The sequence below is a fragment of the Nocardia carnea genome, assembly GCF_029868325.1.
In the GTDB taxonomy this organism is placed as follows: domain Bacteria; phylum Actinomycetota; class Actinomycetes; order Mycobacteriales; family Mycobacteriaceae; genus Nocardia; species Nocardia carnea_C.
In genome coordinates this window covers 57,672-138,690 of sequence record NZ_JARWNW010000269.1, presented here as the reverse complement: position 1 = coordinate 138,690, position 81,019 = coordinate 57,672, and the positions used below count along the sequence as shown (strand labels likewise).

The window sequence follows — 81,019 nt, the reverse complement described above, 5'->3', positions numbered from 1 at the left end:
CTCGGCCTAATCCACGCTGGACTGGGCGACCAGTGAAAGAGCGACATCTGCTGACCGTCCACGAAACCGGTGTACCGCTCAACATCTCTTATCCCGACCTCATGAAGTACCACGGCCCGGGATTCCCCGGCGGCGTCGCCCACGCCTACTGCGCCATGCAGCAGGCCGTCGCCGTGCTCGGCGAGGTCGAACGCCGCGAGGTCACCGTCCGTACCGCCTTCCCCGGGCCGGGCGGCCGGGACGCCGTCGAGATGACGCTGCGGGCCGTCACGGGGGACCGTTTCACCGTCGACTCCGAACTCGCCGCGACCTCCCGCGGGACCACTCTCGCCCGGTACGTCTGGGAATTCGGCTACCGCGGCAGGACCGTGCGGGTACAGCTGCGTGACGCGGGGTTCGTCACCGACGAGTTCATCGCACTCGGCGCGAAAACCGGCCGGACATCCGAAGACGAGGCCCGGCTGACGGTGCTCAAACAGGAGATGGCCGAACGACTGCTGACCGCGGCCGTGGGTGAGGTCTACGAGGTGGTCGCGACAACTCCCTGATCGGCGACGACCTCGGCGTACCGGGGGAGCGGCGACGTTATTCACCGCGTCCGCCGGGTATGCCGTGACCGTTGTCCGGTTGTGGAAGGAGGGCCACCGATGGCCGCCGAAGGTATCGAGGGTTTGCGCACAGTCGTTCTGGACTGCCCGGACCCGTGGAAACTGGCCGAGTTCTATCTGGGCGTGCTCGGCGGGGAGATCGTCCGGCCGGAAAGTGATGACACCTGGGTGGCTATGACCGACCCGCAGGGCCGCCGCCTGGCCTTCCAGTTGTCCCCGCAGTACCGGCCGCCGCAGTTCCCCGACCCGGCAGGATCTCAGCAGATCCACCTGGATATCCGGGCCGGCGATATGGAGGTCGCCGAATCCGCGGTGCTCGCCCTCGGCGCGACCCACATCCAGACGACGGACAACTTCCGCGTGTACACAGACCCGGTAGGACATACTTTCTGCTTGGTCCGGGCCGAGTAACCGCGTCTCCGCCGCACGGCTTGTGCCGTTGGAGCAGCCGCATGCAATTCGGCCCCGATAACCGAATGCCCGGGCATGCTCACCATGCCCGGGCATTCGGCTTGCCGGCTCAGCGGTTCTTCGCCGCGTCCGCCCGGCCCTTCCGGTAGGCCTTCTCCAGTTGCGCCCGTTGCTTCTTCAGCTGGGCGCGCTGTTCCTTTGCGGCTGCGCCCAGTTCACCGCTCCGGTTCTTCGAGTAGTCGGCGAGACCGGCCGCCCGCTTCTTGGCGGCCTCGGTCAACTCCGGCCCCTTGGCCTGGGCGGTGCCGGCGAGTTCGTTGCCCCGATGTTTCGCGGTCTCGGCGACTTCCTCGCCCCGATGCTTGGCGGCGTCGGCCAGCCTCGCCGCCCGCTGCTTCGCCGTCTCCGCCCATACCGGGCCGCGCGCCTGCGCTGTATCGGCCAACTCGCTGCTCCGGTGCTTCGCGAGATCGCCGATCTCGGCCGCGCGGCTCTTGGCGGCCTCGGTCCACCCGGGGCCGCGGGTCTGCACGGTATCGGCCAGTTCACCGCCGCGATGTTTCGCGACCTCGGCCAGTTCACTGCCCCGGTGCTTGGCGATATCCGCCCACTCGGCCCCGCGGTGCTTGGCCGCTTCGGCCCAATCCGGACCACGTTCCCGGGTCAGCTCGGCCAGCTCCGCCCCCTTACCGGCGACGGTGCCCGCCAGCTCCTGGCCTCGGCTCGCCGCAGTACCCGCGACCTCCTGGCCGCGCTCCGCGGCCTGCTGCAACTGGTGGCGAACCGCCTCACCGGACCCGTGACGACCCGATGCGCCGACCGGCAGCGCCCCGCCGACGGTGGCCGCGGCCTTACGGGCGGCCCGCCGGCCTCGCCAGCCCAGCGATGGTTTGCCCGCGGTATCCGCCGCGGCGATCATCAGCCCACCCAGCAGGCCCATATCCTTCAGGAACGCGGTCCGCTTCGCGGCCTTGCGGACGGGGTCGGTTTCCGCCCAGAAATTCTGTTCGGTGACCGTCGCCGGAACCACGGTCGCCGCCAGGGCCAGCGCCGCGGGCCGCGGTGCCTTCCCCAGCGCCAGCAGCGTGCCGCCCGCGATCTGGACGGCCGCGGTCACCTTGACCATCGTGTCCGGGTCGGAGGGAAGCGACGATGCGATATTCGACGGCAGCGATTCCTGCCCTTTCACCACCAGGTTCGACGCTTCCTGTACCCGTGATTGCGGATGCATCAGGGTTTCGACGCCGTTCGCGACGAACGTACTCGCCAGCAGCGGCCGGGCAAGCCGACGTATCAGCATGGTAGGCATCCCTTTCCTCGGTGTATCGCATCTGTCACAGCCGGAAACCAGGGGAGGTTGCCCAGCGTACTGGCGATCTACCCGGCATTCGGTACGGGAAACAGCGGGGCCTCGCGCGTGTCGCGCGCGCGTTACCCCGCGAACCGGCGCCGCGGCGGCCATGTCCAATATCACACCCGCGGCCCGCTGTGGGGCATGGTGCGCGGACGAGGCCGGAATTTCCTGGTGCGCTACGGAATCCGGCACGGCGATAAATCCGGACCGAAGCGAGTCCCGGAAATCTGCCCGATACCTCGATGCCGGCGCCGACGCGAATGTCTACCCTCGGGACCAGCGCAATCGCCGTCGCGGCCGCGGTTCACCGGCCGGCGTGCCGCGGTGATCACGTCGTCGTCCAGGTGCCGGTGTGGCCGGCCGCCGGACCACATCCGGAAATCAGTTCTGTGATCGGAAGGACGCACCACACATGTTCGCCGAGATCCCGGATCGTGAGGCCCTCGATATCGCCCTCGGCCTCGCCGTCCGAGCTCCGTCGGTCCACAACACCCAGCCGTGGCGGTGGCGACCGACCCCTACCGGGATCCAGCTCTTCGCCGACCCCGATCGCCACCTCACCGCCACCGATCCTTATCAGCGGGCCCTGATCATCAGCTGCGGCGCCGCGCTACACCATCTGCGGACAGCGCTGGCCGCGCTCGGCTGGTCGACCGGTGTGGAGTACTGTCCGGATCCCACCGACCTCGATCACCTCGCCACCGTGCACACCACCCGGCAGCGCCCCACCAACGTCCAGATCGAACAGGCCGCCGCCATCCTCCTGCGGCGCACCGACCGCCGCCGCTACCTGCCCCGCCCCGTCCCCGCCGGGCATATCCGCGCACTCGCCGGCCAGGCCTCCGCCTACGGCGCCGCGGTCCGGCAGGTCCCGGCTCCCTTCCTCCCGCGTCTGGCCGACCCCATGCGTCACGCCGCCGAACTACACAGGGCCGACCCCGCCTACCAGGCGGAGATCGCCCGCTGGAGCGGCCCGGGCCGCGCCGCCGACGGCGTTCCTTCCCGGAACGCCCCCGCACCTCGCCACACCGGCGAGATCCCGGTCCGCAGCTTCGCCGAGCCCGCCCTGCTGGACCCCGCAGACCAGCCCGACGGCGCCCAATGGCTGGTCGTGGGCACCCCGTACGACGATCGCCGCGTCCAATTGCGCGCCGGCGAGGCAATCAGTGCCCTCCTGCTGACCGCGACCGGGCTCGGTCTGGCGACGAGTCTGCAGACCGAACCGCTCGGCATGCTCGACTCCCGTCAGGAGATCCGCACCGGACTCCTGCACGACTGCGCCTACCCGCAGGCCATGGTCCGCGTCGGCTGGGCGGCCGGTAGCTTGGCACCGCTCGCCGAAACTCCTCGCCGCCCGGTAGCGGACGTCATCGCCGCCTGATCCGCCACCGGCGGGGAGCTGACCCGACACCGGCGGGGAGTGTCCCGATTCTCGCCGGAAGTCGGGGTCGAGCAGACTCCAGGCACCCGAGCGCGCGGCCCAGCCTTCTCGACGTTCACTTGCGTCGGCAATGGGGTTCGGTCCGGGCTGGAGCTGCCCTCGGCGTCGCCGACTGGGGGCTGCCGGCATGTTCCCCATAGAACATAGCCGTGTGGATACCTAGATATGCGCATCTAAACACGTCTCGTACTCGGTCTGCTCACGCGACTGCTGCCCGATAAAAAGACCAGGAGGGGCAGCGACCAACACCCATGGTGAACTGCTGACAAGTCTGCCCGCGGTGAACTGTTGCCGAGGTTGTCGGAGGCTGGTGCCAGACTCGGGACATGCGGTGGGCGGTGGCGGAGACGGGTGACGGCGGTGCGGTTCTGTGCCCGCTCGGTCCGGACGGCCGGCCCGCGGGAGCGGTGGTCCGCGAGCCGTCGCTCGCCGAGGCGGTGCGGACGCGCCCCGAGGTCGAGAGATGGGTGTGGCGTTCCACCGCCGGTATCTACCGATCGCTCCTGGCGGCGGGTGTACGGGTCGAGCGCTGTTACGACGTGGAAGCCGCGGAGGCCTTGCTGATCGGATACGAGGAAGGCCAGGCCGGGCAGGCTCGATCCTTGGCGGCCGCTTGGGCCCGCCTGCACAACCTGCCGGTGCCACCGGATGCCCCGGCCCGTGCTGCCGAACTCCAGCCGTCGCTGTTCGAGTCGGGCCCGGTGCCGCTACCCGCCGGAACGGACGAATTCACCGCCCTGCTCGAGGTGTACACGGGCCAGCTCGCCCGCACGGCGGCCACCGAGCATCCGGACCGGATGCGGTTGCTACTGGCCGCAGAATCCGCGGGCATGCTGGTCGCGGCGGAGATGTCGCGGTCCGGTATCCCATGGCGCGCCGATCTCCACCGCGAATTGCTGGACACGCTGCTGGGGGAACGCTATCCGGGCGGATCGCAGCCCCGCCGGATGGCGGAACTGACCGACGAAGTCTCTCGGGCGTTCGGTGCCAGGGTCCGGCCGGATCTCCCCAACGACATCATCAGGGCCTTCGGCCGCGCCGGAATCGAGTTGTCGTCTACCCGCAAATGGGAGCTGCAACGCGTGGAACATCCGGCGGTGGAGCCGCTGCTGGCCTATAAAACCCTGTACCGCCTCTACACGGCTCACGGCTGGTCCTGGCTGGACCAGTGGGTGCACGGCGGACGCTTCCGTCCCGAGTATCTCCCCGGCGGCACGGTTTCCGGCCGCTGGACCACCAATGGTGGTGGTGCCCTGCAGATCCCGAAAGTGATCCGCCGGGCGATCCGCGCCGATCCGGGCTGGTGCCTGGTGGTCGCCGACGCCGACCAGTTGGAGCCGCGGATACTCGCCGCCGTCTCGCGCGACCCGGGGCTCATGCAGGCGGCCGGCCGGGCCGACGACCTGTACGCGGATCTGGCGGCACGTGGCTTCGGCGGTGACCGTGCGCAGGCCAAACTCGCGCTACTGGGCGCCATCTACGGCCAGACTTCCGGCGACGCCCTGACCCATTTGGCCGGCCTGCGGAGCCGGTATCCGGTAGCCGTGGCCTATGTCGACGAAGCGGCGCGGGCCGGCGAAGAGGGCCGGCTGGTGCGGACCCGGCTGGGGCGGACGTGCCCACCGGTATCGGTCGAGACCCCGGACTGGCAGGAGCTGCCGACCGGCAGCGAATACGGCACCAGCTCGGCCGCGCGTGCCCGGGGCCGATTCACCCGGAACTTCGTGGTGCAGGGGAGTGCCGCCGAATGGGCTCTGCTGGTCCTGGCGGGTCTGCGCCACGCGATCCTCCGTGCCGGGCTCCGTGCCGAACTGGTCTTCTTCCAGCACGACGAGGTGATCGTGCACTGTCCGCACGAGGAGGCGACGCGGATCGCCGATATGATCGCCACCGCGGCCGATACCGCCGGTCGGCTGGTTTTCGGGCCGACACCGGTGCGGTTTCCCTTTTCGACGTCGGTGGTGGAGTGCTATGGGGACGCCGGATAGGGCTCGGCGGTCGGCCGATCTCACGAGCAGGAGGCCGGCCGAGAGCCGTGCGGGTGCAAGATCCGCCCAACCCGGTGCAGGGTCGCGAGAACATCGAGTTCGCCCCGCCGGAATCCGAATTCGGTGAATACTCATCCCTGTGCCGGACGCAGGAGCAGAGCGGCCCGGTCGAGGCGGCCGGCGATACCGGCCGCTGATCGTATTCGCCTCCCGCAGCACCACACCGACCCCTCGGTGCCGGCCATCGGCGCCGACGATCAACCCCCGAGTTTCCAGGAGCACTGCATGAACGACGAAGTAACCCAATACATCGAAAAATTGCCGCCGTGGCAGATCGACGTGTGCCGCCGGTTGCGCGCCATGGTCCACGAGACGATCCCCGGGGTCGAGGAGCAGATCCAGTACGGCAAACCACATTTCCTGAAAAATGGGCAGCATGCGGCCTTGATCCATGCGGCCAAGAGCAAAGTGTCGTTCATGGTGTTCAACGCCGCGGAGATCGAGGCGGTCGAGGGAGTGCTCAGGTCGATGGGCAACGGTGAGCGCAAAACCGCCGATATCGCCGAGGGACAGGAACTCGACTACGACCTGCTCGCCGGTTTCCTGGCAAAGGCGAGCACCAGCCTCTGATCGGCCTGCCGCCGCAACCCGGGTGCATTCGGAGTGTTCCATTCGTATCGGGAGATTTCTTCACGAGGTACGCACCGATGCCGATCCCGTGGATGACTATTCCGTGGCCTCCAGCGCGGTGAATTTCGACAGGCGCGAGTTGGCATGCGCGTTTGGTGAGCGAGGAAGGCTGTCGGCTTCACGGTTCCGGCCAGGTCAGGTCCAGGGTTCGAATATGCTCTCGAACTCCGCCCGTGCTTTGTCGCCGTCGAATGCGATGTTGCCCTGCGCGATCCAACCGACGAACTCGTCGTGGCGTCGGAAGTCGGTCAGTAGGAACTCTGCAGGGCGGTCGTAGAGCGAGCGTACGTCGGTGAAGCGGCGCAGGACGCCGGTCCGGTGCGTCGATGCCGGTGAGCCAGTGACGGAGTGCAGCAGCGCACAAGCCGGGCGGCAGCCGTCGGGCAAGCTCGCGTCGTGATCGGCGAGTACCCCAGGACCGCTCCGCCGGATCCGGGTAGTTTTCGGCGAGATCGAACATCGTGCGGAGCGCGTTGGCGAAGCGGTCGACAGTTCCTGTCGGGCTTGATCCCGATCTTGTCGAGGCGGTACCCAATCCGGTCGTCACCGAGCAGGTGTCCGGGGCGGCCTCCGATGAACACCTATGGGAACCTCCTCCGGGTTCCGGCACCAGCCTCTGAGTGGACTGCTGTGTCGAAACACTCTGTAGCCGACGCCGTTGTGGTGGCGTGGTTTTCGGATCGGCGGCTCGCCCGGCGTTGCTCATGATTCCCGATATCGGTGACTGCTACTGTGCCGCGGGAAGTTTGGGTGATCCGGCGAGTGGAGGTATGGAGCGTGGCGCGCAAAGTTGTTGTCACTGTGGTCGATGATCTGGACGGCGAGTCCGCGGCGGCGGAGACCGTATCGTTCGGTATCGACGGAGTGCTGTACGAGATCGACTTGACCGAGGCGAATGCGCGGGAGTTTCGTGCGAGCATGGCGAAGTGGGTGCCGTTCGCCCGTAGGGTCGGTGGACGCGGCCGGCTCAAAGGGTTCGTCGCCGGACGGTCGAAAGACGCGAAAACGGTGCGCGAGTGGGCGCGGAACAACGGTCACGATGTGCCGGACCGCGGCCGGATCCCCTCGGCTGTGCAGGAGGCCTACCTGCGCGCCGCCAGCTGATCGCCGAGACGCCGGTTCGCTGCCGGCCCGAGGCCGGGCGTCGGCATGCGCCCAGGCCGAAACCGCTGGCTGCGCCGGTGACGATGTGCCCCCCGGGCCTTCGAGATCGTGCAGAGCGAATTTCGCGTCGATCGTTCCGGACGACCGTGTGTCCGGGTACCGGTCAGGGCAGGACGGCGGGCATGGTGTCCCACCCGCGGACAGTCGAGGTCGTCGACATCCGGGCCGCGGCGAGGTCGACGTTCCATTCCGGGAAGCGTCGCAGCACCTCTTCGAGGGCGATGCGTCCTTCGAGGCGGGCCAGGGCGGCGCCGAGGCAGAAATGTGCGCCGATCCCGAACCCGAGATGGGGTTGCGGCGGGCGGTGGATATCGAAAAGGTCGGCGTCGGGCGGGAATCGGCGGTGGTCGTGGTTGGCTGCCCCGATGAGGAGCATCATGACGCTGCCCGCGGGTACGCGGTGCCCGTAGTGTTCGACGTCGCGGGTGACGTAGCGTGCGGCATGGGGCGCCGGCGGTTCGAGTCGGAGTAGTTCCTCGATGGCCCGGGGGATCAGTCCGGGGTCCTCGGCGAGTTCGCGGCGTTGATCGGGGTGTTCGGCGAGGACCTTGCCCGCCCAGCCGATCAGCCGTGTCGTGGTCTCGTTGCCGGCGCCGGCCACCACGTTCACATACATCAGCAGTTCGTCGCGGGTCAGCCGCCGTACGGTGCCCGTTTCGTCCTCGAACTCGACGTTGAGCAGTTCGGTCACGATGTCGTCGGAAGGGTGTTTTTCTCGCCAGTCGATGTATTCGGCGAAGATGCGGCCATCGTCCAACCCGTCCGCGGCCGCTGTCATGGGGCGGCCGTCTTCGGTGGACACCTGGGAATTGGAGTGATCCCGCACCGCCTCCTGGATTTCTTCGGGGATGCCCAGCAGCATGCAGATCACCCGCATGGGCATGGGGGCGCCGAGGTCGGCGATGAAATCGAATCCGGCGCCGCCGACGAGGGGATCGAGGCTGCGGGCGCAGAATTCGCGCACCATCGGTTCCAGCCGGCCGATCGTGCGGGGAGTGAACATCCGGGCCACGAGCCGGCGATGGATATCGTGGCGGGGCGGGTCCTCCATCACCAGCAGGCCCGGCGGGATCTCGATACCGGCCTTGATCAGTTCCAGGACATTGCCGCGGCCGGAGCTGTAGGTGGCGGTGTCGGCGAGGCAACTGTTGACATCGGAATACCGGCTCAGCGCGTAGAAGTCGTGCTGTTCGTTGTAGTACAGCGGCTTCTCTTCGCGGAGCCGGCCGAACATCGGGTACGGGTTGGCGATGAGACCCGTGTCGTAGGGATCGAAGAAGACTTCGCTGGTAGCGGGGACGGTCATGGCCGTCACTCCTCCCCGGGAGATGCACCCCCAAGAGCATCGGTTCACGCCAGACGGCTCGGTGGGCACCTACGGCGACGCGGCCGGGTGGACACCGTAGGTGCCGATCCGCACCTGAGATACGGACTCGTAATCAACATACGTCCTCGTATGTGAGATTGTCAGCCGTATGCGAGTTTTCGCTTTGGCAGGATGGTGCGATGGTGGAGCGCTGGACTCGGGAACGACGCACCGAGCACACCCGTACCCTGCTCGTCGACGCGGCGCAGGAGGTATTCGCCGCCAAGGGGTTCGGTGCGGCGAGCCTCGACGACATCGCGGCTGCCGCCGGCTACACGCGGGGCGCGATCTATGTGCACTTCAAGGCGAAGGAAGACCTGTTCCTGGCCGTGCACCAACGGTACTGGCGGCGTTTCTTCGACACCTTCACCGAGCTGCTGGCCGCGGTCACCGAAATCGGCGAGGCAGAACTCGCCGAGATCGCCGGACGCTGGCGACGCCTCGCCGAGAACGGCGGCACCCAGCAGGCCGCGCTCGGCTACGAATTCACCCTCTACCTGTTCCGCAACCCCGAGGCCCGCGCCCGCGTGGTGCCGCAGCAGCAGCGGGTCCACGACGAGCTCACGGCCTTCATCGGCGAAAGCCTCGGCAAGCTCGGTGCCACCCTGGCGATGCCGGCCTCCGTTTTCGCGCAGATATTGATCGCCACCAGCGACAGCATCATGCTGGCCGCCGAATTGAACAACACCGACCTGTACCGGCCGGTCCTCGAGCTGTACACGGCGGTCATCACCGCGCCTTGACCGCACCATCCTGGGGTCGGGATATTGCGCGCCCGCCGCGATGGCCACGACGGTGGTGTGGCCGGCGGGATGCGTTCTCCTGCCGGGTCGCCACCCTCAGCGGCCGTTCTCTCCGTTACCGCGGGCAAGGGCCTGGGGGCCGTACCGGGACGCGATCAGGGACCAGGGTTCGGCGTAGGGGCCGCGGTGTTCGAGGCGCCGCTGCAGGGCCAGGGCTGTGCGGATGGCCGGGCGCAGAAGCGGGCCGGTTGTCCGGAGGGCGGCGCGCAGGAAGCGCGGCTGGGACTCGGCGACCCAGGCGACCGTCTCCGGCCAGTCGTGCTCCTGGAACTCCAGCAGCGCTTGTGATTCCGTGGTGTCGAACCAGCCGGTGAATGCCCACCCGCGGTCGTCGCCGGGGTCGCCGGGCAAACTTGCCGAGGGGCCGAGCCGGCCGATGCCCATGGCATCGAACATGGAATCCTCGACGTCGCGGTGGGTGTGGACATAACTGTCGTTACCGGCGATGAGCAGCACCTTGCCATCGATGCTCGCACGGCGCTCGGCAGCATTGGCGAAAGCCAGTGCGACGTCGCGGGCATCGACGCCGTGCAGCCGGTTGTCGCCGGGCGTCGCTCGGATGAGCACCAGATGATCGGCGTTGATACCGGCGGTGGTATCGGGGGACAGCACACCGCCCAGCCGCAGGAACGCATGGGGCAGACCGCTCCGGGCGATAACGCCTTCGGCCAATACCTTGTCCTCGCCGTACTGGTCGATCGGGGCCACCGGTGTGTCCGCGGTGATGCGTTCGGGGTGCCGATGCGGATTGCGGGAACCGTAGACCGCGGCGCTGGACGCGAACAACAGCAGCGGTGCGACCGGCAGCTGCTGACCGGCGCGTACCAGATTCTCGGTGCCGCCGACGTTGATCCGCCGGGCCAATCGGGGATTGCGATAGGACTGCGGGGAGAACATCGCGGCCAGGTGGATGATCGTGCCGGGGCGGTGGTCACCGACGAGTGCCTCGACGGCATCGCGGTCGAGCAGATCGGCGAAGTGGGTGCGCAGGGTGCCCGGCTGTTTTGCTGCGGCCAGTTTTTGCGCGGTGGTCAGGGCGGGTGCGGTGCGTAGATCGGTGGCCACCACCGTATGCCCCCTGGACAGTAGGAGTTCGGTGACGCGTTTACCGACCTGGCCGAATGCGCCGGTGACGAGGACGGGAGCGCTCATGGTGCCTTCTTTCACGCCGCCCCCGCGGGAAAGGCTGTGCTGCCATGGGGGTTCGTATGCAGGATGCGAACCGTTGAGGGGCTGTCAGGGGAGTTTGACGACGGATAGATACATTTCGAGGATCGGCCGGTAGAGGTCGATATCGTCGAGTTGGCTGCCGAGTATCACGGAATCGCTGGTGGCGATGAGTACGTGGGCGAAGGCCAGGGGAGAGATCGTCAGGCTACCGCCGACGCGTTCGAGGTTCTCGGCGACGAAGGCGGCGAGTTCTTCGGCCACTTCCAGTCTCTTGGCCGCTACGCGTGCCCGGGCCTCGGGATTGCGCAGGAGGTAGAGGCTGAACTCGTGCCCCAGTGCCGCGTGCTCGGCGCCGCGATCGCGGCCGAGCCGGCGCCACCGTTCGGCGACCCGGTCGAGTTCGCGCGGCCCTACCGCGGTGACGGTCGAGAGAACCTCGGAGAAGTTGTCGAAGTAGCGGCGCCAGTATCGGTCGCTGACTGCCAGGAACAGTTCTTCCTTCACCGAGAAGTGTTTGTAGATGGCGCCTTTCGTGTAGCCGGCCGCATGGGCGATATCGTCGAGGGTGGCTGCCGCGAAACCTTTTTCGGCGAACACTTCCTCGGCGGCATCCAGGAGGAGCGCGCGGGTGCGTTCCAATCGCCGTTCTTTCGTCCAACGCTCGACCACGCGTTCGATCCTAACATGGATCTCAGATACCTATTGTGACTCCAGATACCCATTGGTATCTTGGCGGAGGGTCGGATGCCGGAACGAGGCAGACCGCCGCGGAAGACCGACTTCCGTTGGGCGCCGGTGGTATCGCGCGGATCGCGCCGTAGGCGAGCCGACCCGTGAGCGCTGCGGAACGCAATCCAGAAGGGGCAGTTGCATGAGCGAACTGTCGAACGAGAAGACTCCCGAGATCACCGAAACCCTCGGCGATGCGAAAACCCTGAGCGCCCCGAAACGGCAGGTGAACAAGGGGATCTACATCTGGGCCACCGTCGGTGGGCTGATCCTGGCGCTCCAGGTGTATGTCTGGACCAGATGGATCACCGGCCCGTACTTCGAGCGGGTGCCGACCGGCCCGAACGATCCGCCGTTGCTCATGAAGACGATCCTCAGCATCTGGACCGCCGGTGTCCTGATCGGGTTCCCCATCGCCATCTACTGGTGGATCATCAGGCCGTGGTGGCGCGAGCGCCGGATCACCCTGGACGGCATCCTGCTGGCGTCCATGGGCCTGATGTTCTTCCAGGACCCGTTCCTGAACTATGTGAACACCTGGTGCACGTACAACACCTGGATGTTCAACAGGGGGTCGTGGGCGCCCCACGTTCCGGGCTGGGTATCGCAGGAGGAGCCGGGTGCCCAGGTCGCCGAACCACTGCTGATGAATGTTCCGGGCTACGCGTGGGGCGTACTGCTCATCACGATCGGCGTGTGCTGGTTCATGCGGAAGGTCAAATCGCGCTGGCCCGGGATCAGCAATCTCCAGTTGATCGGTGTCACTTTCGCGTTCACCTTCGTCCTGGACTTCGTCATGGAGGGTTTGATACTGCTGCCGCTCGGGCTCTACACCTTCCCGGGCGCAATCCAGTCGGTGTCGTTCAACGCGGGTCACTACTACCAGTGGCCGATCTACGAGGGCCTCATGTGGGGCGCGGTGCAAGCAGGCCTGGCCTGTCTGCGTTTCTTCACCGATGATCGCGGTCGCACGATTGTGGAGCGTGGGATCGACCAGGTCCGCGGTGGTGTCGTCCGGCAGCAGCTCACGCGCTTCCTGGCGATATTCGCGGCCGTGAGTGCGATCTTCTTCGTGTTCTACAACCTGCCCGCGCAATGGGTCGGCCAGCATGCGGATCCCTGGCCCGAGGATATCCAGGAGCGTTCGTACTTCACCGGTGGTATCTGCGGGGACGGGACGGACAGGCCATGCCCGCACCCCGATCTGCCGATGCCCCGCAACGATTCCGGGTACATCAACAAAGACGGTGAGCTCGTCCTCCCGGACGGAGTCGAGGTTCCGAAGATCGTGCCGTTCCAGCCGGAGGATTGATATGCCGACCACAGCGACAGCCACAGCCGTGAGCCGCCCCGGCGTGCAGCCACCGTTCTACCGGGCGGCCGGGGACGAGGCGGAAGTATTCCGCGCGGCTGCCTGCCAGGGATTTCCGGTCCTGTTGAAAGGCCCCACCGGATGCGGGAAAACCCGGTTCGTGGAGGCCATGGCGCACGAACTCGGCCGCCCGCTGATCACCGTCGCGGGCCACGAGGATATGACCTCCGCGGACCTGGTGGGCCGCTTCCTGCTCAAAGGCGGCGAAACGGTGTGGGTCGACGGCCCTTTGACCCGCGCCGTCCGAGAAGGCGGTATCTGCTATCTGGACGAGATCGTGGAGGCGCGTCAGGACACCACGGTGGTCATCCATCCGCTCGCCGATCATCGCCGTGAGCTACCCGTCGACCGGCTCGGCACCACGGTGCCGGCGGCGCCGGGGTTCCAGCTGGTGATCTCCTACAACCCCGGGTATCAGAGTGTTCTGAAGAACATCAAGGAGTCGACCCGGCAGCGATTCGTTGCGATCGAACTCGGTTTTCCACCGCCCGATATCGAGCGGGAGGTGGTGGCGCGGGAGGCCGGGGTGGCCCCGGAGATCGCGAACGCGCTGGTGACACTGGGTAACGCTATCCGGAATCTGGAGGGGTCACCGCTGCGCGAAGCGTCCTCGACCAGGATGTTGATCCTGGCGGGGGCTCTGGTGTCCGGTGGGCTGAATCTGCGCGCCGCCGTCCGGTCCGCGGTCGTTCAGGCGTTGTCCGACGATCCGGATATCGTCCGAGCCCTCGGTGAACTCGCGGACGCAGTCCTGCCGTCGTCATGACTGCCACCGAAGTGCAGGGGCCGCAACGGTTCCGGCTCCTCGCGACCTTCCTCGCCGGCCGGTCCGTCGCGGTCGCGGCGGCACCGACCGGCCAGGCCTCGTATACCGACGGCGACGCCGTCTTCGTATCCGCGGGCCGTTCCCACGCCCACCAGCGCAGTGAAGTAGTGGTGCAGTGCGCTCTGCTCCGGGCGGGAAGTCTGGACCCACTCGTGGTCAGGAGGCTCCGGGGGCGTCCGCACGTCGCGCGCCGCTACCTGGCGCTCGAAGGCAGGCGTGGGCTCGCCGAGCTCGCCCGCCACGTACCGCTCGCCGCCGCGCTCGCACCGTATGGGGAAGCGATGACCGCCACCACCGGCGAATCGCTCACCCTCGCCAGAGGCAAGGCGGTGATAGCCGACCCACCGGAGTGGTTCGGGGTCATCGAACCCGCACGATTACTGAAATCGGGCAGCGGACCGAGCGCCCGGGCGACCGATAAAGACCTGCGGGCGGCATTCGATCTCCCCGACCGGCCCGAGCCCGAGGACGACGAAGAGGACAACGATCCGGAAGGAAACGGCACCAGCCGCATCCTGAAGCTGTTCGAAAACCCCATGGTCAACTCGGAGAGGCTCGCCGATCTGCTGCGCAAACTGCTCGGCACCTCGCGTGCTTCCGGGGACAGCGATGCCGGTGCCCAGATGCGGGCCGGGGCCGTCCGGCGGGGCCGTACGGCCGGTGGCGACGCCCGGCCGCTGCCCACCCCGATCACATTCGTGGTCGACGGAAAACCCGGTGCCGTCACCGGAATAGGCGGAGCGTGGTACCCGGAATGGGACGTCCACGGCAACCGGTACCGGCCCGAGTGGTGCCGGGTCCTGGACTTCCCGCTGACCACCGACGCCGATACCTCCGCCGCCGCCATCCCGCACGACCACGTGCTCCGGCGTCGCCTGGCGCGGGTCGGCCTGGGCCCCAAGGTGCTCCGCCGGCGTCCCGACGGAGACGAACTCGATATCGACGCGCTGCTCGATCTGGTCGTCGATATCCGGTCGGGCTACTCGCGGGCGGAGAACATCTATGCCGAAACCCGCACATCTGCCCGGAATCTCGGTGTTCTCATCCTGTTCGACACGTCCGGTTCCGCCACCGATACCGACCCCGACGGCCTCGCCGTCCACGAGCACCACCGCCGCGCGGCCGCCACCCTCGCCGCCACGCTGGAGGAACTCGGAGACCGCGTCGCCGTCTACGCATTCCGCTCCGACAGCCGCCACGCCGTCCACCTCGCGGCGATCAAAACCTTCGGCCGGCGGTTCGGCGCCGTCGAACGGGCGCGACTCGCCCAACTCGAGCCTTCCGGTTACACAAGGCTCGGTGCCGGTATCCGAGGCGCCGGCCGCATTCTCGATACCGAAGCGGGCACACCGTATCGCCTGCTGCTCGTTCTCACCGACGCCCTGCCGTACGACCACGGCTACGAAAGCCGCTACGCGGAAGCCGACACCCGCAAGGCAGTCGACGAACTCCGCGCCGAAGGCATCGCGAGCCTCTGCCTGACCATCGGCGCCGCCACCACCACCGACACACTCGAACGCGTCTTCGGGCCCGGCGGATATGCCGAGGCCGCGACACTCTCCGGCCTGAGCCCGCAGATGGACGAATTGTTCTCGGCGGCGCTACGCGAACTCAGCGCACCGAAACCACGAGGCAGGTGAACGGCACCAGTTCCCGCCCCTCGAAAGGAAAACAGCAGTGGACACAGGACACTCGGGCCGGACCCGCAAGCTCTATCACTTCGATCGCCACACCCCGGAGTACCGGGGCCGATTCGCCGAGATCACCCGGGAGATGCACGAGAAATGCCCGGTGGCCTGGACCGAAACCCACGGCGGCCATTGGGTCGCCGCCGGCCACCGGGAAGTGTTCGAGCTGGCGCGGTGCCCGCATGTATCCAACGATCGCGACTACAAGAACGAGCGCCGCGGGTATCTCGGCATCACCATTCCGTTCGCCGAGACGCCGATGCCCATGCGCAACGGCATCCTGGAAATGGACGATCCCGAGCATCGGCTGTTCCGGGCGGTGCTCAACCCGTACCTGTCGCCGAGTGCCGTACGCCGGTGGGAACCGTTCATCGATGAACTGGTGCGGGCGTGCCTCGACGAGAAGATCGAATCCGGGCGCATCGACTTCGTCGACGATCTCGCCAATATCGTCCCCGCTGTCGTCACCCTCGGCATGCTCGGGATCCCGCTCGCGAAGTGGGTCGTATACAACGAACCCTCGCACGCGGTGGTGTACACCCCACCGGATTCACCCGATCGGGAGCGGGTGCAGGAACTGAATATGGCGATGGGCCTGGACCTGCTGGCGAACCTGCACGAAATCCGGGAAAATCCGCGGCCCGGACTGATCGACGGCTTGGCCCGCTTGGAGATCGACGGCGAGAAGCCCGAAGATATCGATCTGCTCGGCATGCTGGGGCTGCTCATCGGCGGCGGGTTCGATACGACCACCGCGCTCACCGCGCACTCTCTGGAATGGTTGTCCGAACACCCCGCCGAGCGCGAAACCCTGAGCCGCGAACGCGACCTCCTGCTGAACTCCGCGACCGAGGAATTCCTGCGCTATTTCACCCCCGCGCCCGGCGACGGCCGCACCATCTCCGCGGACTGCGATATCGCCGGCCAGGAATTCGCCGAAGGTGAGCGGCTCTGGCTGTCCTGGGCGATGGCGAACCGTGACCCGGCGGTTTTTCCCGATCCCGATACCGTGGTCCTGGACCGTAAAGGCAATCGGCATACCAGTTTCGGCCTGGGTATCCACCGCTGTATCGGGTCCAATCTCGCGCGCACGGTGTTCAAGCGGATGCTGGTCGCGGTTCTCGACCGGATACCGGACTTCCACTGCGACCCCGAAGCGACGGTCCACTACGACACCATCGGGGTGATCCAGGGGATGCGCAAACTGCCCGCGACGTTCACTCCGGGTCGCCGGTCGGGGCCCGGGCTGGACGACACACTCGTCGTCTTGGAGCGGATGATCGACGACCAGGGGCTCGCCGCCCCTGTCACCGCAGGAACGTGATCGCGCAGCCGGCTCGGAGGGTCAGGGTCGACCGGCCGGCAACATAATCGAAAAGACGCTGTTACCAGCGGCTTCGAAGGACTTTCGTCATTTTCGTACGACCTGGCTCTGGGTAGAATATGATTCTACCCAGAACGCGAACACAAATCTCTGTGAGGAGAATCGGATTCTCGCCAGGTCGCGTCAGCCCGCATCAGACCGAGAAACGCGAGTCAGGCACCCCACGGGTGTCCGGCCGGACGGTCGCGCGCTTCGGAAAGGCGAAGGTGGATGATGTTTTCCATCGTGAGGCGAGTGGGCCGGGGCCTGCTGGTGATTCTCCTGGTCACCCTGGCTGTCGTGGTGCTACTGAGTTTCGCGCCGGGCTCCGTGGCGCAGGCCATCCTCGGCGACGCGGCCACGCCGGAAGCGGTTGCGGCGCTCGACGCCAAGCTCGGCCTCGACGATCCCGTGTGGATGCAATACCTCCACTGGGTCGGAAACGCCGCCCAGGGCGATCTGGGTACCTCACCGCTCACGGGACAATCGGTGACGACGGCGATCGCGGAACGGTTGCCGGTGACATTCCAGCTGGCCGCCATGGCGCTCGTCATCGCACTGGTCAGCGCGGTCTTCCTCGCCGTGTTGTCGGCGATGCGACCCGGTGGCCCGGTCGACCGTGGGACCGCCGCACTGACCTCCGTATTCCTCTCCGTACCTGCGTTCGTCGCGGGCCCGGTACTCATCTACTTCTTCGCCGTCGAACTCGGCTGGGCCCCGGTGGCCGGATGGAACCGTATCGGCGACGGGATCGGGCTCAACCTGCAGTCCGCCCTGCTGCCGGCCATCGCCATGGCGCTGATGGAGATCGCCGCATTCCACCGGCTGCTGCGGACAGACCTGATCACCACTCTGCGTGAGGATTTCATCGGGGCGGCACGCGCCAAGGGGATGAGCGAATGGTACGTCATGTTTCGGCATGCGCTGCGTCCGTCGTCGTTCTCGTTGATCACCCTGGCAGGTCTCAATCTCGGGCGCCTGATCGGTGGCACGGTGATCGTCGAAACGCTGTTCTCGCTGCCCGGGCTCGGCCAGTTGCTCGCGTCCTCGATCGTTTCCCGGGACCTCATCATGGTGCAGGGAATCGTGGCATTCATGGCGATCGTCTATGTCGTCGTCAACATCCTGGTCGACTCCAGCTATGAGCTGATCGACCCGCGGGTCAGGAAGGTGGCCACGGTATGACCCGAGCCGACGTGCAGACAACGCCCGAGCAGCGGGCCCGGACGCCCAGGAAGCCGGACGTTCCCCGGCTGCGGAAACCACGCTCGATCCTGGTGTACCTGTCCTACGCCTGGTTGGGCGTGATGATCGGGGCGGCCATCTTCGCCGACCTGCTTCCCCTGGCTTCGTATTCGATCCCGGTCGGCCCGCCACGGCAACCTCCGCAATTCGGGTCGCTCGATCTCCTGGCCGGCACCGACAACTTGGGGCGCTCGATGCTGTCCCGGTGCGTCTACGGCGCCCAGGTGTCGTTGCTGGTCGGTACCGTCGCGGCCCTCATCGGGTCGGCGATCGGGGCGAGTATCGGGATGCTGGGCGGCTATTTCCAGAAGCGAGCGGACTCGGGGATCCGGTTGCTCAGCGATACGATGCTCGCGTTCCCGCCGCTGATCCTGCTGATGGCGCTGACCGCGGTCTTCACTCCGGGCCTGCGCACCCTGATGGCCGGCCTGTCGCTGATCATCGTCCCGTCGTTCATCAGGCTTGCCCGGGCGAACACGCTGTCCTGGACGGCCCGCGAGTTCGTGCTCGCTGCCCGGAACATGGGTGCCGGTCACGGCCGGATCCTGGGCAAGGAGATCCTGCCCAATGTGCTGCCACCATTGCTGGCATATCTCCCGGTCATCATGGCCGCACTGATCGTCGCGGAAGGATCGCTGAGCTTTCTCGGGCTCGGCATTCCGCCCCCGACACCGAGCTGGGGCGGAATGATCTCCGACGGCAAGGACAGCCTGGCGGGCGCACCGCACCTGGTTTTCGTACCCGCCGCGGTCATCTTCTGCACAGTTTTCGCGCTGAACCAGGCCGGCGATCACCTGCGCGGCCGATTCGATCGCACGATGCGCGACTGACCGAAAGGCCGAAGATGCTGCGAACATCCCTATTTCGTTCGATCGCCGTGGGCTGCACCGCTCTCGTCCTGGCTGCCTGTGGCGGAACCGGAGCGGGAACCGGAACCGGCCCCGGTGGCGATCCCGTACCCGGCGGCACCGCGCAGATCATCCAGATCAGTGAGCCACGCACCCTCGACCCGGTGGCCCTGGGAAACCAGTGGGTGATCAACGCGATGCTGGGCAATGCCCTGTACGGGACGTTGATGGTCAACAATCCGGAAAGCGGGAAGATCGACTACACCATGGCGACCGGCTTCGCCACGCACGACGGGGGTACCACCTTCGACCTGACGTTGCGGCCGGATCTGCGGTTCACCGACGGTACCCCGCTGGACGCGGCGGCCGTGAAATACAACTGGGATCGCTTCCCCGACCCGGCCAACGGATCTTCCTATGCCGAGGATGCGGCGGTGATCGCCGCGACCGAAGTGGTGAACCCGACCACGCTGCGAGTACGGATGCACCACCCGGTACCGCATTTCGCCTACACAATCGTGGAAAGTTCGATGAACTGGATCGCCTCACCGCAGGCGCTGCAAGCGGGACGTGCGGCCTTCGACCGCAACCCGGTGGGCGCGGGTCCGTTCACCCTCCAGCGATGGGCCCGCCAAGACGTGATCGAGCTGGTCGAGAACCCGCAGTACTGGGATGCGCCGAAACCGTATCTCGATCGGATCGAGCTGCGCACCTCCGGCGATTCCGTTCAGGGGTACAACACGCTGATCAGTGGTGGTTCGGACGTGATCATCAGCTCGAACTGGGGAAGTATCGAAAAGCTGAAGAATCAAGGCTTCCCCACCGCGGTGGCGGCGCTGCACGGCGGACAGCATCTGTCGATGAATATGCGGCGTGCGCCGTTCGACGATATCCGCGCCCGCCGGGCCGTGGCGGCCGCAATCGATGTGAACGCGCTCAACCTGACGATCTACCACGGAAGCGGGGAACTCCCGACCACCCTGTTCCGCGAATCGTCTCCCTACTATGCGCCGGACCTGCCCTTGCAGACACACGATCCGGAGACTGCGCAACGGTTGTTCGACGAGCTGGCGGCCGAGGGCAAGCCCGTGAAGTTCACCTACACCACCACCGCGCAGACAGAGAACCGGCTGCTGGCGGAAAGTGTGCAGGCTCAGCTCAGCGCGTTCGACAATATCGAGGTCGAAGTGAAGGTCATCGATATCATCGACCTGATCAAACTGCGTTATACGCACGATTTCGACGTGATGACCGGCGGCGCGTTCTTCGATGACCCCGAACCCCGCCTGTGGACGGCATTCCACGGCGACTCGAGCCGCAACACCGCCGGTATCGACGACGCGGTCCTGAACCAGGCGCTCGACACCGGCCGGACGTCGACGGATGTGGAGCAGCGCATCGGGATCTACCGGACGGTTCAGGAGCGGTTGATCGAACTGATGCCCGCCGTCTTCTACATACGAACCGTCGCGGGAGCGGCTACCGCGAAGAACGTCGGTGGTCTCACCATGTACGGCGCCGGGTCGGTGCGGCCCGAGGAGCTGTGGATCGTCGAATAGCGGGCACAGCCCGAAGAGAGCTGGGAACCATGAGTGCTCAACCGAATCTGCAGGTACGGAATCTGCACACCTATATCAGGACCGAACGCGGTGTCGTACGCGCCGTGGACGATGTCTCCTTCGACCTGGACCGGGCGCAGGCACTGGGCGTGGTGGGCGAATCGGGATCCGGGAAGTCGGTGATGGCCCGGGCGATCATGGGACTGTTACCGCCACGCGCCGGCTGCTCCGGCGAGGTGATCTTCCAAGGCCGGAACATTCTCGCGCTGTCCAAGAAGGAGAAACTCGAGATCTGGGGCAACCAGATCGCCATGGTCTTCCAGGACCCCGGACGGTCGCTCAATCCGGTCGTACGTCTCGAACGCCAGCTCACCGAGGGCATGCGCAAACATCTCGGAACCAGCCGGTCCGAAGCGAAAACTCGCGCCCTGGAACTCCTTCGGGAGGTCGGGGTCCCGGATCCGGAGCGCCGGCTGCGCAACTACCCGCACGAGATGTCCGGTGGGATGCGGCAGCGGGTGATGATCGCGATCGCCCTGGCCTGCGAGCCCGATCTGCTGATCGCCGACGAACCGACCACCGCGCTGGATGTGACGATCCAGCGGCAGATCCTCGACCTGCTGCGCCGCGTGCAGCGGGACCGGGGGATGTCGCTGATGCTGATCAGCCATGATCTGTCGGTGGTCGCCGGTCGCACCGACCGGGTCTCGGTCATGTACGCCGGGCGGCTGGCCGAATCCGGGGCGACCCGCCGGGTATTCGCCGCGCCCCGGCATCGATATACCCGGGCCCTGATGGATGCCACTCCGACGATCGAACGCCGGCGATACGCGCCGCTGCGGCTGATCGAGGGCAGCCTGCCGGATCCGTCGGCACCGCCACCGGGTTGCCGGTTCGCGCCCCGGTGCGGTCATGTCGCCGAGGGCTGCGGTGAAGCCCCCGGTCCCGTGTTGACCGAGATTTCCGCCGATCACCTGGTGGCGTGTGTTCATCCTGTTCCCGAATCCGTAACTGTCCATTCCGAGTCCGGTGGTGATATCCATGGCGGGTAGCGGAACCGCGCACCTGCGCGGCGAGGCGACACTGCTCAGTGTGCGCGATCTGGTGGTCGAGTACGACACCGACGGCGGGACCGTGCAGGCGGTGTCCTCGGTCAGCTTCGATGTCCTGCCCGGCGAAACCCTCGGAATCGTCGGGGAATCGGGGTGTGGAAAGTCCACGACCGGCCGGGCGGTACTCCGCCTGGACACCCTGACCTCCGGCCGGATCACCTTCGCCGGCGAATGGATCGATGAAGCCGGCGGTCGCCGTATGCGTGCGCTGCGGCGTGAGATGCAGATGATCTTTCAGGATCCGGTGGCCTCGCTGAACCCGCGCAGGCCGGTGCGCGATATCGTCGTCGAGGGCCTGGCCGTGGCCGGAAAACCTGCGGACGAGCGCGCGGCGACCTCCGCGGAAGTACTCGCGAAGGTCGGGATGGGCGACGAGCGGTTCGCCGGGGCGCTGCCCCGGCAACTGTCCGGTGGGCAGGCCCAGCGGGTCGCGATAGCGCGGGCGCTGGCGGTGGATCCCCGGCTGCTGATCTGCGACGAACCGGTGTCCGCGCTGGATGTCTCGGTGCAGGCGCAGATTCTCAATCTGATTTCCGAGCTCAAGGCCGAATACGACCTGACCGTGGTGTTCATCAGTCACGACCTCGGTGTCGTGCGGACGATCAGCGATAACGTCATGGTCATGTACCTCGGCAAGGTATGCGAGTTCGGTGATGCAGTCGAGGTGTACGACCACCCGGCGCACCCCTACACGAGGGCGCTGCTCGATTCGGTGCCGCTCGCCGGCCCCGGCGAGGGCTTCCGGGGTCCGGCGCTGGCCGGAGATATTCCCTCACCACTCGCACCGCCGCAAGGCTGCCGGTTCCGGACCCGCTGCCCACGTGCCCAGAGCCGATGTGCCGACGAGGAACCGGAGGTCCGCGAGGTCCGCGCGGGGCAGTACGCCGCCTGTCACTTCCCGTTGACCGAAACCTGAGCCCGAACCTCGGGCAGTACATTTCGTATCCCGCCGGCCCTGAGCCGGCGGGTTACGAAATCGGCGTGGTGCCGGTGGCGCAGAGTCCGGAGCCCGTGGTTGCGGGGATCAGTGGTTGCGGCGGTCGTCTCGTCCGTCGACGATCACGCCCGCGGCCGACTCGAGCGGTTTCACTATGGTCGTGAAATCGGCGTCCGGTCCTTGGGAGGCCGTGGTCTCTTCCCAGCGCCGGGCGACCGCTTCGGCGAGTTCGGTCGGTGTGCCGAGTTCTGCTGCCTCGCGCAGGTAGAGCTGGACGTCCTTGGTCATCAGTCCCGTGGCGAAGCCGAAGTCGAAGGTGCGGGGGAGTACCGAGCGGGGGAACTTGTCGCGGCTGGCGTGGGTTGCGCCCGAGCCGGCGTTGAGTACATCGATCATCACGGTGGGGTCCAGGCCGGCCTTCACCCCCATGACCATCACCTCGGCGGTCGCGGCCAGTGTGGCGGCAGCCATCAGATTGTTGACCAGCTTCATCGTCTGGCCGGCGCCGGGCTCGGTGGCCACGAGGAACGGCCGGCCGAGCGCCTCGAGAACGGGCGTGGCGTAGCCGAATTCGTCCGCGGGCCCGGCAGCCATGAGGGCGAGGGTGCCGTTGCGGGCCCCGGCGGTGCCGCCGCTGACCGGGCAGTCGAGCAAGGCGATTCCGCGTCGGGCGAGCAGCGCCGAAAGCCGCCGGGCGGTCTGCGCGCCGATGGTGGAGAGTTCGACGACCCGGCGTACCCGGGAACCGTGGACGATGCCCTCGCCGCCGGTGGCGACCTCCAGCGATACCTGCGGTGTCGGCAGGCTGGTCAGCACTGTTTCGGCGCGGTCGGCCACGTCCGCGGGGGAGGTCGCGGCCACGGCGCCGAGCGCGACCGCCCGGTCCATCGGCTCGGGGCAGGCGTCGAACACCACGAGCCGGTGGCCGGTTTCCCGAAGGCGTGTGGCCATCTGGAATCCCATATTGCCCAGGCCGATCAGGCCGATATCCGGGGTGTTCATCCGGCGCTGTCCAGTTCGGCGAAAACCTCCCGGGCGATCCGGAAACCGTCGACGCCCGCCGGGACACCGGCGTACACGGCAACCTGCAGGAGTACCTCGCGGATCTCGTCGCGGGTCACACCGTTGTTGAGTGCCCCCTTGACGTGGGTGCGCAATTCGTGCGGCCGGTTGAGTACCGAGAGCATCGCGAGAGTGAGCATCGACCGGATCTGCGGTGGCAGACCGTCGCGGCCCCACACCGTTCCCCAGCAGTACTCGGTGACGAGATCCTGCATCGGCTGGGTGAAATCGTCGCCGGTGTTCCTACGGACGTAGTCCGCGCCGAGCACCTGGGCGCGAATCCGCCGTCCTTTGTCGTAGGTGTCCTCGTTCACGGGTGTATTTCCTGCCTGTCGTGGAGCGGGCGGTCTCGGGTCGCGATCAGTGATCGGCACGGGGCGTGGGGAAGGATTGATTCCACGGTTCGTCGCCTGCGAGGGTGGTGCGGTGCATGGTCCGCTCGGAGGCCGGATCGTAGGGCAGGGCACGGTGGAGTATGCCGGTGTTGTCCCAGATCACCAGGTCGCCGACCGACCAGTTGTGGGTGTAGCGGAAACGCTCCTGGGTGGACCACTCCAGCAGTTCGTCGAGTAGTTCGCGGCTGCCGGCGGGATCCATGCCGACGATATGGTCGGTGGTGGCGCCGATGACCAAGGACCGCCGGCCGTCGCGGCGTTGCCAGACCAGTGCGCTCTCATGGGTGGGCATTCGCCGCCATCGGGCGAGTTGTTTTTCGGTGGGCTCGGGGTATACCGCGCGCTGCGCCGCCTCGAGGCTGTGGACCACACGCAGGTCCGCACAGCGTTTGCGTTCCCGCTCCGGGAGGTTCTCATAGGCAGCGTAGGTATTGGCGAATTCGGTGCCGCCGCCGACCATGGCAACGTGCCGCGCGGTGAGTATGGTGGCCTTCGCGGGTATCCGGTTCGTGGTGTCGTCGATATGCCAGCAGAATGTTCCTTTGAGGTATTCGGCAGTGGGGTTCTTACCGGGATCCAGCGATACGGTGAAGATTTCTTTCCCGCCGGGAGCCAGTACGGTACCCAGTTTGCGGCTCAGTTCGAGCTGTGCGGCGTCGTCGAGGTGGGCACCGCGCACCAGCAGTACGCCGCGCCATTTGACCGCCTCCTGAATCCGGGCGACGGTATCGTCGGACAGCAGATCGCCGATATCGATCAGTTCGGCTCCCAGCCCGGGGGTCAATGCCACGGTTTCCGTCATCGCAATATCTCCTGAAACTGTTGTGCGTTGTGTTGATCACCGCTGCAGGCGCGCTGAGCGGGTGGGAGCCGGGGGTTCACAGTTTCACCACAACGGTTTTGGTGGCTGTGACCGCGTCGAGGGCGGCAAGGCCCTTCTCCCTGCCGTAGCCGGATCTCCGGAATCCGCCGAACGGCAATTCGACACCGCCGCCGGCGCCGTAGGTGTTGACGTAGACCTGGCCCGCCACGACCTCGGCCGCCAGCCGGTGCGCGCGGGACAGATCCCGGGTCCACAGCGCCGCCAGCAGGGCGTACTCGGTGCCGTTGGCCAGGGCCACTGCTTCGTCTTCGCCGGCGAAGGTATTGACGGTGAGCACCGGCCCGAAGATCTCCTCCTGCGCGAGGGTGGCTGCCGGATCGACACCGTCGATGAGTGTCGGGGGGAAGTAGGCGCCGTCGGCCAGGCCGGCATCGAGAGGAACGGCGCCGCCACACAGGATTTCTCCGCGAGTAAGCCCGGCCACCATGGTGGCGACCCTCGTCTGCTGCTTCCGGGAGATCAGTGGTCCCAGCGTGGGATCGTCGCGCCCGGGCCCCATGGTGACCCGGGCGAACCGCTGGAGCACCTTGTCCACCAGGGCGTCGTGGACCGATTCCTCCACCAGCAGCCGCGAACCCGCCGAACAGGTCTGTCCGGCGTTCTGCAGAATCGCCTTGGCGACGAATTCCGCCGCGGTGTCCAGATCGGCGTCGGCGAAGACGATCTGCGGAGATTTGCCACCGAGTTCCAGGACCGCCGGCACCACCCGCTGCGCGGCGGCACGGGCTACCTCCGAGCCGATACGGGTGGATCCCACGAAGCCGAGGAAATCGACGCCCGGGTGCGCGGTCAGTGCGGCACCGGCCTCGGCGCCGATACCGGTGACGACGTTGAATACTCCGGCCGGCAGACCGCATCCCACGGCGAGCTGGGCGAGAGCTACGGCGCTGCGGGGTGTTTCGTCGGCAGGTTTGGCCACGACGGCGTTGCCCGCCGCGATCGCGGGCGCCGCCGCGCGGGCGATCAGCTGGATCGGATAGTTCCACGCCACGATATGCCCGGTGACTCCCAATGGCTCGCGGCGGGTGTAGACGTGGAGATCACTGTTCAGGGGGATGGTCTGGCCATAGTAGGTATCGATGGCGTGCGCGTAGAAACGGAAGTATCGCGCCGCGACGGTGACATCCGTACGGGCCTGGCTCAGGGGTTTACCGGTGTCCTCGCATTCGTAGCGGGCGAGTTCCGCATGATGGGTATCGATCGCGTCGGCGACCCGGCCGAGTACGACCGATCGGTGTTCGGGTGTGGTGGTGCGCCAGTGGCGCAGCGCGCGCCGGGCAGCGGCGACTGCCCGGTCCACCTCGTCCGGTCCGCCGCGGGCGACCGGGCCCAGCGACCGGGACGTCGAGGGGTCGATATTGTCGTACACCTCGGCGGAGGACACGGCAGCGCCGTCGATGAACGATTCGGTGGCAGGCATGGGGTTCACCTCGCGATCTCAGGTCGGTCTATCGGCCATCAGAAGCGGGCCTGCGCACTGGATATGGTGCGGTTGCGGAAACGTTCGGTGGGCGCGACGCCGGCGATATCGCCGCGGACAACGCGCAGGGCCTGTTGTTTGAAGACGCGGGCGGCGTGGCTGAGCCGGTGTGTGGTGGATTCGGTTCGGTCGCCGGTGTCCGCTGTGTACTGCCGCCCCCAGGTCGAGACCTCGACCCTGCCTCGGTCGAGGCACTCCTGAACTCGCCCGCGCAGTGTGTCCTCGGCCGCCAGCAATGCCTCCGAAACGACCAATGCGTGCGGTCGTAGCCCGCGGTGCCGACGGGCGAGTACGGTGCCCAGATCGAGTGCGTCGGCGCCCAGGATCCGGGCCGGCCGCGGATTGCCGAGGTCGCCGGCGATCACCGTGACCTCCCAGCCGGCCATCGAAAGATCGAAGATCCGGCCGCCCGCGGCGCTCACCGCATCGTCCATGCTGATCCCGAGCACGGCCAGCCGCGGACGTAGACCCCCGTGTGCCCGGCCGTGCAGGTAGGCGAGGGCGGCGACCGGTGCCACGTTGTCCGGGGTCGGTGGGAGCGTCGGGGCGGGCGAAGTCATGGGTTCTCCCTCGTGTGGAACGACCGGATCCCGGGCGGGGATGGCGGCTCAGAAAATACCCGGTTCCGTATACTTTTACTATAGGGCCCGGGCGGCGGGAGAGTGACCGTTTTCGGGCGACGCCTCAGCGGGGCGTCGCCCCGCGGAGGAACAACCGGACGGCGTGCCGGAGATGGCGTTCCTCTTGTTGCGCCGACCGGAAGAGACCGAAATCGGCCATTCGGCCGGGAACCAGCTCCACCATCGCGAGGAACTGTTCGGCGGCCAGCTCGATATCCTCGACATCGACCGCGCCCTCGGCGGTGCCGCGCCGCAGTACCCGCACGACCGCCCGTTGCCGCCCGGACCACATCATCGAATCAGTACTGATCGCGAATTCCGGAAACCGGGCCGACTCGTTCATCGCGATCCGCATCAGCCGGACATTCTCGGGGTCGCGGGCGCGGTCGAGCGCCACCCGGCCGATCTCGAGCAGCGCGGTTTCGAGGTCCTTGTCGTCGACGGCGGGACCGTCCTCGGGGGATTCGTATTTCGACAGCGCCCACGGAATGACATCGGCGAAGGCCGCGCGCTTATCCGGATAGCGCGCGTACAGTGAACGTTTCGTGATTCCGGCCTTCCGGGCGATGGCTTCCATCGTCGCTCCGTCGTAGCCGGATTCGAGGAATGTGGCGACCGCGGCCTCGCGGACTGCCTGGTTCAGCTTCTTGGCCTCGGCCTGTGTGGGGCGGCCGCGTCTCGTCTCCACCATTCGGGCAGCTTAGCCTCCCCCGGAGGTGATAATATCCGCCTCGGTATATTTATTTCGGGCGGCCGTTCGGCTGTGCCGATGCGGAATGTATCCCTGCCCCACCTGGATCGGAGTGCCGATGACGATTCCGCCCACGATCGGTAGCGCGGGGTCCGGTTCGCGGCCCACCGCCGAGCAAATCGTTTCCGGATCGGACCTGACCGGCCGCACCTGTGTGATCACCGGGGCATCCTCCGGTCTCGGCCTGGAGTCCGCACGTGTCCTCGCCCGCGCCGGTGCCCATATCGTGCTCACCGCGCGGCGTGCCGGCGCTGCCGAGGAGGCTGCCGCCGAAATCCGCCGGGAGACCCCGTCGGCGCGGTTGTCCACCGTCGTCCTGGATCTGGCGTCGCTGGACGGGATTCGGGTCGCCGCGGCACGTATCGCCGAACTCGCCCCGGTCGTCGATGTGCTCATGAACAACGCCGGCGTGATGTTCACGCCGTTCGACCGCACCGCCGACGGGTTCGAATTGCAGCTCGGCACGAACCATCTCGGCCACTTCGAACTGACCCGCTTGCTCCTCGACCGGCTGCGTGCGGCCGAGGGTGCCAGGATTGTCATCCTCGCCTCGGAGGGGTACCGGATCGCCGACGTCGACCTGGCCGATCCGCACTGGGACAAACGGGACTACGACAAGTTCCGGGCCTACGGTGCGTCCAAAACCGCCAATATCCTGCACGCCGTCGAACTCGACCGGCGGCTGCGCGCGGACGGAATCCGGGTCTGCGCGGTGCATCCCGGCCGGGTCGCGACCCGGCTCGCCCGGCATCTGACCCGGGCCGATGTTGCCGCGATCCCGGTCGAGCGGTCGGGACCGCCCCGCCGGTCCGGCCTCGATTCGGGCGTGCTCACGCCGCAGGAAGGTGCGGCGACCCAGGTGTGGGCGGCGGTACGTCCGGAGCCACTCGGCCTCGACGGTGTGTACTTTGCGAACTGTGCGGCCGAGCCGGCTGTCGCGGACTATGCGGTGAACCCCGATCGGGCCGCGGAGTTGTGGGAGCTGTCCGAACGGCTGTGCCGATAGCGGTTCAGCGCGGATGAAGGCCGTCCAGTAGCAGGCGCACCATGAAAAGCACGCGTTGGTCGAGTTGTTCGGCGCTCGGGACGCGGCCGGCCTCGATACTGCGTACCTGTGTGCCGACGACCATGCTCATGAATGCGCGTGCCGCGAGATCGGTATCGGTGGTGGTGATGTGGCCGGCGGCGGCCGCGCGGTCGAGTACCTCGGCGACGAAGGCGACGACCGGGCCTGTGCTCACTGTGTTGCTGAGGGTGAACAGTTCGGGGAAACGCAGGTTTTCCAGGGCGAGGATCCGGTGCAGCCGCCGGCCGTTGGTGGTCATGGCCTGATCGATCCGGAGTCGCGCGACCGCCGCCAGCGTCTCGGCCAGATCGCCGTTGTCCAGGTTTTCCAGGGCTTCTCGCGGCACGGCCTGCGCTTCGATCGCGCGGCGGACGGCGGCGAGGAACAGGGAAGCCTTATCGGTATAGCGGGCATAAACGGTGCGTTTGGCCATCCGGACCCGGGCGGCGATCATCTCGAGAGTGGTCTGTTCGTAGCCGTGTTCGAGGAACAGCTCCAGTGCCGCGTCCAGGAGCTCGAGCTGTCGCGCACGGGCTTGTTCCTGTGTCGGGCGCCCGGCTGTCCGGGGTCGATTGCGCTCGTCGCTCGTCGTTTCCACGGAGGTCAGTTCATCCTATTCGGCCCCGGGTGTCGACCGGGGTGCTACATTAATGACACCTGGCAGGTGCCATTAATCGCGGGGGGATTTCTCGAAGGGGTGGCCCATGACTACGGCCATAGGACGACTGACAGAGCTTGCCGATGATCCGAACCGGTTCGATCACTCCGCCGCCGAATTGCGCGACGTCCAGATCGCGGCACTGAACGAGCGGTTCCAGCAGCGGCGCGAGCGCATCGGATTACTGAATCACCGTGCGGGCGAGGCAGGTATCACCGAGGTCGGCCGGTTCGAGGATGCGGTCGCGCTGTTGTTTCCGCATTCGGTCTACAAGAGCTACCCGGAGAAGTTCTTGACCGAGCACCGATGGGACAGGCTCGGCAAATGGCTGGGCACACTCTCCTCCCATCCGATCGGCCCGGTCGAAACGGGCGATATCGCCGGCATCGATCTGTGGATCGAGCGGCTGCGCGATGCGGGGCACTATGTGTCCTGTTCGAGCGGGACAACGGGTAAACCCGCCATGCTGCTCGCATCCGAGGTCGATATGGCCTGGTCGCGACGGGATACCGTGAACCTGTTCGCCTGGGGCTCCGGGGTGCAGCCGGCCCGGGACCGGCGCATGATGGGGCTCGGGATGACCGCGCTGGTACCCAAGAACGTCATCATCGGTGAAGCACAACAAGAGGCATACGGTGATCCGGGCAAGCAGCGCTTCCGTCTACCGATAGCGCCGCTCACTGTCGAGGCGATGACCGGCCAGGTGCGGTTACGCCGGAAGATCACCGACGGCACCGCGCTACCGGAGGAACTGGCCGCCTACGAGCGGATATCGGCGCAACGCCAGGAAGAACTCGACCGGGCACTGATCGCCGGCGCGGACGCGATGATCGAACACCGCTCCGAAAAGCTCTACATCTCCGGCTTGTGGAACACCCTGTACCAGGTCGCCGCGCTGGTCCGGAAGCGCGGGTTCGCGGCCGCCGATTTCCATCCCGGCAACTGCATCTATGTCGGCGGTGGTCTCAAACGGGCGCAATTACCGTCCGACTACCGGGAATTCGTGTACCAGACGTTCAATATCCCGCCGGGCCGGGAGTTCCAGAACTATTCCATGCAGGAGCTGAATTCGGGCATGCCGAAGTGCCGCGGCGGCAACCGCTACCACGTGCCGCCCTGGATCGTGCCCTTCGTACTCGACGATGCGGGTGACACCCTGTTGTCGCACGGCGCGGGCGAAGTGGAGGGGCGTGCCGCCTTCTTCGACCTCTCGCTCGACGGACGCTGGGGCGGAATCATCACCGGCGACCGGATCGTCGTCGATTTCCGGCCGTGCGCCTGCGGAAACGCGGGGGCCTCGATCGCCGATTCCATCGTCCGCTACGCCGATATCGCCGGCGACGACAAGATCGGCTGCGCCGGAACCACCGACGCCTACGTACGGGGACTCGTATGACCGCCGTCGAATCGCAGCAGACCGCCGGTGCGGCGCTGTCCGCCCCGTTCTTCTTTCGCGGCGAGGTCGTCGAAGGCGCGGCCGCCCTGCACCGATCGCGTGACCTCGGCGTATCCTTCACAACGCCCGAGATCGACCTCGACCGGGCCGTACCGCTGCGCAGCGAGGTCCCCCCGCTGCTCGACGTACCACTGGACGATATCGTCGACTTCCTGGTCGAGGCCGGGCGGCGGATCCGCGACCCGCACAGTCCCTTCGTCCGCGACTGTATCGACCGGATGTCGTCGACCCACACCTTGCCCCGTGCCGTACTCGAAGCGCAGGTGGCCGGTGCGGCCGGCTATCTGGACAAGCGGGTGCTGCATGCGGTCGTCGAGCAGAACTTTCCCGATCCGAAAGCGCTCGACGGATGGATCCCCAAACAGGATTTCCTCGGCCGCAAGAGTTTCGTCCGGGCCTTCGCGCCCCGGCTGATCCATGTGCTCCCCGGCAATTCGCCCGGGGTGGCGGTGAAATCCATCGCCCAGGGGGCGCTGGTCAAAGGCATCAACCTGTTCAAGATGTCGTCCAGCGATCCGTTCACCACAGTGGCCATCCTGCGCGCCATGGCCGATATCGATCCGGAGCATCCGGTGGTGCGGTCGATGTCGGCCGTCTACTGGCGGGGTGGGGACGCGGCCGTCGAACGTGTGCTTTTCCGCCCGCAGTATTTCGACAAGATCGTCGCATGGGGTGGCGGCGACGCCATCGACAATGTCGTCAAATATCTCGGCCCGGGTTTGCAGCTGGTGTCGTTCGACCCGAAAACGTCGATTTCGATGGTCGGCCGGCAGGCCTTCGATACCGAGGAAACGCTCGAGCGTGCCGCCGGGCTCGCCGCCGAGGACGTCATGGTGCTGAACCAGGATGCCTGCGTCGCGAGCCGGTTCGTGTTCCTGGAGGCGGACGAGGAGAACGCGGATCGGTTCTGTGACCGGCTGTACCGGCGGATCGCCGAGCGCGCCACCGCATCCGGTGACAACCGGCCGCTGGATCCGGAGCTGAAAGAGCAGATCCGGACTCTCGCCCTGCTCGACGACGAGTTCCGGATATGGGGCGTCACGGACGGTACGGGTGTGGTGATCCGGTCCGGCGAACCGGTCGATTTCCATCCGATCGGCAAAACCGTCAATGTGGTCCCGGTGCCCTCGCTCGACGAGGCGATCCGCCATGTCGGTGTGGCAACGCAGACCGTCGGGTTCTATCCCTTCGACCGGATGCCGGATTTCCGTGATCGACTCGCGGCCGGTGGTGTGCAGCGCATCGTTCATCTGGGGGAGGCCGGTCCGAGCACGATCGGCAATCCGCACGATGCCATGTACCCACTGCATCGCTTCGTGCACTGGATGGTTCACGAAGATGGGGCAGCCACGATCCCGGGCCCCGAATAGCACGGAATCCGCCCCATGGATGAGAATGTGATTCTACTATTAAGTAGAGTCACATTTCTCACTCGCGGCCGGGTCCGCCCGGCTTCCGTCGCCCCCGTTTTCCGGCAACGCCGCCGTATGACATCGGCGTAAGCGTGCCGGGTGGTTGGAGTTCACCATGCGCACAATTCCCCCCGAGCTGGCCACACGGTACGAAGAGCACGGGTGGTGGACCCGGGACAGTCTCGGCGATCTGCTGGCCCGCGGTCTCTCGGCTGCCCCGGACACCACCTTCCGCGTCCATTCGGATATCCGGCCCTACTCGGGAACCTTCCGGGAGGTCGAACTGGTAGCGCGCCGTCTGGCGACAGGACTGCAGGAGCGTGGAATCGAACCCGGGGACGTCGTCGCGCTGCAGCTACCCAACTGGATGGAGGCCGCGGCCGCGTTCTGGGCGGCATCGCTGCTGGGGACGGTCGTGGTGCCGATCGTGCACACCTACGGTTCGCGCGAAGTCGGCCATATCGTGGATACGGTGCGGCCCAAGGCATTCTTCGGCGCCGAACGATTCGGAAACCTGGTGTACGACCCCGCGGTCTACGCGGCGGTGCCGATCGTGGGGATCGTCGGCGGCGGCGATCCCCGCCACCGCTTCGACGCATTGCTCGCCCGCGAGCCCTTTTCCGGTGTGACGCAGGTGGACCCGGCCGGGCCGGCGGTGATCGCCTTCACCTCGGGTACGACACAGGTGCCCAAGGGGGTCGTCCACAGTCATCGCACGCTCGGCTGCGAAACCCGGATGATGGCGCAACGCTTCCCCGACGATCTGGGACCGTTGATCAATGCCGCCCCCATCGGCCATTTCATCGGCATGCTTTCGGCCCTGCTCGTCCCCGTCCTGGAAGGCGTCTCCATAGACGTCACCGATGTCTGGAATCCCGGCCGCGTCCTGAACCTGATGACCACCTACGGCGTCAGCCTGGGCGGTGGCGTCCCGTACTACGTCACCAGCCTCATCGACCACCCGGACTGCACCCGCGACCATCTGGCGCGGCTGAAGTATCTCGGTATGGGCGGCGCACCCGTCGCCGCGCCGGTGGCCGAGCGGCTGACCGGCCTGGGCCTGACCGTCTACCGGTCCTACGGCAGCACCGAACACCCTTCCATGACGTCGTCGCATTGGAGCGCGCCGCAATCCAAACGGCTCTACACCGACGGTGCTGCCCAACCCGGCGTCGAGATCCGGTTGACCGAGGACGGTGAGATCCTCAGCCGCGGGCCGGATCTGTGCCTGGGATACCTCGACGACGCCCTGACCGCCACGGTGTTCGACGACGACGGCTGGTACCACACCGGCGATATCGGCACTCTCGATGCCGACGGCTATCTCACCATCACCGACCGCACCGCGGACCTGATCATCCGCGGCGGGGAGAACATCAGCGCGCTCGAGGTCGAAGAAGTATTGCTGACGGTGCCCGGCGTGACCGAAGCGGTGGCGGTCGCTGCGCCGGACGCGCGACTGGGCGAACACGTCGCGGCCGTCCTGCGGCTGCACCCCGGCACGACACCACCGTCGCTCGAAGAGCTGTGTGCGTACTTCGCCGAGGCCGGGCTGGCGAAACAGAAATGGCCGCAGGAAGTTCATGTGGTCGACGATTTTCCGCGCAGCCCCAGCGGCAAAGTGCAGAAATACAAGATCCGGCAGAACCTGGCCGCGTGCTGAGTCCGAATGCCTGCCGAATAGACGGAGTTCCGTGGAGCAGAGTACGTACTCCGCTCCACGGAACTCGCAGAACTCGCTGCGGTGTTCAGACCTCGAGGAGCTCGAGGCTGTCGTGCCGGGCGACCGCCGTGCCGAGTCGTCCGGTGAGATGCTCGATGACCGGCCGGTCGACCGCGCGGGTCATCGACCACAGATAGAACCCGTACGGCAGATGTGCCCGGTACATCCACCAGGCCTGGTCCCGATCCGGCGGTTCGACACCGTGGGCGGCCAGCCGGTGAAGGTAGTGCTCGAGCAGGTCGCGCTCGGTGCGGGCGAGTTCGTCCGGGTCCAGGACGGTCGCCAGATGGTAGGCGACATCCTGGGCCCAGTGGCCGCGCTGCACCACCTGCCAGTCGATGAGACCCGGGCTGCCATCGGGCATTTCGTAGATATTGCCGGCGTGCAGATCACCGTGGACCAGGCAGCGCGCGGAAGCGGCGCCGAGGGTATCCATCGCGGCCATGGCCGCCAGCAGCCGGTCCGCGCGCCGCACGTCCTGCGCGATGCCGGCCGCCCGGCCGTCGTCCAGGAGCGGTTGCAGCTTGCCGACGGTCATATGCCCGGCCAGTGAGGCCAGGCGCGGCGGGAACAGACCGTTCGCGTCCGGGCGTTTGCCGTTCCACGTCGCCGCGTGCAGGGCGGCGAGCTGATCGAGGGTTCCGGCGGCCTGATCGGGACCGTACCCCACCAGCGGATCGAGAAAACGGGCGCCCGCGACCACCATGTCCTGCATGAGGACCAGCGCATGCCCGGTGTCCTCGTCCACTGCGGCGTGCACGCACGGCGGGGTGCGCACCGCAAGCTCGTGGGCGAAATCCCGGTAGAAATCCGCTTCTGCCCGCGATCCGCGGCGCCACAGCGGATTGAAATACCCTTTGGCGCACAGTGCTATAGGGGGCTCGGCCGGATGCGTGTAGGTGACCCGGAAACGTAGTTTGGTGGCCACCGTTTCGATCCGCTCGACCACTTCGGTCGCGGCCGGCACCACGGCGGGGTCGCCGGGTTCCAGCACCGCGGCGAGCCATTCGGGTGACAGCACGACCGTCTCGTCGAACGGTGCGGGATCGGCGGGCGTCTTCACAATCCCTCCTGCGGCTCGGGCAGCCCCACCAGTTCGCAGGCGCGCCGCACGAAGGAGTATCGGCGGGTGCCGGTATCGATCAGCGGCAGTCGCAGGACCCGGCGGGTACGGAGGCTGAGCAGGCCCGCCTTCAGGCAGGCGAACACTTCGTGCCAGAGCAGGTTACGGGCTCGGAGCCCGGTGAGGTCCTGCCACAGGTCGATCGTTTCGGCCCTGGTCCCGAGGCCGTCGAGGCGGGGGATGCCCAGCCCCGTGCTGTGGGCTTCGTCGAACACCAGCCACCACGCGAGATCGGCGAGCGGGCCGGCCATCGACGCCTGCTCCCAGTCCATGACCGCGGAAACCCGGAAGTCGCTGCCGAACACGATGTTTCCGATGCGGGCGTCACCCCACGACAACCCCGGTGCGGAATCCGCCGGTCGATTGTCGGTGAGCCACTGCAGCAGTGTGCGGATGGTGTCGGGAACAGTGTCCTCGAGCGTCCAGTGGGCGTGGGCACTCCAATAGGCGAGTTGTTGCTGGTCGCCCGAGCTGCCGTATTCCGGCCGGTCGACGAAATCGACCGTATCGGCGGGGACACGATGGATGGCGGCCAGCTGGCTCATCGCGTCCTCCCACAGCGTCCGCCGCTGGGTGGGAGTGGCGTCCGCGAGGAACCCGGACATGTTGTACACCGGCATACTCACCGGCACCGAACCCGTGACCCGGCGCATCAGGTAGAACGGCCGGCCGAGCACCGAGGGATCCTCTTCCAGCCACAACGGTTCCGGCACCCGTACCGCACTGTGCTGCCGCAGCGCGACAAGGATCTGGTGCTGGATACGGAACCGCGGATCGAGAAACATCTGATGTTCGGCCGCCGGCGCAACCCGCAGCACCAGCTGCTCGGTACCGCGCGCGGAATGCACGCGGACGAAGACGGTCTCGTTGGATACTCCGGCCCCCTGCGGGTAGGCCGGATCGTCGATCTCGACGGCGGTGATCTCGTCCCGTGCCGCCAGCCACGAATACAGGATCGTGGCCGTGGTATCCAGATCACGACCTTTGGGAAATACAGGCGCGTGCTTCATTGCTTGTGCCCCGTTACTTATTCAGGTGGACGACCCCCGAAGGCAGTCGAACAGAATGACCACAATTTTTCGGTGACGGCTTCGATATTTTCCCGCGGTGCATACGCGAAATGGTGGTAAACCGACATCACCAGATTCACCGCCAGCCAGGCGTCGGCGGCCGGGTCGTTCGGGCGCAACAGTCCCGCTTCGGCCGCCGCCCGTAACTCTTTTTCGAGTAATCCGGCGAAAGGGCGGTTGACCTGCGCCATTTCCTCCGGAAATATCTGATAAAGCCGCCAGTGCTCGGACGTGACGAATTGTCGTGCGGTGCCGCCCTCGTCCGTACGGAGCGAGCGCAACGCCGCGAGGATATAGAAACGTAAGCGCGCCACCGGATCCGGTAGTTCACGCGCGGCCGCCGCCATTTCTACCATCCGATCGGCGATCACATCCTCGAGAACGGCGAGCAGGAGATGGTCCTTGCTGGGGAAATGCCGGTAGAAGGTCTGCAGGGCGATCCCCGCTTCCTTCGACAATTCCTGGGTCGTGAATCCGGACCCCTTGACCTCGATCAATCGCTGCGCGGCCGCGACGATCGCCTGCGCCTGCTCGATGGTACGAGCCCGTGATCGCCGGACCGATTGCGATTGATCCGCGGCCCGGTCGGCCCAGCCGGGCGGCGAGGTGATCGGGGCATCGGCGTCGGGTCGGGCGGGCCTCTTGGGTGTGGACACGCATGAAGTCCTATCACGACGGACTGAGCACGACGAGCGGGATAACGCGGCTGGTACGGGTCTGATAGACGTCGTAGTTCGGCCAGTATTCCGTGGCGAGCCCCCACAGGCGCGGCCGCTCCGCCGCGGTGGCGGTTCGCGCCGTCACCCGGACCCGCTCCGCCTTGATCTGGACTTCGGCTTCGGGATTCGCGCGCAGATTCAGATACCACGCCGGATGTTTCGCGGCCCCGCCCGCCGACGCCACGACCAGGTAATCCGCACCGTCGCGGCCGTAGATCAGCGCCGAGGTACGTGGCTGCCCGGTTTTCCGGCCGGTGGTCGTGAGCAGCAGGATCTCGGTACCGTTCCATTCATAACCGATTTCGCCGTCGGTCTCCTGGTAGCGGGCCACATGCGTGGCGCCGACCAGGCCGAGATCGGGTGGCCGGTAACCGGGTTCGTTCATCGACTTTCTCCTCTTGTCCGGGGCCGATCGGTTCAGCCGAAAACCACGGGTATCTCGGTCGGCCCACGCTCGTACATTCCGATGACGCGGGTGGGCTCGGCATCCGGGTCGGCCCGCAGATTCGGCAGCCGATCGAGCAGCGCGCCGATCCCGGTCAGCATCTCGGCCTTCGCGACATGCATACCCAGGCAGGCATGGGCCCCGCCGCCGAAGGCGAAGGAGGGCCGCAACCGCCGGGTGATGTCGTATTCGTCCGGGTTGTCCCAGCGGGCGGGGTCCCGGTTCGCCGCCCCGATGCACAGATGCAGGACCGATCCCGCGGGGAGCGCCACACCCTGCAATTCGGTGTCCCGCGTGACGTAACGGGAGAACATCGGATCGGTCGGAGTCCAGCGCAGGGCCTCGTCGATGGCCGGCCGCAGCAGGGAACGATCGGCCGCGACCGCCGCGAGCACATCCGGCCGCTGCAGCAGCGCCGTCAGCGTGATCCCCATCTGTTTCCAGGTGGTGCCGGATCCCGCGGCCAGCAGCAGGACGACGAAGGAGTGGATCTCCGCGTCGGTGAGCCGCTGTGTGCTGCCGTCCGCACCGGTCAGTTCGGCCTCGACCAGCACGCTGATGAGATCGTCGCGCGGTGCCTTCCGGCGCTGTGCGACGATCGGCCGGATCAGCTCCACCACGGCGTCGGGCCGGCCGAGCGCCGCCCGGAACTCCAGTGCCTGCTCGACCGGTACGCCGAAGCTACCGGTGATCGTCAGCACCGGGATGGCCGCACAGAAATCGACGTTCAGTTCGGCCCGGCCGTCGGCGGCGAAACCGTCGATCAGCTGGTGCACGGTCTGCTCGATCCAATTGCGTATCCACCATTCGGCCTTTGCGGGAACGAAGGACGGCTGCACGAGCGCCCGGTAGCGCCGGTGCTGTGCCCCGTTCATCGAGATCATGCTGTTGAGGGCGTCGAGTTTGCCCGTGTTCGGGTCCACCGGTTCCGGCGCGGAGGCGAACACGTCGGGGTTGCGGTAGGCGGTATCGCAGGCGGCGAAACCGAATGCCGAGAAATGCGGGCGGCCGGGCTGCGGTAGACCGCTGAACACCGCCGGGCCCGGGTAGCCGGTCAGCTCGTGCACGGTGCCCGGATGCACCTCGGCCTCGGCGCGCAGCCGATGCCATATCGGATAGGGATCGTCCCGGTACCCGCCGCCTGTCTGTGCCAGGTAGGCGCCGCGCAGATCGAACAATTCGCGTACGCGGTCGCGATCCAAGGTCGGTGCAGGATTCATTCGATTCACCTCGCCACGTATCCGCCGTCGACCGGAAACAGGACTCCGGTGATATTCGCGGCGCGATCGGATACCAGGAATACGGCGGCCTCCGCGCAATCCTGCGCTGTGATCGGGCGCCCGAGCGGATGGTTGGCGGCAGTACGTTCGGCCATTTTCGCGGTCATTTCCGCGCTGTCGGAGAGCCCGCCGGCCGCCATGAAACCGGTGTAGGGCATCCCGGCCGGGCAGAGCGCGTTGGCGCGGATCCCGAAGGGTGCACCCTCGATCGCCACTGCCTTGGTGAGCTGATGCACGGCACCTTTGGTGGCGGCGTAGACCGCGCCACCCCAGGCGACCAGGCCCGCGACCGACCCCGTATTGAGGATGACCCCGCCACCGCCCTGCCGTTTGAACTGCAGCACGGCATAGGTGCAGCCGAGGAACACTCCGCCGATATTCACCGAGACCAGGCGCTGGAAATCCTGAAAGGTGTGGTCCTCGAGCGCGGCGCCCAGGCGCGGTGTCGGGATGCCGACATTGTTGAAAACGATATCGACGTGACCGAACCGGTCGGCAGCGGTGGCGATCATCGCGGCGACATCGCGCTCCCGCGTGATATCGGTCTCGGCCGCGACGGCCACCCCGCCCGCGGCCTCGATCCGGCGCACCGTTTCCTTCGCCCGGTCGAACTGGATATCGGCGCACACCACCGAGGCACCTTCCTCGGCGAATCGCTGGGCCGAGGTGGCACCGACGCCGGACCCGGCGCCGGTCACCACCGCGGTTTTTCCTTCGAGCAGCACGTGGCTCACCCTTCTCGTTCGATAGCGGCGATATCGGTGATCGCCAGGCTCAGCGCACCGGTCGGGCAGCTGTCCACGGCCGTGCGGATCTGTTCCACCGGATCTGCCGGCGGGTCGCGCAGAACCGCCAGCCCCTCGTCGTCCTGGGTGAAACTGCCCGGTGCGTAGGCCGCGCAGACTCCGCAGCCGAGGCAGCGTGTCCGGTCGACATGGACACTCCAGCCGGGCATCTCAACTCGCTGCCCGGACCGGCGGTTCGGCCGGAGTGAACCGGTACAGGCGCTCGGCATTGCCGCGCAGGATCTTGTACTGCGTCGTTTCCGGGAGATGGCCGATCTGCTTTTTCACGGCGTCGATGCAGTTCGGCCAGGTGGAATCGGAATGCGGATAGTCGGTTTCGCACATGATGTTGTTCTCGCCGATTTCGGCGATGCTCGCGATACCGTGCGCGTCCTCGATGAAACAGCCGAAGATATGGTCGCGGAACGTCTGGCGGATATCGAGGGTGTCCAGGTCGACGCCGCTGCTCCCGGCGTGATCACCCCAGTTCATTCCCCGTTTCACCCAGTGCCGCTGTTTGTCCAGGACCTGCTCGGCGCGTTCCAGGAAGTACGGCATCCACCCGATCTCACCCTCGGACAAGGCGATCTTCAGATTGGGGAAGCGCTGGAACATCCCGCTGAACAACCAGGAGAGCATGGCGCCGGAGGTCCGGGTCGCACCCCAGGACAGATTGGCCAGGAACGGCGCATCCTGCGAGATCTGCGGAACCGTCGAGGACGAACCGACGTGCATGGAGACCACCAGGTCCAGATCGTTGGCCGCCGCCATCACCGGGTCCCAATAGCCGCTGGGATCGTGGATCGTGGGCAGCCCCAGCGGTGCGGGGTTCTCCGAGAATGCGAAGGTGGTCGCGCCCTTCGCGGCGCAACGTTCCAGCTCCTGCACCGCCAGCTGCGGATCCCACAGCGGGATGAGCACCAGCGGGATATAGCGGCCCGGTGCCGCGCCGCACCAGTCCTCGATCACCCAGTCGTTGTAGGCCTTCAGGCAGACCAGGCCGAATTCGCGGTCGCCGGCCTCCATGAAAAGCTGACCGCAGAAGCGGGTGATCGTCGGGAAACAAAGTGAGGCGAGGATGCCTGCCCGGTTCATATCCTCGATCCGCGCGGCCGGATCGTAGCAGCCGGGGCGCATCTCGCTGTACGACAGCGGTTTCGGGCTGAATTCCTCCTTCTCCTTACCCGCCACCGCACTCAGCCCGGAACTCGGGAAGCGCTTACCGTCGTAGACCCAGCAATCCACGCCGTTGTCGTCGAATTCCATATGCGGTGCGCGATCCCGGTCGGCGCGCGGGACGCGGTCCACCCACAGGTTCGGCGGTTCGAGGATATGGTCGTCGACCGAGATCAACCAGTCGAGTGCGAGATCGGTGGACATCATGACTCCTTCGGGTCGGTGGGCATTCAGCGGAGGTCGCCGATGACGAGGTGTTTGACTTCCTGGAAGGCCCGGATACCGTCCGGGCCACGTTCGCGGCCGAGGCCGCTCTGCTTGTAACCCCCGCTGGGGGCGTAGGCGCTGAACAGCGCGGTGTTGACATTGACTGCGCCGGTGCGCAACCGGCGCGCGACAGCCGTGGCCGCGGCCGGATCGGCCCCGTACACCTGACCGGACAGTCCGTACGGGGAGTCGTTGGCGATTCGCACGGCGTCGTCGATATCCCGGTAACCCAGCACAGACAGGATCGGGCCGAAGATCTCTTCCTGAGCGGCCGGGTTGCCGTTGTCGGGGACGTCGAGCACGGTCGGCTCGAAGTAGTATCCGCGCGGGAAACCGGTGGGCCGGCCGCCGCCCCGCACCACGGTCGCGCCCTTGTCGACGGCGCGGTCGACGATCCGTTCGCAGCGTTCGCGTTGCGCGGCACTGATCAGCGGGCCGATCGTCGTCGACGGATCGGCCGGGGCGCCGACGACCAGCCCGGCATAGGTCCGCGAGACCAGCTCGAGCACCTCGTCCTTGTGTTCCCGCGGCACCAGCATGCGGGTCGCGGCGACGCAGGCCTGCCCGGCGGTACCCGCGATCACGGCGGCGGCACCGGTCGCGACCTTGCCCAGGGCATCGCCGAGATAGATCTGGGCCGATTTACCGCCGAGTTCGAGCGCGACCCGTTTGAGCGTGGGCGCCGCCTGCGCCATGATGCTGCGGCCGACCGCGGTCGACCCGGTGAACGACACCATATCCACCGCGGGATGGGTGGTGAGCAGTTCCGCACCGGCGGAACCGGATTCGACGACGACGCTGAGCACGCCGCGGGGGAGTCCGGCGGCCTCGGCGGCGGCACCGAAGACCAGCGACGAGATCGGGGTGAGCGGACTCGGCCGCAGAATCACCGAATTACCCGCCATGAGCGCGGGAACGAGCTTCTGCAGCGCCATGATGAACGCCGCGTTGTACGGGGTGATGGCCGCGACGACACCCACCGGCTCATGTCTGCGAAGGCTGAGCGCGACCCGCCCGCGGATCAGGTCGCCGACCGGTACCGGATTGGGTTCCTCATGCGAGAGGGACAGGTAGAGGTCGATCATGCCGCGGGCCATGGACAGCCCCGAAAGAAACTGGGAGCGTTCGGCGAACATCCGCGGCTGACCCGCCTCCGCGACCATGGTCGCCACCAGCGGTTCCCGCATCGTCTCGAGATACGACAGCAGCGCACGCAGCACCGCGGCCCGGTCCTCGGCCGGCGCATCGGCCCACACGCCACTGTCGAAGGCGCGCCGCGCCTCGCGTATCGCGCGGTCGATCTCGGGCAGGGGAGTGGCCGGGATCTCGGCGACGCGGGATTCGTCGGCAGGGTTGTCGACGGCGAAGGTTTCGCCGCCGGTCACCAGATCGCCGCCGATATACGAGCGGTGGTCCGGGAGAATATTTTCCATGGTTCGGCCTCCTGTTGCCGCGGCGTGGCGATTCAGCCGGGTTCGGTGGTATAGGCGACGACGCCGCCGTAATGGGGCGAGGACTGACAGGCCAGGGCAGTGGTCACACCGGCACGTGTGCGGTCACCGGCGCGACCGGCCAATTGCAGATAGCACTCGAGCATCTGCGGTATACCGTGCATCCGGCCGTTACCCAGCGCTCCGCCACCCGACAGCGCCGGTAGACGACCGGGGACATCACTGTCGATACCGCCGTCGCCGACGAAACCGTGCGCCTCCCCGCGCGGACAGAACCTCAGCGCTTCGAGCCAGAAATAGACGAACGGCGAGAATCCGTCGTAGAGCTGCGGAAGGTCCACCTGGGCGGGGAGTAAACCGGTCGCCTCCCGCAGACGCCGGGCTACGACCTCGCCGCCCGCCATGATGTCGTCGAGCGGCCAGTGCAGCGCCACGCGGTGCGGAGGTGGCGGGCTCTGCGCATAACCGGCCACGTACACGGGGCGATGGGGGAGGTCGCGGGCCCGTTCGGCGGAGGTGAGGACGAAGGCGGCGGCCCCGTCCACCGGTAGATCGCAGTCGAAGCGGCGGACCGGGTCACTGACCATCGGCGCCGCCAGGTATTCGCCGGTGGTGAGCGGTTTCCCGTACCAGTGCGACCACGGGATCCGCGCGCCGTTCTTCCGCGCCTCGACCACGACGGCGGCCAGCGTGGCGGGATCGGCCCGGTACCGGTTGAGGTACTCCCGATAAGGGAAGGCGATCATCGGCAGCGGGCCGCCGAAACCCTGCGGCGCGGTCCACTGCTGTGCGCCCTCGGCCGCTGTCATCGGATTGTCGTGATAACCACCGGCCGGGTTGTGCAGGGCACGGTGGACGACAACGTAGTCGGCGGCACCGGCGATGATCGCGTTCGCGGCGAGCGCTATCGCACCGGGCATCTGGCCGATACCGCTGAAGCCGGCGATATACCGGGGCGAACCACCCATGCGTGCCGCCAGCCAATCGGCCGAGACCGTACTCACTCCGTCGGTGACACGATGACCGCCGGCAGTCGGGAACAGCGCCGAGGTGACGAATCCGTCGATCTGCTCCGGCCGCAACCCGGCGTCCGCGACGGCCGCCCGCGCCACCTCGACGGTGAGGGCGCCCAGCGGACGCTCGCTGCGCCGCCGGATGTTGCTGTGGGCGTATCCGGCGACAGCGACTTGCCCGTGGAACCGGGTGGTCATGACGATCCCCCGGGGGCCAGGGCGAAGGCCGGCACTGCTGTTCCCGGCGCGACGTCCTCGAACGCCACCCGCACCGGAATTCCCTCGCGCAGGGAGGTATCGGGACCGTCGAGGAGCCGGCCGATCATCCGCAGCCCGGGCTGTTCGGCCAGTTCGACATCGACCAGCAGATAGGGCACATCGCCGGCGAAACCGGCCAGCGACGCCCGGTGGACCACCGTCCAGGATCGCACGAGGCCCAGCCCGCTGACAGGTTCGAAGCGGAACGCGGGATCGGTTGTGCCGCAGTGCGAGCAGATCGCGCCGGGTGGTATCTCGAAGCGGTCGCACCGGGCGCAGCGGGCGATCGCGAGCTCATGCCGCGCCGTCGCGGCCCAGTACGGCGCCGAGCGGGAATCGGGAACGGGGAGCGGACGGGCGGGCGTTGTCACGGGACCACCCCGGCATCCTGGAGTTCGGCGATATCGCTCCACGAATACCCCAGCTCGAGCAGCAGATCCTCGGTGTGTTCACCGTGTTCCGGGGCCCGCCGCAGCACCGGTGGCCGTTCGTCGAATTGCACCGGCCCGGTCGGGAGCCGGTACGCCGGACCGGCTTCGGTCTCGACGACCCCGAGGTAGTCGTTGGCCAGCACCTGGGGGTCGTCGAGGAGCTCGCCGACCGACTGCACCGGCGCCCACGGCGCGTCCAGCCGGGACAGCAACTGCTTCCACTCCGCGAAGGTTCGGCGCGCGAATTCCGCATCGAGTTCGGCCACACATTCCGCGCGATGCGCCGCCCGCGCCGCCATATCGGCGAAGCGCGGATCATCCCGCAGATCGGCCCGCTGCACGAGATCGCAGAACTGCGCCCAATACCGGTCGGCCTGGAGAAAGACGAGCTGGATATGGCGGCCGTCCTTGGTGCGATAGGCGCCGACCAGGGGATTGGGCGAAGCTCCGCGCCCGGTCACCACAGCGGGGGAGTTGCCCGCCAACGCGGCGAGTAGATCGGAGGACAGCATCCACATCGCGGTCGCCAGTAGTGAAACATCGACCACCGACCCGCGGCCGGTGCGGTTCCGTCGCAACAGCGCGGCAGCCATCGCGAACCCCAATGCCATCGCACCGTTGCGGTCGCCCATCGCACCGCGCTGGCTGATCGGATACTCGTGGTCGTGCGGGGTCAGAACGTAGGCGGGACCGCCCTGCGCCCAGAACGCCGAGGAGTCGTAGCCCGGTTTATCCGCCTCGGGGCCGCGCACGCCGTACCCGTGGCCGCGGGCGTAGACGAGACGCGGGAACCTTTCCGTGAGTTGTCCGGCGTCCAGCCCCAGGCGGCGTAGCGCGGAGGGCCGGAAGTTCGTGAGGAACACATCGGCCGTCGCGAGTAGTTCGTCGAGCAGCTCCCGGCCCCGGTCGGTGTGCAGATCCAGCGAAACCGAGCGTTTTCCTCGATTGGCCAGAGCCACCGACAGGTTCACCCCGCCGCTGTCCGAACCGATGCCCTGGGTGGCGAGGTTGCGGTAGGGGTCGCCGTCGGGGCGTTCGACCCGGATGACGTCCGCTCCCCAGTCCGCCAGCAGTGCGCCGGCCACCGGGACGAAGACCCACTGCGCGAGCTCCACCACACGGATCCCGCTGAACGCGTCGTTGTCCATCGCTGCCTCCGCATGTAGAACCGCAATCTACTCAATCGTAGAATGCCATTCTCGTTTGCGGACGGAAATGATGCGTAACGTGAGAAATGACGTTCCAAGGCGGTTGTGCCGGTAATGCTTACGGCGAAAGCCCTCCGGTGCGGGTATTTCTTGCCTCCTGCACTGCCTGCCGCGTCGCTCTGCTACTCGGGCCCGCCGACCACCTCGACCCCGTGCCGGAAGGCGATATGGTCCTTGATCCGCCGCGCGAGCGGGCTCGGATGCGGGTAGTACCAGGCGGCGTCCGGGTTGACCGCGTCGCCGACGGTCACGGTGTAGTAGCGTGCCTTCCCCTTCCAGGGGCACAGCGACGTTGTCCGGCTGTCGCCGAAGTACTGGCGGTGCAGTGATTCGGGCGGAAAGTAGTGGTTGCCTTCCACCCGTACCGTGCGCGGAGTTTCGGCGAGTACCACGCCATTCCATACTGCGCGTATCACGATGGCGGGCCTCCTCGTATCGGGTTCGGAACGATCGACCACGAAGTGGGCATTCGACCCTACTCTCCATATCTGGTGCTGGGCGCCCTCGATGCTCTATCGAGGGTTGTGGGCATCGGCCGAGGGGTTGTGAGCATCGGCCGGTCCCGGAACGGTCTCCGCAGCCGCTATGGGTACCGGTCGGTCGCGACGGCTGCGGACCTGATCGAACAGCCGCGGAGAAATTTGCGAAACCACTGGGATGACCTGTGTGATCACATAGGTTGGAGAATGAGCTTCTTCCTATTGGAGATCGGAATGCCCGGATGAGCGACGAAACCCAGATCGCTGCGCTGCTCTACCGGTACGCCCGCGCCGTCGATACCAAGGACTGGGAGCTGTACCGCTCGGTGTTCACCGCCGACGCCCACATCGACTATTCGTCGGCCGGGGCCGTGGTGGGAGGCCGCGACGAGGTCGTCGACTGGTTCGCTGCGAATTTCGGTGCGCTGCCCTGGAGCATGCACTACATCACCAATATCGAGGTGCTCGCGCGCGGACCCGAAACCGCGACCGTACGCGCCATGTTCTACAACCCGATGCAACTCCCGGGATCGACCGGCGTCAGTGCCTGTGGCGGTTACTACCACCACGAACTGGTGCGTACCGCCGACGGTTGGCGCAGTCGGGGGCTGCGCGAGGAGAACGTCTGGTTCACCGGCCGCCCCGAAGGACAACAATGACCGAAACCGCTGACACGACACAGCATCCGAAACCTCCCGAAGGCGACTGGCTGGGCACGAAGTTCCTGCGTTTCGATCGCGAGGGCCCGTTCGGGGTCTGCACCCTCGACCGGCCCGAGGCACGCAACGCCATGACACCGGCGATGTACTTCGGCATCAAGTACGCGGTCACCCACGTGGGATCCGATCCCGACCTGGCGGGGCTGCTGATCACCGGCACCGGTGATGTCTTCGCGCCCGGCGGCGATATGGGTGGCGGCGGTGACGACAACTGGATGACATTCGGCCGCGCATCGGGCATGGACGCCCTGCCCTTCGACACGCTGCGCCAGTCGGCCAAACCCGTGGTGGCCGCTGTCAACGGGCTGTGCCAGGGCGGCGGCCTCCAGATCGCCTTGTGCGCCGATATGGCCGTCGTCAGCGACCGGGCTACTTTCCGGGTCCCCGAGCTCTATCGCGGGATCGCCGACACGTACTACAGCCATATGCTGGCCCGGCTCATCGGCCCGGTCCGGACCCGCGACCTGATGTTCACCGGCCGCACCCTGTCGGCGCAGGAGGCACTGGACTGGGGCATGGTCGCCCGCGTCGTCCCGCACGACGACCTGCCCGCCGCCGCCCGCGAGGTGCTCGCGCAGTGTTGCCGCACCGCACCGGGCGCCCGCACGGTGATCAAATCCAGTCTGGACAACTACCTCGGCCTCTACGACCGCATCGGAATGCAAGCGAGTCTGGGCGCAGCCGAATCGGTCGAGGGCTTCCGCGCCTTCAAGGAACGCCGATCCCCGAACTGGGTGCACCCAGGATTGCGAATCGACGGACGTCTCTAGTCACGTGGATCCCGGACCCCTGCGCTGGAGACCGGGGCACCGATGCGGACACGCGGTCAGAACCAGTGGCCGGCAAGCAGCTCCAGGGAACGCTGCCGCACTGCGGGGTCGTAGGCGTAGGTGACGGTGATCAGTTCGTCGACGCCGGTGCGCTCGACGAATTCCGCCAGTTCCCGCACGACGGTCTGCGGCGCGCCGACCGCCTTGATCCGCAGCATCGCGTGATCACGACCGCCCTGGGCGGCGAGCTGGTCCGGGTCGACGGGTGGCTGGAGCTTGCGGCGCCGGCCGCTGCGGATATCGAGGAACATCTGTTCGAGCGTGGTGAACTCTCGTTCGGCCTCCGCGTCCGTCGGTGCCACCATGACGTTGATACCCGCCATCAGGTACGGCTCGGCGATCTGTGCGGTGGGCGCGGAATCGGTGAATGCGTCCCGGTAGACCTGGATGGCCTCATCCAGCTGATCGGGCGCGAAGTGCGAGGCGAGCGCGAAGGGTAAACCGAGCTGACCGGCGATGGAGGCGCCGTTGACGGTGGAACCCAGGACCCAGATGGGGACCTCGGTGCCCGCGGAGACAGCCGAAACGATCGGGGCACTCCGGGCGGTTCCGTCTGCGCTGAACCAGCCCTGCAGGTCGAAGATGTTCTCGGCGAAAGCCTGCGGTTCGGCGGAGGACCGGCTCAGGGCGCGAGCGGTCATCATATCCGTGCCCGGGGCGCGGCCCAGGCCCAGATCGATCCGGTCGCCGTACATATTCGCGAGGGTGCCGTACTGCTCGGCAACCATGAGCGGCGCATGGTTGGGGAACATCACACCGCCGGAGCCCACACGGATCCGTTCGGTCACCGAGGCGGCCTGCCCGATCAGCAGCGAGGTGGCGCTGGCGGCGAGGTTGGCGGTGTTGTGATGTTCGGCGAACCAGAGCCTGCGGTAGCCGAGCCGGTCCGCTGTCCGAGCGGCGTCCATCGAAGCGGCGATACCGTCGCGGGCCGTTGAGCCTTGGGGGATGGAGACCAGATCGAGAATGCTCAGTGGCACGGACACTGTCGCGGCTTCCTCACGTTGACGACGATGAATGTTGCCATGTCAACCATCAGACCTCGGGGTTGTATTCCGCGCTCCGGACGGGGGCTCAGCGTCTGCGCCGCGCCCGGGCGGGTTTCTTCCCGGAGGATGCCGGCTTCTTGGAAGGGGCCGAGTTCTTCGCCGGGCGCGGTCCCTTCCCCGTGGGATGCGGTTTCCGCTGTTCCGGTTCGGTGCGTTTTCCGGCCGGGGACCGGGAGCTGTGTTCCGAGCGGCCGCGCACCACGCCGACGAACTCCTCGACCGCATCGGTGGTCCGGTCCGCGAGCCAGGCCAGGGCGATTTCGGTATCGCCGGTATCGGTCACCGTGCGGTAGATGAGGTCGCGGCGGTGGTGCAGGCGGGCGATCGAATGGGGCACGATGGCGACGCCGACCCCGGCGGCGACGAGTTCGAGGGCGGCTTTGACCGCGTCGATATCGGCGGTGTCCTGTAGGCGCTCGTCCGCGAGATCGGCCATGGTGACCTCCTCGAACAGTGAAATCTCGTGCTCCTTGGGGGCCACGACGACGGGCAGCTCGCGGTAGAGCGGGATCACGCTCATCCCCGCGCGGTCGATCGGCAGGCGGACGAAGCACATATCGACGCGGCCCTCGCGTAGCGCCGGTTCCTGGTCGGCCTGGGCAACAGCTACCAGCTCGAGCGGGGTATCCGGGAACCGCCGGCCCCAGATCCGCTCCCATTTGGTGACGGTGACGCCGGGCACGAACCCGACCCGCAGCGTGGCCGGCGGCTCGGCCGCCGCGTCGCCTGCCTCGTTGCCGGCAGCCGCAATGATGTCGCGCGCCTCCCGGAGCAACTCCTGTCCCGCGTCGGTCAGCCGGGTCGGCTGCGCGCCGGGGACGAACAGTTTCGTACCGAGCTCGGTCTCCAGGTCGATAACGGTGTGGCTGAGCTTCTGGCGGGAGATATGCAATGCCTTCGCGGCGCGTGCGAAGTGCAGTTCCTCCGCGACTGCGGCGAACCAGCGCAGACGCTGCACATCGATCGAGGAGAACCGGCTCATACCGGCAAGCGTATGGCACCGCGGAGTCCGGCCCGGCCCGGCGGCCCGATACGCTGTGGCGGTGAGCCTGGACAAGAAACCGCAGATGATGAAGCCGCTGACCGCGGCGAACAAGCTCGGCATCTATCTTCCGGCGGCTCCCGAAGAGTTCCGCAGCGGCCCGATCTCGCGGGCCGAGCTGGACGAGCTCCGGACGAACCCGCCGCAGTGGCTCACCGATCTGCGCCGCACCGGTCCGTTCCCGCGTGACGTCGTGGCCCGCAAGCTCGGTATCTCCAACAGCGGCCTGACCCGTGCGGGAGTGTCCGACGCGCTCACCGCCGACGAGATCGCCGCTTTCCTCGCGGATCCGCCGGACTGGCTGATCCGCGAACGCGAAAGCTTTGCCGCCGTACGCGCCGAGGAGGAACGAGTCCAGGCCAAGGAAGCCGAACGCCGCGCAGCGACCAACCGGCCGGCGAAGGGGCGTTAGCGCGCCGCGCGCCGCCCACGAACCCAGGGCCAGGTCATCAGCGCCCAGACGATGAGCAGCAGGACAGCAACGGTGCCCAGGTACCAGGGCCATGGTCCGAGTACGTCGAGTAGCGACGGGGTCGCCGGTTTCCGGTTGACGAAACCGTAATTGGTGCCGGCGAGGGAATTGAACACGAAGGTCACCGCGACCCACGCCACCGTGGCCGCCACCGCGAACCGATAGCTGCGCCAATCCGGGTGGATACCCACACCCCAGGTGAGGTAGATCGCGGCCCAGACGACGAGCAGGTGGATCGCCCAGAACGCCAGGAATTCGTAATCGGGGAAATCGGGGCTCTCCAGCGCCGGTGACAAGAGTGCCTGCGTACTCAGCGTCAGGCACCAGTAGTAGGTCAGCGCATACGCCCAGCGTCGATGTGACCACAACGCGTAGCCGGCGGCGAGGGTCGCGAGATCGGTCAGTCGCAGCGGGACCGAGCGGTCGACGGCCGGGGGAAACATCAGGGCCAGGTAGATCGCCACATACAGAACCAAGGTCACCGCACCGAACGCCCGGCTGAAACGGCGTTCGGCCGCGGTATTGCGCTGCCTCCGCCCGATGACTACGACCGCCACCGCCCCCGCCGCGAACACGATGAGCACGATCCAGTGCGACAGTCCGTATGCGGAGAACTCCCTCGCCGTCGATGGCTGCACGCCTGGTCACTCTACTGTCGGGCAACGTCAGTCGCGGGGACTGTACCGGCGGGTACCATCCCGCCACGGCGGGCATTGGACCTGCCCGCGTTTACGTTGTCCGGCAAGAAGGTTCGCGCGGTGGTTCGCGAAACGCCAACGGGCGCAATGTTGTCCCGCTGACGCGCACCCGGTACGGGTCTGGAAAACTGGCGCTCGGCGAGTCTCGTCCGCGCACCGATGAGCTCGTGTCGTCAACCGAGCTGCAGCGACAGGAGGGGAGGGGATGAATCTCTGCGGTGTCATCGCCGGAAACGTCCGGCCGCGTCACGTCCGGATCTTCCCTCGGCCAGGCAACTGCCGGCTCGGCACGTAGTTGAACCGAACCGCTGTGTCCCTCCCACGGCGACTCATCGAAAGGCAGGTCCCACGATGACCACGACCTCGGAGCGTTCCGTATTCCCGACCGGGCAGGAGGTGCGCGAGCTCGACGCAGTCGTCGTCGGCGCCGGCTTCGCCGGCCTGCATATGCTGCACAAGCTGCGCGGACTCGGACTTTCGGTGCAGGTGTACGAAGCAGGTGACGGGCTCGGCGGCACGTGGTACTGGAACCGCTATCCGGGCGCACGCGTCGATGTGAAAAGCATGTACTACAACTACTCTTTCGACCCGGAGCTCGAGCAGGAGTGGGAGTGGACGGAGAAGTTGCCGCCGCAGCCGGAGCTGCTTCGCTACATCAATCACGTCGCGGATCGTTTCGATCTACGTAAGGACGTGCAGTTGCGGACCCGGGTCACCGGCGCGGTCTACAACGAGTCCGCCGCGCGGTGGCGGATCACGACCGATCGCGGTGAGGTCGTCTCGGCGCGGTTCGCGATCATGGCGACAGGCTGCCTGTCGGTGCCGAAGATGGTGGAGATACCGGGCATCGAAACGTTCCGGGGCCGCAGCTTCCACACCGGCAACTGGCCCCAGCAGGAGGTGGATTTCGCCGGCCGGCGGGTCGCGGTGATCGGCACCGGCTCCTCCGGAGTGCAGGTTATTCCGCTTGTCGCCGAAGCGGCCGAGAAGCTCACCGTGTTCCAGCGGACGGCGAACTATGTTCTGCCCGCAGGTAATCACGCCCTCGATCCCGAATTCCAGCGCGATATCAAGTCGCGCTACCGCGAGGTGCGCAAGGCCAACCGGGAGTCGTCGTTCGGCATCGCCCGGCCCGAGGCCACCAGGGGGGCACTCGAGGTGAGCGAAGAGGAGCGAAATGCCTTCTATCGCGCGGTATGGGAGGACAAGGACAGCGAGCTGGTGAGCATGCTGACCGGATTCACCGATACGCTCGCCGACGAAGCCGCCAACGAGACCGCCGCCCAGTTCATCCGCGACCGCATCGCCGAGATCGTGACGGATCCGGCTACCACCGAGCTCCTCCAGCCCACCGGCCTGTTCGGCGTCAAACGTCCGGTTCTCGGCACGAACTATTACGAAACCTTCAACCGTCCCAACGTCCGGCTCGTGGACGTACGCGCGACCCCGCTCACCGAGATCACCGCGTCCGGACTCCGGACGACACAGGAGAGTTTCGAGTTCGACGACATCATCTACGCCACCGGGTACGACGCCATGACCGGCGCGCTGGACGCGATCGATATCCGCGGCCGGGGCGGTGTGTCGCTGCGGGAGAAGTGGGCCGACGGGCCCGTCACCTACCTCGGGCTCACCATGGCGGGCTTTCCGAACCTCTTCACGATCACGGGTCCGGGTAGCCCGTCGGTGCTGTCGAACATGCTGGTGTCCATCGAGCAGCACGTCGACTGGATCGCCGACGCGATCGACGTGATGCGGTCCAAGGGCGTGCGGACCATGGAGGCCGAGACCGCCGCGGAGCTGGAATGGACGCGGCACGTCGACGAAGTCGGCAATATGACGCTCTATCCGAAGGTGGACTCCTGGTATGTCGGATCGAATGTTCCCGGTAAGCCGAGGGTGATGTACGCCTACATCGGTGGCGTCGGAGCGTATCGCGAAAAATGCGAACAGGTCGCCGCCGACGACTACGACGGTTTCACTCTGACAGAGTGACCGAGGAACTACCCCGGGTGGCGGGCGCCGGACGACGCCGCCACCCAGGGGTAGCGTTCACGGAACGAGCAAGTCCGTTGTGCGGAGCCGGATTCGGAACCGGTGGCGTGGGCTCGGGCGGCGTGATCGCTGTCAGACGAGACGCATCGGCGGGCACGCCGGAAACCGAACCGGTAGCGCGGCCAATGCGCGGTGGAACTGCCCCTGCCGCCAGGGTAGTTGCTGCACGGATCCTTGCGGTTGGATCTCCGGCAGGGCGTCGAGCAGCAGGTCGATGGCCTGCGCGGCGATCGTCTGGGCGAGGGTCTGGGCCGGGCAGCCGTGCGGGCCGCCTCCCCAGGCGAGGTGTGACCGGTTTCCCTTGCGGTCACCGCCTACGACGGTGGGATCGTTGTTGCACGCGGCCAAACTGATGACCACCGGTTGATCGGCCGGGAGCCACGTATCGCCGACGAGTTGCGGCTGCCGGGGGTAGCTCACGCACCAGTTCGCCAGCGGCGGATCCTCGAACAGCACCTCATCGATGGCGTCCCGGGTGGATATGGCGCCGCTGAGGAGCTCACCCCCGTATTGGTCATCGGTCATCAACAGCAGCAACGCATTGAGAATGAGATTGCAGGTCGGCTCCGTACCCATCGAGAACAGCAGCGCGGCCTGGTTCACCATCTCCATGGCATCGAGGCCGTCCGGATGCTTCAACAGCTCCGAGGTCAGATCGTTGCCCGGTTCGGCCTGCTTCTGCTGGACAACGCCGATCAGTGCCTCGACGAAACGCTGCTGTCCCTCTTCGGCGCCCACTCCCTCCATCATCGCCGCCATCCCCTCGTAAGCCGCGGCCGCGGCGTCTTCGGGAAAGCCCATCAGTTCACTCAGGACCCGGAAGGTCAGCGGATACGCGTAATCCGTGTGCAGGTCCGCGGTGCCGCGCTCGCAGAAGTTGTTGATCAGCACCTCGGCGGCCCGGGCCACCGCGTCGTGCACCTTGTGCAGGTCGACGGTGTCCAATGCCGCGATGATGGTGCGCCGGTACCGCTCGTGTTCCACACCTGACGTACGCAGCGCGTTCTGGCGATAGCCCAGCATCGGCAACATCGGCGAGTCCGCGGGAGCGTTCTTCTCCCATCGGCGTGGGTCGGCGGGGAAATGCTGCTCGTCGTTCAGGATCTGCATGGCCACCTGGTAGCCGATCACGAGCGTTGCCGGCACACCCGGAGCGAGTTCGATCGGCACCAGCGGGCCGTGCCGGCGCATACTCTCGTAGGCGCGATGCGGATCGGCTGCGAACGCCGCGGTGTCCAGCCGGAAGTGCGGGCCCGTGGATACCGGGGGCCCGTGCCCGATCGGGGACTCTGCCTGCGAACTCGAATCTGTATTGCTCAAAACGTGATTCCCCCGCGCGGTACCGCGTGGTGTCCCGTTCGATCCGGCGAGGGCCGGGCTGGCATTCGTAGTGTGGGCATGCTGGCGCATACTACCGGGAGTTGGTTCAGCCCAATATCTTTGGTGAATCGAGCACCGGAACTCGGTGCGCTACACCGCTGTCGGCGAATCCCTGGGCGTCGTTACCGGAACCGATCCCGGCCGGCGGCAACACCGTCGGCGGCCAGGGAGTCGGCTCCCACTGAGCGGGATCGGCCGGCTCCCACTGAGAGGGATTATGCGAGCGCGATAGGCCGGGTCGCCGAGCACCATGGTGTGGGTTCCGTGCCGATCACGGGCTGAGGAAAGGAATTCACCATGGGTGCCGTGCGCTTCGATGAAGAATACGATGTCGTGATCGCCGGAGTAGGGGCGGCCGGGTCTGCGGCGGCATTGAGCGCGCACGCGGCGGGGGCGCGGGTCGTGGTGTTGGAGAAGGCGGACGCGGCGACAGCCGGCGGCAATACCCGGGTGTCCGGGGCGGGGTGGTTCATCAACCGTGATCCGCAGCGTGCCGCGCAGTTCCTGCGTTCGCTGTGCGGTCCCTACCCGGTGGCCGACGATGTCGTCGCGGCGTGGTCCCGCGAAACGGCACTGAACTCCGACTGGCTGCGCGCACTGGGAGCGGAAGTAGGCGCCAGTCCGCAGTACCACACCGAACCCGAGTACGGCACGCTGGACGGCAGTGATTGCTACGGGGGTATGGACACCGTCGGCGCGCAGATGGGCGATTTCCGGCTCTACGACTTCCTGCTCGGTGCTCTCACCGACGCCGGTATCGAGGTGCGTTTCTCGACACCGGCCGCGGAACTGGTCACCGAGGCCGGCGCGGTGACCGGCGTGGAAACGGCAGGCGGGCGACGGATCCGTGCCCGTGGCGGCGTCGTGCTGGCGACCGGAGGGTTCGCCGCGAACACCCGAATGGTTCGCGACTACCTCCGGCTGACCGATGCGCCGATCTGGGGGTCGCCGCACTCAACCGGCGACGGTCACCGCATGGCGCAGCGTATCGGCGCCGACCTGTGGCATATGGACAACATGATGACGATCACCGGGGTACGTATCGACGACGGTCCGGGTATGTACCTTGCACTCTGGGCCGCCCACAACTATCTGTTCATCGGCCCGGACGGCCGGCGGTTCGTCGATGAGACCGCAGAGAACCGGCACGGCCACATCTACCGCAACGGCACTCTCGAACTCTTCCCGCTGGGCTCGTTCCACCTGGTCTTCGACGAGCGAATGCGCACCGCGGGGCCGTTGAGTCCGTCCCGTGAGGTACTGCCGGTGGGGTGGAAGCTGCTGATGGAGAAGTTTTCCTGGAGCGCCGACAACAGCGAGGAGATCGCCCGCGGGCTGATCGGGCGCGCGGAGACCATCGCCGAGCTCGCCGAGCTCGCCGATGTGGATCCGGCGACGCTGGAACGCACGGTCGCGCGGTACAACAATGCCTGCGAAATCGGCCGCGACGACAGTTTCGGCCGTTCGCCCGCAACCCTCGCGCCGGTATCGGAGCCGCCGTTCTATGTACTGGACGTCGCGCCCTTGCTCGGTTGGAGCAACGGCGGCCCGCGCCGTGACGGGCGGGCGCAAGTCGTGGACGTGGACGGAACGGTGATCGCAGGCCTTTATGCTGCCGGTGAGGTGAGCTCGACCTACAGCTGGGCCAAGGACGGCGGATTCCATATCGCCGACGCCCTGGCCTTCGGCCGGATCGCGGGTCGTGAGGCCGCGCGCCGGGGAGGTTTCACCGCTTGAGCGAGGATGAGGTCGGTGCGCGCCGTGCCGAATCGGGCGCCGCGCGCTCGGCGTCCTCGGCGGGGCCTACCTCCTCGCGTAATGCGGCGATGGCCTGGAGATGACGCCGCATCCGGTGCTGGGCCAGGGCAGCGTCGCCGGCCGTGATGGCCGCGACGATCGCCTCGTGCGCCTGGTGCGATGCGGCTACTCGCTGCGTCCAATCCGGCTCGGGTACTCGGCTGCCCCAGCTCTGCTGCACCATCTCTTCGTCGAGCTGGGCGAGAACCTCGACGAAGAGGCTGATGGCGGGATTATCGGTCAGCTCGGCGATCTCGCTGTGCAGATTCCGCAAGTGACCGGTTGTCACTCCGTGTGCCACAAGTTCCTGCTCGGTGTGTAATGCGTCGTTGAGGCGGGTGATTCCTGTTTCGGTCAACCGCTCGGTCGCTGCGACGACTCCGGCCAGTTCGAGGGCCATTCGTGCCTGGAACAACTGCTCGCGCGTGACTTCGGCGTGGCGTAGATAGACCCGCGCCGCGTGACGAACGACGCCGGGATCCGGTTCGGTCACAACCAGTCCGCCGCCGGGGCCGCGTCGCATAGCGGCCATTTGATGGTGCTCGACGAGCCGGACCGCCTCCCGGAAGACAGCGCGACTGACGCCGTAGCGGTCGATGAGCTCCGACTCGGAACCGAGGATCGTTCCGGTTCGCCAGCCGCCGGCGATGATGTCCTGCTCGATGCGCTCGGCGACCGTCTCGGCCAACCGCTGCCTGCCCCGACCTGCGCTCATCGCGCCGTTCTCCTGTCCACCGGCCATGTGTCGATGCTACCGGCAGAGACTTTCTTTGAGTGCACCCAATAGCTCCGTCCACTGTTTCTGCAGAAACCTATTTAAGGATACTGTATGCGAGTAGTGTCCTGGAGCGAGGCGCAGCTGGATATCGACAAGCCATATTGAGGACACTATACTTCGTTCTGAGTTGGTCGCCCCGACCATCACGGGCCAGTGTGCGTCGCGTCGCATGCCTGCACGACTGTCGAGGACAGTGGACTCAATTGGGCCGAGAAGGGGTCCCCGAGCGTCGTGATCACCGCCGTGGTGCCCGGTGTTGCGAGGGCGGCTGACGTACACCTGGTTTCCCGAGCGACTCGGACCGTTCGGGGATCCGGTCGATACCCGTGGCGACCTGAGTCGCGCTCGACCCCGAGTAGAGGAGCCCACCGATGAACGCACCGAACGGATCGGTTCGTGGTGACACGTTGATCCACGCGCTGAGTCTGCCGCGGACAGGAAAGGTCTACGACCTGTCGACGGGCTGGTGGCGCCATATGCCGAACTTCGAGGGCTACCCGCGCTTCGAGGTCGTCACCTACAACTCACCGAGCGGAGAGCGGGTCGATGCGCGCTTCCCGTTCGACGATCCGGAGGCCAACGCGGTCGAGTTCGGTTACGTATCCGAGCTGATCTCCGGGAGCCTGCACACCGGAACGCATATCGACGCGTTGTGCCACGTAACCAAGGGGCCGAACGACGAATGGCACGGCGGGGTTTCCGCGACCGACGCGGTCGGTGACCACGGTGCCCGGCGCGGCGACGCTGCGGCGCTCGAGCCGATCGTGTGCCGGGGCGTGCTGCTGGACATACCGGGGCTGCTCGGGCTCGACGCGCTACCCCCGGGGTTCGGTATCGATGCCGGACATCTCGCGAATGCCGCGCGGCGCGCCGGCGTCGAGATCGGTCCCGGCGACGCGGTACTGGTCCGAACCGGCCAGATGCGGTTCTGGCCCGACGCCGATCGGATCCGGCGGGAAAGCGGCGGCAGCGGTGTCGATGTGGACGGTGCCCGCTGGCTGGCCGAGCGCGGCGTCCGTTACGTCGGCGCGGACACCCAGTCGTTCGAGGTACGCCCGTCCTCGGTGGCGGGGAACCCCTTGCCGGTGCACCTGTTCCTGTTGCAGGAGCGTGGGATTCACATCATGGAGTGGGTCGACTGTGAGGAGTTGGCCGCGGAGTCGGTGACCAGCTTCCTGTTCGTTGCGCTGCCGCTGTCGATTCGCGGTGGTACCGGTTCGCCGATCCGCCCCATCGCCATCGTCTGAGCATGCGGAGAGGGAAGGCGTTCATGGAGCCGATGGACACAGTGCGGGCCATGTCGGCGAACGACGTACCGCTGAGCCCGCTCAGCTTTCTGCACCGTACGGCGGAGATCAAAGGCGATGATCTTGCCCTGACAACCGATGCCGGGGAACAGATCTCGTGGTCGCTTCTGCTCGACCGGGCGCAACGTCTGGCGGCCAACCTGCGCGGATTGGGGCTGGGGTCCGGAGACCGGGTCGCGATCCTCGCGCCCAATGATGCCCCGCTGCTGGAGGCGCACTACGGGGTGCCCGGGGCCGGTTGCGAGCTCGTCGCGCTCAACACCCGGCTCGCGCCGGGCGAGTACGAGGATCTACTGCGACGGTCAGGGGCCAAGGTGGTTATCGCAGACGCATCCGCGGTCGACCGGATCGAACAGGTGGTGGATCGGCTGCCGGAGGTCCGGGCGATGGTGACCGTGACCGACGCCGAGGACAGCGACGGCTACGAGCAGTGGCTGCGGTCGGTGCAAGGTGTCTCGCTGCGCCTGCCACAGGACGAGCGTGCACCTCTGGCCGTCAACTTCACGTCCGGAACCACCGCGGGACCGAAGGGCGCGGTGTATACGCACCGCGGGTGCTACCTCAACGCTCTGAGCCAGGTCGTGGCCGCCGGGCTGCGGGCCGATTCGAAGTACTTGTGGACGCTGCCGATGTTTCACTGTAACGGCTGGTGTTTCACCTGGGCGGTGACCGCGGTGGGGGCTCAGCACATCGCTCTTCGCAAAGTCGATTCCGCTCGCGTGCTCGATCTCATCGGCGTCCACGGCGTGACGCATCTGTGCGGCGCGCCCGTGGTCCTGAGCGGGCTGGTCGAGGAGAGCCGGACGCACCACAGGCGATTCGACCACGACGTGACCTTCGCCGTCGGCGGCGCGCCTCCGTCCCCGGCCGCGATCGAGGCGATGTCGGGGATGGGGGTGCGCATCCTGCACCTCTACGGTTCGACCGAGACCTACGGCCCCTCGCTCGTATGCGAGCCGCGGCCGTCGTGGTCCGCGCTCGACGCCGGCGAGCTCGCGCGCAAACTTTCCCGGCAGGGCGTTCGCACGCTGAGCGTGGAGGCGGTTCGAGTGGTGTCCGAGAACGGGCACGATATCGCGGCCGATGGTCGCGCGGTCGGTGAGGTCCTGGTCCGGTCCAACACAGTCATGTCGCACTACCTCGATGATCCCGTTGCCACACAGGCGGTATTGGCCGGCGGCTGGTTGCGCACCGGCGACGTCGCAGTGCGTCATCCCGACGGCTACATCGAGATCCGCGACAGGATGAAGGACATCATCATCAGCGGAGGCGAGAACATCTCCTCGATCGAGGTCGAGAATTCGCTGCTCGAACATCCCGCCGTGCTGGAGGCCGCGGTGGTGGCACGCAGCGATCCCCGGTGGGGGGAGGTCCCCGTCGCGTTCATCGCGCTGCGCGACGGCCACCGGGTCACCGAGGGGGAGCTGATCGCCTGGTTGCGGTCCCGGATCGCCCATTTCAAGGTGCCCAAATCGGTCGGCTTCGGCCCCCTGCCGAAGACTGCGACAGGCAAGATCAAAAAGGCCGAGTTGCGCGATGGTCACTGACCGCGGCCACCGCTTCGGCGTGGACCGCGCCGCGTTGCTGCTCGACGCCTTCGAGGGATCGGATCGCCTGACTCTGAAGCAATTGGTGCGCAGAACCGGCCTGCCGCGCTCCTCGGCTCATCGGATGCTCGACCGGCTCGTCCAGCTCCGCTGGTTGCATCGGGAGGACGGCTACTACGAGCTGGGGACGCGGCTACTCGAATTGGGCTCCCTGGCACTGCATCAGAGCCGGCTGCATCGAGCGGCGCTGCCCTCACTGCACGAATTACACCGGGTGACCGGGCTCGTTGTGCACCTGGCCGTGCTCGACGGCAGCGATGTCGTCTATCTCGACAAGCTCGGCCGGGGGCTCGCCGCCCACCTTCCCTCGCGGATCGGCTGGCGGCAGCCGGCTGTGCGCACGAGCGTAGGCAAGGCGATACTCGCGGACCTGCCGCCGGACGAGCTGGACCGGATCCTTGCGGTCGAGCGCTCGCGCCGCACTCGCGTCGTCCCCTTGGATGTCCGGCGGGTGCACACCGAGCTCGCCCGAGTGCGCGATCGGGGTGTATCCATCGACCACGGGGAGACGATTCGTGGGATCGGCTGCGTCGGAACGCCCGTCGGCGCCACCGGCTCGGTGATCGCGGCGGTTTCGGTGTGCGGGCCGATACCCGAGGTGCAGGCCCACCACCTACTCGCCGGTCCTCTGCGCGGTGCTGCGCACGGTATTTGGCGCAGATACCAGGACCAGGGGCCGGGTATCGCGCCCGGCCCCCGACCATCGGGATCCGTTACGACCTGACCGCGGCCGCCGCTCGAACCGGCGCGCTCGAACCGGCGGAATCCGTCAGTTCCAGTTGATGAATGGTCCGCGGCAGCGCCCAGGCGGCGATGGCTCCGATCAGGGCCACCGCTGCGGACAGCACGAACACGATCGTGATGCCGTGATCGCCGTAAAAGGTCTTCCCGCCGGTGACCAACGCGATATGCGAGTTCAGGATCGCGAACGCGATAATCGGCACAATCGCCGAGACGAGGCTTTGGGCGACGGCGACGATACTCGCGGCACTGGCCTGCAACTGCGGCACGACGGCCGCGATCACCAGGTTCGGGATCGATGCGTAGATGAACCCCTGGCCGAGACCGAACAAGCCGATGAATGCGATGAGCAACGCTCGCTGATCATGCACGCCGGCCGACAACAGCGCGGCAACGACCTCCAGAACCAGGCCGGTTGCCATGAGCAGGCGCAGCGGCACGCGCCGGGCCAGTACACCGACGATGATCCCGCCCACCAGCGTGGCGAAGCCGAACGGCGCCTGGAAAATCGCGAATCCTTGGGCTGTGACGCCGAATCCGTAACCGAGTCCGAGATGTTCCGGGGTCATGCACATCAGTGGGAGCACCAGCGAGAACACGACGCCGGCACCGTAGCAGGCTCCGGCGCCGATGGTGGTGAGCGCGACGGATCGCCGGCCCAGGACACGGAGGTCGATGAGGGGGTCGCGCACCATCCGCGCAGACACGTACCAGCAGCCCAGCAGGATCCCGCCACCGATGAGGCAGCCGAGTGTCGCGGGTGTGGTCCAACCCCAATGCGGTCCGAAGCTGATCGCCACCAGAATGCCTGCCAGGCCGGTGCTGAGGAGGGAGGCGCCGATCGGATCGAGCCGCCCCTCGGTGCGGACACCGGATTCGTCGGTGGTGAGGACGATCAGGACGGCGAGCACCGTCAACCCGATCACGGCGAACCAGAAGATACTGCGGAACCCGAAATCATCGATCAGCCACCCGGCGAGGAACGGGGCGAGAACCGTGATCACCCCCATACCGCTCGTGGCGATGCTGACGGCCAACGGCACTGTGCGCTTCGGGTATACATCGCGGATCAAGCTGTAGCTCAAGAACAGACACGGTGTGAGCAGACCGGTGAGCGCCCGGCCGGCGATGAGCATCGGATAGTTCGCGGCGAGAGCCGACAGCAGCGAACCGAGTGCAGCCGCGAGGGTGCAGGCGAGTAGGACAGTGCGTTTGCCGTGCCGGTCGGCGAGCCTGCCGACCAGTGGGCAGGATACGGCGCCGACGAGGAGAAAAGCGGTGAGCAACCATGCGCCCTGGGTGGTTTCGTAGTGGACGAGGATTTCGGGCAACGCGATCGAAATCATCATGTAGCTGACCGCGAGCATTTCGAGCAGCAACACGATGGTGACCAGTGAGCACACCAGACGCGGGGTCCAGCCGCCCTCCTCGTCGGGGGTATCGCATAACGGCGGGGAGGCATCAATACTCATGAGTGGATGTCCGATCTGATGAAGGTATGCCGCTACGGAAGTCGGTTCACGGAGAAGACGATTTACCCGGCGGCCTGCGCCTGTGACGATTGTCACGAGTGGCAGAATTCAGACTAATTACGCAGACGGGGCGGCAACAGACTTTTACCGCTGGGCGGGATCGACAGGAAAGGGAATCGGGTGCAGTAGATTTCCGGGGGATGGGCAAGGCGAATCCTCGGTCCGCCAGGTGCGGGGGACCGGAATAAATGCGACAGCAACAATGCGAATGGGACCCACGCAATTATCCCGCAATGTGCCACCGGATAATTCGTGCCCGGGGCGATGCTACTCGTAGTAGCGTCCGACGTTTTCGGCCACGCACACGGGCTTGCTGGAGCCGAGTCGTTCGTAGGTGCGGGTGATGACGACGTCGGCACCGCCGGCGACCTCGACGACACCGGTCACCATCGCTCGCATGCGGATCGATGAGCCCACCGGTACCGGGGCGGGGAACCGCACCCGGTTGTATCCGTAATTGAGACTGCGGGAGAATCCGTCGAATTCGAGCAGCGATGCCATGAATCCCGGACCGAGCGACAGGACGTAGAGTCCGTGAGCAAGCGTAGAGCCGTAGGGGCTGCGGGATGCACGTTTCTCGTCGACGTGGATCCACTGATAATCGCCCGTCATATCCGCGAAGGCCTGTATTCGTTCCTGGGTGATTTCATGCCATTCGGTGGGGCCGAGCTCGACGCCGATGAGCGCTCGAAAGTCGTCGATACTGTCCGCTCTACGAGGTTGTTGCCGAAACACCATTATTCCTCGGTTCTGTTACCGGGAAACCGGGTCGGCGGACCCGAGCGCTGCCGCGCGCACGGCCTTGCGATCGGGTTTGTTGTTCGCGGTCAATGGGATCGAGTCGAGCAGTCGTACCTTCTTCGGAATCTTGAATCCCGCGAGGCTACCGCGGCAATACTGCCGGAGTTCGTCGGCAAGGATCGTGACCCCCGGAGCGGCAACGACACCCACTTCGACTCGCTCGCCCCAGTATTCGTCCGGCACGCCGTACACGATGGCGTCGGCGACCCCGGGATGGTTCAGTACGACTTCTTCGACCTCGCGCGGAAAGACGTTCTCACCGCCGCTGATGATCATCTCCTTCTTCCGTCCGGCGATGTGCAGCCAACCGTCCTCGGTGCGGGAGGCGAGATCGCCGATATGGACCCCGTCGGGCCGGAATGTCTCGGCTGTCTCGGCGGGGAGGCCGAAATACCCCTGGGTCTGCCAGGGGCACGATACGACGAGCTCGCCGATCTCGCCGGCATCCACTTCCCGGCCGTCGTCTCCCACGAGCCGGACGACGACACCGGGCAGCGGTCGCCCCACGCCGGCGTACCGGCCGGCCTCGAGGTCTTCGTGATCGAATCCGATCACGGACCCGAACTCGGTCGCACCGAAACCTGCCCGGATGCGGGCATTCGGGAAGTCCCGGACCAGGTCTCGGACGAAGTCGCCGGTCGAGGGTGCCGAGCCGTAGCGGATCGCCGTCACTGTTTCCCGCCGGGTCGCCGTGAAGGAGGCGTGCTCACGCAGGGCGGTGAACATTGTCGGCGCACCCATGAGCCGGCTGGCGCCGTTGTCGATTGCGGAGAGGGCGGCGCCGGCATCGAAACGGCGTTGGATCCACACCTCGCCGCCCATCAGCAGGGGTGTCAACAGGTTGGTGCCGAGGGTGATGTGGAAGAACGGCGAGAAGCACAACTCGATATCGGAAGGTGTACGCGGATTGCCGTGGGCGCAGGTGTTCAGCCACAGCCACAGGCTGCGATGGGTGTGAAATGCGCCCTTGGGGGTTCCGGTTGTGCCGCCGGTCGGGAAGATGATCGCCGGGGCAGTTTCCGGTACCTCGGATACCCCGGACTTTTTCGGGGCGGGCACATACAGTGGCGCCAGCCGTTCGGCGGCCGAGACCGTCGCGGCTGCCGAGGGCAGCTCGACAGTGCGATAGCCCGTCCGGTGGGCCAGGCCGATATAGGTGGGATCGGCGACGACGAGGCTCGGGTCGAGTGCGGCGAGGTAGGTGCGTGCCTCCACGGCGGTCAGTCGAGTATTGAGCGGTGCGGCGACTATGCCCGCGGCCATCGCTCCCAGGATCACCATGGTGTGCGGGATCGAAGGTTCCATGGCGGTCACCACGCGATCCCCGGGTCGCACACCCGCGTCCAGCAATCCGGCGCCGACACCGTTCATGATCGCGACGAGGTCGGCGTAGGAGATCTCACCGAATTCGTCGCGTAGCGCGCGCCGGTGTGCGCCATGTGGCTGCGTCCCGAGTGTCGCCAGCCATGATGGCAACGTCAGTGCTGCGCGCATGCGCCAACTCCCTTCCCCGCGCCCCGCATCACTCGGGCGTCGTGTCCGGCATCGTTCGCACCGGATTCCTTGAACCGGTATTGAGTGTACTCATAAAGGGTGCCGTCGGAAAGGTTTGTGCTTCGGCTCTGTGAAACCACGGCCCTGGATGGTCTGCATGTCAGGCGCTTCGGTTGGTGTCGACGATGCTCTCCCGCCGAACGTCGCGGTAATGAATGCACTCAATATAGCGAAGGTGTGGAAGGTTGACCCCGACTCCGGTTGCTGGGCCTCCGGGGCTTCGGGCGGTGAACTCCTCCCGGCGGTGCGGGTGACGAGTGTGATCGCCCGAGCTCTGTCCGAACGGTTCGCGGCACCCGGCCAACACCTTGCCAAGGCTAATCAATAAGTATACTGTTTTGTCGAGAGGGGCGCCTGTAGGCCACATATGGGCCGGATGACAGGCGAATTAAGTGTCCTTCACTGCATGCCGCCGTTCGCGGCATCGAGTGGTTGTCATCAAGTTAGGAGCAACTCAGGTGGATTGCACCCACACCCTCCCGGTCTGCGGACCGGAAAGTTCGACCCGGCACGATCGGGGCCGTTGATGGAATTCGCGTGGAGGACGGAGGACGCGGCCTTCCGGAGTGAACTCGTCGACTACCTCGATACCGAACTGACCGGGGAATGGCTCCGGTCCGACGGGACCGGCCTGGGCAGCGCCGTGTACACCGAGTTCTCGAAGACATTCGTAGGCAAGCTCGCGGCGAAAGGCTGGCTGACCCCGCATTGGCCGCAGGAGTACGGGGGTCACGGGCAGAGTGCGTGGCAGCACTTCGTGCTCGGCGAGGAGATGTGGAAACGCGGGGAGCCCCGCGGTCCGCAGTACATGAACGTCAACTGGGTCGGCCCGGCGATCATCAAGTACGGCTCGGAGGAACAGAAGCGGGCACTGTTGCCGCCCATCGCGCGCGGTGAAGTGTTCTGGTGCCAGGGCTTTTCGGAGCCGGAGGCCGGGACCGACCTGGCGTCGTTGAAGACGCGCGCGGTGCGCGACGGTGACGACTATGTCCTCAACGGCCAGAAAATCTGGACATCGTATGCGAACGCCGCCGACTACTGTTTCCTGCTGGCCCGCACCGGGGCACCGGCGTCCGGCCGGGACGGTATCTCGGTATTCCTGCTGCCGATGGACACACCCGGTGTGGAAGTCCGGCGCATCGACGGCCTCGTGGGCGAGCATTCCTTCAACGAAGTCTTCCTCACCGAGGTACGCCTTCCGCATACCGCGTTGCTGGGCGAGGAGAACAACGGGTGGAATATCGTCCGGCGCACCCTCGCGTACGAGCGAGTCGGTGCGCCACGCTACGCGCGCGCCGCACTGGTGCTCGACGGGCTCGCCGCCTGGGCCCGTAACCAGGGATCATTGGCCGACCCGGGCGTCCAGGAGCAGTTCGGCAAGGCGCGCACTCTCTGCGAGGCCGCGCGGGTGCTCGTGTATCGGGTTATCGACGAGCGCGCCAAGCAGAAGGAACCGTCGCCGCTGGCGTATCAGGCGCGCGCGGCGATGGTGCAGGCCGAGCGCGCCGTCGGCGATCTGGCGTTGGACATCATGGGTAGCGAGGCGCTGGTCGAACGGTCCCTCGGCGATGCACAGTTTCGCAACTCCCTCGGCGCCGGCATCGCGGCCGGCAGTTATGAGGTGCAACTCAACCTGATATCGCGGCTCATCCTGGGAATGCCGAAGGACTAGATATGGATTTCGAACTCTCCGATACACAGCGGTCCGTGGTGGACGCGCTCGACACCCTTCTCGCTCGACACGCCGGAGTGGAACGGTGCCGGACGGCGGCCGCTGGGCAAGGGTATGACCACGCCCTCGAACGGGAGCTACGGGGCAGCGGTTTCTTCGATTCGTTCACCGAGGAAAGTATCGGTCCGCTCGGCGCCACCCTCGCAGTGGAGCGGATCGGCGCGCACCTCGGCACCGTCGCGGCCACCGCGCACCTGCTGGTGCTGCCCGCGCTCGGTCTCGACTCACTCGAAGGTCCGGTAGCCCTGGTGCTCGACGGCGACACCCGGCCCCTCCGATTTGCCGCCGAAGCGGCCACGGTACTGACCGCCGGCGCGGATCGGTGCACGCTGACGCGCCCGGCGCCGTCCGCCGCGGCTGCGCTGCCGTCGGCGTACGGGTACTCGCTGGGGCGGGTCACGTCCGGCGCCGGCGAAGACCTGGCCCCGGGAACAGCGGCGACCATGATCAATTGGTGGCGTATCGGAGTGTCCGCCGAGGCGGTCGGAATGATGCAGAAAGCTCTGGATATCGCCATCCGGTATGCCAAGGACCGCCGGACCTTCGGGCGGGCAATCGGATCGTTCCAGGCGCTGCAGCACCGCATGGCAGAGCTGACAATTCTCATCGAGGGGGCCCGATGGCTCACCTATGAGGCGGCCTTCCACGGCGCGCCCGGAGAGGCTTCGGCCACCGCAGCAGCGCACACGATGGCCGCTCTGCCCACAGTGACGCGGGAAACGCACCAGATCCTGGGGGCCATCGGACTCACCCGGGAGCACGATCTGCACCTCTACACGCTCCGGCTACAGGCACTGCGCACCGAACTCGGCGGTCTACGCCGCCATCGGCGCGCGGTGGTCGCCGCGCGCTGGGGCGAGGGCGCGTCGTGAACCGGCCGGCCGCGTTCACCCGAGACGAGCATGCGCTTGCCGAGGCGGTGCGCGCGTACTGCCACGCCAAATGCACCGAGGACGTACAACGCGCCACCGGCGCCCGGTTCCCGCTGAAATTCTGGACGGGCCTGGCCGAACTGGGGATCTTCGCCATGGCGATGCCCGCGGAGGCAGGCGGACCCGGCGATATCGTCGCCGCCGGTCTCGAGCTCGGACGGGCGGCGGCACCGGGACCCGTGGCAGCCACCTTTTTCGCTGCCCACGCCCTGCCCGCGGACCGCGCGGCCGGGATCGTCACGGGGACCGAACTGGTGTCGCTCGGCACTCCGCCGCTCATGCCCTGGGCAGCAATCGCGGAGGTAACGATCGAGTGGACCGGTGACAAAGCATGGCTGGTGCGACGCGTCGGAGCCGTCGAACCGGTGCAGACACTGGGCAACGAACCCTGGGCTCGAATCTCGGTCGAGCGGGAGCAGCCACTCGAACGCGCCCAGGCGGCCGCCGAGCTGTTCCATCTCGCACTGGCCGGATATGCGGTCGGCGCCGGGCGCCGGGTGCTGGACACCGCTGTCGAACACTCCCGTACCCGCGAACAATTCGGCCGGACCATCGGTTCTTTCCAGGCCGTCGCGCACCCGCTGGTCGATGCGAGCCTCGAGCTGGAGGCCGCGGAGAAACTGTCCATCCTCGCCGCCCGCACCGCCGGCCAATCACACACCGCCGGCGCGGGTCTGGCCGCGGCGGCGCGGCTGTCCGCATCGCAGGCCGCGATGAACGCTGCGTTCGCCGCTCATCAAACGCTCGGCGCCATCGGCTACTCGGTCGAAGGCCCGATCGGCCACATCACCCAACGTATCCGGCAGATGACGCTGTCGACCGGCGTGCAGTCGGAACTCGGACAGCAGGTCCTGGCCGCATTTTCCGCAGAGAGGGCAGAGCAATGACCCAGCAGGGCGAGCACGCACCGGCCACCGGACCGGAGGTGCTGTTCGAAAAGCGTGAGCACATCGCCTACATCACCCTCAACCGCCCACACAAGGGGAATTCCCTGACGGGAACGATGATGCCGATGATGAAGGAGATCTGGGGCGAGGTCCGTGACGATCCGTGGATCCGTGCGGCCATCGTCACCGGGGCCGGCGAACGGCACTTCAGCACCGGCGCCGACGTCGACGTGGTCGCTTCGCGCGGCGGTATGAGCACCGGGACCGGGCCGCTCACCGACGAGGTCCATTGGTCCCCGCGCCAGAACCGGGTATGGAAACCGGTGATCTGCGCGGCCAACGGGTTGGTCGCCGGTGCCGGCCTGCATTTCGTCGTCGACGCCGATATCGTGGTCGCGGCCGAGACGGCCGCCTTCATGGACACCCATGTCAATGTCGGGCTGGTCGGTGCGATGGAGAACATCGGCCTGGCCAAACGTCTACCACTGGGGACCGCGCTCCGGATGACCCTGATGGGCCGGGACTACCGGTTGCCCGCCGACCGCGCCTATCAGCTGGGGCTGGTCGACGAATTGGTCGCTGCGGACAAGGTGATGGAAACGGCCGAGGAAATAGCGAGCAGCATCGTGAAGAACTCACCGGCTGCCGTGTCGCTGTCCCAGCAGGCGATCTGGAACTCCCTCGAGATGGGGTATACGCAGGCGTGCGAGTACGGATGGGCGTTGCTGCGGCTGCATTGGGCACACCCCGATTCCAAAGAAGGGCCGCGTGCGTTCAGTGAACGTCGCGAACCACGCTGGACGACGGCCCCGCGCCCGGAGGCCTGAGATGGATTTCGGCTTCTCGGCGGCGGAGGAGGAATTCCGCCGCGAGGTACTCCACCTGCTCGAACGGTTCCGGGGGACACAGGGGTATTTCCACCGCACCGCCGACGCCTGGCAGTCGGTGAAAGTGCTCTACCGAGAGCTCGGAGCGCGGGGCTGGTTATCGCTGTCGTGGCCGACGCAGTTCGGCGGCGCGGGGCTGCCGCCGACCTACGAGTTCATCCTGTGGGACGAGATGGCGTACGCGCGGGCCGCGCGGCCACCGATGGGGCCGGGTCTGGTGGCCAAGGCGCTGATGTCCCACGGTTCGGCCGAACAGCAGGACCGCTATCTGCCCGCACTACGAGCCGGCACCCTGAACTTCTGCCTCGGCTACTCCGAGCCCGACGCGGGTTCCGACCTCGCCGCAGTGCGCACGCGGGCTACCCGGCACGGCGAGGTCTATCGCATCGACGGGGCGAAGTGCTGGACCTCCAACGCGCACTGGGCCGACAACATCTGGCTGCTCGCGCGCACCGGGGAACCCGGCTCCCGCTCACGCGGGCTCAGCGTGTTCATCGTGCCGCTGACCTCCCCGGGGATCGAGATCTCCCCGATCCCCACCCTCGAGGGCGGGCGGCTGAACGAAGTCCGGTTCGACGGTGTCGACGTGCCCGTCGAGAACCGGGTCGGTGCGGAGAACGAGGGCTGGCAGGTGGTCGGATCGGCGCTCGCGGTCGAACGGCATGTACAGTTCCCGCCAAAGCGGGTGCGACGAGACCTCGAAGACCTCATCGATTGGGTGACCGAGACCGGTCTGGACACGGACCCGATGGTCGGGCAGCGGCTTTCGTTACTCGCGGTCAAGGTCAGAGAGGTCGAGGCGCTATCGCTCGCGCTTCTCGGCGAGATCACCAGCGGCGAACCGTCCGCGGTGGCCGCGGCCTACCACAAGCTCGCCGGGACGCTGCTGTGCCAGGATATCGCGCGCGCGGCCATGGAATTCGGCGCCGCGGAGGCAGTGGTTCGCGGTAGCGACGTCGAATTCATGTGGCGGCAGGCGATCCTGGAAACAATCGGTGGCGGAACCTCCGAAGTCATGCGGAATCTGATCGCGAAACAAGCCCTCCGGCTCGGCAGTAAATCCTGATTTCAGTAGGTGTAAGGAGTCCCTGATGACTGCAATGGTTCCCGATATGCGCGAGATCGGCCGCAAGGTGCGGAACTGGGGGCGATGGGGCGCCGCCGACGAGCGCGGAACCACCAACCTGATCACTCCTGAACGTATCGTCGCCGCTGCCGGTCTGGTCCGCACCGGCGAGGTCTTCGATCTGGGCATACCGCTGGACGGTGACGGCCCGCAGCCGGGTGGTTACCGGATCAACCCCATCCGGCTGATGTCGGAGAACGGCCAAGAGCAGGTATTTCCCGGTGGTTTCAAGTACGCCGACGACTATATATTCATGCCACTGCAGGCCGGCTCGCAATACGACTCACTGGCTCATGTGTACTACGACGAGCAGCTCTACAACGGCCACCCCAGTTCCGGAGTGACCGTCAAGGGTGCCGATAAATGCGGGATTCACACTCAAGCCAAGGGTATCGCCGGACGAGGAGTATTACTCGACGTCGCGCGGGTCCGCGGGGTGGAATGGCTCGATGCCGGCACAGTGATCGGGCCGGAAGAACTCGATGCTGTCGCGACCGCCCAGAACGTCACGGTGGGCTCGGGCGATATCGTGCTGATCCGGACCGGCTGGCGAGCCAAATTTCTCGCGGACCAGAACCCGGCCGAGTTCATGGCCGGCGAACCGGGACTCGGGCTCGCCTGCGCCTCATGGCTGCGCGAGCGCGACGTCGCGGTGGTGGGCTCGGACAATTGGGGTGTGGAGGTGATGCCGGGTGAAAACCCCGCCGCTTTCCTCGAACTGCATATGGTGCTGATCCGGGATATGGGGATGACCCTCGCCGAAATGCTCGACCTCGAGGAACTGTCGTCCGCCTGTGCCGCCGACGGGACCTACGACTTCTTCTACACCGGGGCGCCGCTGAAATTCACCCGCGGTGTGGGCTCACCCGTCAACCCGCTCGCCATTCGGTGATTGCCGGGTTTCTACCGGCGCGAACAGGAGATGTGTCATGACCACCCCCCGCTGTGCGATCGTCACCGGCGCGGCCCGTGGGATCGGTGCTGCCGTCGCCGAGCGGCTCGCCGCCGACGGATTCGCGGTCGCCGTCCTCGATCTCGACGGATCCCGCTGCAGGCCGGTCGTCGAGAGTATCGAGGCCGGCGGCGGCCGGGCCCTCGCCGTCGGTGCCGATGTCTGTGATGAGGCCGGGGTACAGGTCGCCGTGCAGCGTGTGGCCGAGCAGCTCGGCGCACCCACCGTACTGGTCAACAACGCCGGAATCATTCGCGACAATCTGCTGTTCAAGATGACGACCGCGGACTGGGACACGGTTATGGACGTGCACCTGCGCGGATCGTTCCTCATGACCCGCGCGACCCAGGCCTTCATGATCGATACCGGCTGGGGCCGGATCGTCAATGTGTCCAGTACCTCCGCGTTGGGTAAGCGGGGGCAGGCAAACTACGCCGCCGCTAAAGCCGGCCTGCAGGGCTTCACCAAAACGCTCGCACTGGAACTGGGCAAGTTCGGGGTCACCGCCAACGCCGTCGCTCCCGGGTTCATCGAGACCGATATGACCGCCGCGACCGCCGAGCGGATCGGCATTCCGTTCGAGGAGTTCACCAGGGCGCGGGCGGCCGAGATCCCGGTCGCGCGTACCGGCACTCCCGAGGATATCGCGAATGCGGTTTCCTTCTTCACCGGTGAGGCTGCCGGCTTCGTATCCGGACAAATCCTTTATGTTGCCGGTGGACCGAAAACCTGAGCACCCGGCCGAAGTGCAGCTCCTCGGCAACCGCCGAGAAGGCACGTAACTGTCCGATCCACGACCTCACCCGCATTTTTCATATTTGGTATCAGAGAATTGCCGATCAAGTATTGGACTGATCATAATTGCGCGAGAAGAGTGACAGTATGCACACCACCGAACCCGACGTCGGCGACGACGTTTTCGCCACCGTCCTCGCGCAGGTCTCGGATTTCGTTCGCACCAGGGTGGTTCCACGGGAAGAAGAGATTTCCGAGAACGACACCATCCCGGACGATATTCGAACTGCCGCCAGGGAAATGGGGCTGTTCGGGTACGCCATCCCGCAGGAGTGGGGAGGTCTGGGCCTGAACCTCGTACAGGATGTCGAGTTGGCGATGGAGCTCGGATACACGAGCCTGGCACTGCGCTCGATGTTCGGCACCAACAACGGCATCGCCGGCCAGGTACTGGTGTGGTTCGGTACGGACGAACAGAAGCAGCGGTGGCTCGAGCGGATCGCCTCGGGCGAGGTCGTCGCCTCGTTCGCGCTCACCGAACCCGGCGCCGGATCCAACCCCGCCGGCCTACGCACCAAGGCCACCCGGGTCGGCGACGGCTGGGTGATCCAGGGCGAGAAGCGGTTCATCACCAATGCCCCGCTCGCCGACCTGTTCCTGGTCTTCGCCCGCACCCGCCCTGCCGACGAGCACGGCACAGGCATCGCCGTCTTCCTGGTGCCGGCCGCCACCGAGGGCGTCACTGTCGGTCCGAAGGATCGCAAGATGGGACAAGAGGGCGCCTGGACCGCCGACGTCCACTTCGACAACGTAGCGGTACCGGCCTCCTCGCTCGTGGGCGGTAACGAGGACGTCGGGTATCGGGCGGCGATGACCTCTCTCGCTCGCGGGCGGGTGCAGATAGCGGCACTCGCCGTCGGGCAGGCCCAGCGAGCGCTCGATGAATCCGTCGCCTACGCAGCGGTAGCCACCCAGGGTGGTCAACCCATCGGCGAGTTCCAGCTGGTGCAAGCCATGATCGCCGACCAGCAGTCCGGTGTGATGGCCGGTCGCGCCCTGGTCCGCGAGGCCGCGCGGGCATGGGTGGAGAACACCGATCGCCGCATCGCGCCGTCGGTGGCCAAACTCTTCTGCACCGAAATGGCCGGCCGGGCCGCCGACCTGGCCGTCCAGATTCACGGCGGCAGCGGTTATCTGCGCGGAGTCGCTGTCGAACGTATCTACCGGGATGTGCGCCTGCTCCGTCTCTACGAGGGCACCAGCGAGATCCAGCGCCTGATCATCGGGGGCGGACTGGTCGCGCAGGCACGCAAGCAGAGGTGATGAACAGGCCCTCGACGGCACCGTCGTGGTTTCCTTCGGAAGCGGCGTGCCGGAGGGTCCACTGTGCCCCTAGCCGGTTGCCGCGGCGGCGCCGGCACGGCGACCGAAGAAAGTGCCGTCGCCGAGCGAGGTGCCGCTGATATATCCCCACGAGTGCAGCCCCGAGGTGGCGCGACCGGCTGCGAAAAGCCCCGCGATGGGCTCGTCGTCGAGATCGAGGACATGTCCGTCCACGTCGGTGTGCAGGCCGCCGATGGTGAACACCTCGGCACCGCCGCCTGCGGTCCCGCCGTCGCCGTACTCGGGCGGAGCCATCCCGCGGCGCACATCGATCGCGGCGAACGGGGATCGCAGCGGCCGCAGCCAGCGTGCCGATTTGTGGAAGTAGGGGTCCTCGCCGCGCTCCGCATGGCGGTTGTATTCGCCGACAGTGTTCTGCAGTGCACCGCCCGGCATACCGATCTCACGCTCGAGCTCCTCGAGGGTCTCGGCGACGAAATGCGGTTGTACGCCCCAGCGTTCGTCGACGGGCACCTCCTCGTAGGCCTGCTCGTCGAGAATCACCCACACCCGCAGATTGTGTTTGAACAGCGCTGCCTGGCCGACCAGGCCGGGATACACATCCTCGTTGATGAACCGCTGCCCGACCTCGTTCACGATCATGCCGCGTACCATCATTCCCGGCACCAGCGAGATTCCGACCTGGCCCGCGGACATATGCCTGACCGCCGCGCCGGCCGCCTGCGCGATAACGATGCCGCGGCCGTCGTCGCCGCCGTCACTGTTGACGCCCAGCCCGACGAGTTGCGGCGCGTGCTGGGCGAGCATTTCGGCGTTGTCGGCGAAACCGCCGGTGGTCAGGACGACGCCGCGATGTGCCCGGTAGGTCACCGTTTCGCCGAAATGCCGCGCCACGACCCCGACCACCCGCTTACCTTCGACGATCAGCCGGAGGGCAGCAGTGTCGGTATGAACTCGGATACCGGTGGCGGCGACGGCCTCGGTCAGAACCGCCATGAGCACTTTGCCGCCGAAACCGTCGGAAGTGACCCGATGCCCCCGCGGCGCCGGTTCGGCGATCTCGGAGAACGGGTAGGCGTTCTCGCCCATCCACATCAGCCCGTCATCGGTGGGTGGCACCCAGGTCGGTGAATCCCACAGTGACGGTTTGAACGGCACCCCGTGGCCGACCAGCCACTGATAGTGTGCGAGGCTTTCGCGGCTGTAGAGCCCCACCTTCTGCTGATCGGCGTCGGGCCCGAGCGCGGCGAGCAGGAACTTCTCCATTTCCTCCGGGGTATCGTCGAATCCGCACGCCCGCTGGATCGGGGTGCCGCCGCCGAGATACATTTCGCCGCCCGACAGCGCGGAGGATCCGCCGCCACCGCTCTGCCGTTCCAGCAGGATCACCTGTGCTCCCGCGGCCTCGGCATCCAGTGCGGCCGAGGCGCCGGCGCAACCGTAACCGACTACCAGAACATCGGTTTCGTGGTCGTAGTGCGCGATATCGGCGGCGTCGACGGGGGTGACGGATATGCGGGTGCTCATCCGGTTCTCCTGTGTTCGGCAACGGGTGACAGAGTGGTGGCGGTCACACTAGAACCAGCGGACCAGTGCGTGTAGGTGCTTGCCCGGTCAGCGGGAACCGGTCGATCCGGCGCCCCATTCGGGCCTGGTCACGGTGGGATGGACGGTCCGGGGTCACCGCGCTGCCTTGTAGTCGAGCCATTGACTTTCCCGGCTACCGGGAGAACTGATGGGGGGCTTCGGGACGATCCGGTTCAGTAGTGGGACGACGTGTCGGGAAATGGAAGGAGCCGAGGGTGGATTCGGAACGAATCGTGGTGGTTACCGGTGCCAGTCGCGGGGCGGGTAAAGGAATCGCTCTGGCCCTGGGCGAAACCGGGGCGACGGTGTACGTCACCGGGCGGACAAAGAAGGAAGGTGACGCGCCGCTTCCGGGCACCGTGTTCGCGACCGCCGAAGAAATCACCCGGCGCGGTGGCCGAGGCATGCCCGTAGTGCTCGATCACCGAGACGATGCACAGGTCGAGGGCTTCTTCGCCGATGTACGCGAGGAGCACGGCCGCCTCGACATCCTGGTCAACAACGCCCTCGCGGTGCCCGATGGCCTGACCGCGAAGGGGCCGTTCTGGGAGAAGCCGCTATCGCTGCTCGACCTGCTCGACGTCGGGATGCGGTCGAGCTACGTCACCAGCTACTACGCTGCACCGTTGCTGGTGGCCGACGGCGGGGGACTGGTCGTGAACACGTCCTCGTTCGGGGGCACCTGCTACATGCACGGACCCGCCTACGGCGCGGGCAAGGCGGCGGTGGACAAGATGGCGCACGATATGGCAGTCGACTTCCGTCCGTGGAACGTGGCGGTTGTCTCGATCTGGATGGGTCTGCTCGCGACCGAACGCACACTCGCCGCATTCGCCGCGAACCCCGGCGCCTACGACGGGCTCGCCGCGACCGCCGAATCGCCGGAATTCACCGGCCGCGTCATCGACGCCCTCGCGCGCGACCCGGAGTTGATGAACCGCACCGGCCAGGTCCTGATCGGTGCCGAAATCGCGCAGGAACTCGGCGTCGAGGACACCCAGGGACAGCACCCGCCGTCGCACCGGCCGTTCCTCGGGGACCCGCCGGTATTCTCCACGGCCGTCATCGATTGACGCCGGCGAGGCTGCTCCAACCGGCGGAACAGCGGAGACTTCCGGAGCACATGCCCCCAGTGCTTCGGACTGTTGTCGTCGGCTACAGGTACACGCCCATGGCGCCGCCGGCGATTACGAGGCCGATCACGACGGCCGTCCACACGACGAACTGTCTGTCCGCCTGCCGGGCGAAGTCGCCGAGCATGACCACCAGACGGAGCAGTGGTAGCAGCACGAGGAGGCCGCATCCGGCGACAAGAGCGATCGTGGACGGTTGATATGCGCCGGCGGCGCGGAAGACGACACCGACGATCAGCAACCCTGTGGTCGAAGCGGTTCCCACGCGCATGAGGGTTGCGAGCCGTTCGGCAAGTGCCGCATCACGGTCCGACGCCGGGCCTGAGGTGTCATTCATGACGACACCACCCAGCCCGCTCCGAAGGCGTTGAGCGCCATGGGCACAGCTGCGACGAGCAGCACCACGGTGAACACGACACGCAGCTCCGGGCCGGCAACACGCACCAGGATGCGCGCGCCCAGAATTGATCCGGCGATCGAGCCCAGCGCGACCGGCGCCGCGAGGGTGAGGTCGAGCGTGCCGGAGACGAGATAGGCAGCCGCGGCACCACATGCCGTGACGCCGATCATGAGGTTGGCCGTCGCGGACGACACCTTGATCGGGAGTCGCATGGCGGCGTCCATTGCCGGGATTTTCAGCACTCCGCTCCCGATGCCCAGCAAGGCCGAGAGTGTGCCGGCGCCGAACATGAACGTCATCCCGAGCGGCAGGCGTGATACCCCGTAGGCCACGACCGATCCGTCCTGGTCGGTGTAGGCGGCATCCAACGACAGGTGGCCGCTCGATACGCCTACCGGCGATCTGGCTCGTCGGCCGGTGAACATCTGCACGGCCGACACCAGTAAGACGACGGCAAAGATGCTGTACAGCACCCGTTCCGGGACCACCCCGATCATGAGGACTCCGACCACGGCGCCGAGGGCGGTGGCCGATTCCAGCACGACCGCGAGCCGTAGGTTGGTCAATCCTGCTTCCAGGAATCGGGGCGCGCCGGCGCAGGAGCAGGCGATCACCGAGACCAGCCCGACTGCGACCGCGGCCGGGAACGGTACATGGGTGTACAAGGTCAGCATCGGAACGACGAAGATGCCCCCCGCCATGCCCAGGGCGCTGCCCAACCCGCCCGCAGCCAGGGCTCCCACAAGAAGGATCGTGAACTGCTCGGGAGTCACTGCTCGCCCTCGCCCTCGGGCGCGGCAGCGGCGCGCGGCAGGCGTGTGGTGAACGTGATCGCGTCACCGCGATAGTGCAGTACCTCGTAGTCCACCGGCCGGTTTCCGGTGGTGTACGAGGTGCGCTCGATCCTGAACACTGCACTGCCCTCGGGGATATCGAGCGCCTGGCCGACATCCTTGTCCGCGGTGCTCGCCTGGAGCGCGTACGCCGCCTCGACCAGCGGTGTGCCGTGTCGCTGCTCCAGCAGCGCGAAGATCGGCTCGTTTTCGAGGTCGTCCTGCGCGACCAGCCGCCCGAGAGCCGAGGGGAGGTAGGTGCGGTCGAAGGAGATCGGGACACCTGCCGCCAAGCGAACCCGGTCTATCCGGGTGACCGTCGCACCCAGGGGAAGCTCCAACGCCGTCCGCACCTCGGGTGGCGCCGGCCGCTCCTCGACGACGAGGACCCGCGCGCGGGTTCGGAGCCCCTGACGCGTCATATCCTCGACGAAACCGGTCAATGCCGTGAGGGGCTGGCTGATCTTCGGTGTCGCGACGTAGGTTCCGCGTCCCTGCTTCGTGACCACCAACTGGCGGGATACGAGGTTCTGGATCGCCCGGCGCACCGTAATCCGGCTGACGCCGAACTGCTCGATCAGCTCGTCTTCGGTGGGCAGGCGATCGCCGGGATACAAGTCGACGCCGAGGCGCGCTGCGAGTGCGTTCTCGATCTGGGTGTACAGCGGTGGGCCGGTGAGCGGGGCCATGATCGAAAGGATACATACTGTCGTTATAACAACTGCACCGGCTGCCCACCCCTGAACCGCCTCCTGTTCCGAGCCGGCTACGGGGTGGACACGTGCGATCGTTCGACCGGGCCCACCCCTTCGGCCGCCTCTGCGCGCGAGCGGCCTGCCACACCGGACGGGTATGCCCGCCGAGTGGTCACCTCTTCTCGAATGCCTTGTCGAACAGCAGGGTTCCGTCGACCGTCGGGTTGATGCCGAAGAGGTTCGGCGACCACGCCGTGTACGCCTCGCCGGCGCCCCAGGCGAGGAAGGGCTGGTCGGTGTTGACCAGGGACTGCATGTCCGTGATGGCCTTCCGCTTCGCGGTGTCGTCCGGTGCGGTGAGCACCTTGTCGAGCAACCCGTCCATCTCCGGGGATTTGTAGCCGAGGATGTTGTTCGTCGAGGTGCTGTGCAGGGAACTGAACAGGCGCAGCTCCGGTGCGACGTCGGAGATGCTGTAGGCGCCGTAGCTCATATCGAAGTCGCGATCGGCGTAGAGCCGCTGGACCATATCGGTGACGCTGCTGGTGTATTCGAGCGCAACGTCGAAACCGATGGCGTTCAGCTGCGCCTGGACCGCGAGCGCCAGGTTCTGTGTGTCCGGATCGTTCACGCCGACGTAGGTGAGCTTGCCGTTGTACCCATCGGCCTTCGCCTTGTCGAGCAGCGCTTCGGCCGCGGTGGTATCGGGTCTGGTGCCGGCGACGTCTCCGTGCCACAGCGACCAGGACTGGAACATATCGGTACCGGTCATACCCTCCCCGCCGCGCACCCGCTGGTTGATGACGTCGGTGTCGATCGCGAGGGCGATCGCCTGCCGCACCCGCGGGTCCGCCCCGGGGCGGCCGGGCGCGCTGTTGAGCTGGCCGACCATCGACAGGCTCGTGGTGTCGATGAAGCCGGGGAAGGCCTCCTTCGCGGCGTTCACGGTCTCCGCGTTGCGCAGGTACGCCATATCGATGCCGCCGTTCGCGAGCGCGTCGATCTTGGGCTGCTCACCGGCGATCGCGACGAACTTCAGGCCGTCGAGGTGCGGTGCGCCGTTCCAGTAGTCGGGGCGGGCCTTCAACTCCAGCTCCTGCTGCGGGGCGAGCTTCACGACGGTGAACGGGCCGGCGCCGATCGGGGTGAACCGGTCGCCCTGTTGCGAGCTGGGTGCGACGATCATGCCGTGCCCGTAGGCCAGCATCACGGGGAAGGTACGCCATGGCCGCTTCAGGGTGAACACCACCGTGGACGGACCCTGCGCCACCGTGCTCTGCACCAGGTGCCGGTACAGCTGTGAGTTGGCGCCGCGGCGCTGGTTGTAGCGTTCGATACTGGCGACGACCGCGCCGGCGTCGAGCGGTGTGCCGTCACTGAACGTCACCCCGTCACGCAGCTGCAGCGTCCAGCTCAGGTGGTCGGAGCTTTCCTCCAGTGACTGCGCGAGCTGGGGTTCGAAGCTCTTCGACCCGAAGTCATAGCGCATGAGAACGTCGTATACCGCGGCCATCTCGGTGCCGCCGGCCGCCGCTGCCGGCTGGGTCCGCGTCGGGTCCAGGCTGACGACCGGTGCGTAGGTTGCGAAGCTCACCGTTCCGCCCGGTACGGGGGTTCCGCCGTCCTGATTTCCCAGAATTCCGGAGGCCGCCGGTGCGGCCGTGCTGCCGCTGTCTCGGGAACTCTCGGTGCTCGCGCAACCGGCGAGCGCAAGTGCCGCGGCAAGTGCGATGGCGAGAGTGGGGCCGAGTCTTCTCGGGTGCTTGCTCATCTCTATTCCTCCAAGCTGCCGGACAACGCGTACCCGGCCGGTTCGGCCGGTGTGACGCAACCCGCTCGAGTGGCGGCGAATTCGGGGTGCGGCGGGGCGAGGCAAAAGGCCACGAGATACCACCGAGGCCCCGACTGCTGTGCGGGACGAGTCCGGTGCGGAGGCACTGTAGCGTCTGAATACGGGCTGCACAAGGAATTGCCCGGTGGATGGAATCCGCACTCTCCCAGCCGATTCGTGTGGTAGCCGACCGCGTGCGGGGCAGGGGTGTGGGTAGCCCGGCAGATCGATATGAATTCGCCGAAAACCCGGTGGAAACCGAGGCGGGGGCCTAACTTGGTGGGACGTATTTTGTTCAGACACAGTGCCCCGGTGGCTAGAGATATCCCCGGCCCAGGATTCCGTACACGAATGCTCTCGGCCGAGGGTTGTGTACGAATTGCACGCGGAAAAGAGTTCCGCCGCAAATGTCGTCACCCCTCGGCACTTCCACTCCGAGGCCTCGAAGCCGTCGGTGTGCCTACCCTTCCGGCGGACCATCGCATCGTGACGACGATCGGTGGCCATACCGCCGCCGGCCAGGGCCCGTAATCATCAGCGTCGATTACTTTGCCGATCAACCTGTCCGAGGAATGCGATGACAGCTACTCCATTCGCCCGTACCGCACGACTGTTCACGGCGTTCACCGCTGCGGCGCTGCTCTTGGCCGGGTGTGCCGGCGGACCCACCACCGCGACCGACGCGTCGGAGGTCACCACCGGGCTGGTGGGTGAGCAGTCCGACGGCGGCGAGCCGACGCCCGGCGGCACCCTGTCCTTCGCGACCTACAACGCGGTGAGCAGTCTCGATCCGGCGGACCGTCAGGACGGCGGCGCGACCGGTGGCAGCGAGATGGCCGCCATCTACGACTTGTTGATCCGCTACGACCCGGTGACGAAGCAGTACCAGCCGCAGCTGGCGCAGTCGCTGACACCGAACGAGGACAACACGGTCTGGACCCTCAAGCTGCGCGACGGCGCCGAGTTCAGCGACGGCACCCCCGTCACCGCAGCGGCGGTGCAATGGAGCATCGACCACTACCTGGTGAAGAAGGGCACCCACAGTCAGGTGTGGAACATGTCGGTCGCCGGCGTCGTCTCCCCGGACCCGTCGACGGTGGTGTTCACGCTGCAGCGGCCGTGGAACGAGTTCCCGATCCTGTTGACCACCGGACCGGGCATGGTCGTGGCGCCGTCGTCGATGGCCTCCGGCACCTTCACACCGATCGGCGCCGGACCCTTCACTGTGGAGAGCTTCGCATCGCAGGACGCGCTCGTGCTCGCCGCCAACCCGGGTTACTGGGGCGGCAAGCCGTACCTGGACAGGTTGCGGTTCCCCGCTATCGTCGGGGAGCAGCCGAAGCTGGACGCCCTGCACAGCGGCGACGTCCAGGCCGCGTACCTCCGCAACGCCGAGGTCGTCCACAATGCGCTCGCCGCCGGGAACAGCGGCTACGTCTACACGGTCAGCATGGGCGGTGTCGGCAACATCAACCAGCGGGAGGGCCGGGCCGCGTCCGACGAGCGGGTGCGCAAGGCAATCGTCACGGCGTTCGATCCGAACGTCTTCAACGAGCGGGTCGAGGGCGGCTACGGAAGGCCCGGCAGCGATATGTTCGCCAACTGGTCGCGGTGGCACGGCGATGTGGCCGGTTCGGGCTACGACCCCGAAGCCGCCGAACGCTATCTCGCAGAAGCCGTCGCGGACGGGTACGACGG

Annotated in this window: 77 protein-coding genes (1 of these 77 running past the window's edge); 39 read left to right on the top strand and 38 right to left on the bottom strand. The window is 66.8% G+C overall.

Annotated features, from left to right (window positions below):
* Positions 1 to 32: 32 nt before the first annotated feature.
* On the top strand, positions 33 to 548 hold the full coding sequence (locus QH196_RS26285) for a hypothetical protein (protein ID WP_348538107.1): 516 nt from the start codon (positions 33 to 35) through the stop codon (positions 546 to 548).
* Between the two features lie 99 nt (positions 549 to 647).
* Positions 648 to 1,019: a VOC family protein gene (locus tag QH196_RS26280; protein ID WP_280418517.1), complete on the top strand. Its 372-nt coding sequence runs from the start codon at positions 648 to 650 to the stop codon at positions 1,017 to 1,019.
* 109 nt (positions 1,020 to 1,128) lie between these two features.
* Here QH196_RS26280 and QH196_RS26275 read toward each other — a convergent pair whose 3' ends face one another.
* Positions 1,129 to 2,319 carry a DoxX family protein gene (locus QH196_RS26275; RefSeq protein ID WP_280418516.1) on the bottom strand — a complete coding sequence of 397 codons (1,191 nt, stop codon included), beginning with the start codon at positions 2,317 to 2,319 and terminating at the stop codon, positions 1,129 to 1,131.
* Positions 2,320 to 2,785: 466 nt separating this feature from the next.
* Between QH196_RS26275 and QH196_RS26270 the strand changes: the two genes are divergently transcribed.
* From QH196_RS26270 to QH196_RS26255, 4 genes are all read left to right on the top strand, one after another.
* On the top strand, positions 2,786 to 3,754 hold the full coding sequence (locus QH196_RS26270) for an Acg family FMN-binding oxidoreductase (protein WP_280418515.1): 969 nt from the start codon (positions 2,786 to 2,788) through the stop codon (positions 3,752 to 3,754).
* 386 nt (positions 3,755 to 4,140) lie between these two features.
* On the top strand, positions 4,141 to 5,802 hold the full coding sequence (locus tag QH196_RS26265; RefSeq protein WP_280418514.1) for a bifunctional 3'-5' exonuclease/DNA polymerase: 1,662 nt from the start codon (positions 4,141 to 4,143) through the stop codon (positions 5,800 to 5,802).
* A gap of 47 nt (positions 5,803 to 5,849) precedes the next feature.
* Complete coding sequence (locus tag QH196_RS26260) at positions 5,850 to 5,999, top strand: hypothetical protein (protein ID WP_280418513.1); 150 nt, start codon at positions 5,850 to 5,852, stop codon at positions 5,997 to 5,999.
* 88 nt (positions 6,000 to 6,087) lie between these two features.
* On the top strand, positions 6,088 to 6,432 hold the full coding sequence (locus tag QH196_RS26255; RefSeq protein WP_280418512.1) for a DUF1801 domain-containing protein: 345 nt from the start codon (positions 6,088 to 6,090) through the stop codon (positions 6,430 to 6,432).
* A 195-nt stretch (positions 6,433 to 6,627) separates the two neighbouring features.
* On the opposite strand, the gene QH196_RS26250 is transcribed toward QH196_RS26255, so the two are convergent.
* Positions 6,628 to 6,879 (bottom strand): hypothetical protein, encoded by a 252-nt coding sequence (locus QH196_RS26250; protein WP_280418511.1) that lies wholly within the window; start codon positions 6,877 to 6,879, stop codon positions 6,628 to 6,630.
* Positions 6,880 to 7,269: 390 nt separating this feature from the next.
* Here QH196_RS26250 and QH196_RS26245 point away from each other — a divergent pair, with 390 nt between their 5' ends.
* On the top strand, positions 7,270 to 7,596 hold the full coding sequence (locus QH196_RS26245) for a histone-like nucleoid-structuring protein Lsr2 (protein ID WP_280418510.1): 327 nt from the start codon (positions 7,270 to 7,272) through the stop codon (positions 7,594 to 7,596).
* A gap of 163 nt (positions 7,597 to 7,759) precedes the next feature.
* On the opposite strand, the gene QH196_RS26240 is transcribed toward QH196_RS26245, so the two are convergent.
* Complete coding sequence (locus QH196_RS26240) at positions 7,760 to 8,962, bottom strand: cytochrome P450 (RefSeq protein WP_280418509.1); 1,203 nt, start codon at positions 8,960 to 8,962, stop codon at positions 7,760 to 7,762.
* 200 nt (positions 8,963 to 9,162) lie between these two features.
* On the opposite strand from QH196_RS26240, the gene QH196_RS26235 reads away from it, so the two are divergent.
* Positions 9,163 to 9,765, top strand: a complete 603-nt coding sequence (locus tag QH196_RS26235) for a TetR/AcrR family transcriptional regulator (RefSeq protein ID WP_280418508.1) — start codon at positions 9,163 to 9,165, stop codon at positions 9,763 to 9,765.
* Positions 9,766 to 9,861: 96 nt separating this feature from the next.
* Here QH196_RS26235 and QH196_RS26230 read toward each other — a convergent pair whose 3' ends face one another.
* The gene (locus QH196_RS26230; protein WP_280418507.1) at positions 9,862 to 10,977 is read right to left on the bottom strand and encodes an NAD-dependent epimerase/dehydratase family protein; all 1,116 of its coding nucleotides are present in this window, start codon (positions 10,975 to 10,977) and stop codon (positions 9,862 to 9,864) included.
* 84 nt (positions 10,978 to 11,061) lie between these two features.
* Entirely contained in the window at positions 11,062 to 11,664 is a 603-nt protein-coding gene (locus QH196_RS26225) for a TetR/AcrR family transcriptional regulator (protein ID WP_280418506.1), read from the bottom strand.
* Positions 11,665 to 11,866: 202 nt separating this feature from the next.
* Here QH196_RS26225 and QH196_RS26220 point away from each other — a divergent pair, with 202 nt between their 5' ends.
* The 9 genes from QH196_RS26220 to QH196_RS26180 all read left to right on the top strand — a co-directional run bounded on the left by QH196_RS26220 (position 11,867) and on the right by QH196_RS26180 (position 22,653).
* A complete protein-coding gene (locus QH196_RS26220; RefSeq protein ID WP_280418505.1) occupies positions 11,867 to 13,036 on the top strand; it encodes a spirocyclase AveC family protein in 1,170 nt (389 codons plus the stop codon).
* Between the two features lies 1 nt (position 13,037).
* Complete coding sequence (locus tag QH196_RS26215) at positions 13,038 to 13,862, top strand: CbbQ/NirQ/NorQ/GpvN family protein (RefSeq protein WP_280418504.1); 825 nt, start codon at positions 13,038 to 13,040, stop codon at positions 13,860 to 13,862.
* Positions 13,859 to 15,562: a nitric oxide reductase activation protein NorD gene (locus QH196_RS26210; RefSeq protein WP_280418503.1), complete on the top strand. Its 1,704-nt coding sequence runs from the start codon at positions 13,859 to 13,861 to the stop codon at positions 15,560 to 15,562. Before QH196_RS26215 ends, QH196_RS26210 begins: the two co-directional genes overlap by 4 nt.
* Before the next feature lie 37 nt (positions 15,563 to 15,599).
* The gene (locus QH196_RS26205; RefSeq protein WP_280418502.1) at positions 15,600 to 16,934 is read left to right on the top strand and encodes a cytochrome P450; all 1,335 of its coding nucleotides are present in this window, start codon (positions 15,600 to 15,602) and stop codon (positions 16,932 to 16,934) included.
* A gap of 273 nt (positions 16,935 to 17,207) precedes the next feature.
* On the top strand, positions 17,208 to 18,158 hold the full coding sequence (locus QH196_RS26200) for an ABC transporter permease (RefSeq protein WP_280418501.1): 951 nt from the start codon (positions 17,208 to 17,210) through the stop codon (positions 18,156 to 18,158).
* Positions 18,155 to 19,048 (top strand): ABC transporter permease, encoded by an 894-nt coding sequence (locus QH196_RS26195; protein WP_280418500.1) that lies wholly within the window; start codon positions 18,155 to 18,157, stop codon positions 19,046 to 19,048. Before QH196_RS26200 ends, QH196_RS26195 begins: the two co-directional genes overlap by 4 nt.
* Positions 19,049 to 19,062: 14 nt before the next feature.
* Positions 19,063 to 20,625 carry an ABC transporter substrate-binding protein gene (locus QH196_RS26190; RefSeq protein ID WP_280418499.1) on the top strand — a complete coding sequence of 521 codons (1,563 nt, stop codon included), beginning with the start codon at positions 19,063 to 19,065 and terminating at the stop codon, positions 20,623 to 20,625.
* A gap of 29 nt (positions 20,626 to 20,654) precedes the next feature.
* Complete coding sequence (locus tag QH196_RS26185) at positions 20,655 to 21,677, top strand: ABC transporter ATP-binding protein (RefSeq protein WP_280418498.1); 1,023 nt, start codon at positions 20,655 to 20,657, stop codon at positions 21,675 to 21,677.
* Positions 21,667 to 22,653 carry an ABC transporter ATP-binding protein gene (locus QH196_RS26180; protein ID WP_280418497.1) on the top strand — a complete coding sequence of 329 codons (987 nt, stop codon included), beginning with the start codon at positions 21,667 to 21,669 and terminating at the stop codon, positions 22,651 to 22,653. Before QH196_RS26185 ends, QH196_RS26180 begins: the two co-directional genes overlap by 11 nt.
* Before the next feature lie 108 nt (positions 22,654 to 22,761).
* Here QH196_RS26180 and QH196_RS26175 read toward each other — a convergent pair whose 3' ends face one another.
* The 6 genes from QH196_RS26175 to QH196_RS26150 form a co-directional block, all read right to left on the bottom strand.
* Entirely contained in the window at positions 22,762 to 23,676 is a 915-nt protein-coding gene (locus QH196_RS26175) for an NAD(P)-dependent oxidoreductase (RefSeq protein ID WP_280418496.1), read from the bottom strand.
* Positions 23,673 to 24,050 carry a carboxymuconolactone decarboxylase family protein gene (locus QH196_RS26170; RefSeq protein WP_280418495.1) on the bottom strand — a complete coding sequence of 126 codons (378 nt, stop codon included), beginning with the start codon at positions 24,048 to 24,050 and terminating at the stop codon, positions 23,673 to 23,675. Before QH196_RS26170 ends, QH196_RS26175 begins: the two co-directional genes overlap by 4 nt.
* A 46-nt stretch (positions 24,051 to 24,096) precedes the next feature.
* The gene (locus QH196_RS26165) at positions 24,097 to 24,933 is read right to left on the bottom strand and encodes a TauD/TfdA dioxygenase family protein (protein ID WP_280418494.1); all 837 of its coding nucleotides are present in this window, start codon (positions 24,931 to 24,933) and stop codon (positions 24,097 to 24,099) included.
* Positions 24,934 to 25,009: 76 nt separating this feature from the next.
* Entirely contained in the window at positions 25,010 to 26,434 is a 1,425-nt protein-coding gene (locus QH196_RS26160; protein WP_280418493.1) for an aldehyde dehydrogenase family protein, read from the bottom strand.
* Between the two features lie 38 nt (positions 26,435 to 26,472).
* Entirely contained in the window at positions 26,473 to 27,054 is a 582-nt protein-coding gene (locus tag QH196_RS26155) for a hypothetical protein (protein WP_280418492.1), read from the bottom strand.
* 124 nt (positions 27,055 to 27,178) lie between these two features.
* Positions 27,179 to 27,805 (bottom strand): TetR/AcrR family transcriptional regulator, encoded by a 627-nt coding sequence (locus tag QH196_RS26150; RefSeq protein ID WP_280418491.1) that lies wholly within the window; start codon positions 27,803 to 27,805, stop codon positions 27,179 to 27,181.
* A 118-nt stretch (positions 27,806 to 27,923) separates the two neighbouring features.
* Here QH196_RS26150 and QH196_RS26145 point away from each other — a divergent pair, with 118 nt between their 5' ends.
* A complete protein-coding gene (locus QH196_RS26145; RefSeq protein WP_280418490.1) occupies positions 27,924 to 28,871 on the top strand; it encodes an SDR family NAD(P)-dependent oxidoreductase in 948 nt (315 codons plus the stop codon).
* Positions 28,872 to 28,875: 4 nt separating this feature from the next.
* Here the strand turns inward: QH196_RS26145 and QH196_RS26140 are convergent, their stop codons facing one another.
* Positions 28,876 to 29,529, bottom strand: coding sequence for a TetR/AcrR family transcriptional regulator (locus tag QH196_RS26140; protein WP_280418489.1), 654 nt, complete (start codon positions 29,527 to 29,529; stop codon positions 28,876 to 28,878).
* 106 nt (positions 29,530 to 29,635) lie between these two features.
* Here QH196_RS26140 and QH196_RS26135 point away from each other — a divergent pair, with 106 nt between their 5' ends.
* The 3 genes from QH196_RS26135 to QH196_RS26125 all read left to right on the top strand — a co-directional run bounded on the left by QH196_RS26135 (position 29,636) and on the right by QH196_RS26125 (position 34,120).
* Positions 29,636 to 30,985 carry a hypothetical protein gene (locus QH196_RS26135; protein WP_280418488.1) on the top strand — a complete coding sequence of 450 codons (1,350 nt, stop codon included), beginning with the start codon at positions 29,636 to 29,638 and terminating at the stop codon, positions 30,983 to 30,985.
* The gene (locus tag QH196_RS26130) at positions 30,982 to 32,415 is read left to right on the top strand and encodes an acyl-CoA reductase (RefSeq protein ID WP_280418487.1); all 1,434 of its coding nucleotides are present in this window, start codon (positions 30,982 to 30,984) and stop codon (positions 32,413 to 32,415) included. The genes QH196_RS26135 and QH196_RS26130 overlap by 4 nt, the downstream gene beginning before the upstream one ends.
* 157 nt (positions 32,416 to 32,572) lie before the next feature.
* Positions 32,573 to 34,120, top strand: coding sequence for an AMP-binding protein (locus QH196_RS26125; RefSeq protein ID WP_280418486.1), 1,548 nt, complete (start codon positions 32,573 to 32,575; stop codon positions 34,118 to 34,120).
* Between the two features lie 85 nt (positions 34,121 to 34,205).
* On the opposite strand, the gene QH196_RS26120 is transcribed toward QH196_RS26125, so the two are convergent.
* The 13 genes from QH196_RS26120 to QH196_RS26060 form a co-directional block, all read right to left on the bottom strand.
* On the bottom strand, positions 34,206 to 35,243 hold the full coding sequence (locus QH196_RS26120) for a phosphotransferase (protein ID WP_280418485.1): 1,038 nt from the start codon (positions 35,241 to 35,243) through the stop codon (positions 34,206 to 34,208).
* Positions 35,240 to 36,313 (bottom strand): phosphotransferase family protein, encoded by a 1,074-nt coding sequence (locus tag QH196_RS26115; RefSeq protein ID WP_280418484.1) that lies wholly within the window; start codon positions 36,311 to 36,313, stop codon positions 35,240 to 35,242. The genes QH196_RS26120 and QH196_RS26115 overlap by 4 nt, the downstream gene beginning before the upstream one ends.
* Positions 36,314 to 36,330: 17 nt before the next feature.
* The gene (locus QH196_RS26110; RefSeq protein ID WP_280418483.1) at positions 36,331 to 37,029 is read right to left on the bottom strand and encodes a TetR/AcrR family transcriptional regulator; all 699 of its coding nucleotides are present in this window, start codon (positions 37,027 to 37,029) and stop codon (positions 36,331 to 36,333) included.
* Between the two features lie 13 nt (positions 37,030 to 37,042).
* Positions 37,043 to 37,477 (bottom strand): nitroreductase family deazaflavin-dependent oxidoreductase, encoded by a 435-nt coding sequence (locus QH196_RS26105; protein WP_280418482.1) that lies wholly within the window; start codon positions 37,475 to 37,477, stop codon positions 37,043 to 37,045.
* Between the two features lie 32 nt (positions 37,478 to 37,509).
* Positions 37,510 to 38,757: a cytochrome P450 gene (locus QH196_RS26100; protein ID WP_280418481.1), complete on the bottom strand. Its 1,248-nt coding sequence runs from the start codon at positions 38,755 to 38,757 to the stop codon at positions 37,510 to 37,512.
* Between the two features lie 5 nt (positions 38,758 to 38,762).
* Complete coding sequence (locus tag QH196_RS26095) at positions 38,763 to 39,542, bottom strand: SDR family NAD(P)-dependent oxidoreductase (protein ID WP_280418480.1); 780 nt, start codon at positions 39,540 to 39,542, stop codon at positions 38,763 to 38,765.
* A gap of 5 nt (positions 39,543 to 39,547) precedes the next feature.
* Positions 39,548 to 39,772 carry a ferredoxin gene (locus tag QH196_RS26090; protein ID WP_280418479.1) on the bottom strand — a complete coding sequence of 75 codons (225 nt, stop codon included), beginning with the start codon at positions 39,770 to 39,772 and terminating at the stop codon, positions 39,548 to 39,550.
* Between the two features lies 1 nt (position 39,773).
* Entirely contained in the window at positions 39,774 to 40,982 is a 1,209-nt protein-coding gene (locus tag QH196_RS26085; protein WP_280418478.1) for an amidohydrolase family protein, read from the bottom strand.
* A gap of 26 nt (positions 40,983 to 41,008) precedes the next feature.
* On the bottom strand, positions 41,009 to 42,478 hold the full coding sequence (locus tag QH196_RS26080; protein WP_280418477.1) for an aldehyde dehydrogenase family protein: 1,470 nt from the start codon (positions 42,476 to 42,478) through the stop codon (positions 41,009 to 41,011).
* A gap of 32 nt (positions 42,479 to 42,510) precedes the next feature.
* Positions 42,511 to 43,707 carry a thiolase family protein gene (locus tag QH196_RS26075; protein ID WP_280418476.1) on the bottom strand — a complete coding sequence of 399 codons (1,197 nt, stop codon included), beginning with the start codon at positions 43,705 to 43,707 and terminating at the stop codon, positions 42,511 to 42,513.
* Positions 43,704 to 44,138: a Zn-ribbon domain-containing OB-fold protein gene (locus tag QH196_RS26070; RefSeq protein ID WP_280418475.1), complete on the bottom strand. Its 435-nt coding sequence runs from the start codon at positions 44,136 to 44,138 to the stop codon at positions 43,704 to 43,706. The genes QH196_RS26075 and QH196_RS26070 overlap by 4 nt, the downstream gene beginning before the upstream one ends.
* On the bottom strand, positions 44,135 to 45,346 hold the full coding sequence (locus tag QH196_RS26065) for a CaiB/BaiF CoA transferase family protein (protein WP_280418474.1): 1,212 nt from the start codon (positions 45,344 to 45,346) through the stop codon (positions 44,135 to 44,137). Before QH196_RS26065 ends, QH196_RS26070 begins: the two co-directional genes overlap by 4 nt.
* A gap of 182 nt (positions 45,347 to 45,528) precedes the next feature.
* Positions 45,529 to 45,822, bottom strand: coding sequence for a DUF427 domain-containing protein (locus tag QH196_RS26060; RefSeq protein ID WP_280418473.1), 294 nt, complete (start codon positions 45,820 to 45,822; stop codon positions 45,529 to 45,531).
* 305 nt (positions 45,823 to 46,127) lie between these two features.
* On the opposite strand from QH196_RS26060, the gene QH196_RS26055 reads away from it, so the two are divergent.
* Together QH196_RS26055 and QH196_RS26050 are read left to right on the top strand one after the other, a co-directional pair.
* Positions 46,128 to 46,544: a nuclear transport factor 2 family protein gene (locus QH196_RS26055; protein ID WP_280418472.1), complete on the top strand. Its 417-nt coding sequence runs from the start codon at positions 46,128 to 46,130 to the stop codon at positions 46,542 to 46,544.
* The gene (locus QH196_RS26050; protein ID WP_280418471.1) at positions 46,541 to 47,374 is read left to right on the top strand and encodes an enoyl-CoA hydratase/isomerase family protein; all 834 of its coding nucleotides are present in this window, start codon (positions 46,541 to 46,543) and stop codon (positions 47,372 to 47,374) included. The genes QH196_RS26055 and QH196_RS26050 overlap by 4 nt, the downstream gene beginning before the upstream one ends.
* A gap of 56 nt (positions 47,375 to 47,430) precedes the next feature.
* Here QH196_RS26050 and QH196_RS26045 read toward each other — a convergent pair whose 3' ends face one another.
* Both QH196_RS26045 and QH196_RS26040 read right to left on the bottom strand, forming a co-directional pair.
* Positions 47,431 to 48,420, bottom strand: coding sequence for an LLM class flavin-dependent oxidoreductase (locus QH196_RS26045; RefSeq protein WP_280418470.1), 990 nt, complete (start codon positions 48,418 to 48,420; stop codon positions 47,431 to 47,433).
* Between the two features lie 88 nt (positions 48,421 to 48,508).
* Positions 48,509 to 49,465 (bottom strand): LysR family transcriptional regulator, encoded by a 957-nt coding sequence (locus tag QH196_RS26040; protein ID WP_280418469.1) that lies wholly within the window; start codon positions 49,463 to 49,465, stop codon positions 48,509 to 48,511.
* A 61-nt stretch (positions 49,466 to 49,526) separates the two neighbouring features.
* Between QH196_RS26040 and QH196_RS26035 the strand changes: the two genes are divergently transcribed.
* On the top strand, positions 49,527 to 49,937 hold the full coding sequence (locus tag QH196_RS26035; RefSeq protein ID WP_280418468.1) for a DUF5997 family protein: 411 nt from the start codon (positions 49,527 to 49,529) through the stop codon (positions 49,935 to 49,937).
* Here QH196_RS26035 and QH196_RS26030 read toward each other — a convergent pair.
* On the bottom strand, positions 49,934 to 50,635 hold the full coding sequence (locus tag QH196_RS26030) for a YwaF family protein (RefSeq protein WP_280418467.1): 702 nt from the start codon (positions 50,633 to 50,635) through the stop codon (positions 49,934 to 49,936). The two genes, QH196_RS26035 and QH196_RS26030, sit on opposite strands and share 4 nt — an antisense overlap.
* Positions 50,636 to 51,091: 456 nt before the next feature.
* On the opposite strand from QH196_RS26030, the gene QH196_RS26025 reads away from it, so the two are divergent.
* Positions 51,092 to 52,690: a flavin-containing monooxygenase gene (locus QH196_RS26025; protein WP_280418522.1), complete on the top strand. Its 1,599-nt coding sequence runs from the start codon at positions 51,092 to 51,094 to the stop codon at positions 52,688 to 52,690.
* A 132-nt stretch (positions 52,691 to 52,822) separates the two neighbouring features.
* Here QH196_RS26025 and QH196_RS26020 read toward each other — a convergent pair whose 3' ends face one another.
* Positions 52,823 to 54,070, bottom strand: coding sequence for a cytochrome P450 (locus QH196_RS26020; RefSeq protein WP_280418466.1), 1,248 nt, complete (start codon positions 54,068 to 54,070; stop codon positions 52,823 to 52,825).
* A 357-nt stretch (positions 54,071 to 54,427) separates the two neighbouring features.
* Here QH196_RS26020 and QH196_RS26015 point away from each other — a divergent pair, with 357 nt between their 5' ends.
* Positions 54,428 to 55,867: an FAD-dependent oxidoreductase gene (locus QH196_RS26015; RefSeq protein ID WP_280418465.1), complete on the top strand. Its 1,440-nt coding sequence runs from the start codon at positions 54,428 to 54,430 to the stop codon at positions 55,865 to 55,867.
* Here the strand turns inward: QH196_RS26015 and QH196_RS26010 are convergent.
* A complete protein-coding gene (locus QH196_RS26010) occupies positions 55,857 to 56,642 on the bottom strand; it encodes a FadR/GntR family transcriptional regulator (RefSeq protein ID WP_280418464.1) in 786 nt (261 codons plus the stop codon). The genes QH196_RS26015 and QH196_RS26010 overlap by 11 nt on opposite strands.
* A 434-nt stretch (positions 56,643 to 57,076) precedes the next feature.
* On the opposite strand from QH196_RS26010, the gene QH196_RS26005 reads away from it, so the two are divergent.
* Genes QH196_RS26005 through QH196_RS25995 form a run of 3 tightly spaced genes read left to right on the top strand, consistent with a single transcriptional unit; the run spans position 57,077 to position 60,343 of the window.
* Positions 57,077 to 57,952: a cyclase family protein gene (locus QH196_RS26005; protein WP_280418463.1), complete on the top strand. Its 876-nt coding sequence runs from the start codon at positions 57,077 to 57,079 to the stop codon at positions 57,950 to 57,952.
* Positions 57,953 to 57,954: 2 nt separating this feature from the next.
* The gene (locus QH196_RS26000; protein WP_280418462.1) at positions 57,955 to 59,559 is read left to right on the top strand and encodes an AMP-binding protein; all 1,605 of its coding nucleotides are present in this window, start codon (positions 57,955 to 57,957) and stop codon (positions 59,557 to 59,559) included.
* A complete protein-coding gene (locus QH196_RS25995) occupies positions 59,549 to 60,343 on the top strand; it encodes an IclR family transcriptional regulator (protein WP_280418461.1) in 795 nt (264 codons plus the stop codon). The genes QH196_RS26000 and QH196_RS25995 overlap by 11 nt, the downstream gene beginning before the upstream one ends.
* Here the strand turns inward: QH196_RS25995 and QH196_RS25990 are convergent.
* The 3 genes from QH196_RS25990 to QH196_RS25980 form a co-directional block, all read right to left on the bottom strand.
* Entirely contained in the window at positions 60,333 to 61,832 is a 1,500-nt protein-coding gene (locus tag QH196_RS25990) for an MFS transporter (protein WP_280418460.1), read from the bottom strand. The genes QH196_RS25995 and QH196_RS25990 overlap by 11 nt on opposite strands.
* A gap of 327 nt (positions 61,833 to 62,159) precedes the next feature.
* Positions 62,160 to 62,630, bottom strand: a complete 471-nt coding sequence (locus QH196_RS25985) for a MaoC family dehydratase (protein ID WP_280418459.1) — start codon at positions 62,628 to 62,630, stop codon at positions 62,160 to 62,162.
* A gap of 15 nt (positions 62,631 to 62,645) precedes the next feature.
* Entirely contained in the window at positions 62,646 to 64,187 is a 1,542-nt protein-coding gene (locus tag QH196_RS25980) for a class I adenylate-forming enzyme family protein (protein WP_280418458.1), read from the bottom strand.
* Positions 64,188 to 64,773: 586 nt separating this feature from the next.
* Here QH196_RS25980 and QH196_RS25975 point away from each other — a divergent pair.
* The 8 genes from QH196_RS25975 to QH196_RS25940 all read left to right on the top strand — a co-directional run bounded on the left by QH196_RS25975 (position 64,774) and on the right by QH196_RS25940 (position 72,821).
* The gene (locus QH196_RS25975) at positions 64,774 to 65,919 is read left to right on the top strand and encodes an acyl-CoA dehydrogenase family protein (protein ID WP_280418521.1); all 1,146 of its coding nucleotides are present in this window, start codon (positions 64,774 to 64,776) and stop codon (positions 65,917 to 65,919) included.
* 2 nt (positions 65,920 to 65,921) lie between these two features.
* Positions 65,922 to 66,851: an acyl-CoA dehydrogenase family protein gene (locus QH196_RS25970; protein WP_280418457.1), complete on the top strand. Its 930-nt coding sequence runs from the start codon at positions 65,922 to 65,924 to the stop codon at positions 66,849 to 66,851.
* Positions 66,848 to 67,798, top strand: coding sequence for an acyl-CoA dehydrogenase (locus QH196_RS25965; protein WP_280418456.1), 951 nt, complete (start codon positions 66,848 to 66,850; stop codon positions 67,796 to 67,798). The genes QH196_RS25970 and QH196_RS25965 overlap by 4 nt, the downstream gene beginning before the upstream one ends.
* Positions 67,795 to 68,625: an enoyl-CoA hydratase/isomerase family protein gene (locus tag QH196_RS25960; protein ID WP_280418455.1), complete on the top strand. Its 831-nt coding sequence runs from the start codon at positions 67,795 to 67,797 to the stop codon at positions 68,623 to 68,625. The genes QH196_RS25965 and QH196_RS25960 overlap by 4 nt, the downstream gene beginning before the upstream one ends.
* Before the next feature lies 1 nt (position 68,626).
* A complete protein-coding gene (locus QH196_RS25955; RefSeq protein WP_280418454.1) occupies positions 68,627 to 69,751 on the top strand; it encodes an acyl-CoA dehydrogenase family protein in 1,125 nt (374 codons plus the stop codon).
* A gap of 25 nt (positions 69,752 to 69,776) precedes the next feature.
* On the top strand, positions 69,777 to 70,703 hold the full coding sequence (locus QH196_RS25950; RefSeq protein ID WP_280418453.1) for a cyclase family protein: 927 nt from the start codon (positions 69,777 to 69,779) through the stop codon (positions 70,701 to 70,703).
* A 37-nt stretch (positions 70,704 to 70,740) separates the two neighbouring features.
* Positions 70,741 to 71,496, top strand: coding sequence for a 3-oxoacyl-ACP reductase FabG (gene fabG, locus QH196_RS25945; protein ID WP_280418452.1), 756 nt, complete (start codon positions 70,741 to 70,743; stop codon positions 71,494 to 71,496).
* A gap of 149 nt (positions 71,497 to 71,645) precedes the next feature.
* Positions 71,646 to 72,821 (top strand): acyl-CoA dehydrogenase family protein, encoded by a 1,176-nt coding sequence (locus tag QH196_RS25940; protein WP_280418451.1) that lies wholly within the window; start codon positions 71,646 to 71,648, stop codon positions 72,819 to 72,821.
* 69 nt (positions 72,822 to 72,890) lie between these two features.
* Here the strand turns inward: QH196_RS25940 and QH196_RS25935 are convergent, their stop codons facing one another.
* Complete coding sequence (locus QH196_RS25935) at positions 72,891 to 74,369, bottom strand: FAD-dependent oxidoreductase (RefSeq protein WP_280418450.1); 1,479 nt, start codon at positions 74,367 to 74,369, stop codon at positions 72,891 to 72,893.
* Positions 74,370 to 74,644: 275 nt separating this feature from the next.
* Here QH196_RS25935 and QH196_RS25930 point away from each other — a divergent pair, with 275 nt between their 5' ends.
* Positions 74,645 to 75,502: an SDR family NAD(P)-dependent oxidoreductase gene (locus QH196_RS25930; RefSeq protein ID WP_280418449.1), complete on the top strand. Its 858-nt coding sequence runs from the start codon at positions 74,645 to 74,647 to the stop codon at positions 75,500 to 75,502.
* Positions 75,503 to 75,584: 82 nt separating this feature from the next.
* On the opposite strand, the gene QH196_RS25925 is transcribed toward QH196_RS25930, so the two are convergent.
* From QH196_RS25925 to QH196_RS25910, 4 genes are all read right to left on the bottom strand, one after another.
* Complete coding sequence (locus QH196_RS25925; RefSeq protein WP_280418448.1) at positions 75,585 to 75,899, bottom strand: hypothetical protein; 315 nt, start codon at positions 75,897 to 75,899, stop codon at positions 75,585 to 75,587.
* Positions 75,896 to 76,705 (bottom strand): sulfite exporter TauE/SafE family protein, encoded by an 810-nt coding sequence (locus tag QH196_RS25920; protein WP_280418447.1) that lies wholly within the window; start codon positions 76,703 to 76,705, stop codon positions 75,896 to 75,898. The genes QH196_RS25925 and QH196_RS25920 overlap by 4 nt, the downstream gene beginning before the upstream one ends.
* Before the next feature lie 26 nt (positions 76,706 to 76,731).
* Positions 76,732 to 77,484, bottom strand: a complete 753-nt coding sequence (locus tag QH196_RS25915; protein ID WP_280418446.1) for a GntR family transcriptional regulator — start codon at positions 77,482 to 77,484, stop codon at positions 76,732 to 76,734.
* A 178-nt stretch (positions 77,485 to 77,662) separates the two neighbouring features.
* Entirely contained in the window at positions 77,663 to 79,261 is a 1,599-nt protein-coding gene (locus tag QH196_RS25910) for an ABC transporter substrate-binding protein (RefSeq protein WP_280418445.1), read from the bottom strand.
* Positions 79,262 to 79,898: 637 nt separating this feature from the next.
* Here QH196_RS25910 and QH196_RS25905 point away from each other — a divergent pair.
* Positions 79,899 to 81,019, top strand: partial view of an ABC transporter substrate-binding protein gene (locus tag QH196_RS25905; RefSeq protein ID WP_280418444.1) — the 5' portion only. Its footprint extends 490 nt past the window's final position; 1,121 of the gene's 1,611 nt are visible here — the first part of the coding sequence; the start codon lies at positions 79,899 to 79,901; the stop codon falls past the right edge of the window.

Excerpts from the sequence above, each read along its gene's own strand:
- QH196_RS26040 (WP_280418469.1), bottom strand. The coding sequence starts at position 49,465 with ATGAGCCGGTTCTCCTCGATCGATGTGCAGCGTCTGCGCTGGTTCGCC.
- QH196_RS26200 (WP_280418501.1), top strand. The coding sequence starts at position 17,208 with ATGTTTTCCATCGTGAGGCGAGTGGGCCGGGGCCTGCTGGTGATTCTC.
- QH196_RS25960 (WP_280418455.1), top strand. The coding sequence starts at position 67,795 with ATGACCCAGCAGGGCGAGCACGCACCGGCCACCGGACCGGAGGTGCTG.
- QH196_RS26010 (WP_280418464.1), bottom strand. The coding sequence starts at position 56,642 with ATGAGCGCAGGTCGGGGCAGGCAGCGGTTGGCCGAGACGGTCGCCGAG.
- QH196_RS26165 (WP_280418494.1), bottom strand. The coding sequence starts at position 24,933 with ATGACGGAAACCGTGGCATTGACCCCCGGGCTGGGAGCCGAACTGATC.
- QH196_RS25970 (WP_280418457.1), top strand. The coding sequence starts at position 65,922 with ATGGATTTCGAACTCTCCGATACACAGCGGTCCGTGGTGGACGCGCTC.
- QH196_RS26235 (WP_280418508.1), top strand. The coding sequence starts at position 9,163 with ATGGTGGAGCGCTGGACTCGGGAACGACGCACCGAGCACACCCGTACC.
- QH196_RS26265 (WP_280418514.1), top strand. The coding sequence starts at position 4,141 with ATGCGGTGGGCGGTGGCGGAGACGGGTGACGGCGGTGCGGTTCTGTGC.
- QH196_RS26000 (WP_280418462.1), top strand. The coding sequence starts at position 57,955 with ATGCGGAGAGGGAAGGCGTTCATGGAGCCGATGGACACAGTGCGGGCC.
- QH196_RS26135 (WP_280418488.1), top strand. The coding sequence starts at position 29,636 with ATGACTACGGCCATAGGACGACTGACAGAGCTTGCCGATGATCCGAAC.
- QH196_RS26075 (WP_280418476.1), bottom strand. The coding sequence starts at position 43,707 with ATGACCACCCGGTTCCACGGGCAAGTCGCTGTCGCCGGATACGCCCAC.
- QH196_RS25935 (WP_280418450.1), bottom strand. The coding sequence starts at position 74,369 with ATGAGCACCCGCATATCCGTCACCCCCGTCGACGCCGCCGATATCGCG.
- QH196_RS26055 (WP_280418472.1), top strand. The coding sequence starts at position 46,128 with ATGAGCGACGAAACCCAGATCGCTGCGCTGCTCTACCGGTACGCCCGC.
- QH196_RS26065 (WP_280418474.1), bottom strand. The coding sequence starts at position 45,346 with ATGGACAACGACGCGTTCAGCGGGATCCGTGTGGTGGAGCTCGCGCAG.
- QH196_RS26190 (WP_280418499.1), top strand. The coding sequence starts at position 19,063 with ATGCTGCGAACATCCCTATTTCGTTCGATCGCCGTGGGCTGCACCGCT.
- QH196_RS26115 (WP_280418484.1), bottom strand. The coding sequence starts at position 36,313 with ATGAAGCACGCGCCTGTATTTCCCAAAGGTCGTGATCTGGATACCACG.
- QH196_RS25975 (WP_280418521.1), top strand. The coding sequence starts at position 64,774 with ATGGAATTCGCGTGGAGGACGGAGGACGCGGCCTTCCGGAGTGAACTC.
- QH196_RS25985 (WP_280418459.1), bottom strand. The coding sequence starts at position 62,630 with ATGGTGTTTCGGCAACAACCTCGTAGAGCGGACAGTATCGACGACTTT.
- QH196_RS26240 (WP_280418509.1), bottom strand. The coding sequence starts at position 8,962 with ATGACCGTCCCCGCTACCAGCGAAGTCTTCTTCGATCCCTACGACACG.
- QH196_RS26085 (WP_280418478.1), bottom strand. The coding sequence starts at position 40,982 with ATGTCCACCGATCTCGCACTCGACTGGTTGATCTCGGTCGACGACCAT.
- QH196_RS25995 (WP_280418461.1), top strand. The coding sequence starts at position 59,549 with ATGGTCACTGACCGCGGCCACCGCTTCGGCGTGGACCGCGCCGCGTTG.
- QH196_RS26150 (WP_280418491.1), bottom strand. The coding sequence starts at position 27,805 with ATGGTGGAGACGAGACGCGGCCGCCCCACACAGGCCGAGGCCAAGAAG.
- QH196_RS26275 (WP_280418516.1), bottom strand. The coding sequence starts at position 2,319 with ATGCTGATACGTCGGCTTGCCCGGCCGCTGCTGGCGAGTACGTTCGTC.
- QH196_RS25925 (WP_280418448.1), bottom strand. The coding sequence starts at position 75,899 with ATGAATGACACCTCAGGCCCGGCGTCGGACCGTGATGCGGCACTTGCC.
- QH196_RS26050 (WP_280418471.1), top strand. The coding sequence starts at position 46,541 with ATGACCGAAACCGCTGACACGACACAGCATCCGAAACCTCCCGAAGGC.
- QH196_RS26105 (WP_280418482.1), bottom strand. The coding sequence starts at position 37,477 with ATGAACGAACCCGGTTACCGGCCACCCGATCTCGGCCTGGTCGGCGCC.
- QH196_RS26125 (WP_280418486.1), top strand. The coding sequence starts at position 32,573 with ATGCGCACAATTCCCCCCGAGCTGGCCACACGGTACGAAGAGCACGGG.
- QH196_RS25910 (WP_280418445.1), bottom strand. The coding sequence starts at position 79,261 with ATGAGCAAGCACCCGAGAAGACTCGGCCCCACTCTCGCCATCGCACTT.
- QH196_RS26215 (WP_280418504.1), top strand. The coding sequence starts at position 13,038 with ATGCCGACCACAGCGACAGCCACAGCCGTGAGCCGCCCCGGCGTGCAG.
- QH196_RS26155 (WP_280418492.1), bottom strand. The coding sequence starts at position 27,054 with ATGACTTCGCCCGCCCCGACGCTCCCACCGACCCCGGACAACGTGGCA.
- QH196_RS25955 (WP_280418454.1), top strand. The coding sequence starts at position 68,627 with ATGGATTTCGGCTTCTCGGCGGCGGAGGAGGAATTCCGCCGCGAGGTA.
- QH196_RS25980 (WP_280418458.1), bottom strand. The coding sequence starts at position 64,187 with ATGCGCGCAGCACTGACGTTGCCATCATGGCTGGCGACACTCGGGACG.
- QH196_RS26005 (WP_280418463.1), top strand. The coding sequence starts at position 57,077 with ATGAACGCACCGAACGGATCGGTTCGTGGTGACACGTTGATCCACGCG.
- QH196_RS26175 (WP_280418496.1), bottom strand. The coding sequence starts at position 23,676 with ATGAACACCCCGGATATCGGCCTGATCGGCCTGGGCAATATGGGATTC.
- QH196_RS26195 (WP_280418500.1), top strand. The coding sequence starts at position 18,155 with ATGACCCGAGCCGACGTGCAGACAACGCCCGAGCAGCGGGCCCGGACG.
- QH196_RS26090 (WP_280418479.1), bottom strand. The coding sequence starts at position 39,772 with ATGCCCGGCTGGAGTGTCCATGTCGACCGGACACGCTGCCTCGGCTGC.
- QH196_RS25990 (WP_280418460.1), bottom strand. The coding sequence starts at position 61,832 with ATGAGTATTGATGCCTCCCCGCCGTTATGCGATACCCCCGACGAGGAG.
- QH196_RS26100 (WP_280418481.1), bottom strand. The coding sequence starts at position 38,757 with ATGAATCCTGCACCGACCTTGGATCGCGACCGCGTACGCGAATTGTTC.
- fabG (WP_280418452.1), top strand. The coding sequence starts at position 70,741 with ATGACCACCCCCCGCTGTGCGATCGTCACCGGCGCGGCCCGTGGGATC.
- QH196_RS25950 (WP_280418453.1), top strand. The coding sequence starts at position 69,777 with ATGACTGCAATGGTTCCCGATATGCGCGAGATCGGCCGCAAGGTGCGG.
- QH196_RS26280 (WP_280418517.1), top strand. The coding sequence starts at position 648 with ATGGCCGCCGAAGGTATCGAGGGTTTGCGCACAGTCGTTCTGGACTGC.
- QH196_RS26230 (WP_280418507.1), bottom strand. The coding sequence starts at position 10,977 with ATGAGCGCTCCCGTCCTCGTCACCGGCGCATTCGGCCAGGTCGGTAAA.
- QH196_RS26130 (WP_280418487.1), top strand. The coding sequence starts at position 30,982 with ATGACCGCCGTCGAATCGCAGCAGACCGCCGGTGCGGCGCTGTCCGCC.
- QH196_RS26080 (WP_280418477.1), bottom strand. The coding sequence starts at position 42,478 with ATGGAAAATATTCTCCCGGACCACCGCTCGTATATCGGCGGCGATCTG.
- QH196_RS26015 (WP_280418465.1), top strand. The coding sequence starts at position 54,428 with ATGGGTGCCGTGCGCTTCGATGAAGAATACGATGTCGTGATCGCCGGA.
- QH196_RS26220 (WP_280418505.1), top strand. The coding sequence starts at position 11,867 with ATGAGCGAACTGTCGAACGAGAAGACTCCCGAGATCACCGAAACCCTC.
- QH196_RS25940 (WP_280418451.1), top strand. The coding sequence starts at position 71,646 with ATGCACACCACCGAACCCGACGTCGGCGACGACGTTTTCGCCACCGTC.
- QH196_RS26210 (WP_280418503.1), top strand. The coding sequence starts at position 13,859 with ATGACTGCCACCGAAGTGCAGGGGCCGCAACGGTTCCGGCTCCTCGCG.
- QH196_RS26185 (WP_280418498.1), top strand. The coding sequence starts at position 20,655 with ATGAGTGCTCAACCGAATCTGCAGGTACGGAATCTGCACACCTATATC.
- QH196_RS26180 (WP_280418497.1), top strand. The coding sequence starts at position 21,667 with ATGGCGGGTAGCGGAACCGCGCACCTGCGCGGCGAGGCGACACTGCTC.
- QH196_RS26145 (WP_280418490.1), top strand. The coding sequence starts at position 27,924 with ATGACGATTCCGCCCACGATCGGTAGCGCGGGGTCCGGTTCGCGGCCC.
- QH196_RS25915 (WP_280418446.1), bottom strand. The coding sequence starts at position 77,484 with ATGGCCCCGCTCACCGGCCCACCGCTGTACACCCAGATCGAGAACGCA.
- QH196_RS26255 (WP_280418512.1), top strand. The coding sequence starts at position 6,088 with ATGAACGACGAAGTAACCCAATACATCGAAAAATTGCCGCCGTGGCAG.
- QH196_RS26160 (WP_280418493.1), bottom strand. The coding sequence starts at position 26,434 with ATGCCTGCCACCGAATCGTTCATCGACGGCGCTGCCGTGTCCTCCGCC.
- QH196_RS26270 (WP_280418515.1), top strand. The coding sequence starts at position 2,786 with ATGTTCGCCGAGATCCCGGATCGTGAGGCCCTCGATATCGCCCTCGGC.